Below are 115,343 nucleotides of genomic sequence, written 5' to 3'. Positions count from 1 at the left end.
GACAATAAGGATTTCCATACCTTGATGTGCATGATAGATTTCAGCAAATGCATTTGTCCGATTTCGATAAAATTGAAGATGTGCCGGGTGTTGATTAAGGTTCAAGTAATTCATTACCTTCATGGTCCGAATGACTCCCATCTTCTCTAGTATGTAAAATCATAATACAACAACATTTTATCATAAGAGCACTACACTCTGTTCGATTGATTTTTGCTATACTGAGGGCAAGAATTTCGGTGGGAGTGATAGAGATTGCTTGGTCAACGGTTGACTCAGAATTGGGAGCATTACTGTGGAAGTCTAGGAGGTGTGTGGGAAGTATGGCGGGGCGATAAGCTCCAAAATCACTATAATGTGCCATGGAAGCAAGTAAAGCTTCCGCATTCTTACAATGCTTTGGGTACGATGGATCCAGACAGTAAGTACTATCAAGGGCAGGGCTGGTATCGCACAAAGTTGGAGGTGAACAATCCGTATCCGAATGGGAGAACGCTGCTGCACTTCGAAGGAGCTGGACAGCGTTCTAACGTATTTGTTTATACCGAGCAGGTAGGAGAACACCTTGGTGGGTATGATGAATTCACGGTTGATATTACGGAAGCAGCCGAACGAGCGCGGGAAATTGAACGCTATGAGGGTAAAGTCGCCGTAGCTGTCATGTGCGATAACAGCCGTGAGCTTGAGACGATTCCATCAGATGCCAGTGATTTCCACCTATATGGCGGTGTGTATCGCTATCTTAATCTGGTTTATGTGCCAGCGATGTCACTGGAGAAAGTACATATCGAGACGGATACACTAGCCTTGCAAAAGTCGATGGTATCCGGCTCCGGTTCGATATCCTCCTGTACGGTGAAAGTTCGCGCTGCGTTATATAATCCGAAGAGCTTGAGTGAAAACCTGCAACTGACGATCCAATTAACGGACCCAACAGGCAAAGTGATAGCGGTTTCAAATGTGAGCTCAATGCCATGGGAAGGCGATAAGGAGCTAACAGTGTTCGAGCTTGATACACCTCAGCTCTGGTCGACGGATCAACCTGTCTTGTATGGTTGTAATGTGACACTTTCAAGTGTCCATGGAGAGACTACGGTTAACGAGAAATTCGGGGTTCGTTTCTTTGAGTTTATGAAGCAAGGTCCTTTCAAGCTTAATGGTGAGCGGTTATTGCTTCGCGGTACACATCGACATGAGGATCATGCCGGTGTTGGGCCTGCGATGACAGAAGAGATGATTCGTGAAGAAATGCGATTGATTAAGAGCATGGGTGCTAACTTTATTCGGCTGGGGCATTACCAACAATCGAGAATTGTACTGAATCTTTGCGATGAGCTTGGCATATTAGTTTGGGAGGAAATCCCTTGGTGCCGTGGAGGTTTAGGGGGCGAAGCTTACCGGCAGCAATGTCGCGATATGCTAAGCGCGATGATCTCTCAGCATTACAACCATCCATCCGTGATTCTCTGGGGCTTGGGCAATGAAAATGATTGGGAATGCGATTTTGATTATTTTGATCAGGAAGAAATCCGCGGCTTTATGAAAGAGCTTCATGACCTGTCACACCAGTTGGATGCAGGGCGTCTGACCGCGATACGGCGATGTGAGTTTTGCAAAGATATTATTGATGTCTACTCGCCTTCGATTTGGGCGGGGTGGTATCGAGGCATATACACAGACTATGAGAAAAGCTCCAGGTTGGCCTTTGAACAAGTAGACTCCTTTTTCCATATGGAATGGGGGGCTGATAATTTGCCAACTCGGCATGTGGAGAAAACATACACCGGTTTCGAATATATACCTCGCGGAAGCGGAGCTACAGAAGAGCGAGATGGGGATTACTTACTTACTGGAGGCGAAACGCGTGTCTCTCGGGACGGTGACTGGTCGGAGACCTACTTCTGTGAAATGATCGATTGGTATTTAAAATGTCAAGAGGGGATGGATTGGCTGACAGGCGCGGCACAATGGTCCTTCAAGGATTTCGCCACGCCAGTCCGTCCGGATTCACCGATTCCATATCTGAATATGAAGGGAATCGTTGAACGTGATTTGACGAAGAAGGAAGGCTTTTTATGTCTTCCAATCCTATTGGTCTAAAGAACCTATGGTACGTATCTACGGTCACACGATGCCAGTCCGTTGGGGTGAAGAGGATGAGCAGAAGTGTCTAAAGGTTTATTCCAACTGCTCTAAGGCGGAGCTTTTCCTTAATGGGGTCAGTTTAGGCGTGAAAAAGCGTGACTCCAAAGACTTTCCATGTGCGGGACTACGCTGGAACACTACCTTCAATCCTGGCGTGAACCATGTGCAGGTCATCGCTGAGAAGGAAGGCGTCATCGTGAAAGATGAGCTGACCTTCAATTACCAGACAGAGACATGGGGAGAGCCGACGGAGCTTCAGCTTACGTCAGTAAAGCAGGATGATGGTCGTATCTATGTGGAAGCGTGTATGTTTGACGAGAAGGGTGTTTTTTGTCCGGATGCTTCTCATTTCATTCGTTTTGGACTTAGCGGCGATGGCAAGCTGCTTGATGGTCTTGGTACGATCCATGGCTCGAGGCTTGTACAGCTGGCAACTGGACGTGCGAGGATTTATATCGATCCACTAGGTGGAAGTGCAGCTGCCATCGGTGAGACTGCGTTCATTTCTGCGGGGGGACCAGCCATGGCTGCGGTCAAAACAGGCAAGGTAGCTCATCTACCGACTTCGGTAGTCAGCGCGAAGTGTGAAGGCATGGCTACTGCTTTTATCACTTTATAATAAAACCAAAGGAGCGAATCGAATGGAGAACAAGACAACGATTCAAGCTGACAAGTGGAAGAACGCGGCAAGCATGAAGGAAGCACTGCCCCTCGTATGGGAAGCGCTGCAGGTTAAAGTAGATAGAATGATCGAGCAGTTCGGGGATAAATCTCCGCATGTGGCTAAGGCAGACGGTATCTACGATGACATGCGGCACGATTGGTGGACATCCGGTTTTTGGCCAGGCATCCTATGGATTATGCACGAAATGACCGGCATGGAGCATTACAAAAAAGCGGCATGGAGCTGGGACGAGAAGTTTGAAAAGAAGATGATCGAGGCTAACAACTACCATCATGATGTAGGCTTTCAATTCTTGCCGACGGCAATTATCAAATACAAGCTGACAGGTGATCAGGACGGTAAGCGCCGGGGGCTGTTCGCGGCAAACTTCTTAACGGGACGCTTCAATCTGGCTGGTCAGTTTCTGAGAGCTTGGAATCAAGAAAAAATCGGTTGGTCTATCGTAGATTCGTCTATGAACCTTTCCATCTTGTTTTGGGCTGCTCAAGAGTCGGCTGATCCACGGTTTGAGCATGTAGGCAAGGCGCATGCTGATACGGTGGTGGATCACTTTATCCGAGAAGACGGATCTGTGAATCACATTCTTAGCTTTGACCCTAGGTCGGGTGAACTCATCGAATCTCTTGGCGGGCAGGGGGCAGGACCTCACTCTTCTTGGAGCCGTGGGCAAGCATGGGCGCTTCATGGTATGGCCAATACATACCGTTACACAGGCGATGCCAAATATCTCCATGCGGCTAGACGCGTAGCGCACTATTTTCTAGCTTGCTTGCCTGAGGATTATGTAGCGCATTGGGATTTCCGCGCAGCCGAATCATTAGAGGGTCTCCCGCGCGACACGTCTGCGGCAACCTGCGCTGCGTCTGGTTTGCTTGAGCTGGCTGATGCACTCCCATCCGTAGAGGGCGCGCTCTATCGACGGGCAGCAGAACGGATCCTGCTTTCCTTGACCCAGAACTATGCGACATGGGATCAACCGGAGCATGAGGCAATCCTGCTTGGCGGAACTGGCAATTTACCCGCTGGGCAGAACATTGATGTTTCCTTGATCTATGGAGACTATTATTACGTTGAGGCTATTGCAAAGCTGCTAGGCTGGAAGAATCGAATTTTCTAGAAAACAGGCCTGTGACCTGCTGATTTCATGATGGAATTAGCAGGTCACAGGTCAATTGCTTTTACATGTGTAAGGCGTAGAAGGATAGTAGCCGCAGGGGAGGAACCTGATGATGGGGATCTTAAAGTTAAAGAAGGAACAATGGAAAGATTACTTTGATATGGACAGAATTCTCCATGATGCGGAGGAATCGCTTCACGCCCCGATGATCCATTTAACAGATCATATTGCTTTTGGAAGTCCAGGAGGTTTGCATGATTATTATTCGAATGGAGACTACTGGTGGCCTAATCCGGATACGAAGGATGGGCTGCCGTATATTCGCCGCGATGGTGAAAGTAATCCTGGCAATTTCGATCATCACCGGAGCACGCTGCGGCTTATGAGGTCGCATGTGGTTAGGCTGGCTTCGGCCTATCGGATTACGGAGGACGAACGGTATGCGGCAAAAGCGATACAGCTTTTGAAGGGGTTTTTCTTGGATGAACAGACCCGAATGAATCCGCATCTGCTGTATGCCCAAGCGATTCCTGGCGTATGTGAGGGAAGGGGAATCGGGATTATCGATACACTTCATTTGATCGATGTTACGGTTGCCGTTGAAGTTCTACAAAGAGCATTGAGTTTGGAGGAATCTACAAGGTTGGGCATAGTGGACTGGTTCTCCAATTACTTGAATTGGATGAGCACGCACCATCAAGGTATGGAGGAAAGGGACGCGTCCAATAATCATGGGATCTGCTGGTTCGTGCAAGCAGCGGCATTTGGACGGATGACTGGAAATCAACAAATGCTTGTCTTTTGCCGGGAACAATTCAAGACTCGTCTGCTGGCTGAACAAATGGATCAGAACGGCAGCTTGCCGATGGAATTGGCGCGAACTAAGCCTTACGCCTATTCCATCTTCGCATTGGATAATCTGGTCACTCTTTGTCATATCCTATCGACTCCGAACGATAACCTATGGGATTATCAATTACCCGATGGAAGGGGAATCCGGAAGGGAATCGATTTTTTGACGCTATATTTGATGAATAAAGCTGCATGGCCTTACAGACATGATGTGGAGTGCTTTGAAGAGTGGCCTGTAGGGATATCGTTTCTATTACTCGCAGGGCTTGCTTACGAATCTGATGATTTGCTGAAGCTGTGGCACGAGCTGGATAAAAGCCCGGCGAGTTCAGAGGTGCGTCGAAATATGGCCATCCGACAACCACTGCTTTGGTTATAAGAATGTGGAGGCAAGGCCGCGAAGGGATGTCTGGTAACTGAGGACACTCCCTTTTTGACGTTTACATCCATATTTGAATAGCCAGATTAGGTAATGAGGGTGTGGAGTTTCGATTTTAAAGATGAATTTACGATTATGAAGATTTATTATCTCCATGATTTATATAAAATTGAGGGAGAGTGCGCACTCGAAGACAATGAAAGGAGCTTAAAGGTTAATAGGGATTGGTTGATGTGAAAATGAAATCAAGGGAGATGTATGAATGGGAAAAGGAAAAAAAGCAGGCATTGTTATGTTATTGGTTAGTTTGTTTCTTGCCATGATCCCTTTTTCAGGTTATGCGGCGGACGCTAAATTGTCGGTTGCGACATCAGGCGTGACTGCGAGTGCGGATGATGGGAACGTAGCTGCCAATACGGTGGATGGAAACTTAACGACCCGCTGGTCTGCAAGTGGTGACGGGCAATGGATCAAGTACGATTTGGGTTCGAGTGTCAAGGTCTCCTTCATTAAGATTGCATTTTTAAGCGGGGATACAAGAACTTCCAGTTTTGATATTCAAACTTCCACCGATAACGTGAATTTTACAACAGTTCAGGCTAACGTGACCAGCAGTTTGAATACAAGCTTACAGACTTTTGACTTCCCTGATGTAACGCCAGTCCGTTATGTGCGTATTGTTGGACATGGTAACTCCGTCAACGCATGGAACAGTTATAATGAGGTAGAAATCTATGGTGTTGCTCCTGTTACTCCAGGTGTTCCTGTATCCACATCAGGGGAGTTAACTTCGGCCTTAAGCAGTGCAAGTGCCGGTACCACGATCGTACTTGCGAATGGGACTTACACACAAACTGGCCCCTTCGTCTTGAGCAACAAAAACGGCACAGCAGGCAGCCCTATCACGATCAAGGCCGCTAATCCAGGGCAGGCGATTATTTCTGGCGGGGCTTCTCTCCAAATTCAAAACTCGTCCAATGTCGTTATCGAGGGGCTTAAATTTACAAATACCGGAAATACAGCCCTTCTCTTAGATGGATCCAATAACATTCGAGTTACTCGAAATCAATTCGCACTACAAGCAACTGGAGGAAACCTAATCTGGCTTCAGGTTAGCGGAGTCAATAGTCATCATAATCGAATCGACCATAATGACTTCGGTCCCAAGAGCGACACGGACCCTCTAATTGCTTATCAAGGCGATGGTAACGGGAACATCTCTCAGTATGACGTCATCGAATATAATTACTTTCATGATGTGGGTCCATGGGTTGCTAATGGCAAAGAAACGATACGCCTCGGATTATCGGGAATCTCCTTGTCCAATGGGTTTAATACCATCCAGTACAATCTATTTGAGAACTGCGATGGCGAACCCGAAATCGTTTCTGTAAAAAGCAGTAATAACACAGTTCGCTACAATACTTTCAAGACCTCCAAAGGAGGACTCACCTCAAGACATGGTCATAACAACTCATTTTATGGAAACTTTTTCCTTGGCGATGGTGTAGAGACGGAAGAAGCGGGAATCCGTATTTATGGAAACGACCATAAGATATACAACAATTACATGGAAAATCTTACTGCTAACGCCATTATTCTAGACAATGGTAATTATGACGGAGGTACGAGTGGGTACCCCTCAAATCCAACGGCGGATGACTTGAGAGCGCAGTGGAAAATTTACCGAGCGCAGGTCGTCAACAATACGATTGTTAACAGCACGACGGGAATTATTGTTGGTTCTAGTAAAACGTATGCTACTCAGGACAGCAGAGTGGCTAATAATATCGTTAGAAATTCCACGGGAACCCTCTATGATGAAGTTGTGACCACCAACACCCTATTCGAAGGGAATATGGGTTTTGGCAGCACTGTAAGCAATAATAGTTCGAGGACGGCTGCCCAAATTTGGGGAATAAATCCTTTGCTCACAACTGTAAATGGGTTGCAAAAATTGTCAACCAGCAGTCCAGCGATAAACGCTGCATTGGGAACCTACACCTTTGTGACTGAGGATATAGATGGGGAAACACGCTCCGCCACTGATATTGGAGCAGATGAACGCTCTTCAAGCACATCCTTCGGGAAACATCCGTTGGTGGTAACAGAGGTAGGACCGAATGCGCCTTAAGTAACAAATAGATAGTTACCGAGATGGCTTAAAAAAGATCGCAACAGCCTTAGGCTGTGCGGTCTTTTTTCATAATAAAACTTGATAAAGTGGGACAAGGCAAGTAGAGTTGAAACGTAGGAGATGAAAGTAGGGGGTTATTTGATTTGAAAAAACTGGGTATTGTGATGCTGATCGTCTCTGCGATTGCTCTTTTGTCGGCATTTACGATTCCATTCTTCGTTCATACCGGAAGTGGGATGGCTGGTTGGATCGCTGGTCTTCTTATCGTTAGCGAGATTGCGTTCTGGACAGGCGGCATCATTCTTGGTAAAGAAGTGGCGAGAAAATATAGACGGTACTTAAATCCTAAAAACTGGTCGCGAAAACAGAAAAAATCGAGTAACGATGGAGAATAAAAGAAAAGGTACTTCCAGAAAAATTTAGTTATTTTCTTATTTTCAGGTATACTATAACCTGCAGATGAAGAAGGGGTGGTCCAATGTTTACAATGACAAGTTACACTGTGGAATTAGTGAAAGATCCATTTGGGATTTTGACCGGGCAGCGATATGAATTTCTCATTGATATTGAAGTTGAGGAAGATGATGAGCTTTACTCCGAAAGCGGATTATATATTAGAGCGATCTATAGCGTGGAAGAAGAAAAGTCTGGGATTATGAAGTATGAGCTTTACGAGAAAACGACACAACTCTATTTGGATTTTGATTTAGAGGATGATGAAGTTGCCGCAGTAGAAGCGTTTTGCAAAGAGCACGTTCATGAAGGAAATGAATAAATAAGTGAACAGCCATTCGAGATGCGAGCATCTTGGATGGCTTTTTAAATAATCAATAAAAGAAAAATCCCTCACGCAGTAAGGGATTTTCATCAAGCTAATCTTCTCATCCTTGAAGGATGTCTTCCACCTTTTGTAACACATCTTCCGTCAAGCGGATGCCGCTAGCTGCGCAATTTTCAACGACTTGCTCAGGGCGGCTAGCGCCAACGAGGGCACTTGCTACATTGTTTTTTCTGAGAATCCAAGCGATAGCCAGCTGAGAGACCTTAATGCCAAGCTCATCGGCGATTCCGGATAATTGTGACACTTTATTCAATAATGCTTCGTTTAATTGCTTATCGCTCCAATTCTTGCTGCTTGCTCGGCTATCGGCTGCGATGGGTTGTCCTGCACGATATTTGCCTGTAAGAAGCCCCTGTGCAAGCGGCGAAAAGACAACCTGACCGAATCCCTTGGCCTCGCCAAGTGGGATAATTTCTTTTTCAATGTAACGATTGAAAAGGTTGTAGATCGGTTGATTAACAATCAGCTTATCTAATAGAAGCTTGTCAGCAATTGCATATGCTTCGACAATCTGAGCAGGTGTCCATTCGCTCACACCAATGTAGAGTACCTTGCCTTGTGTAACCAAATCGTCCAATGCACGCAAAGTTTCTTCTAGCGGAGTTTCAGGGTCATAACGGTGGCAATAGTAGATATCAATGTAATCCGCATTCAGTCGACGTAGACTGGATTCGGCCTGTTCTTTAATATGCTTGCGGGATAAACCGCGATCATTAGGACCATCGCCCATCGTATTAAAAACTTTTGTAGCTAGAACATAGGATTCCCGTGGATAGGAGGAGAGTGCTTTGCCCATCACTTTTTCTGCTTCACCACGTTCGTATACGTTAGCTGTATCAAAGAAATTAACACCCAAATCATAAGCTTGTTCAATAGAACGGACGGCAGGATCTTCCCCGACATAACCACCGTATGTGAGCCAACTGCCTAGACTGATTTCACTGACTTTGAGACCGCTGTTACCGAGTTTGCGATATTGCATGTTTGTTAACCTCCTAGTGCAATATGGGATAAGAACTATCTATAGTATAAAGATATTCCCTGGTTTATGTAAGAACTGACAAATAGGTGATTAAGTTACCTGGAGGTACGAGGCATACTTCAAGGTAAGTACATATCGTGATCATCAAGGGGGATGAAGGCTATCTGCTCTGTAGCCAAGAGATAGCTTTTCAAGTAAAATGACTGTGAAAGGAGGAGATATTCATGTTAGCTTCCCTATTTGTTGGCATCGTAGCCATAGAGCATATCTACATTCTAATTTTGGAAATGTTTTTATGGACAACACCTCGTGGTTTGAAAGCCTTCGGCTTGACGAAGGAACAAGCCACGGAAACCAAATCACTTGCTGCTAATCAAGGCTTATACAATGGATTTCTTGCGGCTGGTCTTGTATGGGGACTCGTTCACCCTGATGCATCCATGGGTCGTTCCATTGAGATCTTCTTCTTAATCTGTGTCATTATTGCTGCCTTGTATGGCGGGGCAACTGCAAAAAAGTCGATTTTACTGGTACAGGGTTTGCCTGCGGTCATTGCTCTTCTTTTTGTCCTTCTGTAAGATCACAATACTACATAAGTAAACAGTCATTTACAGACATACATAAGTAAGGTTTTATCGCAATAAATAAGGGAAGTCCCTATAGCTACTTGGGACTTCCTTTATTTATTTAGCCAATTTAGGCATACTTCACTACCTTATTTTTGCCACTTGTTTTTGCTCGATACATGGCTTCATCAGCCTGTTTGATGAGCGCCTCGGCGCTTAGGCCATTCTTATACTTGCTGTAGCCGATACTTGCGGTTACAATCGTTTCCTTCTCAATTCGACTGCGAACGCGTTCTGCAAATGCATCCATTTTGACACTAGGATCAGTCACCATGACGACCATCTCTTCGCCACCGTATCGGCCGGCAATGCCGCATTCTTCGGCTTCTTCTTTCATAATCAGCGCAACCTGCTTGAGCACATCGTCCCCCATCTGATGACCTTGGGTATCATTTAGCTTCTTGAAATTATCAATGTCGCTAAACAAAATGTACACAGGCAAATGCCGTCCAACATATTGCGCAACGCGGTTATAGAAAAATTTGCGATTATATAGACGTGTAAGCCCGTCCGTTATGGATGAATTATAAATGGCCTGCATAAGCTCTACGACACGTTCAAATAGCAGCATAAACAATAGAAAATAATAAATAATCGGTAAGACATTGGCTGCAATGGATAACACAGGTTGAACGTTTCCATACATATAGGCATTTACAAGGTGGACAGATTGAATGAAAAAGTAAACCGTCAGTGCCAGTTGGTATTTGACCTGTTGTCCGATGTACGGTGGGATCGTGTAGAAACATAGGAAGATCAGCACAAATACATAGAGCTCAAGACCAATATCCTGAAGCAATCTAACTTGCTCTTGCGTGCCGCTATACATATTTGGCACACTGAAATGAAGAATTGAAACGACAAAACCCATAATCATTAAGCCATAGAAGAATATGTACTGTTTACGATTCGTGCGATTGTATAATTGATAGATCCCCATGTTAATAAGGATGAACGATATTATTTTAAGCATTAGCCGCATATAGGCGGTTAAACTTGTATCCATATCGCTAAGTGTTAAATATAACTGGAGAAGGTAATGAATGCCTACAATAACTAGTGAAATGGTCATCGACATGTAGCCTTTTTTGCGACGGTCTAGAAATAATCGAAGAGAGATCACGAACATAAGGGCAACAATGACAACGATAATGGCATTCGATAATAATGAAGCTAAATCACCGAAAAGCAGATCAACAACTTTCATACTTTCCTCCAAAATCCCCTGTTTTTCGACATGTAATGAATCTATTATAAAGGAAAATGCGAGAGAGGGATAGAAACGATTGTAAGGGCTCGACAGGTGTTCTCTTTTCTATTCGGCGCACACAAGTTACAATAAGAAGGTAAGCTCAAGGATTTGGGAGAGGGGCTCATGCAATGAACATATTGCAAGCATTGTTTTTCCCCCCGGAACAGCCGGGTGGGGTGTCATCCATGGTTCCCTATATATTGGACCGTTTTAATAAAAAAGGCTGGGAAATGGAATTATTTTCGCTACCTAAGCGGATTCGTGGCAAGGGTACTGAGGAAGTGGAGTTCGCCACTTTTGATTGGCGGAAGTATGCCGGAAACCCGATCGTTGATAAATACATTCAGACGTACAAGGATTATGTTTGGTGGACGAAGTTGAGAATTTCCAAAAAGTATGATATTATCCATGCCCATCATCCGATTGCGGCACTTGCCATGAAGCAGATTTATCCGGAAACACCCGTCATCTTGACCATTCACTCCAGTTTTGAGAGAGAACTTATTTTGAATGGACGTATTCAGGAGAATGGCGTGGAGCATCAATTCCTTACTCAAATTTACGGAGAGCTTGAAGCGAGAGTCGATCAGATGATCACGGTCTCTAACTCGTTCAAGCAATATATGGCGGAATATATGCAGGATAGTGAACGGATAGGCGTTATTCCAAATGGTTTTGATGAAAAGCGTTTTCGTCCGATTTCACATGAAAATCCAGTTACGCAGTTCATAACCGTTTGCCGTTTAGTGCCTGCCAAAGGGCTCGATACACTGTTGATTGCTTGCGGAGAGTTGAAAAAACGCGGTCATCCCTTCGTTTTACATATTATTGGTGATGGACCAAGCCGAGAAGAACTTGAGAAACTGGCGATTCAGCATAATATTTACGAAGAAACAATTTTCTACGGCTATATGCTGCATCCAGAAGAATTTATGCCGTTCTTTGATGTATTCGTTCTGCCATCGCGCGCGGAGGCATTCGGGTCTGTATTTGCGGAGGCAGCACTATGCTGGTTAGCGTTGATTGGAACCGACGTCGGAGGGATTGCTGAGCAAATCGAACATGGACATAACGGCTTGCTTGTGCCGGTTGGTGATGCGATGGCGCTTAGCCATGCTCTGGAAAAAGTCGTCATTGATCCTACTTTCCGCTACAATTTAGCACGAACTGCTTGGGAGAAGGCGAAGAAAACCTACTCATTGAACCGAGTGCTTCGGCAGCTGAAAAGTGTGTATGAAAGTTATCAAGCCGCTGTACAACCAAATGACGATGATAGTGCGGATAGTTAAAAAAGCTGAATAGGAAGGCGTTAGAGCGATGAAACGACTGCGGTTTATGCATGCCGCCGACCTGCATCTGGACAGTCCGTTCAAAGGCATGTCGGCGCTGCCTGAACGGGTTCGTGAGCGAATACGAGAATCAACGTTTGAAGCGCTCAAGGAACTCGTGGCTTTAGCGATACAAGAGCAGGTAGATTTTGTACTCATTAGTGGGGATGTATATGATTTATCCGATCGCTCCTTGCGCGCTCAAATTCGCTTCCAGAAAGCATTGGAGCAATTAGAAGAGCAAGGAATTCCTACTTACATTATTCATGGTAATCATGACCCGGAGGATGGACGTGCCGCGAAGCTGGATTGGCCGGCAGCAGTCCATTTTTTTGCGTGCGATCAAGTGGAGACGATTAACGTGGAAAAGCCGCATCGCGGCGTCATTGCCCAGATTCATGGCATTTCGTATCGAAGCGCTGGGGTAACGGATAATTTAGCTGTTAAATTTAAAGTCGGCCGAGAAAAGGTATGTCAGATCGGCCTATTACATACGAATGTCGACGGTGATCCCGGTCATGACAATTATGCCCCTTGCAGCAAGCAGGATTTGCTTGAAGCAGGTATGAACTACTGGGCGTTAGGCCATGTACATACGAGGAACGTGCTTCATCAACAGCCGGCGATTGTTTACCCAGGGAACCTGCAGGGCCGAAGTATTCGGGAAACAGGACCACGTGGGTGTTACATTGTCGATATGACTGAGTATGGACGAGCTGAGCTCACCTTTCATGCGTTGGATCAGGTTCGTTGGTTCCTAGAGCGGCTGTCTGTGGCAGGCATACAGACAGAGCAGGAATTGAAAGACCGGCTCGGTGAGCAGCTTGAGCGGATTAGAGCAGAGGCGGACGGCAGAGATGCCGTCGTCCGACTTGTTCTGGAAGGGCGCAGCGCGGTGCATAGCTTGCTGCGCAAAGGGCGGGCTCTGCAGGAGCTGACCGCCGAACTGCGTGAGGAAGAAGATGAGCGGAGCCGCTTCGTCTGGGTGGAATCCATTGAGGACCGAACGGCAAGTGAACTCGACCTCGAGGCCTTACAGCAGGAGAAGAGCTTCCTTGGCGACCTCCTGCGGTATTCGGCTGCGCTGCAAGGCGACGACGAAGCGCTTGCTTTGTTTGCAAGCGAGGCGCTGGCCGCGCTGCAGAGCTTGCCGCAAGCAGCCGGTGATCCGGCTGCGGCTGAGCCTGAACGGCTGCTCGAGTGGCTGCGCGCCGCACAAGAATTAGCCGCGGACCTGTTGTCCGCGGATGGGGGGTGACATGGATGAGAATCGTATCCATGCAGGTTCAAGGTTTCGGCAGCCTGCGCGAGCGGCAGCTTGATACCGATAGCCCGCTGGTGCTGTTTTATGGCGCCAACGAAGCGGGCAAGAGCACGCTCATGGGCTTCGTCCGCGCGGTGCTGTTCGGCTTTCCAACTCGTCAGAGCCGGTTGGAACGATACGAGCCGCTGGGCGGCGGCGCCCATGGAGGAGCGCTAACCCTGCTCGATGAGCAGGGTCAGCTCATTCGTGTCGAGCGCTACGATGCGCCCGCCGCAGGCGGCAGACGAGCCTCTGCGGGGCTCGTCAAGGTCACCCTCGGTGATGGCACCACCGGGGGTGAAGACCTGCTGAACACGCTGCTGGGCGGCCTATCGGCCGACCTCTTCCGCAGCTTGTTCGCTTTCGGTTTAACCGAGCTGCAGGAGCTGCGCACCCTGCAGATAGACGAGCTCAGCGGCTATCTATATAGCGCTGGGCTTGGTGTGAGCGGCTCGGCCATTATGGAGGCCGAGCGCAAGCTGACGGCGCAGGCCGACAGCCTGTACAGACCCCGCGGGCGCAATCAGGAGATGAACCGTCTCCTGAAGGAGCTTGAGGGTCTGGAGCAGTCGCTGCGCCGCAGCCGGGACCCCGCAGCCGACTACGATCGGCTGTTGGCGGAGCGCCGCTCCGCGGAGGAGCGCATTGCTGCCTTGGAGGGGCAGCAGGAGTCGCTGCGCGCGGAGCTGCACAAGCTTGGCCTGGCCGGCAAGGCGCGCAGCGGATGGATCCGCTTGCGTCAGATCGGCCAGGAGCTGGCGGCGCTGCCTGCGCTGGCGGGCTTCCCCGAGCATGCCTCGGCAAGGCTTGACGCGCTCGAGGCAGAGCTGGAGCGCATCCATGCGGAGCGCACTCGGCTCCTACTGCGGCAGGAAAGCCTAACGAGCCAGCTACGCGCCATAGAGCTTGTGCCTGATCTGCTCGAGCATCAGATCGAGCTGAATCATTGGCTGGAGCAAACAGCCATATATGAAGAGAATAAACGCAGCGTGGATCAAATGCGCGTGGAGCAGGAGCACCAACGTGCGCAGGTAGACAGGCTGCTTAAACAAATAGATGTTCACTGGGAGGAGACAGATTTAGCCTCTTTCTCGGTAACGATTTCCCTGCGTGAACAGGTACGAGCTTACAAAGCACAGTTTCATAAGTGCAAGGACAGTGAGCTGCGCGTCAGAACAGAGCTGGAGAGTCTGCAGCAGCAGGTCAAACGCGACCAAGATACGGTAAGGAGCTTGGAATCCGATTTACATAAAAGCGGGGTAAGAACAGATAGTTCAGCCTCTCCCGGTTGGGGAGGAGCAGACCCATCTTCTGCTTTGCAACTTATAGCGAGAGATTATGCGCGCTGGCAGCAGCTTGTGAGAGAGCTTGCACATCAAAAAGAACGCGATGCTGTGGAAAACCAGTTTCAGTTTACTCTGGAAGAAGCAGCGAAAGCTGGCAAAACGGCCTCGAGGAGACTTCGTCAGCGCTTCATATTCATATCCGGCCTATTGGCCGTGTTGGCGCCATTATTGCTGTTATGGCAGAGCAGCTGGGTGGCAGCTCTCTGCGCTTTTCTTTTATTTGCTGGTACTGCACTCTATATGCTTGTTTCTGATCGTGCAGCGACAGAGAATCGCTCTTCCCGAGCGATGACTTCATCCCCGATCAGGGATGAAAGTCTGAGCGATGAACTTCGCTTGCTGGAGCGCCGCCTGCAAGAACAAATCCAGACTTTTGCCCAGCAGCAAACGGGCTATGTTGAAGCTGCGGCAGCATCAACTGCTACTTCGGTGGGCCGTTCCGCATCAATCCCTCTTGAGGTGCTCCAGCCTCAACTGGATGCATGGATGCGAGAAGCTGACCAAAATAAACAACAACGCAGTGAGCTGCTTCGTAAACTAGAGAAGCTGCAGGATACGAAGGAGATGCTGCAATCTCTTCGGCAGCAAGAAGATCAGCGCAGTGGCTATTTCGAGCAGCTTGTGATGGAGTCAGATCAGCTCCAATCGGATTGGAGTCATTGGCTGCAATCGCTTGGACTAAGTTCGCAGTTATCAGTGGACGCTCTGCTAGAAACATTCCAGACGATTGAGCAAGGGCAGGAAAGTCTTCGTCAGCTTCATAAGCTGGAGTCCAAGCTTGAGACATTAGTAACGAACATCGATCACTATGAAAAAACAGTCGGTTCACTTCTTCGGTTTTCACCAGAGGTACGTCAAGAACCCGTATTCGCGCTCAAACGCTGGAAAGAGCAGGAGCAAGAACAACTGAAGCTGCTTGCGGAGAAGAAGCATGGCGAACAGCTTTATTTGGAAACCGAGCAAGAGCTGCAGCTTCTACAGTCAAACGAGCAGCGTACACAAGCTCGGTTGGAACAACTTTTACAGGAAGCCTCTGCAAGTGACGGTGAAGAACTTCGTATTCATCAGAGAGAGCAGGAAGAACGAAGGAAACTGACGGAAGAACAAACATTGCTGGAATCCTCGCTCGAAACGTTACTCAGCCGCTCATTACTTGCCAGCTACACCGAGCTATTGGAAACCCATGGAGAAGATGATATCGCACTTCAAATGGCATCCCTCCAAGACCAATTAACCGCTACTGCCCATGAAACGAATGAACTTCGAGAGGTTGTTGGTAAGCTATCAGGACAAATTGAGAAGCTGGAGACAGGCTCAGAACATGCAGACCATCTTCTTCAAGCCGAAGCTTATAGAGCGACCATTCGACAGCAAGTTGATCAATATGCTGTAGCTTCATTCGCTTCACTGCTAATGAAGAAAGCCCGCGATGTTTATGAGCATGAACGGCAGCCCGGCGTTCTTCTGCGAGCATCGGATTACTTTGCGAAGATGACGAACGGTGCCTTCACCCATGTCAAAGCGCCATTCGGAGAGCAGCGTCTAGTCGCAATACGAACGAATGGAGAGTCGCTTGATACGAGTCAGCTTAGTCGGGGAACGGCAGAGCAGCTCTACTTATCCATGCGCTTTGCACTCGTCGAGGAGTATGCTGGAAAGGCTATTTTACCGCTTGTGATGGACGATATTCTCGTCAATTTCGATGAGGAACGGATGGAGAACTGTTTGCGTGTCCTTGCAGACTTAAGCAGCAGGCATCAAGTTCTGCTCTTTACCTGTCACGGCCACGTGCGAGATGCGGCAGCAAGAGTTATTCCCGGAAATCGCTTAATTCGTTTGTAGAAGCGTTAACAATGGAGGAATCGAAAGTGGAATCAGGAAACGATAAGAGGAAAGACCATCGGGAAATTACCTATCAGGTCGGATGGAAGAAGGGGAAGATCGAATGGAATGAAGGGGCATCGGAAGCTTTAGCGGTCAAATCATCCTTGGAAGTTGAGTGTCATGTTGGAGAAAAGCGTCTCCAGCTGTTTTGGCTTCCAGCCATGAGTCTTCCAAGCTGGCTGCTTCTCCCCTTACTTTATTCGCTTCCAGTCTTCTGTTTCCTATTAACGCTTGTTCTCATTTATGGGTTGCGTCATGGCTAGCAGCAAATAAGGGTTGAATAAAGAGGGGGGATCAGCTTTATGAACATGATATTAGCCATTATAGGTGGCCTGCTGGGCCTTTTTGTAACAGGGGTTGGCATATATACAGCTTGGATGGTTCATCAGCTTTGGAAGCAGCAGGGAGCAGCACCAAAACCAGCAGGTCAGGTGGAAATTGCCGTCAAATACTTTTCAAAATGGACGGTCATTGATTACGCAGTAATCTTATTATTTATCATCGGTCTTTTACTGTTGTTAGCCGAGTTATTTGCGGTTTGGCGAGATCAAACGGTTATTGCCAATTTCTATTTCTCCTACCTGCTCACAGGAATCATTATTTCTGCTATGGGCATGCTTCTGTTGTTTGTACGATTGGTTGTCGTACTTGGTTTTATTCAGTCAGGAGCCCTACATCGCACGGTTACGGTTTCGCCAGATCATCAGAACGAGCCAGATAACACTGATAAAGCCAAATAGGGGATACAATGCGGAAAGTAATATTTTGAATCCTATTTGACTGATTAAATAGCTTAGCCCAAGGATACTGACGAGGATTACCTTAGGGTTTAGTTTCACGCGCTGCTGAAGCTGCTGGGACAAGCCGTAAGCGTCAGCAATAAAGGTTGTGAAAATTTCACCGTATATAACGAGTAAATAAGCAACTTGCGGCACGGACCCTAGTCGGGTAATAATATTTCCCATTGGGATCTCGAATTGTGCGATACCTGGCATTTGCGCAGAGAGTGCGTAATGTGCAGATAACAGAAGCAGACCAATGCCTGTACCGCCAAGGAGTCCGCCCCAGTATAGAACAGATCTGTTGCGGATGGATGCTCCCATTGGAACGAGTACGGCTTGGGCCATCGCCAAGTTAAAGGCGGTATAGAGGAAAGGTGCGAACCATATTTTTTCTAACGGATCATCGCTTGTAATGCGCAGCCAGTTTCCTGAAGATGGCGAATGCCACGTATAAACGACGATGACCAAGCTGAATAGCAGCATGATGGGAACGACGATTGAATTCACTGTCATAATAGCGCCAATTCCGCGGGACAATACGAAATAGGCGAGAACTAATGTCACGAATAGTCCTGTTTGGTAAGAGAGGTGCAGCTGTTCTTCAAAGACCGTTCCGCCCCCGGCGAGCATGACGGTTGTAATCCCAAAAAGGACAATCATCATAAACAAGCTAATGGCATTACCAATTCTATGGCCAAAAATGGCCCGATTCAAATCCTCATAAGATGCTGCCTTCAGATCATGAGCCATCAGCATGAGTTTAATGCCAATCCAGATGAAAAGGATGCTGGATAAAGCAATCGTCAATGTGGCTAGCCAGCCGTAACGTGTGAAGAACTGCAGGATCTCCTGTCCAGAAGCGAACCCTGCTCCAACAACCGTTCCAATGTAGGTAAAGGCAACACGGACGATCTGTGAACCTGTTCGCATAGATTGCCCCGCTTTCTTTCGTTTGATATAGTACAAGGTATGTTCGTGATCCCATGTGCATGACTGGAACTTGGGGCAAGCTCTCGTTTCTGCTAAAATGGGAATGAATAAGAAGAAGTACAATGCGGGAGTGAGTCTTTTGTGAAGGAATTTCTATATGATTTCATAAGTCATTATGGATATATTGCTTTATACCTTTTGCTATCTGCCGGAATCGTTGGGGTACCCGTACCAGATGAAACCCTGATGGCTTTCGTGGGTTCGTTAACGGCACTTGGAGGTCCCTTTGATTTTGGAACAACGTTAATGGTGATATACGCAGGCACGATGACAGGGATGATTGTCAGTTATTTAATCGGTCATCGTGTGGGTAAACCGTTTCTTTATCGGTATGGCAAATGGTTCAAACTAACACCGAACCGGATTGAACGGGCCGAGGGTTGGTTTAAGAAGTATGGGCTCTGGACTGTTTTCTTTGGGTATTTCGTGCCGGGGGTTCGTCATTTCACCTGTTATTTGTCAGGTGTAAGCGGGGTCAAGTTTTATAAGTATTTGTTCTTTGCGGGTACAGGAGCGCTGCTGTGGTGTACAACCTTTTTAACATTAGGGCATTTTATTGGCAGCAATTTGGAGGGTTTATTTCAATTAATTCATAAATATATGGGAATAAGCTTAGTGACTATAGCGGTTATAGCCATTATTGGAACGGCCATTTACTTCCGATTCCGGAAGCGGAGAGCGGTCTGATTCCCATACACATGAAATAAGACCATGAGTGTCATCCTATAAGAGGAGCAATCATGGTCTTATTTTGTATTCTTTGCGGATTAATGGTTAGCGAAAAGCTTAATCGATTGGATGGTGCTCTCATTTGGATCAATGTCGAGCTTAAGTAGTGTTCCTTGCGACTTGTAGGAGAGAACATAGGTTGAGTTGGTGTCCGGTTTGCCTAGAATGGCAATAGCGTCTTGGACTTTCTGACCAAGGCGCAATCCGCGAAGTCCAGGATCAATCTCCGTGGAATGTACATCAACGAACTCAAGGACATCCTTCTTATTGAAGCCTACGGAGAAATCCGTGAAGTCATAGACTTGAATGGCGTCCTCATCTGCATCCATCACGAATTGTTTCTTCGCCTTCCCAAAACGTTCGAGCACTACGTCTTTACTCGTTCCGAGCTTCAAGCCCATCAACGTTGGTTTCTCTTGTTGATACGCATCCTCTGCTTTAATCTTCGGCTTGGCAGTTGGCTTCGCACTCGCAGATAATTGCGGGATGTCCGTTAAATCCGTTTTGGACGTGCCTGCGACTTGTGCCTCGTGTTTGGCCGTGTCTTCCGGTGTTGATGAAGGTGCTGCCGTTGCTGTTGCTACTACGATCGCAGGGGGTGTGCTAACTGGACTCGAGCTATTTTGTACATGGTTAGTTGGATCTATAGTAGGCTGTCCGGAAGGAGCAGATGACTCTTGGCATCCAGCTAACAGTATTGAAGCAAATGCTACTGGCACAAAGCCAAGCATGATAGGTCTAAGCAGGTTGTTCATCGCCATCTATCCTTTCTGCCGAATAATTGGTGTGAATAATACAACATTACTAATCATACTGTTTTCTGGTTCTATTTCAATGCATCAAGTTACCCAAATGTGAGCAATTGTAGACAAATTTCAAAATGCTGAACCCTACATACATATAGACACCTTATACAGAGTAAAAGTTTCACTTCAAAAGAGGGATAATCACAAATTGGGACTTGAAACCTACTTCATCAATATGGTAACTTACTCATAATAGACAGGTTTAGGGGGCTAGAATCATGGAATTGTTAAAACAGCGGATCCTAGAGGTCGGTGTAGTCGTATCGGATCAAGTACTCAAGCTGGATGCCATACTTAATCATCAGGTTGATCCTGTGCTCATCATGGAGATGGGGAAAGAATTTGCAAGATTGTTTAGAGAAACGAAGCCTGACAAGGTGCTTACCGTAGAATCGTCCGGTATTCCGATCGCCTATACGACAGCTTTACATCTTGAGGTTCCCATGGTATTTGCACGTCGGAAGAAGACGTTGACTATGGATCAAGATACATATAGTGAGCGTGTGCCTTCCTTTACCAAAGGGATTGTTACGGACATTATGGTATCCTCTCATTTGCTTCACAAAGGCGAGCGAGTTCTGCTGATCGATGATTTTATCGCTAATGGAGATGCAGCACGCGGATTAATTCGCATCATTGAAAAAGCGGAAGCTGAGCTTGTTGGTGTAGGGATTGCGGTAGAAAAATCCTTCCAAGCTGGTGGAAGCTCCATTCGAGAGCGTGGAATTCGTGTGGAATCCTTAGCTCGGATTTCCTCACTGGCGAATGGTCAAATCACTTTTGACTGATTTTACAATTTGTTCAAGTCTTCCCTCAAACCGATTTATCCTTTATAATGATTACATGGTATGAGAGGAGGCTGACATCTATGGGTATCGAAAATGGTTCCATTGAATATTTTATGACAAAGCTTGGGGAAGCCAAAACACATTTTGAACGTGCGCTTGATTGTAAGCATACAGAGTTTGATGACCTGTATCCGTATATGATCGAACACCCTCAATTTTTCTGGTACAAACGATATGTAGCATGGTCCGAGTTGTTAACGATCGTAAAGCTCTGCACCGAACTGACTATCGAGTGGGAACAACATTTCTCTGCCGCACAAGTGGAGTATATTCAGAAGCGCGTAATGTCTAGCAAAGTCCTTGATTTCTGGTACGAGACGAATGATTCGAAGGAACATGTTAGTTAATTTATGCCCATATAAGAAAGAGGCCAATGGATCCGAAGAGGATTCGTTGGCCTTTTTCTATGATATAAACCTGCTAACATGCATAAAAACTCCAAACCTACAACTTTAAGCGCCGTTTCCGCGCTCTCAGCTTTAAAACAAACCTCTACGCCGCCTGAGAGCGCCAAAAAGGTGCTCTCAGCCCGCTTTTCTGCTCCTAAGGTACGCAAAAACTCCAAACTTAAAACTTTAAGCGCCGTTTCGGCGCTCTCAGCTCTACAATAAACCTTACGCCGCCCGAAAGCGCTCAAAAGGCGCTCTCAGCTAGCCTGAGATCTATGTAAAGCATGAGGTTCCTGCGCTTAAATCCTTTTTCCTGAGGAAAGGTTGGCAGAAGAAACACGAACCAGCTAAACCAGTAGAAGTTGCACCGTCAGAAGGCGTCTATGTAAAAAAGTCTAAGCGTAATAAAGGGTAATATAACCAAATAGACACCAATTTTTTTGGAAAAGTGACCTACTTTTGATTAGAGATCAACTGTTATGCTCACTGCCTAAAAAACAAATATCTAAATATTGTATTCAATTTATATTTTTCACATCGAAGGCTTTATCAGCTTTCGTGCAACGTTAGCGTTGAAATAAGAATCGACGCTCCTTCAAAGAACCAGAGGCAGTCATTTTCGGATTGAAGGGAAAAATGGAGTCAGACACATGCTTAGACTCAAGATTTAGACTTAGACTCCATTTTGTAAAATGTTCATGCTTTCAATATGCCTTTTCGTTTGTTCGGAACCAAGCTTGTGAAGGGTTCGATACACTTCAGTTAAATAATAATCGTATTCCTGATTGGCCTCATTGGCGTAATAGACTTTCCAAGGAAGCCATGAAGTTGCATAGCTGCCTTGTGAGGAGTTATCGGTTTCCTCGAAAAGCTCTTGAAGCTTATCAATTTCTTCTTCGGTTGCCGAGATCTCGAATTCGAAATTAAGTGCATCTTTGTCTTCCAGAACTTCCCCCGTGCCAACGTTGATGTAGTACGTTTTTTTATCCACTATAGAACCTCCCATGGAGTAAGTTTGCGATTTGCGTTAACTTTGTTTCGTCATTAGTTAAGTTAACCTCAGTAAAGCGGTTTTATGTAAAGTTTGAACTAAATGCGAATTGGTGTATGCTTAAGAAGTACATATGAAATGTTGGAGGTAAGATGATGATATCTGAAGAACAGCTTGATCAATATAGAGTTGAAAGCACATTATTGCGTGTTATTCGGGATGTCAGCCCAACGAATGATGTGCGTGGAAGTGTAGTTGCTTGGGATGATGAGAGTGTGTTAATTCGCAAGAAAAACCGCAAAGTAGTCAAGCTCGCACGCAATTATATCTATCAACCATACGAGAACGAAAGACCTCCTGAATTCATGCTTCCGCAGGATCCCATCGAACCAGATGGCGTTTCTGATGACGAATAAGGATTCATGGATAGAATCAATGGAGGTTCCTATCTCTGGGATTCGCATGGACTTGGTTAGTTCTCCCCAAGGTGCTTACTTGCAGATTTGCAGTGAACATCCGCTGCGAACGCTGAATTCTTCGCCATGGGGCGGTGGATTCGGCACGCATAAGGTGATGATGAATCGGCAAGTGGACAAGCTATATAATGAGGCTGATCCGCTTCGTGAGATGGATGAATTCATCCAGCGTGAGGGTTTGAATCCTCAAGAGACAGCAGGGATGCTAACCGCGGCGAAGGTAAAGGACGTTGGCTACAGCAGCGTTACCTGGGAAACGGGCGAAGACGATGATATCAGCGAATTCGGTCAGAAACTTGCGATGAAGCCAGAGCAGGAGTCACTTCATGTTTGCTCGTGGGTTACGGTGGGGCTGGGGAATAAAGCAAGAGCAGGAGCTGAGCTCCCTTCCGCTTCCCTTTACCCTGGAACAATTAACACAATTGTCGTTATCAACGGTTGCTTAACCGACGCAGCCATGGTTAATGCTGTCATTACGGCAACCGAGGCTAAAGCAGCGGCTCTTCAAGCATTAGGCATCCTCGTTGAGGGCCAGCCAGCGACAGGAACGACTACCGATGCCGTACTTATTGCTGCAACATGCCGAGGCCAGACCTATGGTTACGCGGGTACAGCGACCGCGCTTGGTTACTTGATCGGAAGAACGGTATACGAAGCCATCATACATTCAGGTCAATTATATGAACAAACGCCCTACTAATCCGTGTGGATAAGTAGGGCATGTTTAATTGGGCTGGGTCTACCATTTTCATAAATGATTCAAGCTTAGTTATTTATGTTCTACGGAAAACTCCGTAGGCAGCAGCAGTTGCTATCGCGCCTAGTCCAGATTCATCCTCATCTTCACTTTTGTAGTTAGGATCATGCACAATGGCTTCAGCTTCACCTTCTGTAAGATCCCTTTGGTTGCCTGTATATTTCGGTTCCAAGGCGTTGATTTCTTCCTCATTCATGAGTCATTCCTCCTTTGCGAATAGGGTTAGGAGTGAAGGGATGAATTATTCACGAATTGTAAAAAGTATCGTTGACTAGCTCTCATTTCCCGTGTTATATTAAGTTTTGTCGCAGCTATTATGACTTTATTCATAGAGCAGCCGCATACGCGATCATGGCGGAATTGGCAGACGCGCACGGTTCAGGTCCGTGTGGGCTTACCCCCGTGGAGGTTCGAGTCCTCTTGATCGCATACCAAGCAACAACCCTTTCAGATACGTCTGAAGGGGTTGTTTTGTTTTATGAAACGCTGTTCATCTTTTTCAATAATATAGCGACTTTCATGAAAACTAGGTATAATACATAGTATAGATTGTACATCATTACAAAGGGGCTGATGTTTCATGGATAGAACGATTACGGTTACGCATTCTGGAAGTTTTGCTCATGTGCTTCAAACGTTTGCTATTTCCCTGTTGGTTTCCTTCCTAGGGACATTGATCGGTGCAATTGTCGTTCCACCATCGATGATTATGCTTTTCATCATTGCTGAGGTAGTCATGTTGGTGGCAGCAATCATCATTCGTGTTCGCGGCAAACATATCGGCTACGGCTTTCTTTATGCATTTACTGCGATTTCAGGGGTTACTCTGTACCCAGTCATTATGGCGTATGGCGGTATGCTGGGGGCAAACGTCGTATCTGGCGCATTCTTCGCGACTGCAGCAATTTTCGGCGGACTTGCCTTCTATGCTCATCGTTCGCAGCGTGATTTCAGCTTTCTAGGCGGCTTCTTGTTTGCAGGAACGATTGGGCTCGTGCTCATGAGTGTGGTCGGTATGTTCGTTAACTTTGGTTCTGCGATGAACCTAGTATGGTCGATGATCGGCATCTTGATTTTCAGTGGTTGGGTTCTCTATGATGTGGCTCAATACCGAAACGGTGTATCCGCGGAAGAGGTTCCACTCGCAGCATTAAATATTTATCTCGATTTCATTAATCTCTTCTTGTATATCTTGAAGTTCTTAGCCTCAATTGTTGGATTAAACAGGGATTAAACAGATCGTCAGAAACACCAAAAAGCACTTTCGTATCTCACCGTAGGGTGGGAATCGAAGGTGCTTTTTTTAATTTTAAGCTATCTTAGGAGATCGAGCTTAGGCTTGACCTGAACTTGAACGGAATGAAAATAGGAAATATCTCCGCGGAAGCTTCGATTAATTTCGAGCAGGGTATGCAGGATTTGGATGAGTTCAGCATGTTTCAATCGAACGGTCGCTGTTTCCTCCTGCTCGGTTCTGATCAATTTGACCTCGAGTAGATGATTGGATTCATCCATTTGAATCTCTAGCTGCTCCGTTAGCAGCATCTGTTTCCACATACAAGCCAACACCTCTCTCTCTCTACTTGCTCTAGTGTATGCTTGGTTAACGTGAATAGAAGTGTAAGACTAAGCTATGATCAATGGATTTTAAAAGAAACAAGCACGATTTGCTTTTTCTGTTCATACAATTTAATGATCCTATAAGGGGAGAGAGGAGATGACCTATGGCGGCTTGCAGCACATGGACGTATAGAGGGATTTCGTCTTCGGTATTCAAAGCCTTACAACAAGTCGGCAGAAAGCAGGGCTTTACGATTCCTAATGCAGCACAAGGCAAGTTCATGATTACGGTGGTTGGCATGAATGTCGGATTTCAATATGCGTGGGATACCAACGCTCATACCTTGTTATTGCAGTGTGATAATAAACCGATGCTGTTAGGCTGCAGCACGATTAAATCTTTTGCAGACAAAATCATTGCGGAGAGTGGCGGCAAACTCGGTTAATACCCTATATCCACCTGTCTTTGGCTAGTTTAAGCTCCTGTCTCTGTGGTTAAAATAGGGATAGAAGGCAGGTGGACATATGGCAAAAAGCGATGATCTGGTTAAGTACATAACACAGCAAGTCGTTACGTATATAGAAACACCAAGGGAAGTTCGTCAGCAGGTCAAAGCCATAAGCAAGGAACAGCGGGAAAGCTGGCAAACACGCTGGTTCGGCATGCTGCCGCTGGCCACAAGGATGCTGATTGATCAGGCAAAACCCAAAAAGATAAAATAACAAAGCCTCTTCACCTATAATCGGGAGATACTTCATCCTGATGATTGGTGCGAGAGGTTTTTTTGTTTATATATCGAATATAGTCAGGACGAACGTACTACCAAAAATTGGGGGAAGAAGTCATAATGAAACTTGAAAAAAACAATAAGCTTGTCATGATTGGTGATTCCGTTACGGATTGCGAACGATCAAGACCGATTGGCGAAGGATTATTCGGAGCTTTAGGTAAAGGCTATGTTTCTATCGTGGACGGGCTGATCAATACAACGTATCCAGAGCTTCAAATTCGTACCGTCAATGTGGGTACCAGCGGCAATACGGTACTTGATCTCAAAGCCAGATGGCAAACGGATGTCATCGATTTGAAGCCAGACTGGTTATCTATCATGATCGGTATTAATGACGTATGGAGGCATTTTGACGTACCGCATCAAAAGGAAAAGCAAGTGGGCATTGAGACTTATGAAAAGACGTTAAGAGAGCTAGTCGAACAGACACGTCCTCTTGTCAAAGGTCTTGTAATGATGACACCCTTTTACATAGAGCCGAATCCGCAAGATGACATGCGTTCCAAAATGGATCAATACGGGGCAGTCGTGAAACAGATAGCCGAAGAAACGGGCTCCATTTTCGTGGATACGCAAGCTGCTTTCGAACCTGTTCTTCAGGCGTACTACCCTGCATACATCGCTTGGGATCGTGTACATCCGAACAACGTAGGACATACCATTTTAGCTAAAGCATTTCTTAATGCGATTGATTTTACTTGGAAGTAAGCAGAAAGCCTTAGACAACTGTGGATATAGCGGTCTAAGGCTTTTTTTATGGGAAAATATGTCCTAGCTTTAAAGCATTCTCCAGCAGTACGTAACGTGGTCCAACATGGTCTAAAGTCAGGTAGGAATCCCCATCTACCCATTGTTGATAACCCAGAATGGCGAGCGGCAGCGTGACTTGACCATCATAGAGCTCGGTGACATAGGTTAACTTAGCATGAGGGTTTAAAACCTTTTGAAGTTCACTTAGTTTGGTCACCGGAAGCGGTTTTCCCTGGACCCATGGGAGTCGATCATAAGGATCAAAGGCAGGATATAACGCCGTTTGAGCTTTGCTCGACAGATCGGTTGCTTCTGGCAAGTCCTCTTTTATCCTCGGGGTAGGGTCCTCTTTGAGCGGAAGCAGCTCTCCGGATTTGGCATCCAAATAGTACGTTTGGTCTTGAAAAATTATTTTCCACACAGCGGTTAATTGGTCCATGTAAAGTCGGTCTAAAATAATCGTTTCATTTTGAACAAAATCAGTGTAAGAAGTAGCAGTAGGAATGAGTTCCTGCTGTACCAGAGAACGATACAGCGTGGTCAAGCTGAATAGCGGATTGTTACCAGTTCCGTATTCGGTTAATCGGAAAGACCCGTTGTCAGTGGCATGTACGATCATGTAGCCAACATCCTGTCCATGATCGGTGAGGATAACCACCCAGCCATGTGTGCCTGGCCCGAGAGGATAACTGTTCCAGACTGCCGTCTGCCAGCTTTCAAACCCGGATTCTCGAGCGAGAGTTGTTCGCCAAGTGTTGATCGTAGCGGTCAAAGAGGATTCGCTCCGCAATTCTGGTAATGGCTTCGTCTCTATGTTACTAGCTATCGTTTCCCTTGCCGTCTGCGTATAGCTTGTCCGTTCTACGGAGTCGCCTGCAGAGGTTTGGAGCGGTATGAATAATAAACTGCCCACACTAATGAAGCAAGCCGCCGTCCATGTTGTCCACAGCTTCATCCTCGTTCACCTACCTATCGTTAACCTCTAGTGGTATGAACCTATTAACCTATTGTAATTCTTATGCCTTAAAAAGATTGTTAGAACCTGTAGTGTTAATTTTGCGATGTTTTAGCGACTGACGTCAGTTCCTGGGTGTTCGCCCAGCATTCAAATGAAACAATCCGCAATTGATGACAGATACGACAATACGAGGCTTGTGCTGCCAGTCGATTTCTTGCAGACGGTTGCGGCATTGCGTTTCGATTTCGTTTCTTTTGTCAGGCTCAGCGCTCAGCAGGAGACCGTTGTAATAAGCTTCCACACGATCAATTTCGCTGCGGTGCTGTTCGTTAGCTTCATCGGCCCAAGTATGATCATACGCACTGACTTTACGCTCGAGCATCATTTCAAGAAAATTAATGGCTTTCGGCAGTGAAATTGTATCAGGTAAAATATGACTATTCGCAGGAAGCTTCGGAGATAGGCTCTTGGTAAGCATATGTTTATGAAAATGTTCCCGAATTTCACCGCTATTCAGTTGTATCGCGAGTGAGTGAATCTCGCTTCGTTTGCGGTCGCAAGCAAGCTCTACCTTGTAATTCACGCAGAACCAGGTGTCATAGACAAGTGCGGCATGATAAGTAGCACTCATCGGGAATGGTTCCTCAAACAAATGTACGAAGCGTCCGCGTTCACGGACAATAGTGAACATTTGTTCCAGACGCCTACTGCCGAAGGTCACTTCGTCCTGCGGAAGCCGTTGGGAGATGACTGTCGTAGGTACGAAGCCGAAATAGCGGCCAAGAATGCTGTCTGAGTTTCCGTCAGGTGGCTGGGGAGCTAGTCCCTGGCCATGACCTTGGCTCTGGCTGGGCCCTCCCACGTTAGGTGGGCTTTTGACAGTTGTTGCGGTGGCCTTCGTTTTAGTCTCTAGCTTCATCTGCTCAGGATCGAAGATGAACTTATAGGTCATCGTTTCGGCTGCAGCCCCTGTACGTTCGACGAAGCTCCAATAGTAAGGGCGTCCTGTCATCTCTCTGTCTGCTTCAGGAGAGAGCTTTGCAGTGACGTAAGCTGGTGATTTCTCTAGAATTGTGCAGTTATAAGCTTCAAGAAAGCGCATGACGAACGTGTGAATGTTGCGTTTGTTCATGGCCTTACCTCGATGTTATGCGTACTGCCAACGGCATCAAGAATGCTTTGAAAGGCTGCTCCATATTGTGGGTTCTGTTCAATTTCCGATTTGACCTCAGTAAACGAATGACCTAGCTCATCGATCTTTCTGCGTATATCTTCGCTTGAACCTGCCTCCATGACCATGCGGAACAACGATGTTTCGAGTGAGCCTTTCTTTTCGATCTTCTCGAGAATGGTATCGAGTTGTCCGATAACCAGCTCAAACATATTGATTTTCTCATGCAGCAAAGAAAGAATATGCTCTTCAATCGTGTTTCTGGTTGAAAGGTTATAGATGTTGACATCATGCGTTTGTCCGAGTCGATGTACACGGCCAATTCGCTGTTCAACACGCATTGGGTTCCATGGCAAATCGAAATTAATCATGTTGTGGCAAAACTGTAGATTAATTCCCTCGCCGCCAGCTTCTGTTGCAACAAGAACTTGTACACGATTGCGGAATAAATCCATCATCCAATCTTTTTTACCGCGATTCATACCGCCTCTATAAGGGACAGCTGTTATTTTATGTTCCTTCAAATAATTGAGAAGATACTCTTGGGAGGCGCGGTATTCGGTGAAAATGATGACTTTATCATTAATATCTTGTACGAGCTTCATCGTGGTCTCTGCTTTGGTGTTTGCTTTGATACTGCGAATTAGCTCAACAAGCTCCCATATCTTGGCGCGTTGCGGTGAGTCTTCGGCTGTTTTCTTGAACAAATTGACGAGCGTAATGAATACGGCGTCCCGGGAACTGCAAACTTCGCGCTGGAGAGTGATAAGTGAAAGCATACTGCTGAGATCACCGGCGCTCTCTTGGTACCTGGTTCGAACGAAATTCGTTACCCCATCGTAGAGTGCCTGTTCATCATTCGAGAGTGTGAGAGGAATGTTCCTAACAACCCTTTTCGTATAATGAACACCGCCGTCGCCGCGACGATTACGAATCATAACCTTGGATAGCTCCTGTTGAAGCTGGCCCTCGTTTTTCGGTGTCCTTTTCCCAACCACATAATTGGTTTTGAAGCTGCTATGAATCCCAAGTTGACCTGGCTTGAGCAGGGTGATGAGATTGAAAAGCTCTTTCAGGTCGTTCTGCACCGGCGTGGCGGTGAGCAGTAGGCAATACTTTTTACGCAGCTCGTTCACGAAGGTGTAATTGGTCGTTTTCTTATTTTTGAGCTTGTGGGCCTCGTCGACAATCAACATGTCATATTCAAGACCCATGACAATTTCGCGATGCGGATCACGTTTGGCGGTGTCCATGGAGGCAACAATGACATCGCTTTGCTTCCACATATAGGCTTTTTTATGAGCAACAGCTGGAATGCCGAATTTGCTATTCAATTCCCGGACCCATTGCAGCACAAGAGAAGCGGGTACGAGGATGAGTGTTTTGCGGACCAAGCCGCGGATCATGTATTCTTTTAAAATCAAACCAGCCTCAATCGTTTTCCCAAGCCCAACCTCATCGGCCAAAATAGCCCGGCCACGCATCTCATTAAGCACACGTTTCGCCGTATCAATCTGATGAGCCATAGGTTCAAGCTGCCCTAAATGAACGAGGCACTGCATCTCGTCAAACGTCGAAATAAGCCCCGATTCTTCCGATTCGTAGGCTAGCTGGTACAGCGTCCAGTCGTCCCAAGGACCACCGCCGCGCACACGATTATCCAGCTCAGTAAACCAGTCCCTCTCAAAGTGCATATCAAGCTGATTATGAATGGGGCGAATGTTCTCTTGCTGTTCATGTTGACGCATCGATGTGCCCTCCTTAAGGTTTTGCGTAGCAAAACTGTCTTCGTAAGCGTGAGCTGAGTTCGTATAAAAATGACTTTGCAGGCATGAGCTGAGCTTTCATGAGATATTGAGAGTGAAACAGAACTGGGTTTCAGAGCCGGAAGTTGGCTCCAAGCTGACCAGTTTTACGTCGAATACGTGTTAGTATGTCCAGAAGAGGTGCTTTCATAACTTATCCATTGAAGTTGACGTGAAACTGTTTAGGATAAAAAGTCCACTAAGTGGCGCGCGACACTAACATCGTAAGTATGTACGATTTTATGATATGATATAGGTTGTCTTCGGATAGCAAAGTGGGAAAGGGTGCAGAAAGAGATGACGACATGGCGATTCATACATACAGGAGATCGTTCTCCTGCTGAAAATATGGCATTAGATGAAGCAATATTGACCGCCCACAGTGAAGGAATCGTTCCTCCAACGGTGCGTTTCTATGGATGGAATCCGGCAACGCTGTCGATCGGCTATTTCCAAAAGGCATCGGAAGTCGATCAGGAAGCAGTAGTAAGTGAGGGAATTGGCTTCGTACGGCGTCCAACCGGGGGGAGAGCGGTTCTACACGATAAGGAGTTGACGTATAGCATTATCGTTGCAGAGGACTATCCGGGCATTCCGCGTAATGTGACAGAAGCCTATCGCGTGCTGAGTGAGGGGCTTTTACAAGGATTTCGGGCGCTTGGACTAGGTGCAGAAATGGTGCAGCTTGCGAGTGATGAGGAGAAGGAGAAGTACGCATCCGCTGGATCAGCGGCTTGCTTCGATTCCCCCTCCTGGTATGAGCTGGTTGTTGAGGGACGCAAAGTCGCCGGCAGTGCGCAGGTTCGGCAAAAGAATGTCGTGCTGCAGCACGGCTCCATCCTGCTCGACATGGATACCGATCAACTATTCCGCATGCTGCGTTTCTCAAACGAGAAGGTTGCGGAACGGATGAAGATGAGCTTTTCGAAGAAAGCTGTGGCGATTAATGAGCTGCTTCGGGCGCAAGGGAAAGAGGCGGTGACGCTTAGTCAGGTGGAGGAAGCGTTTCGTCGTGAGATCGCGCTGGGGCTTGGTGTGGAGCTAGTAGAGGAATCATTGACACCTTATGAAATTGAGCTTTCTGAGCGGCTTGTGCGCGAGAAATATGGCACGGATGAGTGGAATTTGCGTCGTTAAGCGAAAGCGCGTGCGAAAGTGCAAAGAAGCACGAACCTTTCTAAGAAAGGTTCGTGCTTTTGTTTGTTTGGAGTTTTGTGACATCATATATCTATTGAACTTTATTGTACAAAAGTACGTTCAAACTCACTATGCAGACTGCGAGTAATCGGACCTGGCGCGCCGGTTCCAATTGCTTTGCCATCAATCTGTAAGATAGGCGTAATTTCCACGGTAGTTCCTGTGATAAAAGCTTCATCTGCCAGCATAAGCTGCTCCGTCGTAAAGGACTCTTCTTTAACTGTGATTTTTTGTGAGTGAGCTAGTCTCAAAACGACAGCCCGGGTGATACCATGAAGGATCAAATGGTTAGCTGGGTGCGTGTAAAGTACGCCATCTTTGATCATCATCAAGTTAGAAGCGCTGCATTCTGTAACAGTGCCGCTGCGATGCAGTACGACTTCTTGCACGCCGTGATCGAGCGCTGCTTGTTTGGCCATAATATTTGGGAGAAGATTAAGCGTTTTGAGATCACACCTCAGCCAGCGGATATCCTCTAAAGTGATTGCATTAATACCATTATGTATTGTAGCGATGGGTCTCCTTACCTCTGTGCAGTAGGCTAGCAGAATAGGCTCAACTTGAGCAGGGAATGGATGTGCTCTGGGAGCTTCGCCTCTGGTGATTTGCATATAAACAGTGCCTTCATTTAGACCATTCTTTTCAATAAGCTGCGTGAGAATATGACCGATTTTTTCAATTGAAAAAGGTAGTTCTATCCGCACATCACTTGCGGTTCTTTGGAGCCTCTGCATGTGAGCAGCTTGCTCGTAAATTTTCCCATGATACACACGGAATACCTCATATATCCCATCTCCAAAATAGTAACCACGATCATCCGGTGAAAGAAGAACGTCCTCCTTGTTGACGAACTCATTTTTAAAAAAATACATATCAACATCTCCTAAGTAAATCCTAGATTTCCATAAAATATCATCGAACAAATGTTCTGAAAAGTAATGAAATGTGTTATTATAAGTTATAGGTTAGCAGAGGAATTAGCGAACGTCAAAACGAGCTGTATAGCCTATCTCATCTTGCTTGGTTGAATGATTAAATATGGTTATTCTGGCCGCGAAAAAGAGAGAATTAGTAAGTAAGGATTAGCTAAAATGATTAAGGGTTGTCTTAATAACGAAATTTGGTTCTTTAGCTATTAGAAGATCAATATATAGTGAGGTATAATGAATTTCGCACACCACATATTGTAATTTTACATAAACTTCATAAAGTGACTTTTATTTTAGTTGTAGCTGAGTATGTAGCTTATTGGGAGGGAATTATGGATGGGGATTGTACAGTCTAATAAGAAGCTGGATGGATTAAGTGAGAAAATATTTTTGGATCGTTATGCACTCAAAAATGCGGATACAAGTGTTGCCAAGGTGGGCGATACTGTTCTCGTTTTGACGAAGGATGACCCTAAATTCCCAGCCAAAGAAGTTGGCGAAATTGTCAGCCGTAATGGCGATACTGTCAAAGTAAAAACACGAAGTGGTGAGACTGTTGAATCCGCAGTGGAAAAGCTCACTTTAAATATTGAGAAGACACCGGAAGAAATGTGGAACCGCTTGGCCGGTGCAATGGCATCCGTAGAAGCAACCCCTGAGAAACGAAAAGAATGGACAGATAAATTCAGATACATCCTTGATGATTGGAAGCTTGTACCAGGTGGACGAATCGCAGCAGGTGCGGATGCAAGTGATGAATTGACCCTATTTAACTGCTATGTTATTCCGTCTCCACACGATAGCAGAGGCGGAATTATGAGCACACTCTCTGAAATGACAGAAATTATGTCACGCGGCGGTGGAGTTGGTATCAACCTGTCTTCGCTTCGTCCACGCCGTTCCGTAGTGAAAGGTGTTAATGGTTCATCCAGCGGGGCTGTTTCTTGGGGAGGTCTGTTTAGCTATACAACAGGATTAATCGAACAAGGAGGCAGCCGTCGCGGAGCACTTATGCTCATGATCAACGACTGGCACCCTGATCTTGAGGATTTCATCACGGTGAAATCAACGATGGGTCAAATTACGAACGCGAATTTATCCGTTTGTGTAAGTAACGCATTTATGAAAGCCGTTAAAGAAGATCTTGAGTGGGAGCTTGTTTTCCCAGATACAACTGACCCTGAATACAACGATAAATGGGATGGGAACTTAGATGCTTGGAAAAAACTAGGTAAAGCCGTCAAGCCTTATCGTACTGTACGGGCACGTGAAGTTTGGCATACAATCATTGAGTCTGCTTGGAAATCAGCTGAGCCAGGTGTCGTATTCCTGGAATACTACAACCAAATGTCCAACAGCTGGTACTTTAATCCGATTATTTGTACGAATCCATGCGGGGAGCAGGGGCTTCCGGCTTGGGGTGTCTGCAACTTATCTGCTATTAATCTATCGAAGTTTTATGATGCGGAAAAGCATGACGTGGATTGGGCAGATTTGGCCAAAGTGGTCCGTTATTCGACTCGCTTTCTCGATAACGTTATCGATAAGACGCCTTATCATTTTGAAGAAAATCGTACGAATCAACAAGGCGAGCGCCGCGTAGGTTTAGGTACTATGGGCTTAGCAGAACTGATGATTAAATTGAAAATTCGGTATGGAAGTCCGGAATCCCTGGTGTTTTTGGACGAAATCTACGGTTTTATGGCTAGAGAAGCCTATCTGGCATCGGCTGAAATAGCTGGTGAAAAAGGGTCTTTCAAAGAATTTATTGAAGATAAGTTCCTTGAGAGCGGCTTTATGAAAAACATGACAAAAGTATTCCCTGAAATTGGCAAAGCGATTAAGCAAAATGGCATGCGAAATGTGACTGTGATTACCCAAGCACCTACTGGAAGTACGGGGACGATGGTGGGTACATCGACAGGCATTGAGCCTTACTTTGCTTTTGAATATTATCGTCAAAGCCGTCTTGGCTTTGATAAACAATATGTGCCGATCGCACAGGAGTGGAAAGATGCAAATCCAGGTCAAGAACTGCCTGACTACTTCGTAACCTCCATGACGTTGACTGCAGAAGATCATATCCGAGCGCAAGCTGCGATTCAAACATGGGTAGACAGCTCGATCTCAAAAACAGCGAATTGTCCTGCAGACTTCACCGTGGAAGAAACGAAACGCTTGTATGAATTGGCTTTTGATCTAGGTTGTAAGGGTGTAACCATCTACCGTGATGGTAGCCGTGATGTGCAAGTATTGAGTACTAGCGCAGATAAAAAGGAAGATAAGAAAGAAGAAACTGCACCTGTGGCTGTTGCCGCGGAAGCCGTGAAAGATGCAGATAGCTTTACTAATCTCTCAGGCAAGCTTGCTGTAGATGTGGATGCGAAGACAGAGCAAGTATTCGATAAACAATATAAACGCCGTCCACAAATTCTACGCGGTGCAACGTATAAAGTGAATACACCATTCGGGATGGCGTACATCACTATTAACGATATGAACGGTACGCCGAGTGAAATCTTCCTCAACGTAGGAAAAGCAGGATCCGACGTGTTTGCGATGTCTGAAGCACTCGGTCGTGTGTGCTCCTTGTTCTTGCGCTATGGGGATCATGGCGATAAAGTGAAGCTGCTCGTGAAGCACTTGAAAGGCATTGGCGGGTCTGGCGCCATTGGCTTCGGCAACAACCGAGTCGAGTCCATCGCGGACGCGGTAGCCAAAGCGCTCGAGCAGCACGACGAAGTGATGAACGAGCAAGACGACGCGCGGAACTACGTGACCGCGACGAGTGAAGTGCTGGATGCGCCAGCACCGGTAGTGGAAGTGGGGCACACGGGTCATGGCAGTAGCGAGGCTAACGCCGCGCCGAAGGACCTGTGCCCGTCGTGTGGATCGGCTTCGCTGGTGAACAGCGAAGGGTGCAAGAATTGTATCAACTGCGGGTATAGCAGGTGTTCTTAGGATTGAGCCAGGGCGGAAGCCCTGGTTTTTTGTGATTTTTCATAATTTATTGTAAATGTTTCAAAATTTATTGTAGTTTTTGTTTCAAAAAACCACTTATGCATTCTTCTACATAAAAATACAATTGTGTAAAAAAGGGAACAAAGGAGTTCGAAACCTATATAGTTGATAATTGGAAAGAGGGCTTAATGCCATATAATACTCTAACTAAAATATCTGGCAATAATACCAGCATTATTTTGACTGGGAGTCATGCTGCTAAAATTCTTAGAATGACATTAGCAGGTATTGTTTCTCTTATTGAAGATGGAGATCTTGAAGGGATTGTAAGTTTCACTAATAAGAATAAAACTGTATTAGTTAGAAGGGAATCCGTAGAGCGATATCAAAATAAAAGGGAAACTTATATGACTAAGGAGGAGATGATGAGATTTCTCCAAGTAAATCAGAAGGTTGCAGAGAGATTAATTTCTAGTCCCAAGGGGGACATAAGGTAATTGACACAGGCGGAGAGGGCTGTCACTTGGCAGCTTTATTCGCTTTAGAGGGAAGTTATGCTGCATGTTGACCACAACCTCAACCAGATATAGTCGGATGGGATCGCTCCACATCAAATGGAGTTCATGTTTGGATTAACGATTTAAAATCCATGTACTCAGAGGGTGCTTAAGCAGGGCTTTTGTACCCATTAAATAGATAGCAATTAACTAATTAAAATATATTGACTAATTTAATGTAAGTATATATTATAATAAATGTAAACTAGATTCCTGACACAATGTATCAATTAAAATAGTTGAGAGGTGAGGGTTTATAGGGGGACAAAGTTTGTTCGCGTTTAATACACAATATGTTTTTTTGTTATTAACTGAATGTCAAATATCTCAAAATAAAGATACTTAAATTAAAGATTTTTTTCACAAAAAACGAAAAGGAGCTAACAACCATGAAAAAATTTCTTACAGGACGCACAGTAACAACGCTAGCATTTTTAACTGTCGTAGTATCCACAAGCGCATGTGGCTCTATGATCGGATCAAAAGCGAATACACCTGCTGCCGCGACTAGCCAAGCTCATACAGCACTTCATTCAAAGGCTGTTCCATCACCAAGATTGTTAACACCGACGAACCATACGTTACTCATGATCGACCACCAACCGCAAATGGCTTTTGGTACTTCGTCTATAGACATCGCGACGCTGCGCAATAACGTGACTGGACTTGCCAAAGCAGCGAAAGCTTTCAACGTTCCAACCGTTCTGACGACGGTAGCTTCGAAGTCTTTCAGCGGACCGATTTTCCCGGAAATCCAAGCGGTATTCCCTGATCAGCAGCCAATTGACCGTACACAATGAATGCTATGGAAGATCAAAGAGTCGTCGATAAATTGAACAGTTATGGCAATAATAAACTCGTGGTTTCTGGTCTTTGGACTGAGGTATGCGACTTGACAGCCGTACTTTCCGCGATCGATCAAGGATATGAGGTGTATATCGTTACCGATACTTCAGGCGGTGTATCCAAAGAAGCTCACGATATGGCTATTAAGCGCATGATTCAAGCCGGCGCTACCCCAATCACCTGGGAGCAGTATTTACTAGAATTGCAACGTGACTGGGCTCGTTCCGAAACTTACAAAGCCACAACGGATATTGCCAAAGAACACGGCGGAGCATACGGATTAGGCATTATTTACTCGCAAGAAATGTTTGGTGGAAAAGAAGGACATTAATCGAAGAAAATCAAAATTTTTAAAAGAGGGGGTCTATCAGATTTATGTTTAAGAAGACGCCAGTTCTGCTGTTAGCGCTTGCCATTTCCGTATCGTTAGCCGCATGTAAAAAAACGGATGAGACGCCTTCAGAAAGCCTAAATCCATCCGCGGATTCTAGGCCTTCTGAGCCATCTGTTCCAACAAGCTCGCCGGAAAATGTTGGCCAAGCAAATCAGGCAAATCCCAGTCCTAGTGAAAGCATAACGGCAGCTCCAACAACGGCAGCGCTTGATGCGTCAATCATCTTCAAACAAAATTGTATAGCCTGTCATGGTGCAGAGTTGGAAGGGAGAATGATTGGTCCCAATTTGCAAAAAGTAGGTGCGCGTTTAAGCAAAGAAAAAATCATTAACCAAATCACTAATGGGAACACAATGCCACCTTTCAAAGATAAACTGAACAAGCAAGAAATTGAAACGTTGGCAAGCTGGCTAGCAGCCAAAAAATAAAAAAGATAGTCAGATTAATAGCTAAATAAGTAAATAGTGTTGACCATGTGGCGCCCATCCCAACTGTAATAAGGTAATCGTCAAATTAAAATTAATTCTGTAACATGGAGCGCGGTAGGCGTGAAGAAAAAATTATGGGAGGAATGCGGAAATGACACCAGTTCAGGTAGATGAATGGCTGGATGAGTATAATGATTATTTGCTGCTTTATGAGTTGTTTGGAGACAAGGCTTATTTGGATGAAACGACGAAAATATTAACAAATTTAAAAAGATATATCTCTCGTCTGCACATGTACAAGAAACGTATGTTCATGGATGATTCACGAAATGTATTGCAGAAATGATTACCATTGTTATTATTATAAAAAAGAATTACCTTTAATTTAAGATAGTTAAATCTAAGATATTGAGAGGAGGTGAACCTCTATGTCATTCCAACTAGAAGATGATCAATCTACTTCGCTTAAGACCTTTGTTGTCCTTTCAAAAGCCTACAAAACACTCATGGACCGTGCGGTTAAAGATATGAAGCAAAACGGTCTATCACCTTCGGAGTTTACGATTTTGGAATTGTTATATACGAAGGGAAGAATACCACTGCAGCAAATTGGTGAAAAGATTTTAATAACCAGTGGAAGTATTACCTATAATATCGATAAGCTGGAGAAAAAAGGTCTAATAAAACGTGTGCATTGTGAAGAAGATCGAAGAGTTATTTATGCTGAAATTACACCGGTGGGGTATGAATTATTCGATCTAACTTTTCCAGGTCATGCAGAAACGATCCATTCCATCACTCAAGGTCTTTCTCTAGATGAAAAACAAGACATTATAAAACTTCTTAAGAAACTAGGAAAAGGAATGTAATTAATAAATACAGCCTTTCAGAGTTAGGGTGTATGAACTGAGATAGCCCCAAAAGAGGCAAGAGCAAGAAGGAAATATAGAATGTCAAACATTTAAAGTGATTAACTAACTAAATATGTGTTGACTTATTAAATGTAAGTATATATTATAATAAAAGTAATTGGAATTACTTACACCGTTTCAAATAAACAAAGTAAAGTGAAGGGGGCATAGTCGGTCGAAATGCACTAGGGATAAATTGAAGATAATTACTAGTAAGTTCAATATGTTTGATGCACTACAATATGTTTTTAGAAAATATACTTTCGGTAAATATCTTAATGCCATATTTCTTAAATTTAAGAATAACAAATTTGAGATATTACTTAAAAAGGAGCTAACAACCATGAAAAAATATCTTACAGGCCGTACAGTAACAACACTAGCACTTTTAACTGCCGTCGTATCGACAAGCGCATTCGGATCTATGATGGTTGCAAAAGCGGATACACCTGCTGCAACTAGCCAAGGTACAACAGCCATTTATGCAAAAGCTGTTCCATCTCCAAGATTATTAACACCGACGAACCATACGTTGCTTATGATCGATCACCAGCCGCAAATGGCTTTTGGTACTTCATCCATTGACATCCAGACGCTGCGCAATAACGTGACTGGGCTTGCCAAAGCAGCGAAAGCTTTCAAAGTTCCAACTGTTCTGACGACGGTAGCTGCGAAGTCGTTTAGCGGACCGATTTTCCCTGAAATCCAAGCCGTATTCCCTGATCAACAGCCAATCGACCGTACGACGATGAACGCTTGGGAAGATCAAAGAGTGGTAGATAAAGTTAACAGCTACGCTAAAAAGAAACTAGTTGTTTCTGGTCTATGGACTGAGGTTTGCGACTTGTCCGCCGTTCTCTCCGCGATCGATCAAGGATATGAAGTGTACATCGTAACCGATACTTCAGGTGGCGTATCGAAAGAGGCGCACGATATGGCGATTGAGCGCATGATTCAAGCCGGCGCGACGCCAATCACTTGGGAGCAATACTTACTAGAGTTGCAACGTGACTGGGCTCGTTCTGAAACTTATAAAGCCACTACCGATATTGCCAAAGAATACGGCGGCGCATACGGATTAGGCATTATCTATTCGCAAGAAATGTTTGGCGGTAAAGAAGGACATTAATCAATAATTGAAAAGATACGCGATAAAATGATGGTAGGACATTTAAATGTTTTATATCTTTAAAGTAAGATAATTAATTTTAAGATAAATTTATAATAAAAGGAGCTAACAACCATGAAAAAATATCTTACAGGCCGTACAGTAACAACACTAGCACTTTTAACTGCCGTCGTATCGACAAGCGCATTCGGATCTATGATGGTTGCAAAAGCGGATACACCTGCTGCAACTAGCCAAGGTACAACAGCCATTCATGCAAAAGCTGTTCCATCTCCAAGATTATTAACACCGACGAACCATACGTTGCTTATGATCGATCACCAGCCGCAAATGGCTTTTGGTACTTCATCCATTGACATCCAGACGCTGCGCAATAACGTGACTGGGCTTGCCAAAGCAGCGAAAGCTTTCAAAGTTCCAACTGTTCTGACGACGGTAGCTGCGAAGTCGTTTAGCGGACCGATTTTCCCTGAAATCCAAGCCGTATTCCCTGATCAACAGCCAATCGACCGTACGACGATGAACGCTTGGGAAGATCAAAGAGTGGTAGATAAAGTTAACAGCTACGCTAAAAAGAAACTAGTTGTTTCTGGTCTATGGACTGAGGTTTGCGACTTGTCCGCCGTTCTCTCCGCGATCGATCAAGGATATGAAGTGTACATCGTAACCGATACTTCAGGTGGCGTATCGAAAGAAGCGCACGATATGGCGATTGAGCGCATGATTCAAGCCGGCGCGACGCCAATCACTTGGGAGCAATACTTACTAGAGCTGCAACGTGACTGGGCTCGTTCCGAAACTTATAAAGCGACTACCGATATTGCTAAAGAACACGGCGGCGCATACGGATTAGGCATTATCTATTCGCAAGAAATGTTTGGCGGTAAAGAAGGACATTAATCAATAATTGAAAAGATACGCGATAAAATGATGGTAGGACATTTAAATGTTTTATATCTTTAAAGTAAGATAATTAATTTTAAGATAAATTTATAATAAAAGGAGCTAACAACCATGAAAAAATATCTTACAGGCCGTACAGTAACAACACTAGCACTTTTAACTGCCGTCGTATCGACAAGCGCATTCGGATCTATGATGGTTGCAAAAGCGGATACACCTGCTGCAACTAGCCAAGGTACAACAGCCATTCATGCAAAAGCTGTTCCATCTCCAAGATTATTAACACCGACGAACCATACGTTGCTTATGATCGATCACCAGCCGCAAATGGCTTTTGGTACTTCATCCATTGACATCCAGACGCTGCGCAATAACGTGACTGGGCTTGCCAAAGCAGCGAAAGCTTTCAAAGTTCCAACTGTTCTGACGACGGTAGCTGCGAAGTCGTTTAGCGGACCGATTTTCCCTGAAATCCAAGCCGTATTCCCTGATCAACAGCCAATCGACCGTACGACGATGAACGCCTGGGAAGATCAAAGAGTGGTAGATAAAGTTAACAGCTACGCTAAAAAGAAACTAGTTGTTTCTGGTCTATGGACTGAGGTATGCGACTTGTCAGCCGTTCTCTCCGCGATCGATCAAGGATATGAAGTGTACATCGTAACCGATACTTCAGGCGGCGTATCGAAAGAAGCGCACGATATGGCGATTGAGCGCATGATTCAAGCCGGCGCGACGCCAATCACTTGGGAGCAATACTTACTAGAGCTGCAACGTGACTGGGCTCGTTCTGAAACTTATAAAGCCACTACCGATATTGCCAAAGAACATGGTGGCGCATACGGATTAGGCATTATCTACTCGCAAGAAATGTTTGGCGGTAAAGAAGGACATTAATCGATTGCTGTTTGAAAATTCACGAAGCAAAATGTGCTTCGTGAATTTTTTCATCAATTTCAAATGGATGGTCTCAAGCTAAGGCTAGTTAGCATTAAACTCTAATACTAGGAGGAAATAATCATATGAAGAAGAGCTTATCTGTTTTATTTTCTGCAACAATTGTTCTGTCGATGTTTTCTTCCGTCGCGTTAAGTAAAACTTCAGCCGACTTCACGGATCTGAAAGATCTGGATACAGTGACAAAAGCGAAATTCGAAACGATGATTAACGCCGGTATATTTAATGGCGTAAGCGATACAACATTTGGTCTTCATGATGAAATGAACCGTGCTCAGTTCGCGAAAGTAGCAGCATTGATCATGAATCTGGAAATTAATAAAAACTTAAATACATCAAGTTTCACTGACGTTAGTATGGGCGACAGAGCTAACGGCTATGCGCTCCCTTACATCGAAGCTTTGAAAGCTGCTGGCGTGACCGACGGTTATGGGGAAGGCATATATAACCCAGCGGGTAAAGTAACCAAAGAACAACTGGCTGCTTTCCTTGTTCGGGTACTGGGCAAAGATGCTGATGCCAAAGGCAAAACTTACACGGACAAAACCGTTTCTGACTGGGCACAAGGCTATGTAGCGCTTTCTCTTGAATTAAAACTGTTTCCAGCTGCTGAAGGTAGTTTCGGTGGTATATCCAACGCGACTCGCGATCTACTCTTGCTTGGCGCTTATGAGGTGAAGCAACACTTGATGCCAACCGGAGAACAAATGATTCACATTATGGACTTTGCATTCTGTAAAAAAGCCTTGACTGTGAAAGCTGGCACGAAAGTAACTATCATGAACGAAGAAGATGTTCCGCACACTATCGTTAGCGATGGACTATTCGACTCTCGTAAGGAAAACAGTGCTGGAATAAAAAAAGGCGAAAGCTATAGCTACACCTTTGATAAACCAGGTGTATACAAAGTCTACTGTTCCTTTCATCCTTTTATGACTACCACGGTAACTGTTAAGTGAGAGAGGAATCTATGAAAAAAACACTGAAAATTGCAGCAGCCGCTTTATTAGTCTCCGTCCTGATAGGAAGTTCATACCTCCGCTTACCGGTTCCAGTTGTGGCGGCCGGTCAGCTTGAGCCAAACTGGACGTTCGACGATGTTGTCGAACAGATGCATAGGGATTGGATCGGCGGAACAGTGAAAAAGGAAGAAATGACCGGACAAGTTCGAGAGTTTAATATGCACATTGAAGAGATCGAGCATGAATTGACCGATGGGGTTAAGATTAAAGCATGGGCATACGGTTTGGAAGGGCAGCCTGCCACTGTTCCAGGCCCTCAAATTCGCGTCAAAAAAGGTGATCTGGTCCGCATTGTGATCAAAAACAATTCGACACAGCCGCATTCTTTGCACCCTCACGGCATTACCAGCGTGGATATGCTGAATGACGGCGTTGCGCACATCACAGGGAACTACATTATGCCAAAGAAATCTTACACCTATGAGTTTGTAGCCAAAGAAGCAGGTACCCACTGGTATCACTGCCATGTGCAAACATCTCTGCACCAGGATATGGGGATGTATGGATCTTTGATCATTGAAGATACGGAGAAACCAAGTTGGGACAAAGAATTTACCATGATGCTAGACGAGTGGGACACCCACCGTGACCCGTCAAATGCAACTGCAAAACCAACTTACAATTACTACTCAGTTAACGGCAAATCGGGTAATTCCATTCCTGATATGATGATTAAAGAAGGTGAGATCGCCCGCGTTCGTTTGATCAACGCAGGCTTTGAATCCCATTCTGAGCATCTTCATGGAACGCACTTCGTCGTTATTGCGAAGGACGGTTACAAAGTGCCGCAGCCTTACAATATGGACACGGTAAATATCGCTCCTGGTGAAACCTACGATGTTCTCGTAAAAGGCCGGGACGGCGTATGGCCATGGCACGACCATAACTCCTTAGCCGCGACGGATGACGGCGTGTACCCAGGCGGCATGCTGATGCATATACGCGGTTCTGGCGATGACAAGTTCAACCCAGAAGCAAATCCGTCGTTAATGCCAGTTGAAGGCCACATTCATGCTTCTGACGATCATGTGCTGACAACAAATGGCGATCCTTTGTTCATCAAAGAGAAAATGACCTACAACAGTGAAGAATGGCTCAGTGCTTCCCCGGAACGAAGAGCAAAGATCAACGAACAAAACATGGAATGGGGTCAATCTATCGGTGGCGTGTACAACGCAGTTTCTGGCACGTGGTCATTCCCTAGCAATGGCAGTACAATCATTCAGCAGCCTAGCGAGTCTCCAAACGGAGCCCAACCGAACCATCAACATAAAATGTAATGGTAATAAGGGGCTCTGAACTCGGCAGTTACAAACTATATGACTCTAGGATCGACTGTTTAAATGAAACGATATTAAATAACATGTAAAAGGGAATGTGTAAAAAAAGCTGATAAAAAAGCTTGACAAAAAGGGCGTGGCTTGTAAATTTTTATTGTATTGAAAAAAAATCAAGCTCTGATCTTCTAGGAATTGGGAATAACAGGCAGCTAATTTGGCGCGCAGTAAAGGAAAAAAAAGTCATACATTGATCATGATATTTTAGAAACACCTGAATGAAAATCCAACAATTTTGCTTGAATCAAAAAAAGGAGTGGATCATTGTGCGTGCCATTTTAAATAAAATTAATGAGCTTTCAAGAAAAGAAAAAGAAATTGGATTAACTGACATTGAAAAAACAGAACAAGCAAATCTACGAAAAGAATATCTTCAAATATTTCGTGGTTCTATAGATAGTATGCTCTTGAATTCTACAATTGTTGATCCGAACGGTGATAATGTTACTCCAGAAAGATTAAAAAAAGAAAAGGTTAAAATAGCTACAAAATAAATGATTTTCACTATTTGAGGACTCCGAATAAAATTATTAAATGCTACGCTGCCTAAAGATGGCTCCTAAATTGGAAATTGGTCGGGAGTCATCTTTTTTATGTCCATTACAAAATATAGCTCAAGTGAGTACCTAACGGTTAAACCTACTTCCTTAAATATGATTCGTAAACCATTGGAACACCAAACTGGTGAGAGAAACGGTGAACCATACGAGAAGCCCGAATAGGATCGGCCGAACCCCCATTTTCATCATTTTACGAAAATCCGCGCTTAAACCGATTCCTGTTAATGCCATCACAATCATAAACTTAGCCAGATCACCTATATAATGCTTTATTTCATTACTGAACAAACCTAGAGTATTAAATATAGAGGCTACCATAAACCACAGTATGAACCACGGGAAGATCCGGGCCATGCTGTATGAAACGCTTTGGTCTTCGACGGCCTCCCTTTTCTTGCGCATTCCGAGCCATACTTCAATCGCGAAGTTTACGGAGCGCCTTGCTTCCGAGAAGCTTGCTCAATTGGGAGGTAGCTTGTGGTGCATAGTCCTAGTACATAATAACATAATTGAAATGAATTTATGGGATGGGGCAAACGTTGAAAACGGGATTAGATTTGTTTAAGCGGAAGCAGTATGAATCATCTTGCTAACAGTAAGATAGAATTTGAAATATAGCCTAAGTTATCGTGATCTAGTGGAGATGATGGAAGAACGAGGTCTTGGGATGGCTCTTACAATCATTATGCGATGGGTTCATGAGTTTGGGCAAGGAAATTGGAAGAAAGGTTAGGGAATTAAAAAATATATAACTTAATTTGCCTTCCAAGAGGTAATACAAATGTACAATGCACTCTTTTATCATTAAATTAATTGATGTTTTATCAATATGTAGGGAAAACTATAATAAAGAAGTTTAAGGAGGCATTTTCATGTCAAAACAAACAACTGGTATCCATCACATAACTGCATTTGCAGGTGATCCTCAAGCAAACGTCGATTTTTATGCCGGAATCCTCGGCCTTCGCCTGGTAAAGAAAACAATTAACTTTGATGCTCCTGATGTATATCACTTATATTTTGGTAATGAAGCAGGGAGTCCAGGCACGATCATTACGTTCTTCCCAACACCTGGAACACCAAAAGGCAAGATAGGAGGTGGCCAAGTCGGTATTACTACCTATATCGTACCTCATGGTTCGCTAGACTTCTGGGAGAAGCGTCTTATTAACTTTGGAATCTCAGTTAAGAAAGTGAGCCGTTTCAAAGAAGATTATATTCAATTCACAGACACCGAGGGAATGGGTCTTGAATTAGTTGAACGAAATGAGGGGAAAAACAGCAAGTGGGCATTTAATGGGGTTCCAGCAGACAAGGCGATTAAAGGTTTCGGAGGAGCTGTGCTATTCAGCACCAATGCAGAGAGCACTATGGATACGCTGCAAAACGTACTTGGTTTGACAAAAGTTGCAGAAGATGACAATTACGCACGTTTTCAAGCAACAGGAGAGATAGCCAACATCATTGACGTTCTTCTAACCAACATGGATTGGGGTGTAGGGGGAGCTGGAATAGTTCATCATATTGCTTGGCGTGCAAACGATTTTGATGATCATGTAGAATGGCATAAAGAAGTAATGCGCAAGGGATATCGACCAACTCAAATTCTTGACCGTCAATACTTCAATGCCATTTATTTCCGTGAATACGGTGGAATTCTTTTCGAAATTGCTACAGATCCTCCAGGTTTTTCAAAAGATGAGCCTGCTGAATCATTAGGTGAGAAATTAATGCTTGCCTGAGTGGTATGAGAAAAATCGTGCAAAAATTGAAGAGAACCTGATCCCTATTCAAGTAAGAGAACTGGTAGGGAAACAGTAATGAAACATATTTTTGAAAAAGGTACTAGAGTGGATGATCCGGTATTAGTTGGGTTTGTCCGAGACAACCTAGTGGCCATTGGTTATTCTAACGGAGCCAATATAGCAGGCAGCCTTCTATTCCATTATCAAAATGCATTTAGTGGCGCTATTCTTCATCATCCAATGGTTCCAAGAAGAGGCATTAAGCTACCGAATTTATCTGATATCCCTATCTTTATAGGTGCAGGTACTAATGATCCAATCTGCACTGCGCAAGAAACCGAAGAGCTACAAAAACTACTTCGTGAAGCTGGAGCAACAGTTGAAGTTCATTGGGAGCATTTTGGTCATCAATTAACAACTAGCGAAGTGGATGCAGCCTCGGTTTGGTTTAAGAAGAACCTGTTGTAATATGGATTGGTGCTCGCGATCTAAATGATATCTTTTGATGCTCGTGGAATGGAGCGTTGTTACATGTCTGCAAGTTTACAACATCGCCTTCAATGAGGCTTTATTAATATTGACTATCGAAAATACGTTGACTATAAAAAGTAAGTTTTATGATATTAATGCAATAGAATTTCCTTTTATTTTACCTATTAAACAGTAAATATCCTTTGGACGATCATTTTCCTCATTATCCATTGAAGAACTACATACTAAACATTTATATTTACTAGTTGTTCTTCTTTATCTGATACTGAATTTTTTCTAGGTGATGAATATTTAATCATTTTTTTTGAAATTATAGTAAAGGCGATAATTTAATTACATTTTTAGTTTGTTAATAAAAAAGATATCATCCCCATGACCTTCAAACCTCGTTTAGTATGGTAGTAGGGAAAGAATTTATTGAAACCTACCATAAAGCAAATCCAACAGATGAAGTAATTTATCTAGATTTGTACAAGACAAAAATGCCTCATATAGATGGTGACGTATTTAGTGGTTGGGGGAAACTTCGATCAGGAACTTCTTTTGAACAACTCTCCGATGCTGAAAAGTCAAAAGTTGATAAAAAAGCCATTCATTATTCAAGCAAGTGGTGGAGAGTACACGGAGGGTCCTGCTGCTGATTTCGAAAGTGGTCATAGTTACCTAAAGAAAATTATCCAATTTCATGGAGTTCCATCTTTTGAGGGAATATTTGTAGAAGGCATGGCATCCCTCATTCACTCTCATTCACCTACTCGATTTTATACTTCAATTATACAGAAAAAAGGTACAGATCCTCAATAATTTGAGGTTTTGTACCTTTTTACATTAAATAGGGACTTTTTCAGTGGCTTCGCGAATTTGGGGCTCATTTTTCCAATATTATGAAACATCACATTTTGTTTTTTTGTTGTTGGTGAATATAGTAACTGCGACATATGTATACTAGCGGCTGCTTGGTTGCAATACCATTTTTTCGGGAATGGATTACATCCAGATTTTCCTATTGCAGTGTCACCGAATAGCATACTTTTGTTTAATGCCCTTCTTTTCCTCCAAACATCTCATTTGCGTAAATGACACCAAGTCCATAAGCGCCGCCGTGATCTTTTGCTATAGTCAGAACATCATTGTAAGTTTTTTGATTAGCCCAATCACGCTGCATCTCAAGCAAATATTGCAACCACGTAATAGGTACAGCACCAGCCTGGATCATTCGTTGAACAGCCATTTCATGCGCCTCTAGACTTACGCCTCCACAAGCATCCGAAATAAAGTATACTTTATATCCCGCGTCAATTGCTGAAAGAACTGGATCGACAACGCAAACTTCAGTCCAGAGGCCAGCAATTACAAGTTTCTTTTTACCGAAGCTTTTTACTTTATCTACGACGCGCTGGTCTTCCCACGCATTCATAGTTGTACGATCGATTGGTGCTTGATCAGGAAAAACAGCTTTAATTTCCGGAAAGATAGGACCGCTAAAAGTTTTCGAAGCCACTGTAGTAAGTAACGTAGGCACACCGAACAATTTCGCGGATTTTGCAACTCCTGCTACATTATTTCGGATGGTTTCCAAACTATGCGATTTCGTTGCGAAAGCCATTTGTGGTTGATGGTCAACTAGCATGAGGGAATGATCGGTTGGACTTAACAAACGTGGTGAAGCATTAGTTGCAGTCGCTTGAATCTGTGCTCCTTCCGAAACCTTAGTAGCAAGCGAGTTAAATTCTGCTTGTGAAGACCCGACTGAATTTGCTCGAGAATTATCAGTGGCAGTTTGAGCAACATAATTGGGAGCGACTTGCCCATCATTCAATGCATTAACCTGAAAACCCTTTGTTTGAACATTTGTTTCATTCGGACCCTTAGTGGTACATCCTGTCAAAGCAGAGAATAACATTAGACCAGCAATTGAGTATAATCTTTTTTTCATTTAATAAACACCTCCATCATTAAGATGATTCAAGAGAGGTGGCGTTATCCGAAGGAAATTTTTCCATTACAATTTAAGTGAGGAGAAGTTATTTAATCCTGCATAAAATCCAGATCATCTAGTGGTTTCATACCGTAATCGTGTGGAGCAGGTTGAGCCTTGAAAGCTCAAGAAACACGTGTTGCCTGAGAAGGAGATCAGGATAAAGCCTAACCAGCAGTTCTGCACAGAGTCTTGCGTAGTGCATGGTAACGTGTACGACGAAGCGGAGACAGGAAGTGAGTAGGCCGGAATCAAGTGAAAAGGACAATTAACCCCGAAATACAAAAATATATCCTGTAATTCAATAACATCCCAGTTGTAAGTGTTCTGAAAAATTTGAAGTCCATGAAAATCTAAGAAACGAGAGAAAAACAGAGATATGCTTTTGTTCATAGAGGGAGGTATGTTCAACAAGTTCGATGCATATTTTCGAAATATTAAAAAAACAAAATAGCAAAAAAAATCATTGCTCTTTTCCCCTTCAATTTAACTGTTTATAATTCTCGAATTTCGGATAACCCTTATTCATTAGAATTTCCCGAATGTGAGGTAGTGAATATAGCTGTTCACGAAGGGTTTTAACCCTTATTAATACCGCTTTAGCTTCATCACCATAACACTCTGCATCCCCCTGCCAACAAAAGGGGATAAGGAAGGATCTCTTTATCTGATACTAGGATTTTTTCTAGGTGATGAATATTGAATCATTTTTTTTCAAATCATAGTAAAGGCGATAATTTAATTACATTTTTAGTTAGCTGATAAAAAAAATATAACAGAAGGGAAGTTTTCAGATAATGGCAACTATACTCTACATCACTGCACATCCGCACGACCATCAAACCTCGTTTAGTATGGCAGTAGGGAAAGAATTTATTGAAACCTACCATAAAGCAAATCCAACAGATGAAGTAATTTATCTAGATTTGTACAAGACCAATATGCCTCATATAGATGGTGACGTATTTAGTGGTTGGGGGAAACTTCGATCAGGAACTTCTTTTGAACAACTCTCCGATGCTGAAAAGTCAAAAGTTGGTCGCCTAAATGAGATCGTTGAGCAATATGTGGCGGCTGATAAGTATGTTTTTGTTTCCCCAATGTGGAATTTTTCTTTCCCACCGCTTCTCAAGGCTTACATTGATGCAATTTGCATTGCGGGTAAAACATTTAAATATACCGAAAATGGACCAGTTGGTTTATTAACAGATAAAAAAGCCATTCATATTCAAGCAAGTGGTGGAGTGTACACGGAGGGTCCTGCTGCTGATTTCGAAAGTGGTCATAGTTACCTAAAGAAAATTATGCAATTTCATGGAGTTCCATCTTTTGAGGGAATATTTGTAGAAGGCATGGCAGCTATGCCAGACAAAGCTCTATCGATTAAAGAAAAGGCGATCGCACAAGCGCAAGAGGTTGCAAAGCGTTTTTAATAAAACATCCAAAATCAAAAAGTAGCCCGCACAAGAAGATCAAGTTGTGGGCTTCTTTTTTGGGACACCTGAACAAAACACCCACTTTTGTGTACATGTTCGAAAAAGAAGGAAGGATCTTGCCGTGGCAAGTTCCTTCCTTCTTTAATTCATCTCGATTTCAATTTCATAGCAAACACTTATAATGTCGTCCATTAGAATCCACTCGAATCCTTCACTATGACTTATTTTTAAACTACTACTCATTGACTGGTCAATCTTTGTGATAATACCCGTTATTTCTTGGTCTTTGATGTTATTGAAATAGCTTATTGTGAGGAATCTTTGATCTCGCAGTGATTCAGCTATTACTTTTGCGATTGTTTCTGCCTCTCGGAAAGTTGTTTTCTTGTTCTCCATCAAGTTTCCACCCTCCATTGGTGTTCATTATATTAATTATTAGGGAGGAGCGTTTTTTGTTCCATAAATTAATTTAGCTCAAACAGGAGGAAATGAATATGGCGATTGTTACTGATGCAAAAGGAAATATATTATTGGAATTTAAGAAAGTGCAGGAGGAAGAACTTGATAGAATACAGTTAGCGCACCATTAACCCATTCATTAATTGTGATAAAGTACCAAGCTAAATACCTATTAATGCTCAACAAATGGAGAAAGAGTTGGGAACTACCTGGAGGTGTTATTGAATAAGGGGAAACTGCTAGGGAGTGTGTTATTAGAGAGCTCTTTGAAGAAACCAACCAATATGTAAATGATATTGAGTTTAAGGGATTGATGAAATTTGATCTTTAACCAAGTTTTCATGGTCCCAAGAGGATTGAGTATGGTGGTTTGTTTTATCAGTGAACTGGATATTATAGCTGATTTTATTGAGAATGATGAGGCAGAAACAATCATTTTATGGGATGGTTCATCGGATATAGCACCGTGGTACAGCAAGAGGTTTTCGAAGCAGATTGTAGCCGAGGCAAAGTCTAAAGTGTGATACGATCAATATAATCCCGAAGACTATCCACAGCAAACTTCTAAGAACGAATTAGACTGTTGGGTGCTATCGAGATTAAATACCACCTTGCAAAACGTAGTGAAGGGGCTTGAGGTTTACGACTTTTTGAACCCGGCAAAGCATATAGAAACGTTCGTCGACGAGCTTAGCAATTGGTATATTCGTCGCTCACGTGACCGTTTCTGGGGCAGCCAAATGACAGAAGACAAGGTATTTGCGTACCAAACACTGCGCAAAGTTTTGTTAACACTGGCTCAGATGATTGCACCATATATCCCTCTCATTGCCGAAGATATTTTCAGCAACCTTGGCGGCGAAGGCAGCGTCCATCTAACTGATTATCCGTTGGTAATGGGACACGTTATTGATGGGGAGCTGGAAAGTGACATGGAAACCGTACGACAAATTGTCGAGCTGGCACGCAGCGTCCGGAATGAAATGGGGATCAAGACTCGCCAGCCTTTATCCGAACTGATCGTCTCGATAGACCGCGAATTTAATCTGAACCCATTCGAGGATATCATAAAAGATGAAATCAACGTTAAAGCAATCCGAGTGGAACAAAGCGATAGCAGCTTCGTTAACTACAATTTAAGACTGAACTTGAAAGTTGCCGGCAAAAAATACGGAAAATTCGTCGGCCCCGTTCAAAACTATTTAAAACAGCTATCTGGCTGGAAACTTATTTTTCATGTTTCGTCAATCTTGTAGACAGCTTTCCGAAGTTTCTTGGCGCGGTCCATACTTGGACAAGCTTTGAAAAATCTTTATAAAATTTAAAGGAAAAGTATTGCAAATTTTAGTTAAAGAATATAAAATAAGCTTATAAACGATAATCGATTATTTATTATTCATCTTGTGGAGGTTAATACATTGCAAAAATCAGTTCAAAATCCACTGCTCAAAAGGCAGGTTCTACGCGAGGATATTAAAAATTATTTAACGGATTTAATCATAAGTGGACAATTTAAAACTGGCGAACGTCTTGTGGAGACGCAAATTGCCAAAGATTTAGGTGTCAGCCAAGCTCCTGTGCGTGAGGCAATTCGGGATCTTGAGCAGTTAGGCTTATTGGAAACCATCCCTTACCGTGGCACGTTTATCCGCAGCTTCACTCTAGAGGATTTAAAGCACGCCTATCTGGTACGTGCTGAGCTAGAATCATTTGGGATTCGTGGAGCAATCAAACGGTTGACTGACAATGATTTGGAAGCATTGGAAGACCTGTATCGTAAGATGCTAGCCTCGGAAGAAGCGGGAGATATCAGAGCGAGAAGTTTATTAGATAATGAATTTCATTCCTTCATTATCGAGTCCTCCGGTAACGCTATCCTCGTAAAAGCGTGGAAAGCAGCGAGTGTAGCGGAATGGACGTATTTTGGTGGACGTGTTTTAAAATCTTTGAGCGGACGGGAGATCGTTGAACGGCACCTTCCGATTTTGGAAGCGCTTCAGAAAAGAAGTGAGGAAGAGGCTTCGGCGGTCATGCATGCCCATTTTACCGAGTTAATTGAGATTTTGGAAATATAAATGAACAAGAAGTCAGGTCATACCCTAAAGGTTATTGAGAGGGGGGATGTTATATGTAGGCCGAAAACGAAAATAAGAAATGGGACAAAAAAAGTTTATTATTTAAACACATATAAAAGGAGGATTTTCAATGACATATGGAACTATGGCAGTCGATCACGAAATGAGAATTAATTACGATAAACTTCGCAAAGACAGATTGCAAAAAACAAGGGATCAAATGGAAAAAGATGGTCTTGGAGCTTTACTAGTTTATGATCCGGACAATATTCGTTATATCACAAGTACCAAACTGGGTGAATGGTCCAATAATAAGTTAGGACGATATGCTTTATTACCAAAGGGGAAAGATCCGATTTTGTTTGAAATCGGCAGTGCTGTTCCTTCGAGAAAAGCGCTATGCCCTTGGTTAAAAGATATTCGTCCAGCTAAAACGGATATGAGAGGTACGATGCCGCCTGAGCTTGGTACTATTGAATATAGCATAAATGAAATCGCTTCCATTTTAAAAGAATATGGCTTGGAAAAAGAGCCTATTGGCGTAGATGTCTTGACTGTGCCAATCGTTCAAGCTCTTCAAAAAAATGGTTTGGTTTTAGTAGACGGTCAGCAAACGATGTTGAATGCTCAAACCATTAAAACGAAAGAAGAAATCCAGTGTCTCGAAATTTCCGCGGCAATGGTTGATGGTGCTTACTGGGATGTTTTCAACATGATTAAGCCGGGAATTCGTGAAAACGAAGTTTATGCCATGATGAGAAAGCGTTTATATGAGCTCGGAGCAGAAAATGTTCACAACGTTAATGTCATCAGTGGTGATCGTGCTAATCCGCATCCGCACGATTTCTCCGATCGAATCATTCGTCCGGGCGACATGGTCTTCTTGGATGTTGTGAATGATTTTAACGGCTACAAAACGTGCTACTATCGCACATTCGTATGCGGTCGTCCAACCGAAAGACAAAAACGTGTTTATAAGAAAGCATACGATTGGTTATACGATGCAATCAAAATGATTAAACCAGGCGTCCGCACAGATGAAATCGCCAAACTTTGGCCGGATTATAAACAACTGGGTTATGATAATGAATACGAAACATTGGCATTATTTATCGGTCATGGCGTAGGTGTTTCTCACTGGGCAAAACCTATAATTAGCCATCAAAATTCAATTGATATGCCTGAAGTGCTTCAAGAAGGTATGCACATTGCTCTTGAAACCTATTATGGTGAAGAAGGCGATGCTGCTCGTATTGAAGAGCAGGTTGTTATTACCAAGGATGGCTGTAAAGTAATTACTACCTTCCCTGCCAATGAACTGCTATCAACTTGGAATTACTAGTTTAAGAGGGAGGGATGGATATGAAAAAAACGTATAGAATCGCAGTGATTCCAGGTGATGGAATAGGTCCGGAAGTTATCACTGAAGGTGTAAAGGTCTTGAATAAAGCAGCCGAACTGGACGGGAGTTTTCAGTTTGATTTTACCTATTTTCCATGGGGTTGCGAGTATTATCTGGGGCATGGGAAAATGATGGATGACGACGGTCTGGAGCAACTAAAAGCTTTTGACGCGATTTATTTAGGGGCGGTTGGTTATCCGGGAGTTCCAGACCACATTTCTCTTTGGGGACTGCTTCTTAAAATAAGAAAAGGTTTTGATCAATATGTCAATTTACGACCTATTAAATTGCTTGACGGTGTGCGGTGCCCCCTGAAGAATATCCTATCGGAGCAAGTAGATATGTTAGTTATCCGTGAAAATAGCGAAGGGGAGTACGCGGGAGCCGGTGAATGGTTAATGAAAGATTCCCCGCAAGAGGTCGTCCTACAGACCGGTGTTTTCTCGCGGAAAGGTACGGAAAGAATCATTCGTTATGCTTATGAACTAGCACGCAAGCATGGAAAAACGTTAACCAGCATTAGTAAAGGCAATGCCTTGAATTATTCAATGGTATTTTGGGATCAGGTGTTTGATGAAGTGGGCAAGGAATATCCCGATGTAAAAACCAGTTCCTACCTCGTTGATGCGGCTAGTATGTATTTCATTAAAGATCCAAAGAGATTTGAAGTTGTTGTAGCTTCTAATTTATTCGGCGATATTTTAACCGATTTGGGAGCGGCTATCGCAGGGGGACTTGGTCTGGCTGCAGGCGCTAACATTAATCCTGAGCGGAAATATCCTTCGATGTTCGAGCCGATCCATGGATCAGCTCCGCGCCATGCAGGGAAGCAAACGGCCAATCCACTCGCTTCGGTCTGGTCCGCAAGCCAAATGCTAGATTTTCTCGGTCATTCGGATTGGGGCAATAAATTGATTAAGACCATGGAAGAACTGATTGTTCGTGGTGCGGTTCTCACACAGGACATGGGAGGAACGGCTACTACGACAGAAGTTGGAGATGAAATCGTAGCCTTATTAGATCATTCTTTTGCCATAAAATAATCGATTATTGATTATTCCTCAACAAGGAGGTTCTACTCATGCTGCCAGGGACAACGAAACAAAAACTTCTAGCTTACGAAAAAGAATTGCTGCTGGATATTTTATACAAGATGTATACCGTACGTATTTTCGAAGAAAAGGTCGAACAATTGTTTATGCGGGGCAAAATCCACGGGACAATGCACTTATGCATTGGACAGGAGGGAACCGCTGTAGGCGCATGTGCGATGTTGGAGCCTGCTGATAAAATTACCAGCACGCATCGGGGACATGGACATTGTATTGCCAAAGGAACCGATATCAACCGGATGATGGCAGAAATATTAGGTAAGTCAACGGGGTATTGCAAAGGGAAAGGAGGTTCCATGCATATCGCTGACTTGGAGACTGGCAATTTAGGGGCGAATGGGATTGTTGCCGGAGGACATTCCTTAGCTGTAGGAGCGGCTCTTACTTCTCAGATGAGGGATCTGGGCTATGTGGTCCTTTGCTTCTTTGGAGATGGAGCAACCAACGAAGGGAATTTTCACGAGTCTTTGAATCTAGCGTCTATTTGGAAACTACCAGTTATCTTTTTCTGCGAAAATAACGGATACGCGATGTCCGGTCCAATCAAGGAGATGGTCAACATCGAGAATCTTGCCGATCGTGCTGTATCTTACGGCATCCCTGGCGTAGTTGTGGACGGTTCCAATGTAATAGAAATTATGGATGTCACCAATGAAGCAGTGAAGAGGGCCCGTACTGGGTTTGGTCCTACTTTGATCGAAGCAAAGACGTATCGTTGGAAAGGGCATTCCAAAAGCGATGCACGGAAATATAGAGCCCGGGAAGAAGAACTTGAATGGATCAACCAGAGAGACCCTATTTTACTATTCAAGAAGCAGTTGATTGAGGAAGGTTTGTTAACTGATGAACAGGATCTAACCATGCGGGATAGTGTGCTAGCTGAAGTAGATGCAGCCGTTTATTTCGCGGAAAGCAGCCCGCCACCCGATATCGATACGCTTAAAGAAGATGTATACGCTTAACCTAACCTTATTGGAAAGCGAAGGGAATTTGGATGAGACTAGCGACATATCAAGAAGCAATTAGGGAAGCTATGAGCCAGGAAATGCGCACGAATGAACTTGTTTTTATTTTGGGAGAGGACATCGGTGTATATGGCGGAGCCTTCGGTGTAACGAACGGAATGATTGAAGAATTTGGAAGCGAGCGTGTTCGTGTCACTCCGATTTCGGAATCTGCCATTACAGGCTGTGCCATTGGTGCTGCAATGACTGGTATGCGTCCAATCTTGGAAATTCAATTCTCTGATTTTATTACAATTGCTACAGATCAGATTGTCAACCAAGCTGCGAAGCTGCGCTATATGTTTGGTGGAAAAGGAAATGTGCCCATAGTTGTTAGAACCCCTGGGGGTTCCGGAGCTGGATTAGCTGCTCAGCACTCACAGAGCCTAGAGGCATGGATGACCCATATCCCCGGTTTAAAGGTTATTCAACCGTCAACCCCATACGATGCTAAAGGCTTGTTGAAAGCGGCTATGGATGATGATAACCCTGTCATATTTTATGAACATAAACTGTTGTATGGGATGAAAGGTGATGTTCCGGAAGAGCCTTACACAATTCCACTAGGTAAAGCTGATATCAAACGGGAAGGAACGGACGTTACGATTATCGCCACTTCCATTATGGTGCACAAAGCGTTGGAGGCGGCGAAGCAGTTGGAGCTGGAAGGAATTAGTGTAGAGGTTGTGGATCCGCGAACTTTAGTGCCTTTGGATGAAGAAACCATTATTGAATCTGTGAAAAAGACCGGGCGTGCCGTTGTCGTACACGAAGCGGTAAAAAGAGGAGGTTATGGTGCCGAGATTGTCAGCATGATTCAGGAAAGTGAAGCCTTCGATTATCTAGATGCGCCTATTCAGCGCGTTGCTGGCCTTCCGATTCCTATACCTTACAATGTTGAGCTTGAAAAACTTGCTGTGCCTCAAGTAGGGGATATTATCCAAGCTGTAAAATCCACTTTATTGAGAGTGTAAGAAGGAAGTGAATAACGTGGCTACAGAAGTCCTGATGCCTAAATTAGGCGCAACTATGGAAAATGGCAAGATTTTGATGTGGCACAAAAAAGAAGGTGATTCGATAATCAGTGGAGAAATACTTCTCGAAGTTATGACAGATAAAGTGAATATTGAAGTGGAAGCGGAAGTGTCCGGCATTTTACTGAAAACCCTATATAAGCAGGATGAGGATGTTCCTGTCATGCAAGTCATTGCATACATCGGGAACGAAGGCGAGGCGATTCCGGGACCTGCAGCACAATCGGTTATGGAAGCCAGAGAACAGGTCCCATCTGCTGTAGGAAAATTACGCAGGACGCCAGCGGCAAGGAAATTGGCCAGTGACCGAAACGTGGATCTACGGCAAGTTACAGGTTCTGGACCACTAGGCCGGATTCATCGATCTGATGTGGAAAATTTTGTCGCCCGCAAGGCGGATAAGATCGTAGTTACTCCATTGGCGAGAAAAATGGCAGAAGACCAGCAGCTGGTAGTAGATGATATCAAAGGATTTGGCATCCGTGGCAAGATTACGAGCCAAGATGTGCAGTCTCACCTGCAGCAGAAATTGCCGGAATTATCGGAGTCCATTGAAATGAAACCTATCGAAGGATTGGCAGAGAGGGTCCGTGTTGAGGGCATTCGTAAGGTCGTTGGCCGAAGAATGGTTGAAAGCGCTTTCGTTGCGCCGCACGTTACACTCGTTTCTGAGGCGGATATGTCGCAAGTGATGAAGCTTCGGGAACAACTGCTTCCTTCCATTGAAAAACGGACAGGATTCAGGCTTTCTTATACGGAGATGATCATGAAGGCAGTTGCCCATGCGCTGCGCAACCATCCTATGGTTAATGCCTCCTTGCAGGGTGACTATATCATGCTGAACCGAGATGTCCATATTGGACTCGCAGTTGCTGTTCCGAATGGTTTGCTGGTACCAGTCATACGCGATGTGGATAAAAAAGGGCTGGCTGCTTTGACGGAAGAGTCCAAAACATTAGGGAAACTTGCTCGTGAACAAAAGCTGGGTCTAGATCAGATGACGGGCGGAACGTTTACAATTAGTAATTTAGGCATGTATGCCGTAGACTCCTTCACACCTATTATTAACCAGCCTGAATCGGCGATTTTAGGTGCGGGACGAATTCATGATAAAGCGGTAGGGGTTGGCGGTTCTATAGAATTGCGTCCGATGATGACCCTTAGTCTGTCCTTTGACCATCGGGTAATCGATGGTGCACCGGCGGCAGCGTTTCTTACCGAAATTAAGGGGATTTTGGAAAACCCCTTAGAATTGCTACTTTAAGGGGATGAAAAGCATGAAGCAATTTGATATAGCTGTCCTTGGAGGCGGACCTGGAGGTTATGTTGCGGCCATTCGTGCTGCAAAGGCAGGTGCATCTGTAGCCTTAATTGAAGCCGATGAACTTGGTGGCACTTGTTTGAACAGGGGCTGCATCCCCTCAAAGACGCTGCTTCGTCATTCTGAAATCATTGAACATATCAAAAAGGCGAAGGATTGGGGCATCGAGACAGGCAGCCTGACGTTTTCTTTGAACAAAATGTTAGCGAGAAAAACACAAATCATCCAAAAGCTCCGCAATGGTATTTCCTATTTGTTGAAAGAAAATCATATTCAGCTTTTTCGAGGCATGGGCAGCGTAGATCCGAACTTATCCATTCTCATACAATCAGGAGAACATCAAGAGCGGATTCAAGCCGATAAAGTCATTTTAGCGACAGGGTCCAGAACGTTTCTTCCGAATATACCTGGAACAGATCAAATCTTTATTCATACAACGGATACCATATTTGACATTGCGGAAATCCCCAAATCACTGGCTATTATTGGCGGTGGAGTGATCGGTGTGGAGTTGGCTTGTATCTTTGCTAATCTGCAAACGGAAGTTACCATTATTGAAATGGCCGATCGAATTATATCCAGTGAGGATCCAGATGCATCGGCAGCTCTTCACAAATCATTGAAACAGAAAAGTGTTCGACTGCTGACAAGTCATCAAGTGGAATCCTTTGGGCCTAATCAAGGGAAAAAAGAAATCACCATTCGTACGCCGGAAGGAAAGATTGAAAAACACCTCTTTGATGAAGTGCTTATGGCTGCTGGAAGAAAACCCAACATGAGCGGGATCACGGATTTGGGGTTAAAGCTGAATGGCCCATTCTTATCTGTAAATGAATGTATGGAGACGAATATTCCTAATGTTTACGCGGTAGGCGATGTCATTGGGGGCTTTCAGCTGGCACATGTTGCCAGTGCGGAAGGATTGGTTGCTGCCTCCAATGCCATTTTAAATGCTGGGGAAGCTGTCAATTATCAGGTCGTTCCTCGCTGCATCTACACATTTCCCGAAATAGCAAGTGTCGGGCTCAGTGAAAGTGAAGCGGAGAGATTAGGCTACTCCGTACAAAAAACGATCTACCCGCTAAATCACTCGGGGAAAGCGATGGCTTCAGGTGAATCGGAAGGTTTCATGAAGATAATTGCCGACAAAACTTACGGTCAGCTCCTAGGCGTCGTCATTGTAGGCGCTCACGCGACGGAAATGATTTCAGAAGCATCTGCTTTTATTTATTTGGAGGGCACAGTTGATGAACTAGCCAAGATGATTCATCCTCATCCTACCCTCTCGGAGGGACTGTTTGAGGGAGCCAATGCTCACTTGGGTATCGGGATTCATATGTAAGGTCGCGTTTCGAAATTTTCAACTGTTACTGAATGGAGGAATTGAACTTGGACCAGCTTATCTATATCAATGGACAGTGGACAGGGGCAAGCTTAGATAAAATCCCAGTCCAAAACCCGGCTACAAGTCAAATCATAGGGACGGTTCCTAAAGCTGGGAAAAAGGAGACGCGTGACGCAATCGATGCTGCTCATTCAGCCTTTGCTTCCTGGTCCCGTTTGACAGCCTATGAACGCTCAGACTACTTAGAGAAATACTATCATCTAATTATTGACAATATGAATGAAATTGCCAGTATTTTGACGTTGGAAATGGGAAAACCGCTGGCGGAAGCGAAGGGAGAAGTCCGGTATTCCGCTTCTTTCATTAAATGGTTTGCTGAAGAAGGCAAGCGCGTTTACGGCAGAACGATTCCCTCTCATGTTGATGGCAAAGAAATGCTTGTATTGAAAGCACCCGTTGGCGTAGTTGCTGCAATCACCCCATGGAATTTCCCAGCAGCTATGATTACGCGGAAAATGGGTCCTGCGCTTGCAGCTGGATGCACAATTGTTTTGAAACCGGCTAAGCAAACACCGCTTACTGCGATTATGCTGGTCAAGTTGGCGGAACAGGCAGGGATTCCGAAGGGGGTTGTCAATCTCGTAACCGGAAATGCTGCTGAAATTGGCGGGGAATTTTTAAGCAATCCCAAAGTTCGTAAAGTCACATTTACCGGCTCTACTGAGATTGGGAAGGAATTGATGATCCAAGCGGCACAGCATGTAAAAAATCTTTCTTTGGAGCTCGGTGGCCACGCCCCGATTCTGATCCTCGATGATGCGAATGTTGATAAAGCGGTTAAGTGTGTAATCGCTTCCAAATTCCGTAACGGCGGTCAAACTTGTATTTGCGGAAACCGTGTCTATGTGCAGGATGGCATTTATAATCAATTTCTTGAGAAATTGGTCCATGAAACGCAGCAGCTTAAGGTTGGAAACGGCATGGACGATGGGGTAGATATTGGCCCGCTTATCGATAAGAATGGCTTCCTGAAGGTCGAAGAGCACGTACATAATGCAACAAGTTTAGGTGCTAAATGCTGGGTTGGCGGGAGCAGGAAAGAAGTACAAGAAGATGCTTATTATTATACGCCTACCGTCTTGTCTGATGTGACCCAGGAAATGCTGATCATGAATGAAGAAACTTTCGGTCCCGTTCTTCCAATCCAAAAAGTTTCAACTGTCGAAGAGGCCATAGCATATGCAAATCTAACTCCGTACGGCTTAGCTGCCTATGTTTTTACCGAGAGTCATAGTCTGGGTATGAATGTCATTCATCAGTTGGATTTTGGAATTATCGGTTGGAATGATGGACTTCCTTCGGCAGCGCAAGCACCTTTTGGCGGGATGAAGGAGAGTGGTTTAGGACGTGAAGGCGGGATCGAAGGCTTGGAAGCATTTTTAGAGACCAAGTATGTTTCAATTGGTTTGTAAATAGTGAGCGGGGGGATGGCAATTGAAAAAAAGTGCTTTGAACCGCAATAAATACGCAGCTTTACTTTTTGTTCTAACGAGTACATTGATTTTTGCAGGATGTGGGAGCAATCAAACGACTTCTGTAATAAGTCAAGCTAAAGAATCACCCAAAGCGGCATCCAAAGAGATTACGATCGGTTTTGTTGTAAAAACGATGGATAATCCTTACTTCCAGCTCATGAATAAAGGGGCTCAAAAAGCGGCAGATGAACTGGGCGTGAAGCTTGTTTGGAAGGCGGGACAAAATTCTACGGATGTTGCGGCTCAGCTCAACATCGTACAGGACTTGATCCAGCAGCATGTGAGCGCAATTGTTATCGCACCGATCGGACCGGAAGCCATTGTACCCGCGATTGATAAAGCCAATGCAAACGGAATTCCGGTTGTGATCGTCGATACGCGCGCGAGCGGAGGTAAGATCGTTTCTTTTATCGGGTATGAGAATCTGAGCACAGCTGCTGATATGGGCAAATTTGTGGTAGATGCTCTTCTTGGCAAAGGAGAAGTAGGCATTCTTGAAGGATCACGTGGGCAGTCAACCACAGAAGAAAGACTTCAGGGATATCACAAGAGTCTCGATAAAGAACCGGGTATTAAAGTGGTAGCATCCCAGACCGCCAACTATTCTCAGGATCAAGGATTTACCGTGACCCAAAATATGATTCAGGCGCACCCTGACATTGACTTTATTATCGGATCTAACGACGAAATGGCTTTAGGGGCTATACGAGCCATACAGAACGCCGGAAAGTCAGAGAAAATTCGGGTTGTTGGGTTTAATGCTACGCCACTCGCACTGCAAGCCGTTAAAAAAGGCGAAATGCTGGCTACCATCAGCAATCATCCTGATAAAGAAGGCTATAACAGCGTCAAAACAGCTCTTGAAGCAGTGAAGGGAAATGCGGTGGAAGCGACTCAAATGGTGACCACGGAAATTGTAACAGCTAAAAATGTGGATGAATTTTTGAAATAATCACCGGGACTAAACATTTTCACACAGAGGTGGTTCGATGTCTACAGTCCTACTGCGTATGGCAGGCATTTCGAAGGAATTCCCTGGAGTAAAAGCGTTGGAGGATGTCAACTTTACTGTCCGCACTGGTGAAGTGCATGTGTTGATGGGGGAAAATGGAGCCGGCAAGTCCACGTTATTGAAAATCCTCTCGGGGGCATACCAGTGCACCAACGGCAAAATATGGGTTAAAGGCAGGGAAGTCACTGGGTTAAATCCCATTAAAGCAGGAAAACTAGGTATTTTCACGATCTATCAGGAGCTAAATTTACTGCCGAACTTAACTGTGACAGAGAACGTATTCTTGGGGAAAATGCCTCTGGCTAATCGGTTTTTGGGAACTGTTCGATTCAGGGAAATGGTTCTGAAAACCAAAAGTATTTTAGAAGACCTGGGGATTCATGTGAATCCCGATGCTAAAGTACAGGATTTGCCAATCGCGGATCGACAAATGATTGAAATTGCGAAGGCATTATTAGCAGATCCGGATATCCTGGTGATGGATGAGCCGACATCTTCGTTATCCAAGCAGGAAGTTGAAAGATTATTTTCTGTCATACGGAAATTAAAGAGTAAGGGTAAAGGAATTATTTTCATATCGCATCGGATCGAAGAGCTTTGGAAGATCGGGGACCGGATTACGATCCTCCGGGGAGGCCGGGTAGTTCTCGAAAACGCATTGCAAAATGTGGATGAAAATATGCTGATTAAAGCAATGGTTGGTAAAGAAATCAAAGAAAGATTCCCGGGCAATTCTAGTGAAAAGGGGCAGGAGGTGCTTAATGTCCGAAATCTTTCGCGCCAAGGAAAGCTACATGATATCACTTTTTCCTTGAAGAAAGGAGAAATACTCGGCATCGCAGGCTTAGTTGGAGCGGGAAGAACGGAGCTTGTGCGGGCTATTTATGGAGCGGATCCGATTGATTCCGGAGAGATTTACTTGAACGGAAAAAAAACCAGGATTCGTCATCCTAGTGAGGCCATACACCATGGCATTGCGTTAATTCCGGAGGATAGAAAAGGGCAGGGGCTTCTACTTGGAATGGGCATCAAGGAAAATATTACGTTGCCTATCTTAAAATACATATCCCCAATTGGAGTTATTGATAAAACCGAGGAAAAGCGATTGGCGGAAGAATTTAAGACAAGACTGCAAATCAAAACACCTGATGTGCACTTTAAGACGATAAATCTGAGTGGCGGAAATCAACAAAAAGTAGTTTTGGCCAAATGGTTATGTGCGAAAGCTAAAGTGTTCATTTTCGACGAACCCACACGCGGCATAGATGTGGGCGCCAAAACGGAAGTGTACCAAAACATGATCGAACTAACGAAACAAGGAGTTTCTATTATCATGATTTCTTCCGAATTGCCTGAGATTATGGGAATGAGCGATCGGATTCTTGTTATGCACCAGGGGAAAGTGACAGCAATTTTTGAGAAGGATGAAGCAGATTCTGAAAAAATTTTAAGCTGTATGATGGGGAGGTATAAGAATTGAACATTTCTAAGCCCCATTTTCAAAAAGTAGCGAATCGGCGATGGCTTAAGTCCAGCCTCTTACTGCAAATTTTGCGGAAGTACTCTGTGTTTGTTGCTTTAGTGTTGTTCTGTACGGTTATCAGCTTAATGACACCTAACTTTTTGACGATTTCCAATTTATTAAACGTTGCCCAACAAATTTCAGAGAACTTTATATTAGCACTGGCAGCGTTATTGGTCATCATCACTGGGGGAATCGATTTATCGGCGGGTTCTATTGTCGGATTGGCCGGTATTGTCACCGCACTTTATCTTGTTAATGGCGGTAATTTCTTTATAGCCATTCTTGTAGGAATAGTTACGGGCGCAGCTTGTGGCGCGGTGAACGGCTTGTTGGTCGCTAAGACCAGATTATCTCCATTTATCGCAACATTAGGAATGATGGGTATTGCCAAAGGGTTAGCCTTGGTTATTACATCCGGAAATTCGATTGCGATTAGTAATACTTCCTATCAATTTATAGGAAGCGGAAATGTACTGGGGATACCGACGCCGGTTTTAATCATGTTGGTTTTGTTGATCATCGTACATTTCATTCTTAAGAAAACTTGGATGGGCAGATATTTATACGCAATTGGGGGAGGTGAGGAAACTTCGCGATTGTCTGGAATTCGAGTAGATCGGGTTCAATGGGTTGTTTACACAGTAGCTGGTGCCTTTGCAGGACTTACAGCTATTTTACTAACATCCAAATTATATACCGCTCTGCCAACTGCAGCTGAAGGCTATGAGTTAAATGCGATTGCAGCTGCCGTCATCGGCGGGGCAAGTCTAATGGGTGGGGTCGGTGGGGTATGGGGAACTTTATATGGTGCCTTACTGATTGGTATAATAAGCAACGGTTTAAATTTACTGGATGTATCTTCATTTTGGAAGCAGGTAGTCATTGGTGCAATCATTATTATTGCCGTTCTCATTGACCGATTCCGAAATCGTGCTAAATAGGATGGAAATTAGTTAAGCTGATCAAATTAGGGTTTAGAGAAAGGTAGGATGAACATAATGACAGTTCGTAAAATTAATATCAGCGAAGTTAGCAGTGACCAGACGCTTAAAAGTGAAGAGGGCTGGGTCCGGATGGAAGTTAAGTGGGTATGTACCGAAGATACGATGGGATCTCAATATACCACTTTCGGACACACCATATTCGGTCCTGGAGGAGGTGCTCATGAGCTCCATGCTCATCCGAACGCGGAAGAGATTCTGTATGTTATTCGCGGACATGGCATCGCGATCAGCGGTGACGAGCAATTTGAAATTGGTCCAGGAGACCTGCTGTTTGTTCCAAAAGGAGAAAGACATTATTTCAAAAATACACATCCGACAGAAGAAATGGAAACCGTATGGCTCTATGGCGGTGCTCCTTCTTTAAAGAAAGCTGGTTATGTGCAGGTTGATTAATACAGTTATTTAATATTTCTATATCAAAATTTATTGAGGGAGTGAAGAAAATGAAAGTAGGATTCGTAGGTCTAGGTAACATGGGGTTTCCCATGGCTCAAAACATTCTTAAAGCAGGACATGAATTGGTGGTTTATAATCGCACAGCTTCCAAGGCTGATCCATTGATCTTGCAAGGTGCTAAGTTTTGCGCGACGCCTGCTGAAGTGGCTCGTGAGGCAGGTATTGTTCTTAGTATGCTAGCGGACGATGCCGCTGCGGAAGAAGTTGTTTTTGGCACAAACGGGATTTTGGAAGGACTGCCATCAGGGGGGATCCATGTATCTACAAGCACGATCAGCATTGATCTAGCGAAGCGGATGGCCGATGCTCACCAAGCTCACGGTCAACAGTGCGTTTCCGCTAACGTTTTGGGCCGTCCGGATGCAGCGGAAGCGGCTGAACTTCGCGTCATGGTAGCCGGTCCGGCAGAAGCGCGTGAGAAAGTTTGGCCGGTTTTGGAGGCTTTAGGAAAAAATATCTTCGTAGTCGGAGATGAGGTTCAAATGGCCAACGTCGTCAAGCTCGCGAACAACTTCCTCATTATCGCCATGCTTGAGGCACTATCAGAAGCTCTGGTGCTCGTGCGTAAGCATGGCGTAGATTCTGGGCAGTTCTTAGAGGTTGCAAATTCGTTTTTCCGTTCCCCGATTTATCAAAATTACGGAAGAATTATCAATGAACGTCTCTTTGAACCGGCCGGGTTCAAAATGAAACTAGGTCTGAAGGACGTAAAGCTTATGCTGCAAGCGGCGGAGGCTGTGTCTACGCCACTGCCAATTGCTGACTTAGTACGAAACCACTTTTTGGAGGGAATCTCACGCGGCTGGGGGGATCTGGAATGGGCAGCCCTAATTAAATCACTCGAATCGGACGCTGGATTAGACTAGGAACAACCTGAGGAGCAGCATGGGAGGGCATCGGTTTACTTTAGAGTGAACATAATGCCCTCTTTTTTATGAATTATTAATGTAAGCGGATTCATTTTGATGTGAAATGATGTGAAACACTTACAAAATAAGAAAAGAGGGATTAGCATGAGGGTCAATCTTAAAAACTTAACGGTACAAGTAATTATTGCTATTATTATCGGTGTTTTTATTGGACAGATTTTCCCTACATTTGGTGTACAACTGAAAGTGCTAGCCGATGTGTTCATTAAATTAATTAAAATGGTTATCGTCCCCATTGTATTCCTAACTATTGTCATAGGCATAAACAACATGGGCAGCTTAAAAAAGGTCGGCCGCATCGGTGGAAAGGCACTGCTCTATTTTGAGCTTGTAACAACACTTGCCATGATTATTGGCGTCTCCGTGATGTACTTCGTTCAGCCTGGCAAAGGTATGGATACCAGCCAGTTAGGCAAAGCTGCTGCGGATGTAGCCAAGATTACGAAGCAAGCAAATGATGCCTCGCAAGGCTGGATTGATTTCCTCGTGAATATTGTTCCTGATAATGTTATTGGCGCGTTTGCTAAAGGCGACATGCTTCCTGTATTATTTTTCGCACTTCTGTTCGCTTTTGCCCTTCTGCCATTGAAGGAAAGGTCAAAACCGTTAACAGATCTTCTCGAAAGACTCAATGAGGTCTTCTTTAAAATTGTTGGCATCATCATGCGCGTATCGCCTTTAGCAGCAGGCGGCGCAATGGCTTTCACGATCGGTAAGTTCGGAATCGGTTCTCTCTTCTCGTTAGGGAAGATGATGGCTTGTGTCTATATCACTATGTTCTTATTTATCGTAATCGTTCTAGGGCTGATCGCGCGATACTTCGGGTTTAACATTTTTAACTTGCTTAAATTCATTAAAGGAGAAATATTGCTTGTCTTAGGAACATCTTCTTCTGAATCCGCATTGCCAAGTTTAATGAAACGACTTGAACAATATGGCTGCTCTAAATCTGTTGTTGGCCTCGTCGTTCCAACGGGATACTCCTTTAACCCTGATGGAAGCTCACTCTATATGGTTATGGCGCCATTGTTCATCGCTCAGGCTTTCGACGTACATCTGAACTGGGCTCAGTTACTGACAATGCTTGGTGTAGCGATGCTTATCTCTAAGGGAGCCGCTGGTGTCTCCGGTACTGCTTTCGTTGCTACAGCATCTTTATTGACTGCCCTTCCGGGTCATATTATTCCAATCGAAGGTATGGCTCTGCTCCTCGGTGTCGACCGATTTATGTCTGAAGCACGGGCGATCACCAACATGATCGGCAACGCCGTCGCGACGGTTGTGATTTCGAAAAGCGAGAATCAGTTTGATAACTCGAAAAGTAAAAATCTCCCTGTTGCGAATGAGGATAATGCATTCTCGGTATAGCAAATCTATTTGAATAATGGATACAGCCCTTACTCTATTGGAGTGGGGCTGTTTATGATGGGAAGAGAGAAGATTATATTTAAGGGTATTACTGGACTCCTCCCACTTGGTATAACAGGCTACTGCTAGATGCTGTATTTGATGTTTATTATCATTGGTACAATGAAAGTTAAGGAATCTCTTTCAATGAGCTTAAATTTTTGCTAATCCAGTTGCGGTTTTTAGACTTGCACTTGTTGCAGTGCGTGCAAGTCTAATGTGCTTTTTTGCATTATTATAAATCCTCATTTTTCAATTGGTTTTCACACTTTGCCATTTCAAATTTGGTCCCTCAAATGGGCAACTTTCAAGGTTAATTAATTTCATGAATAATTATGCATAAATTGCATAATTGTATAATCTCTATTGCAATTAATTTTGAAACAGAAGTGTTGACTGGATATACCTAGAGGCAAAATCTAAATAATTATGAAACAAAATAAACGGAGCCGCGCGGGTTTGCGGACTCCGTTTTATATTTATTTATGAAACATCACAACGATTTGTTGCAATATTCCTTAGAAATTGTTTTTATACGAAATAATGAATAAATATACAACAGGGCAAACGATAATATTTTTCGTTTGCCCATTTTCATAATAATCGTAGAATTAATGGAGCTGAGGAATTATGAATACTAAGAAATTGCTATTTGTCCCCAAAGTTTATGAAGATGAAAGTTTAGTTAGCTATATTTATCGATTAGCTAATGTAAATAACTATGATAAAGCTTGGATATTTGAGGTGCTAGGAATAGATCTTAGTAAAATACGTACCCATGGATTTCAACTGGGAAATGAAAAAATAGATACATCCATTCTCGCTGAAATTACTGGAATTAATCAAGTTGTATTTGACGACTTATCTTTGAATATTAAAAATTCAAATTCAGTAATTCAAAATACAATTGAGCGATTTGCTATTAGAAATGTAAAAAAACAGTTCTGTCCGTTATGTTTAAAAGAAAGTATTTATTATAGGAAAATTTGGGATATAAATATTTATACAAGATGTCATATTCATAATTGTTTATTAATGTGTAGATGCATAAATTGTAATAGATATATGACAAATCAAGATATTTTAAGTGATTTATGCAAATGTGGATACATGATATCGAACAATTTGATTATAGGGTGTGAAAATTCTGATTTAGGACAACTAATATCAAAAAAAAATAATAAAAATAAAAATCAGATAACCCCAAAAATTTCAGAGGGATTTGAAAAGTTAGAGATTGATTTAATATTGTACCTAATAATATTCTTATCTATAAAAATTTCAAATGGTTTTTATCAGAGAAGAATTGCATTCACTGAATCTAGTGATGTTCAATTTAATGATAAAATCGTTAACGAAGCTTTCGGTATTTTTATTAACTGGCCGCAATCATTTTATGATTTTTTGAATGAATTCAAAAAGATACCTAAAAAATATCATCTTCTAACGGGATTAAAAAGAGATTATGGACGTTTTCATGTTGAAATGAAGAAACTATCTCTAACCCCTAGTTTTAGATTTTTTACCGAAGAATATATGAAGTATATACAAAATATTTGGGATGGAGGAAATGGTCCGAAATTCTTAAATGCGACCTTAAACAGCAAATATATTAGTGCAATTCAGGCGAGTAAACTCCTGGGTACGAAATCTATTAATTTTTCAGCACTAATTAATGAAGGTTTACTGGAAGGTATAATTGTTATTAGACCTTCTAAAAACTTAATACTAATCGAAAAACCCTCTTTAGAGAACTATAAAAAGCAAAGAGAATTAGCCGCAAAAAATAATAGAAACCAGATCGTAGATGAAACAGTAAAAGAATTAGGGTTTATTACAGTGAGAGAAGCTGCAAAGAGATTCAATACAACAATGACAAAAATAGCAATAGATCACTTAGTTAAAAAAGGTCATAGGATCTTTATTCTGGAAAGTTTTGTAGATAATCTGTATGAGTTTGTAAATAACAAAAGTAAAACTTTCAACGGTGAAACTAATAATCCGGCCACCACCAAAAGAAACAAGGAGAATCACGACAATAGTCCATCTAAGAATGATCCGAAGGATGCGCTTGTCATTGCCGACGTGGTCAGCCGAGGATTTTACTATGAATACTCTCGACAAGCTGCAGTCTTTCAAAGGTTGAGAACAATGATGAGTGATCGGGAATATTGGGTGACAAATAGTGTACGGCTGCAGAACCGAATCATCCGCTGGATAGACATTCGCTTCCCTGAATATTTTTCTGTGTTTAAAGATTGGACCTGCAAACGTTCCTTGGCTACGCTTAAGGAATTCCCATTTCCGCAGGATATAGAGTCTCTGTCCGTATCTGATGTGATCACTGCTTGGAGAGCGCATATGCAGCGAGCCGGTGGTTCCACTGGCATGCAGAAAGCTGCGCAACTTATCTCTCTAGCTAAGCGAAGTGTAGGCGACAAGACTGCTCCCAATGAAGCGAATCAGGATTTACACCGACTCTTGCAAGAGTTCGAACGGATTGTTGAAATACTAAATGAAATTGAAAAAGATATCCAAAAATTGCTCAGTGAAATTCCTATGGCCGATCAGCTTCGATCTATCAAAGGACTAGGCTCAATCTGTACGGCAGCTATTCTTTCAGGTGCTGGTGACCTTAGACAGTATGCGCATGGGCGCCAATTATTACGTAAAGCCGGCTTGAACCTAGCCGAAAGCACGTCGGGAAAACGTAAAGGACAGATCGTGCTTTCTAAAAGAGGCGATGCTACGCTGCGAAAATATCTATATCTAGCCACGATCCAGCTCGTAGGGAATAATCCTGTGTTCCGACAGTTACATGAGAATAATGTTCAAATCAAGCATATGAAGAAGCAACAGTCTGTATTTAAACTGCTTGGAAAACTGGCACGAATCATCATTAGTATTGTTCAAAAAGGAGAAACTTTTTCTCCTGAGATAGCTGCTCCAACGTTTACGCAAGCTGCTTAAAACGAACTTAATGATCACATAGATTGACTCATTCGCAGGATTTCAAAAAAGAAAGCACGGAGAACCGAGCTACTGCCCGGCAAGGGCTTCAGACCCGTCCGCTAAACGCTATCGGTCTCCACGCCTTGGTCAGGTGTAACGAAGGAATGTAAGGGCATAGACCCGTTGAGCCATGGGATGGTGAACACCAAGGAGAAAGTGGAGTATGCGTGCAGAAGAATAGCACTTGGAGAAATGTTCCACACGTTTCTTCTGTTCCCGCATATCCAAACATGGAACGACGGTGTCTAATAAGCTTACTTTCTGGAGCACAGCTGTTATACATGGCGACGAAATCCTGCGAATGAGTGAGTAAATGTAAGATAAACCCTTAAAACCGAGGGACGGGCAGTAGAGTGGAATAACCAAGATAGAAATACTGTAAAATGATGGAAACTTTTATGGATGCTGAACGTCTAAATGATTAGTAGTTATTAAGGAAGAGGGGATTTCATGAGAAAATTTTTAATCGTTGCGATTTTAAGCTTGTTTTTGCTGAGTGCATGTTCATCTCAACAAAAATATTCTGAACAAACTAAACCTACTCAATTAATATCAATTACATTAACAGATGCTTATCCTGGGAATTTAACAAATGTAAATAGAGTCGAATTGTTTGATGGTTCTTCAGGGGAAAGAAAAATAGTAGCAGATCGGACAATAATTCAAAACTGGCTTAACCAAATTAAAGATATTAAATTAATACCTGAAAAGGATCAAGGTGTAAGGGCTGGGGACGTATTTGGAATTACTTTATATGAAGGCGAAGTTAAAAAATTTGGGTTTCTATCAGGGAATGTAAACAATGTATATTACAAGACCAATAAAGATTTCGTAGAACCAATCAGAGCCTTATTTAAGGAACAGTTTGGGAGACAATTCTAGGCAGGCTTTTCGGTAAGATATATCATTAAGCTAACGGAAACTATAGTTGAACAAACCACAAAAGGCTGCCGCGTGCAGCCTTTTGTGTTAAGGGCAGTATAACAAAATAAGTAATTAGGTAATAACAATGAAACATACACTACGCATGCATCAAACCTGACATGAAAATTTCGCTTAAAATATTTCCTAAATAAGGAATATTATGTTTTATTTTCGTGGACGTCTATGAAAAAAGCTCCTATTGTTAAGAATGACGCGTTATCCATCATTCTCCACAAAAGGAGCCCACCATGGATAACAATAAAAATATTCGAGTCATTTGTCAATGCTTATATGTATTAAACCTGCCCAAACAGCGATTCTTCTGGGACGATCATCGGACTCACAAATTGTACTCGGGTAGAGCCATTGGGCTACACGTTCTTGCACAATTGCTGCAATTAAAGTCCTATGAAGATATTACGGAGCAACTGCAAGCTCATCCTGAGCTAGGTCAAATCTTTGGTATGACATCGGTTAGCGGTCCTCAATTATCCCGGGAAACGAAGGCACTGTGCACAGACACTCTACAGGACTTGTTCTACCATTTGATTGGCCAAATCCAAGAAAGAACCAAGGATGGTAATGGTTTCTCTCCTTCCATCGGGAGATTACATCTGATTGATGCCACAGATATTAGACTTCCGGATTTTCTTGGAAGCTGGGCAAGGTGCGGCTCACGAAAAACGGGTGTTCGACTGCATGTCCGCCTGGTAGTAGCTGACCCGGATACCGTCTTTCCTGATAAAGTAATCGCCTCTACGGTAAATGTTCGGGAAGCAAAGGTATCACTCGAACTAACCCTTGAAGATGACGTTACTTATGTGATGGATCGGGGCTATGAAAAGAGTGAGCATGTTGAGAAATGGCTAACAGACGGGATTCAGTTTGTTGTTCGGGTCCGCGACCTCTTACAACTCCATCCGGTACCAGGTACGGAACGAACGATTCCATCGTCAGAATCTGCCCAAACTCGAATTCTACAAGATGTTGACGTCCTTACGAACAAAACGACGAAGCCTGCGCGTTTGGTTGCCTTTGCAGATGAAACAGGACGGCAATACCGCGTGCTAACAAGTCGATGGGACTTAACGGCCGATGAGATTGCGCTGATCTACAAGAACCGTTGGCGGATAGAATTATTCTTTAAATGGGTCAAGCAGCATCTGAAACTTGTAAAGCTGCACGGATCCCATCCTGACGGAGTATGGAACCAACTGTTTCTGTCGCTGATTGCTTTTGCAGTAAGCTTATTACTAAAGCTTAATCTACAGACCCCAAAAACACAGTGGCAAGTACTGAAACTAGTAAGGACCTACATGTATAAGATGTGGGAAGAACTGGAGAACGCGGTATTTCGTCCGCCCACTCGGAAATCCCGAGGCAGGCAGAAGGTAAATGGATTTGGACCTTCATGCAAGTTACCGCAGCGGATTATATTACTTTAAAACTCGGAAAACAATACACTTAATTACCAATTAAATGGTAAAATGCGTCACCTTATATGAATATCACTTTTTTGGCGCTTACACCAAAATGCCGATTGTGAATAAATTCAATAAATACCTAAATATTTAATTTTCTAGAATCTAACCAGCATCGCGTCTTTGATGCAAGGCTAATGTGAAACATATCCATGTTTTATCTGTCAAAAATTTAAGGGGAGCGGATAACAATGAAATATAAAATCGGTTCAATCTCGTTCGTAATATTTTTAGCTTTAACTTTTGGGTTAGCGGTATATCAAGATAGTCAAAAAAAGAAGGAATACATGGTTGAGTTTCCTGCCATTGAAGATGTGGTTTCAGCTGCAATAGATATTGGCGGACACGGACCACCAGATTCGAATAATCAGCCAATTCAAATGGACTTAAATAATAACATGCAAAAGATAACAGTCGCCAAAATTATATATTGGCTTTCACATGCTGAATATATAGGTCCTACCCGTAACCAATTTATATCACATGGCGGTGGACCGAATGAGTTTGTGATGAAGACCAAAGATGGAAAATTAATAAGAATCTTCGATGCAATTGATCCCATATCAATCGTTATCTCAAGCGGGTGGATGGCTACTGGAGTTTCAGTAAGCGATCAGGTGACCATTTCATATGATAATAAAATCTTTCGATCAAAATCGCCAGATTTAAAACGATGGATTCAAACTGATATGAGTAAAATAATTGAGGATCGATTAAAAGAACAACAAAAGCAGGGATCTTAACGAAGTATTTCATTCTTTGTTTACAATGGAGAACTATATTTTAGGGGCTTGCTTCGACGCAGCTCCTCTTTTGTTTATTAAACCGAGGGACGGGCAGATTTGTGTAACGAAACCAGCACGCTATTTGTACCCAAAAGGGTAGGTATTCAAAGTAACGAACCACGTATACGGAATTTTGATTTAACAAAGCGATAACATATTTTTCGGCTATCTGGGTAGGTCTTACAAAATAAAATAGTTGCAATAACATCCTATTCGGTGTATCATGAAATTAGTTGCAATAACATCCTATTAAAGGGGGGATAATGTGAGCGAGCATTGGAGGCAGAATGACAAGGGCGCAGCGGAATCGCACGGTCAATACATCTCAGCCATCTACCGACACATGCAGGTACTGATCTCAGCCGAGTTGGCACCATATAGAATCGGAAGCGGACAGTATATTTTTCTGATGGCGATTGCGTTTCGGCAACCAATCACTCAGAAGGAGCTAAGTAAGAAACTGCTCATTGACAAAACGACTACTGCCAAAGCGATTACCAAGCTGGAAGCAGAAGGTTACGTACGGAGGGAAGTCGATCCCGCCGACAACCGCTATCATCTACTCTATTTGACGGACTCGGGACGTGAGGTGATACCTAAGGTGCAGGAAGCGCTGGCCCGCGTTAAGAACAAAACGCGGAAAGGTATTACCGATGCAGAGTATGACTTGTTAGTAAGCTTGCTGAAAATCGTGCTTCGCAATCTGACCGAGCAGGAGGAGACGTAAGATGAGCAGGTACGGGAGAACAGACTTGACAGAAGAGCTGTTGACTTGGGCTGGCGTTACAAAGCATCCTCATCGGTTCGGAGGGGTGGAAATTCAGCTAAACGAAACGGAAATCGGGCATCTTCACGGCAACCGCTTGTTCGACCTGCTTTTGTCGAAATCCGAACGCGATCGGTGGATTGAAGAAGGGAAGGCAAGTCCACATCATATGTATCCCGATTCAGGCTGGGTATCCGTTTATTTGAATACCGAGCAAGATATTGCTTGTGCCATTGAAATCGCGCGTTCTAAATATGATCAAATAAAATTGAAGGGTGAGATGAAAAATGATTAACGAGGAATTCCCCTATGAGAAAAAGCGAAATCAAGTATTCGATTTAGAGATGGCATATGTAGAGGTTGGTAGTGGTGATCCAATCGTTTTCTTGCATGGTAATCCAACATCCTCCTATCTCTGGCGTAACATTATTCCTTATGCACAAGAATATGGGCGTTGCATTGCCCCTGATTTAATTGGGATGGGAGATTCTGATAAATTACCAGTTAGCGGTCCTGACTCCTACAGCTTTTTTGAGCATCGGAAATATCTCGATGAGCTTCTCGACAAACTTGGAATCCATAAAAATATCACTTTCGTAGTACACGATTGGGGTTCGGTTTTGGGATTTGATTGGGCACGGCGGCATCCTAGCGCTGTGGACGGCATTGTTTATACGGAAGCATTTTTCAAACCGGGTAGCTGGAGCGAGATTTCAGAACAAGGGCGTAAAATTTTTCAGGCATTGCAATCTTCAGAAGGAGAAAAGATGATACTGGAACAAAACTCTTTTCTCAATGTCAATCTTCCCATTAGTATTTTACGTGAGTTGACGGAGGAAGAGGTGGCGCAGTATCACCGTCCCTTTATCGAACCAGGCGAGGGGCGTCGTCCGATGTTATCTTGGGCACGACAACTTCCTTTTGATAGCGATTCAGCGGTGGCCGAAATTATCACAGCTAATGGAGATTGGTTAGCACAAAGTCCCATTCCAAAACTATTCATTCATACCAAAAATGGAAGAGCTCCAGAATCTCACTTAGATTTTTGCCGCAGTTGGCCAGAGCAGACAGAAGTCTCGGTGCCGGGAATTCATTATCCAATGGAAGATGCCCCTGATGAGGTTGGGAAAGCCCTTGCTTCTTGGTTGAAAAGGTTGAAATAGAATCTAGACATTATGGATAACGGGGTTTACACGATCATGGAAACAAAAGGGACAGAGCAAACAGGAGAAACATTAATGCGTATCGTGATGTTTACAGTTACCCTCTCATCGATGAGTGTACTATGTACTTCCCGACATTAGTAAAGAGTTTCACCTTACGATTGCAGAGGTAAGCTGGCTCTCTTCCTCTTACGGTCTGATTTATGCGATCGGAACGGTAACGTATGGGAAGCTAGCAGATCGATACAAGCTCAAAAATTTACTGACGTTTGGATTGGTCATTTTTACGATTGGTTCCCTTGATCGGCCTTGTTTCCCAAACCTTCTGGATGGCACTGATGGGAAGGTGTCTGCAAGTAGTCGGAGCTGGTGCTATACCCGCAACAGCGGTACTAATCCCAGTGCGCTATTTCGCTCCAGAACGTAGAGGAAAAGCATTGGGAATGATGGCTACAGGCTTAGCTCTTGGTAGTGCTTTGGGTCCTGTTATTTCTGCACTGATTGTTAATGTAGCTCAGTGGCGATACGTATGGCTGAGAAATTTGAATTAACGTTGCGTTTAACGAATTGTAGGGTCGACAAATGCTGCTCCTCGAAGCTATCTCATTAGAATTTCAATTAGCAGCCCCAAAAAATATCGAGGCATTAACTTTAAAGGTGTTGTTCCGCTCCCTCGGGGAACTATAGTTCAATCACGACATGAAGGCAGCCGGCACAAGGGCAGGTTAGTTCCAATATGTGTGAATATAGTTTATGTAAGACCAATAAATTAACACGGGCTAACCCAGGTGATTTGTATGAGTTTAACCCACGAATTTTTCCTTCTAAGCAACGATTTTGATTTGAATGACAGATATGAGATTATACGGGGTGTAAAAAAACGCCGGTGACCTTAAGCAGGTGACCGGCGTTAATAGCTGTCCCGTCAACAAGGCAGGACGCCAATCACAACGAAAACTAATGAATGTGTAAGTAGCTAAAGGAGGCCCATGTGTATGACGTCTTATACCTCTGACCGTATTAAAATCCCGCCAGGATTTTGGGCAGGATTACGTCAATTAGGGATTGTCGCCTACGACGTAGTTCGCAAAGCACGACTGCCGCTCACCATTATTACTGAACCAGGTGTAGTCACCACCGCCCAATATTTCGCGATCTGGCAGGCTTATTCCGATCTCATTGGTGACACAGCCGAAGGAATCATCAAGCTTGCGACCGTCTTTGAAACAGCACAGTACCCACCGACCGTCTTAGCGACTTACCACGCTCGTGACTACCGCGACGCTCTTAACCGAATGGCCCGGTACAAACAACTGTGCCCCCCTGAAAGCTTACGTGTCACCGAAGAGGGTGAGCACTGTACAATCGAACTGGAATGGCTGTATACCGAGCAACCCTGTCCGCCGATGCTGGTTGGTATCACGCTGGCATTTCTTCTGGAGCTTGGGCGCCGGGGCACAGGTCAACCGTTGACGGCGCGGTTCGTCGAATTTTCGCACTCAATGGGCGATGTACAGGCCCTTGAAGCTTACTTCGGCTGCCGTATCCAGATTGGTGCAAAATGTAACCGGTTGACGCTACATCGAAGAGATCTGGACCGCCCCTTTGTCTCGTACAACGAAGAGTTGATGGAAATCCTTACTCCCGTTCTGGACCGATCGCTCAATGAACAGCAGCGCAGCCGCTCAATTACCGAGATGGTCAAATGGATCATGAAACGTAGCCTCACAGGAGGGCGCCCCGACATTCAGGCTGTCGCAAAGGAATTGGGTATGAGCGATCGTACCTTGCAGCGCCGGCTTACTGACGAAAACACGAGCTTCAAGCATCTGTTGACACAAGCTAGACATGAGCAGGCACGAGAGTACTTGGCAGACCCCTCGCTCGATATTAAAGAAGTGGCTTTCTTGATTGGATATGAAGACCAGAACTCGTTCTACCGCGCCTTCCGCCTTTGGGAAGGTGATACTCCTTCAAATTGGCGTACTGAACATTTAGGTACAAACTCGATATCAGAAGGACGGCTAGGAATGCCGACTATTCATTAATAGAATTCCCAACCTAACCATTTCTACAGAGAGCTAGTATATACTGAGTTTTAACATTTGGCGTGTTAAACAAGAAATTTGGCGTAATATGCTAGTTACTGAACATTCCAGACAAGGTAATATAATCACTATCCGGAGCACAAGACTGTTTTAAAAATGACTACTAATCAGCTAAATTAAAAGGAGAAATGTATTTTGGATATGGGATTAAACAATAAAACAGCTTTAGTTACAGGATCTACGAAAGGTATAGGTAAAGCAATTGCCATTGAACTTGCCAAAGAAGGTGTTAATGTACTAATTAATGGACGAAATTATGAAGAGGTAGAACGAACAGTAAATGAAATTAAGTCGGAATTCCCGGCTACCTCTCCTCAAAATGCTACAGCCGATATTGTGGATATTGGGCAAAGAGAAGCTTTATTTAAAAAATACCCAAATATTGATATTTTAGTTAACAATATGGGTATTTATGAAATTATGCGATATGAGGACGTTGACGATGAAGTATGGGAAAAATACTTCCGTACTAATGTTCTTGCTGCAAATGGATTATCTAAATTTTATTTGCCTAAAATGTTGAAAAATGATTATGGCCGCATTATCTTTATTGCGAGTGAAGAGGCAATTATGCCTTCAGGACTAATGCCGCAGTACTGTATGACAAAGTCAATGCTATTATCATTGTCAAAAAGCTTATCTAAATTAACAAAAGGAACAGAAGTTACAGTCAATACGATCATGCCAGGACCAACACTCTCTGAAAATGTGCATCAAATAATTGAGGGTATGTACCCTAATGAAGATATGACTTTTTCAGAAAAAGAGAAAGAATTTATGACTACAAACCTACCTCAATCTGAAATACAGCGATTTATCAAGCCTATTGAAATAGGTAGACTAACTACATTTGTATGTAGTCCTTATGCATCCGCATTTAAAGGTTCTCCAATCCGTATGGATGGGGGAATGGTACCGACTATTTTTTAACATTTTTTCTATTTCAAATATTGTATATAGGTTTAACAAATGTATAACAAATTTATTAAATATATCTATATTATTCATGTATCAATGAACCTTTTTCACCTTATCGCGAATCCAACGGTCGAGGGATTTGAAACCATCTCCTTCATTACTAAACTCTAAAGGATTACCGAGCGCGACTCCGCGGAAGTTAACTGCTCTAGCAACGTGGGCCTCCTGAGCAATGTCTATACCAACAACAATATGATTAACTGTATGTTTTCAATGAGTTGATTTTGCTTGTGACTTAAACTACAACTTCATAGTTGAGCGTCCTCCTGGATGATGGAATTAAAGGGCTTTTGACCCGTAGCGTACTTCCATCGTACTGAGGGGCTCGTTTTTTTACAAAGCCGAAAACAATCTATATACAGGAAACTACCATGAAAGAACGGACTAACTTTCATGCTCTGTGGTGCAGAGCAAGGGATGCATGGACGGCTAACGGGAAACGATAGTTGAACTTAGAAAGAGCTGCCACTCTGCAGCTCTTTGTTCCATTTTAGAGGGAATTACGTTGCTTCGTGTTCACAACCTCAAAAAATTCGACAATACAGGAGAAGATTTAGAGGATTTGATTTCGATCGGGACGATCGGATTGATCAAAGCCATCGAGTCGTTCTCTCCCAACAAAGGGACGAAGCTGGCAACCTTCGCAGCACGCTGTATAGAAAATGAAATACTTATGCATCTTCGCTCGTTAAAGAAAACACGCAAAGATGTGTCCTTGCATGATCCCATCGGAACGGACAAAGAGGGGAATGAAATTACGCTCATCGACATTCTCGGCACGGAAGCCGATGATGTCGTGGATAAGGTGCAGCTCAAGATAGAGAAGAGCAAAATCTACCGTAATCTGGAGATATTGGATGATCGGGAGAAGGAAGTCGTCGTTGGGCGGTTTGGGCTGGAGCTTGGCGGGGAAGAGCGGACGCAGCGGGAGATTGCTAAGGAGCTCGGCATCAGCCGGTCCTATGTGTCGAGGATTGAGAAGCGGGCGCTGATGAAGCTGTATCATGAGTTTTATAAGGCGAAACGGTAAGGGTTATGAATCAGATACTTCATTTATTTGGACATTGTGCAAGTAATGGAGGTGAAGATTATGACGTTAATTCATATCGAAAATGCCAGTAAGTATTATACGATGGGCGAGGAAACGATTAAAGCATTAGATGATGTCTCGTTAGATATTGATCATGGAGAGTTCGTGGCCATCATGGGACCATCAGGTTCCGGCAAATCCACGCTGATGAACATCATCGGGTGTTTGGATGTTGTAGATAAAGGAATTTATGACCTGGATGGTCAAGCAATAAACGTGCTTAAGGATTCTCAGCTTGCTGAGATTCGTAATCAGAAGATTGGTTTCGTTTTTCAAAGCTTCAACTTGCTGCCTAGATTAAGTGCCTATGAGAATGTGGAGTTGCCTTTGATCTATCGGGGAATGAGCAAAAAGGAAAGAGAGCCGCTCGTTTTACATGCACTGGAAGCGGTGGACTTGCTGGATCGTAAGAAGCATTTTCCATCAGAGTTATCTGGCGGACAGCAGCAGCGTGTTGCGATTGCGAGAACGTTGGCAGGAGATCCTCCGATCATTTTGGCGGATGAGCCTACGGGAGCATTAGATTCGAAGACGGGTGTGGAGATCTTAAACATTTTAAAGAGATTAAATGAACAAGGTCGGACGATTATTTTGATTACGCATGACTTATTGATTGCGCAGCAGGCGAAGCGGATTGTGCGGTTTCGGGATGGGCGGTTGAATGAAGTTGTTTAGTGTTTATGAGACCGGAACTCCAAATAGGGGGTTCCGGTTTATTTTATTTTCAATGAACGGTTCGTGGTGTTCAGAGAAAATAGTGAAGATATTTAGCTATTCCAGCTTGCACTTACATTACTATAAAGGAGCCATTCCTTTAATGAAGTAATTTGAGCTTTTAAAGAAAAAAGCGCCTCTAGTATACTGGGAAACGTTCCGGCAAGAACTAAACCCACATACGAAAAGAGGCACTCAGTATGAAGCATAAGATGAAACAGAAACAAAATGGTTGTGGTGCAAGAATATAAATGGATAGCAAATATCGAGAAATTGTGATTTAACTATGCCACTATACCAAATATTATATTGAGCCATTCAACAGCAGATAGGACAGACGAAATGATCTTCTAAACATCACTGAAGTACGTGGTGATGTGAATGGGGCGCATGACTTACGTTAATTTATGTTGTCGACCACATTGATTTATGCTATATTTACGTGGCTGGCAACAAAATATGGTTGTTAGGACTGAATTCCAATTAGAATCATGAAGGAGCGGACAGTTATGATTAAAATATTAAAATCTCATCAAAGTCCAACAATGGGAAGAGGCGGCCCCTTTCAAATTAGACGTATGAGACCAGGCAAGGTATATGGGGTACCGGCATTTGATCCTGCTTTCGGGCCGCTTAGCGTTATTGACCATGCCACTCTTAGAGCAAATAACATGGTCCCTATGCATGAACACCTCAACGATGAAATCCTGACCTATCTTATCAGCGGCAAGGTCACTCATGAAGATTCAATCGGTGTTACGGAGAACATTACACGCAGACGCTTAATGTTGATGAATGCCGGAAGCGGCTTTTCCCACGAAGAAACGAATTCGGGCGAAGACCTTGAAGGTTTGCAAATTTTTGTCAGGCCTAGAGATAAGGATTTACCGCCGGGTGTTCAATTCTACGATCGTCCGGTTGATTATACCAATGGCACATGGCAGCTGGTGGCTGGACCGGAAGCTTCCGATGCCCCTCTTAAATTTCGCAATCAAGTCCTGGTATTCGATATCCACGCGGATGCAGGAGCAGAACTTGAAGTACCCGTTGCTGAAGGTATGAGCCCCTTTGTATACGTGATGAACGGAACGGTTCAAGTGGGTAATACTACCCTTCAGAAAGGGGATGCTTTTACGGTTACAGAACTTGAAATGCCCATAATGAGAACATTAAGTCAAGCGATAATCGTCGCTTTCTTGTCGGATTTAAATGCAGCAGCCTCGAAATCAGGTACGATCAGCGGGGGGAGGTAATTATGGACCGCTTGTGGACAAAGCCATTTTTTCTTATGACTATAGGAATGCTTTTTCTGTTTACCAGTTTTTATTTGCTGGTTCCGACACTGCCTCTTTTTATTAAACAGTTAGGCGGCAGCGAATCGCAGATTGGACTGGCCGTGGGAATGTTTACGCTGTCTGCCGTTATTTTTCGTCCGATTGTCGGAGGATTGCTGGATCGGTACGGCAGGCGTCCGTTTATTGTCTCGGGGCTGCTATTCTTTGGTTTGTCGATGTATTTATATGGCTGGGTAGGCGGCATCGTGGTTTTGATGGCATTACGGGTGCTTCATGGAGCAAGCTGGGCTTTCTCCACAACAGCTGTAGGAACGGCGATTACGGACATTATTCCGCCCTCGCGCCGTGGAGAAGGCTTGGGTTGGTTTGGTATGGCGATGACCGTGGCGATGGCGATTGGTCCATTGCTGGGAATCTGGGTCCTGTGGAACTATTCTTTCAACGGCCTGTTCCTTTTCGGTACGATCCTTTCTGCGGCAGCAATGCTTTTGGCACTTATGACAAAAACGCCGTTTCAACCGAAAGCTGCCGCAGGGCGAATCGATTTTATTGAAAAATCGGTTTTATCCATCATGGCTGCGATCTTTTTTATGGCCGTCGCTTATGGCGGAATTATTACATTTTTGCCGCTCTTTGCGGAATCGGTCAAGGTTAATCCAGGCACTTTCTTTTTGGTGTACGCAGCAACGCTTACTATAATCCGGCCGATTACGGGAAAACTTTCAGATCGCTATGGCGAGGTATTTGTGGTTGTACCGGCTCTTACGGTTACAATTGCAGCCTTGCTGGTATTAAGCTTGTCAAATGGTTTATACGGCATGATTGCCTCATCGGTTTTATTTGGAATTGGAATCGGCTCAGCACAACCAGCTCTTCAATCAGCAACCTTGAGCCTTGTACGTCCTAACCGGGCAGGGGCAGCAAATGCTTCTTTCATGACCGCATTTGACCTCGGAATCGGGCTTGGCGCGATCATGCTCGGATGGGTGTCTCAATACACGGGGTATCAGGTCTTGTTCCTTGTCGCTGCCGCTTCAGTAGCGATCTCCTTGCTCATATTCACAGTCTTCGTGAGCCGTTTATTGAGATATCGGACGGCTAATTAGGGTATTGGCGTTAACGGTTCTCGCAATGACCGGAATTAATTTTCCCCCGAAGCGATAAGATTATTCGCTTAACATCCAATTATATGTTGCCAACCACATAAATCCATGATATATTTATGTTGCCGGCAATACATTATCTACAAGGAGTGTTAACAATGGAAAAAATATGGAATCCTATTAAAATTGGACGAATGGAGCTTTCTCATCGTCTAGCAATGGCACCAATGACTCGGGGACGGGCTCTGCCTGACGGGACACCAGGCGAGTTCACCCCTCTTTATTACAAGCAGCGCGCCTCATTGGGTTTGTTAATCAGCGAAGGTACACAGCCGTCTGATGATGGGCAAGGGTATTTGTTTACTCCTGGTATTTACACAGATGCACACATTGCCGGGTGGCGTGAAGTCGCTAATCAAGTACATGATGCAGGCGGTCACCTATTCATTCAATTGATGCATGTGGGCCGTATGTCACACCCGGATAACACCCCTCATCATCGCCAGCCGGTTGCTCCTTCTGCAATCGCTCCTGCACCTGATGTTCAAATGTATACTTTTGCAGGATTGCAGGAAATTCCAGTTCCTCGTGAGTTGAGCGTTGAAGAAATCAAAGCGACCGTCGAGGATTTTCGCAAAGCAGCTGCCGCAGCCATTCAGGCGGGTGCTGACGGAGTAGAGATTCATGGGGCGAACGGATACCTCATTCAACAATTTTTTGCGGAGAATGCAAACATACGGACTGATGCATACGGAGGGTCCATTGAAAACCGTGCCCGTTTTGCCATAGAGGTGGCAAAAGCAGTGGTGGAAGAAATTGGCGCAGACCGTGCAGGGTTCCGCATCTCTCCTGGCGTACCTTTGGGTGGTCTTGATGAAGGTCCGAATGGTAATGAGTTATATGAATACCTGGTATCTGAATTGGCAAAGCTAAATCTAGCATATCTTCACATCGTACATGTCGGAAACGAAGATCTTTTGCGCAAAATCCGATCGGCATGGGCAACGGCTCTGTTGGTAAACCGTGCTGGCAGACCGCTTGAAAATATTACAATCGACATCGACGAAGGACTTGCTGATATTGCGCCTATCGGGTCTTGGGCTTTGGCTAATCCTGATTTCATTGAACGATTTAAAGCCGGTGCCTCGCTAAATGAACCGGATCGTGCTACGCTCTATGCAGGAGGCAGCCTAGGGTACACCGACTATCCGACGCTTGCTGAACAGGATAAAGCTTAAGAAAGTTGTGGATATCTATGAAACAAGAAAAGAAACTTCCCGATAATGAATTACCCGAAGTAGAGTTTGGCGCAGAGAAGCAATTTCCGATCAGCTTCTCGATCTTTGCTCTTGGGCGTTCGCATCGCGCACTGGCTTCCCAATTGATTCGCGAGACAGGCCTCTTTCCGGGACAAGAAATCATTCTCATGCAGCTGTTCCAGCAGGACGGCCAGTCGCAGAACTCCCTTGGCAGGACCTTGCGTCTGGATCACTCAACCATTGCAAAATCTGTCCGCAGGCTGGAAGAGGCGGGATTGATTACCCGCAACCGTTCAGACGAAGATGGCCGGGTTACCATTGTGTCCCTTACCGAGGCTGGTCGTGGATTTGAATCTAAAGTTCTAGAAGCTTGGAGTATACTGGAGAGAGTCACGATAGAGAACCTTTCAGAACAAGAAAAAGAACTATTAATAAATTTATCAAGAAAAGTAGCTGCTCAAATAGACACTGCTTTAAAATAATCTTTGGGAGAGATACAAATGACTGAATCCTTAATGAAAGCAATTCAAGTCGGTAAGTACGGCGGACCGGATGTTTTGAAACTCGAAGAAATTAAACGCCCTCAACCGCTTGCTGGAGAAGTTCTTGTCAAAGTTGCTTACGCTGCAGCCATTCCTCTAGACTGGAAGATCCGTAACGGTTGGCTGAAAGAGATATTTATTAAAACATTGCCTTATACTCCTGGAACAGCTGTTTCGGGTATCGTCGAAGCCGTCGGCGAAGGTGTAACCGGTTTTCAGCAAGGCGATCGCGTTTTTGGAAATGTAAATGGAGGCTACTCAGAATATGGCATTGCCCCGGCAAATGATTTGGTTCACATGCCGGAAAACTTGAACTTTGAGGATGCGGCAACTATTAAAGGCGGTGCAGAATCGGCTTGGAAGGTATTATTTTCGGAAGGCGAATTAGAAGCCGGTCAAACGGTACTCATTCACGCTGCCGCTGGCGGAGTAGGACAATTTGCTGTACAGTTGGCTAAGTGGAAAGGCGCTAAGGTTATTGCTACTGCCTCAACCGCCAATCTGGATTTTGTAAAGTCATTGGGTGCGGACCTGGTCATTGATTACACGACCACACCGTTTGAGGAGAAAGTCAAGGACGTAGATTTAGTCATCGAATCGGTTGGGGGAAATAACGAGGATCGATCATGGTCTGTTCTGAAACGTGGCGGAAAACTGGTCTCCTTGACGCAGCCCCCATCTGCTGAAAAGGCCGAACAGTATGGAGTCACAGCTAAGTTTAATTCGAAGTTTCCAACCTCCGAGGATTTGCAAGTCATTGCTCAATTACTTGCCAACGGAACATTAAAAGCAGAGATTGATTCAATATTTCCATTAAGCGAAACGAAGAAGGCTCATGAGAAAAGTGAATCAAGACATGGCCGAGGAAGAATTTTGCTCAAGGTTAATTCATTTTGAAGCTGCGAGGTTAGGTTTAAAAATAGAGAACTATCCAAACAAGCCCCTTTTATGGAGACCGCTGCAAAAGTATTGATTTTGGAAAAACCCAAATGCGAAACGAGCCCTAGAAGCGATTCTAGAGGCTCTTTTTTTAATATGGTTTTATCATCCCTTCGAAGACAGATCCGACCACTGAGAAGAAGAAACTGAACGCCAAAATAGCCGAAGCTGAAAAGTCACTAGCGGCTGCTGAACATGAACGGTCACAGGCGTACGACTATAGCCGTGTGGCTTCTGCAGATCGTATCCACGGTACGTGACTTAGTCTTGACTACAGACCTTATCGAACCGATGTCCGTGAAGCTGAAAGCAATGGGACAGAAATCTACGATAGTATAGGGGAGACGTATAATGAATATAAGGGTTGATCAGCAAAATGATTCTAAGGTAGCCATTGTAGAAAGTTTCGATATATTAATCCGAAATGTCCAGGATGCTTTGGACTTAATGGCGTCCATTAAATTTAATCATGATAGCTATAAGATCGTTATTCGCCAATCCAACATTACGGAGGATTTTTTCGAATTAAAGACAAGATTAGCGGGTGATATTCTACAGAAATACGTGAACTATCATATAAAGTTGGCGGTTGTAGGCAATTTGGAAGTGTATAAGAGTCTTAAGGATTTTATTTGCGAATGCAACAAAGGGGAACAGGTTTTCTTTCTTGAAGATGAACAGTCAGCCATTCAAGTTCTACACTCATTATGCTCCCTCGGTACGATTTAATTTTCTCGCGAATACTCGCTTATTCGCAGGATTTCATCCCATTGTGGGAGGAGTCTAGAAGAGAAGGGGACGTTAGATTGACTTCGGCTACATGAAGGCATGCGGGAATAGAGGGGGAGATAGCTGCCCCAATTTATTCCATCTACTGCACGCATTCTCCACGCCGCCCTTGGAGGTTTTCGCTCCCATATCTCAACGGGTCTAAGCCCTCTCATTCCTTCGTCACACCTATCCAAGGGGTGGAGGCCGGTCTTTCTAACGGAACGGGGCAAAGCCCTTTTGCTTAATGCATCCGGTACTCCGTGCTTTCTTTGAAATCCTGCGAATAAGCCAATTTACGTGCATGACGGTGACTACAATCTTACGCAGCTTGTGTTAATGGCAATGTTTTTTGAGCAATATAGGTGGATCCGTTTCGTGCCATTCCAACTAAAATGCGTGCAAGTTTACCACAGAGTTTCATGTCAGATTTCATCTTTTTCATCTTCTTCATGCTGACATTATGTTTATGCATCGTTTTAAACTCACTGTTGTTCATCAACAAACTCATGGTTGCCATAAACAAGAACCTTCGGAGCCGAGATCTACCGCGCTTTGAAAGAACGATTTGTCCTCGCCACTTCCCCGAACTAGCTTCCGTAAGGTTAAGCCCTGCATGACGAAGCAAGGCGTTACCATGAGCAAAGCCGCTTAAATCCCCGGATTCTCCTAAAATACCAGCTAATGAAATGGCGTTAATCCCTTTAATGGCAAGCATCTGCTTGGCATAAGGAATGCGATGAAGCACAGCAATGACTTCTTGTTCCACGGCTTGCAGCTGAATAGTAGCTAAGTCGTATTCTTAGAGCAGTTGCTTCAAATGCAATTTATAGGCTTTATGAGCCTGAGAAGAGCCTACCGAGGAACTTGCTAGAGCCACAAGCATATGTGCTCTTCGCTTTCCAGAATGCCGTTTCATTAGCGTCCGCCAACCGTCAATGACATCTTGTGGCTGCATGTTACGAAGCTCGGATGGCGTTGGAAACAGGCGAAGTGTTGCTATAGCTCCCGTGCAGGTAAGGTGTTTATATACTTGTCGCATTTCTGGGAAAACAAGATCGACCCAGCGGTGTAACTGATTTACGGTGCTAACCAAACGCTTAACGATGGCATCACGGTTAGACAAGAGAACACGCAGCTCCTCGAATTCTTCGGCTGTGGTACGAATCCATGAGTAGTACCCATTTTTGATCATATCTGCGATGACTAAGGCATCTTTTATATCACTTTTGGAACGGGTATTATCTCGGTTTTCTTTGTTTTTTTTTAACCAGATATGGGTTTACTAGCACTGCTTGGAACTTATTGTTGAATAGCCAGCGTGATAAGGCTAACCAGTAATGTCTGGTCGGCTCCATACCGATAATGGCTTCGCTAAATTGATAGGATGCCTGTAACTTCTGAATCCAATGTAAAAGACAGTTAAATCCTTCCTCGTTATTAAAGAAAGAGAGTGGTTCACCGACGACAACACCGCGAAAGTTCATTGCACGAGCCACATGTACTTCTTCTTGTGCGATGTCCACACCTACAACAAGATGCTATGAGGTAATGTTTTCAATGAGTTGATTTTGCTTAGAATGGGATTTAAAATTCATAGTAGAGCGACCTCCAGGACGATGGTATTAAAGGGCTTTTGACCCGTTGTGTACTTCCATCGTACTGAGGCGCTCGTTTTTTTACAAAGCCGAAAATAATCCATCTACAGGAATTCTAATGGATACGATAGTTCAATGAAACAGCGACAGTCTAGGACTTTATTTTCTCGTCCTAGGCTGTCGCTGTTTCAATTTCTAGGGTCAGTCTAATACTTATTTTATGGAGTCTGACGGTATGGCGATTCGAAAAGCCGAGTGGAATAAAGAGATCCAGTCTAATACTTTATTTTCTGCTGACAATTATCATTGATAACGGAAACGATAGTCAGCATAATGCTGAATAAAAGAGATCGTTAGAGGTGTTTTCAACGAAGGAATCGAATATTGTCTGACAATGTTAAATGGAGGGATGCAGATTTGACAATTAAATATTCATCTGATATGCCGCTTCTATAAGACAGAGGTCGGCTTTTTGTTTGCTTAAATACCATAAAATTGCACCAGAAACAGAAATATTACCATCTACAAGTCGTTTCAGGGCACCTATATAATTAACCTATAAGACACGGAGGTGAGCCATTCATGAATGTTACGCTAACAGAGCTTGAACGAAAAAAGCTCACGCCAAGCCCAAAACAAAAGGTAGTGGCCGTTGGAAGCTAATTCTAACCAATTATGATTTATACCTATTATTAGTGCCGGGATTACTCGTTCTGTTTTTATTCAAATATGCGCCTATGTATGGGATTATTATCGCTTTTCAAGACTTCAACATTTTTGATGGTTTTGCCGGAAGTAAATGGGTGGGGCTGGACCAATTTGAGAAGCTCGTACATTCCGAAGAGTTTTATCAGGTTTTCATGAATACCTTATTGATCAGCGTTTACAAGATTGTGCTTCTTTTTCCGATACCGATCATCATCGCTCTTTTCTTGAATGAGGTTCGGAAGGCTTTTTTCAAGAAGACGATTCAAACCATTATATTTCTACCGCATTTCTTATCGTGGGTGATCATTTCTGGGTTGTTTATTAATATCCTGTCCCCATCAGGCGGTCTAGTGAATAATGTGATTCAGTGGTTCGGCGGGACGCCGATTTCCTTCTTTCTGGACAACCAATTCTTCCGAAGTGTAGTGGTATTTAGAAGCGGGTACGGAGCAAATTTTGACCATGTACAATTCGGTCGTGTATCAGTCCGGCGATGTCATCGGTACGTTCGTGTATCGTCAAGGTCTTGGTCAACAGGACTATAGCTTTAGTACAGCGGTCGGGTTGTTTGGGTTCATTCTAATCGTAGCTGGTAATGAGCTTAGCAAAAAGCTGATCAAGCGAAGCATATGGTAGGGGGTGGAAAACATGCATAAGAAAACGCTTAGTGATTGGTCATTAGACTTCTGTATTTATCTTGTATTGCTGCTTTGCGGCTTAGCTACACTGCTGCCACTAGCCAATATTTTATCCAAAGCCGTCAGTGATGAATCGTCTGTGGTTTCTGGTAAAGTAGGCATTTTTCCAGTAGGCTTCCAGCTAGATACGATGAAATATGTGGTGTCCTCCAGTCAATTTCTTCACTCGATAGGGATTTCGCTGCTCATTACAGTTGTAGGTACAGTGCTAGCGATTCTGGTAACTGCAATAACCGCTTATCCATTGTCCAAAAGGCATCTTCCAGGCATTTCGATGATTATGCTGCTGTTTATTTTCACGATGATGTTTAATGGCGGTATTATTCCAAATTACCTGCTAATGAAACAGCTGCATTTAATTAATAGCTTATGGTCGCTAATGCTTCCAGCCCTCATTAGTGTGTTCAATATGCTGGTTATCAAAAGTTATTATGAATCCTTGCCTGAGGCTCTTGAAGAATCCGCCAAAATGGATGGCGCTCGTAACTTTACGATTCTTTTTCGCATCATACTTCCTTTAAGCGTACCGGTGATTGCAACGATTGCTCTTTTCTATGCCGTCTACTTTTGGAACGATTATTTTCACCCCATGCTCTACATTAATGACGCAGGCCTTAAGCCTTTACAGTTGTACTTGCGCGACATTGTTTTGAATGCTGACAGTTCCAATGCGTTGAACAAAAGTACGGACGACTTGATGAATACATCACCGGAGGGGGTTCGTTCCGCAACCGTCATTGCCTCCATTATTCCGATGCTGCTCGTATATCCTTATTTGCAAAAGCATTTTGTCAAAGGCGTACTCATTGGCTCTGTGAAAGGGTAATTGTGCATTAACGCTCTGGATTTCAGCATCCAGGGTTTAATGATATAGTAAAAACATACATTTAGGGAGGTCTACCCATGCTCAAAAAGCACAACAAAGCCATGCTTCTAACGTAGCATGTTTGTCCGTTTCGTCTCTTGCCGCCTGCGCTTCCAAAAACACGACCACAGGCGGCAGTGCATCCCCAGCTAGTACAGCAGCGGCAACAACGGCAGTTGTGACAACTGCTGGACCGAAGCCAGAGTTAAGATCGCTTCAGATTTGGCAGCAAGAGGATTACAATACGTATCCGGTAGCTAAGTTCCTAGAAGAGAAAACAGGCTACAAAGTGAAATATGATATGCTTCCACAAGATAAGTCCCAAGATAAAATGAACATTCTTATTGCCTCGGGAGAGCCTTATGATGTGATCACTTCACTCGGCGGGACTGAATTCAAAGCATTATATGCTGATTATGCGAAAAAGGGCGCTTTAGTAGATTTAGGGCCACTGATCGATAAATTTGGAACCAATATTAAAGCGGTTGTAGACCCTCAGGCTCTGGAAGCCGCTAAAGTGGATGGGAAATTGTTCGCAATCCCTACCAAAAGTATCCCGACCTCCTCTAGCAGCTTATACATTCGCCAGGATTGGCTTGACAAAGTTGGAATGAAAGCGCCAACAACGCTAGATGAGTTGGTTGCCGTTCTTAAAGCTTTCAAAGAGAAGGATCCAGGTGGAAATGGAGATAAAAATATTCCATTAACTGCGAGAGGAGATGCGCCGTTCATTGATAACATTGTCGGAGCCTTCGGTATGCCGAACTTCTGGAATAATGTGAATGGTAAGCTGACCCCACGGATTCAAGATCCTGGTTACAAAGATTACGTAAACTTTGTAGGAGATCTCTTTAAACAAGGCTTGATTGATAAAGAGTTTGCCGCTAATAAAGATGCTACCTCTAAAGAAAAATTCACAAGCGGAAGAGCAGGCATCATTATGCTGAACTGGTCTGATGTGCCTGTTATTACAGATGCATTAGTAAAAAACGTACCTACTGCTAAGGCGAACTATCTTCCAGCATTAAAAGGCAAGGATGGCAAAATAGGCCTATCTGCAAACCAAGGATTTGACCGTATTTCCTTCATTCCTAAAGCATCCAAGCACCCTGAGGATGCCATCAAATGGATGAATGCTAAACTTGAAAAGGAAACGTTTAAGAGTATGGCAATTGGTGAAGAGAATAAGCACTATACATTCAAGGATGGCAATTATACTCCGATTCAACCTATCTTTACAGATGAGCGCAATAGAGCGAATAATTTCTTAATGGGCTCTGATGATAAAAATTATCCGACTTATTGGCAAGCACGTGTACGTAAGGATTTACGCTTGTTTGAAGCTTGGAAGTTTATGAATGTGACGGAAACGAATGTAAGAGTGCTTGATCCATTGGGCTTCGCTCCTTACTTGCCAGAGTTTTCGAAAAACTTCCAACAGTTGAATACGATGGTGGGAGACTATACGACGAAGTTGATTTTCGGAGCAGAAGCCATTAGTGGTTTGGAAGCGTTCCAACAGAAATTCAAAACTTCCGGCGGAGATGCAAGCGTCAAAGAAGTCAACGAATGGTACGCGACTTCAAAGAAATAAGCAGATCATAAGTGGAGAATTTGCTTGCAACACAGACTGCAAGTTCTCCACTTTCCATGTAACGGCATAAGGAAAATCACACATTTCATATCACGGAGGAAATTATCTATGTCTATCGGTGGAGCTCTTACTTCTAGTACATTCATCACGCGTCATCCCCTAAATCCCATTTTGACTGCCGCAGAGGTTCCTTATGAACCGGCTCTTGTTTTTAATGCAGGCGTCACGAAATATGAAGGAAAGTATGTCATGATGTTCCGAAATGACTACGGCGACATCAAGAATGAAACGTTACTTCCAATCAGTACAACGAATCTTGGGCTTGCGTACAGTGATGACGGTGTCCATTGGAACGTTCAGGATAAGCCTTGCTTCGGCATTGAAAATGAAGAAATTCTTAGAACGTATGACCCGCGGTTGACGGTTATCGATGGTCGCTGCTATCTCTGTTTTGCTGTAGATACGAAGCATGGCGTACGCGGTGGCGTTGCGGTTACGGACGATTTTGTCAACTTTGATATTCTGAGTATGTCTGCGCCTGATAATCGGAATATGGTTTTATTCCCTGAACGGATTGGTGGCAAATATATTCGTTTGGAACGACCATTTCCCGTCTATGGCAAGGGAGGCAAAGACAGCTTTGATATCTGGATTTCGGATTCTCCTGATCTGAAATATTGGGGGAACACGGAATTGCTACTCGGCTTGGAACATGTACCATTTGCCAATGATAAGCTTGGACCGGCTGCGCCTCCGGTAAAAACCTCCAAAGGCTGGCTCACAACTTTCCATTCGGTGGATATCGATGCATCTCGGGGTAAAAACGGTTGGGAGCCATACTGGAAAAAGCGCTATTCAGCTGGAATCATGCTATTGGATTTGGAAAATCCGTATAAGATCATCGGTATGAGCAAAGAACCCTTGCTGGCACCCGAGGTAAGCTATGAGACGGAAGGCGGATTTCGCAATGATGTAATTTTTCCAGGGGGAATGATCTTGGAGGATAGTGGGGAGGTGAAAATATACTATGGAGCGGCCGATACGGTGGAATGCTTGGCGACTGCCCACGTTGATGATTTAATCCGGTTGTGTCTATCGAAGTAATCAAATACATACGTATTTGATTACTAATCCAAACGGAGACACGATCGAAATTTATTACAATCGCTTTCATGAAAAAGGAGGAATATGACGGATGCGTAACAAGTATAAGTCACTGCGTATTGTTTTGTGTTACCTCATGGTATTCAGCATGTTATTTACCGGGTTGCCTTTTATTCCAAACGGAGAGATTCAGAAAGCCCATGCAGCAAATTCAACGATAACACAAGTTGGAAATGTCTGGACACTGGAAAATGATGTCATGAGGTCCGTTGTTTCATTTGCAAGCGGAAGCATTCAAATGACAAGTTATTACAACAAAGAGGCCGGAAAGGAGTATCTGACCGGAACTGGAAGCCAATATTTGTTTTACTACAATTATGGTGGAAGCAATCTCTATGCGAATGATGGCGGATGGACGTTAGGTACGGCTACGATAACCGACATTACGAAATTTGGCACCAACTGGGGCAAGCTGCTTACCATTCCGGTGACCCGGACGACGCCTCAAAAAATAACCGTCAATCTGAGGTTCGAAATCTATAACGGCAACTCTGGCATGAAATATAGTAATGTCATCAAAAATAACGATACGACTCAAAAAACGATTACAAACTCTGATGTTATATCCCTTAACCTCCCTAATGATGCTCATACGTTGTATTATGTTCCCAATATGGAATGGTTTAGTACAGCCGGTGAATTAGCTCCAAATGCAGGGAAAAATGCGATAACGGTATACAATACAGGCGATGGATGGGGCCTCCAGCCAGAGATGAACTGGAAAACGCAAGGAGCACCGAACCGGCTGCCTTTTGCCAGTATCAATGCATGGAGCGGTATATCCAATGTCAAAATATCAACAAACAATGAAGCTTTGCAGTTAGTCTTGTTCCCTAATGAAGATTTTGAGTACATCTCTGTGAATATGACGGTCTTCAAGGGCGATATTATCGATGGGAAAATGGCGGTAGAGGAGCATTTTAGGAAAAGGTTCAAATATCATGATGTTAGCTCTATATTCAGTACGAATGACTGGGACTATAAAGATAAACGTACGGATGCATTTTTTAGAAATACGGTTATTCCTAAAGCGGCGCAGGCTGGTCTAGATATGGTTATGATCGACGATTTCTGGAATACAACGAGAGATTCAACGACGGCAGTGAGTAGCTTTACAACGAATTTAGCGTCACTGACTGACTTTGTTGTGTCGCAAGGCTTACGATTTGGTTTATGGTTTAGCATGACGGGCGATAACCACAATTTGGGCAGGGATTTAGCTGATCCAGCCAACATTGAATTTAAGCGAAGCCAAGTCGAGGATATCTTGATTCCTCAGTATCATCTTTCTCACCAAATGATAGATTTAACGGAATTCTGGCCCAATACAGCAGCTACGTCAACCTCGCATCCGAGCGATAGTGTGTACCGTAAAAATGTACTCGTCCGAGATTACATGAATGATCTGGTGACCAGACATCCCGATTTCATTGGCAAACTAACCAGCGAAGTTGATATTTATCCAACGCAGGGCGACCGCAATAACGGACTCCTACATATATCCGACAACGGCTTCTTATCATCTAATGGCGGTGTCGGCTCAGGTATGAAGATCGGTATGGACAGCTTCGGGTATTTGCCTATGAATTCCGTCTATTACGGCGGTTCGCCTACGGGTAAATTTGAAAATTACTATTCCTATATGTTGGCAAGGTTTATCAAATTTAATACGGATCCAAGCACTTGGACCACGGCAGGTATAGATTCCTTGAAAAAGTTTAATGACTGGCGCAAAAATCCAAGAATTGAAGCGATGACAGAACAGACGTTCCGATCTCTGCATGCTGGTCCGAACTTTGACACGTCGGGTCCCTACGCTTGGATGTATACGACGGAAGATAAGAGCAAAGCTCTTGTCATCGCTACGGCAGCCAACGTAATTGGCGCGGCGACGGATATCACGCTCAATCTCAGATGGCTTAGTGATACTAAAACGTATCTAGTCGAAGACATTACGATGGATGACAACGGAACGAGTACCTATAAGTTTAAAGGAAGATTTACCGGCGCCCAATTGAAAGCACCAGGTCTACCTGTAAACCTGGCTGAAAATACTTCCAAAGGTAAGGCGTTCTGGATACAAGAGGATACTTCTGCTGCTATGCAAGTCCTTTACGCAGATGAAAAAATCACTTCCTTTACGCAAACTCCAGGAAACTCAAGCCTTACTTTGAATGTCACTGGAGCAGCTAATTCCACCGCCAATGTCATCGTCTTTGACAAAACGGCCAATAATACGATTTCCGCTAACGTAACTATCGGTGCTGGGGGAACAGGCAGCGTTACGATCAACTCAGGTACTTGGTATGAGGCCGAGAGCCTTACAACGACCATTTCACCGGGAGCTACTGAAGGAGATTCTGCTGATTCTAGCGCGAGCAACGGTTCTTTAAATTACGGCAATCTGACTGGTGTGGGTGATTGGGTTCAATACACATTGAACGTACCTAGCCCTGGCACTTATAACGTAAAAGTTCAAGTCAAGAAGCACCCGAACAGAGGCATTGGGCAGTTGTATATTGACGGTGTTACGCAAGGCTCCCCTATAGACGAATATCAAAGTGCTCAAGGTTATGTAGAGGTGGATCTTGGCAATATGACGTTTACAACATCAGGGAATAAACAATTTAAATTCCAGTCAACTGGAAAAAATACAAGCAGCGGATCGTACACGTTAGCAACCGATGTTATCAGGCTTACTTATAAATCTCCTGATATTATTCTGCCGCCAGCTGTACCGGAAGCGATGAAATTTGAAGCAGAGAGTCTTGCGTCATCGGTTTCGTCCGGTACGACTTTTTCGAATACAAGCGATTCTACGGCAAGCAATAATGCACTAAGCTATGCGACGCCTACCGGAGTAGGAGGTTGGGTGCAATATACACTAAATGTACCTGAATCAGGTACTTATAACGTCAAGGTACAGGTCAAGAAGCATCCGAACAGGGGAATCGCGCAGTTATATATTGACGGGACTCCACAAGGTTCACCTATTGATGAATACCAGAGCGTTCAGGCTTATGAGCTTGTGGATTTAGGCAATGTAACGTTTAACGCATCCGGCAGCAAGCAGTTCAAATTCCAGGTAACAGGAAAGAATGTGAACAGCAGCGTTTATACGCTTGCAACGGACTATATTTCCATTACGAAGCAGCCGCTTATCTATGAGTTCGAGAATCTAGCAGCGAGTGTTTCATCAGGAGCTACCTATTCCAATGGATCCGATTCAGGTGCAAGCAACGGTGCATTGAGCTATGGCAATTTTACGGGAGTTGGTGACTGGATCCAATATACAGTTAATATTCCCACTGCCGGAACATATAACGTAAGCGCAAGGGTCAAGAAGCATCCAAGCAGGGCAACAGCACAATTAACGATTGACGGAGTTGCTCAAGGTTTTCCGGTTGATCAGTATCAGAGTACAGCGGAATACGAAGTTGTTGGTATGGGGAATGTCACGTTCGGCACTCCCGGAAACAAGAATGTAAGATTTCAAGTAACCGGTAAGAATCCAAGCAGTGCTGGTTATGGCCTGGCTAATGACAATATCATATTTACTAGAATTAATTGATCGGTTAAAAGACCAGCAAACCTTGAGTTTGCTGGTTTTTTGCGTGTCATACGGAACGCTGCCAGCAGGAAGGTTTCCCAAAACATAAAAAACTATGAACAAATTAAGTTTCACCATCACTTAATATCCTTAGGCCATAACTTCCTAATGACAGGATAACCGGCTGTAGGAATGTTGATCTGATGTGCACCTAAATGAAAGGATCAACCTTGAAATATGATAAGTAAACTCAAAGAGCCTGTACAATATGTATTTACGCTTGTGTTAGAACATGTCTTTAAAATAACGAAGATGATACCACTTGTTATTCTTATTGATCTGTTATTTTATGTGCATGCATGTAGGAGCTAAATCCGAACTTCGGATTAGTCATTGTATAGGCGTAGAAAAGAAAATTATCTCCAACTACATACTGAATTATTGTCATGACTATTTCAATGTTTTGTATGTTGGGGAAAAGAATGACACTCCATTAGAAAAAATAGAGAATTTAACTATTAATGAAGTGAGAAATTTCTTATTTTATTTTTATTTTTTTGAATTAAAATACAATGGTCAGTTTTTGATTCTAATTCAACCAGTTGATTTGTGGATTTATTTTGTCTATAATGGATATTAAAGGTCTATAATGATTGTATTTATCACCATCAGTTTTTTGAAGCGGAAGCATTTTTTTACGACTTTATTATGGACATTAGAACTCTAGGAGGATGATAATTGTGGAACAACTTATCGATGTAGCGATTATTGGCGGCGGCCCGGCAGGAATGAATGCCGCTCTAGTGCTGGGCAGAGCAAGAAAAAGCGTTGTCGTTATTGATGAAGGGCGCCCGCGTAATCGGGTTACTCGTGAAACTCACGGTTTTCTGACCAGAGATGGCATAAGCCCGAGTGAATTTCGGCATGTTGCAAGGGAGCAAATTAGCGCTTATCCCTCTGTTCGTTTTGTTACTGATGCTGCTGTATCGATAACGGGAACAGATGGTAACTTTCATGTTACGACAGCACAGGGAACTACCTATCGTAGCAAAAAACTGCTTTTTGCAGTAGGAATGAAGGATCTCCCTCTCGACATTAACGGATTGGCAGACGTGTATGGCAAAAGCGGCTTTGTCTGCCCCTATTGCGACGGCTGGGAATTAAGAGACCAGTCTCTCGTCTTAATAGCTAAAGGTGCGAGAGCGCTACACATGGCCAAAATACTGTCCGGATGGACAAAGCAGTTTACAATATGCACCGATGGCCCTGATGAATGGACCGATGAAGAACGCGAGGAACTTAAGCAGCATAACGTTCCTACATTGGACTCCCCGATCCGACGTATTGAATCGAGCGACGGTATGGTACAGCTAGTTGTACTGGAGGACGGATCACGCATTCCATGTACCGGGATATTCTTTACGCCGAAGCTTGCTGCCGGATCAGACTTGCCGCAAGCATTGGGCTGCAAGATCACGGAAGCAGGAACCGTCATCGTCGATGCTTTTGGCAAAACTAACGTTCCGGGCATCTATAGTGCCGGAGATGCAGCAACGGAACTTTATCAGGCGATTACAGCCGCTTCTTTGGGAGCTTTGGCCGGCGTAGGCATCAATAACGAGTTACTGGCAGCAGCTTGGAGTAGCAAGAGCTAGCTTTACAAAGGAAGATTAAGCTGCCATGAAACTATTATATCTAATGAAGAAGGGATGAACGTTATGCTTTATGATAGTGCTATTATTGGCGACGGACCAGCCGAGTTGAATGCATTCGGAGAAGGTTTAGACTGTGAACTGCCGAAATTGGATGGGTTAAAGAAGGATGAATTTGGAATAACCACGATACCCGGATTATATGCCGCGGGGGATTCGTCGTACTTCATGCCTTCCCACTTGATTTTTGCCGCAGCCGATGGCAATCGAATCGCTATGCGGGTAAATATAGATTTGACCGAGGAGGATTTCGTATGACGAAAATGAACCGTATGAACATCTACTTTCTCGCATTCGGGGGCTTTGTCGTAGGAACCGCGGAGTTAGTAGTGGCCGGAATTCTCCAATTGATTGCCGATGATTTACAAATATCCATCGGCCTTACAGGGCAATTGGTCACTGCTTACTCCCTTGCCTTTGCCATTGGAACACCAATTTTAGTGGCATTAACCTCAAGAATGGGGCGCAAAACATTGTTGGTGCTTTCATTAATCATATTTATCATTGGTTCTCTAGTTTCTTTTATTAGTCCAAATTACGCGATCCTGATGGTTTCCCGAGTAATTTTGGGGTTAAGTGCAGGCGTATACACGGTTTCAGCTCTCAGCTCAGCTGTAAAACTGGTTCCCGCCGACAAAATGGGCAGCGCGATCGGCATGATCGCGCTTGGATTTGGCAGTGCAATGGCACTGGGCGTGCCGATAGGAATCGCGATTGCCCATTGGTGGAGTTGGCAAGTCATCTTCGTTTTTTTGGCCATTGTCAGCTCGTTGATTATGCTGGGGTTGATCAGGCTGCTACCGCAAGTTGAAGGTGACACCCCGGTGCCTTTTACACAACAATTCATGGTACTTGGCAATCCTGTGATATTGACCGGCTTGGTAGTCTCCCTCTTGTTGTACACGAGTAATTCGGTGATGTTGACTTATTTGGCACCTTATTTGGAATCGATTCTTCATTTGGAGGAGTCTCGCATCGGGATCATGATCTTTGCTTTGGGTGTCGTTGGCGCAATCGGTTCGCGTCTTGGCGGTTTTAGCTCCGATAAATGGGGAAGCTCTCGAACGATTACTTTTGCTATAGCGGTTTCTGTAGGCTCCCTTACTTTACTTCCTATATTTAACGTGCCGTTGGCCGTAGGATTGGCATTTATCACTCTCTGGTTTTTTTCGTTCTTTATGAGCAATCCGGCATTGCAAACGTATTTTATTCAGCAAGCTCCGCAGTCAAGCAATTTGGTTCTCGGGCTAAACTTGTCGGTAGTTCACTTGGGACTGGCGATGGGAGCTGGAGTGGGAGGGGCGGTCGTAAATTCAGTTTCCTCTGTTCTTTTTAACCCGTGGGTTGCAAGTGGTATAGCAGCGCTTGGTTTAGGAGCTACCTTAGTCTCGTTCTCGTTATCCAAGAGGAATTTTCCAATCGAATTTCGGGATTCGGTGAAGTAAACATAACATAGGTGGCGATCCTAAGACTTCCGATTTTTTGAACGGAGAGAAATGGAACATCATAATGGTGAATACAGTGATAGCTGTGAAGAGATTTTTCCCCGAGTATGATTGCCGACAGCAGACGGAAACTTCTATGGAAGGGGAATCATATATGCGGCAGTCGATGAGTGTAACGTTTATTTTGGAGAAGCGTTTTTGGCAATAGCATTGAAGTAGTGGAGGAGCAAGTTCATGATTGAATCATCAATTCGCTCAAACTTCTGTGACATGAATGAGATTTTCCGGAAGTATTATAAACCTGCATTTTTTTCATGAAAATACAATAGTTAAGTTTTTGATACAATTTCCACCGGTTGAATTATGGATTTTTTTTCTCTATTATTAGATATTACAGGTCTATAATAATAAAAACCATAAAAATCCTCGTGTCGAAAGGAGGCGTTACTTATGCAATTTTCCAAAAGCACGAGTTATGCGCTGCATGCATTAATTCACTTAGCACATGCGAATCGTGGTCACAACATAGGAATCAAGGAATTATCTGCGTCACAGGGTGTTCCGGAAAGCTATTTGTCCAAAATCATGTCCAAGCTGCGGCAGGATGGAATCGTTCGTGCTGTGACGGGAGCGAGCGGCGGATATGAACTTGCAAGACCAGCCGATCAAATTACGTTTCTTGACGTAATTCAGGTAGTCGAAGGACGGCAGCATTTGTACGAGTGCTCAAATTTGAACGAGCAACGTCATCAGTTTTTTTTTGAAGCGGAAGCATTGGAAGCTGATATCCCTGACCATCCAGACGACAAAGAATGTATGGTTAAAAAGGTGATGAACGGCGCTGAACAGCAATTGAATCAATACTTGCAGCAGCATACGATCCAGTCGGTGCTGGACGCTGCTTCCTTTGCTTGCAACGATGATGTAAACAAGAAGTGATGAACTTCTTGCACTTTTATTATGGACATTAAAGATCCGGGAAAATCGTATTATTATGGAACAACGTATCATGTAGCGATTATTGGCGCGGGCCGACAGGACCAATGCCGCTCTAGGCTAGGAAGGGCAAGAATAAGCATGATCATTATTGATGAATTTCCCATGATATAAAATAAGCAACTCGATAATATGGGGAAGTTAGTATCAATAATTAGGGAGTATTAGTCATAATACACGAAAGGCGGTGTTTTTTTTATTTTTTAGTCCGATACTCAGCATGATAAAGCAATGATATCTCGAATAAGTCTACCAATATGATTCGTTTTCTTCCCTTGAAATCATAACATTACGCGTTAATTTGCCAACCCCAACATAAGCTTCAACATATATCTATTATTTCTAGATTTACATATTACTATGTGTTTGATCTGTACAAATTAATAGCCTGATTCCTCAAGCATTTCTAATAACAATGCCCTCAATCTCCCCAATTGGAGAAATCGAAGGCTTGTTTGGTCTTCTAGATTTAATTTACGTTTATACCTTCACAGGGCCCGCTGCCTTCCTACCTGACCATAAACGTGATAATGCCAAAGCTGCAACAACGGCGATTGATACTCCCAAAGCCCCCATCCAGGTAATCGAGGTGAGCGATACTCGCTCGACGACTACCCCTCCTATTCCTGCACCAGCAGCCATGGCTAATTGCATCATGGATTGATTGAGACCAAGCATAACACCCGATGAATCTGGCTCAATTGTTGTCAAATAATACTGTTGTGTCGGTCCGGATGACCAGGCCGCAAACGACCAAAAGATAAGAATTGCAAGCACTCCGACTAATGAGTTTGTTACTAATGACAACAGAATAAGCATAAGGATATGCAGAATCATACCGCCAATTAGTGTCGGGTGTACACCCCAACGATCCGTACTGTAGCCTCCAAACTTTGACCCAACCAGGCTAGCGATACCGAATATTAGCAAAGCTCCACTGATCAAATTGTCGCTTATTCCTGACACGGTGAGCAAGTAAGGAGACAGGTAGGTATAAGCTATCGAATAACCGCCTAGCCAAAAGAAGGTGATTGATAACCCAAGAGCCACTTTTGGTTTCTTCAAAAGCGCGAGCTGTTGAAGCAAGGGTACTGGTTTATCCCCCTTCATGTTTGGAATAGCAAAAAATATGACAACAATTGCGATCAATCCTACTAAAGCAATCCAGCCAAAAACCGATTTCCAACCAAATGCATCCGCTAAAATTCTCCCGAGAGGGACACCGATAATCAATGATGCTGTAAATCCCATGACTACGGTTGCGATGGAGCTGGCTTGCTTACCCGGGGGTGCGATCTTAGCCGCAATATTCAGTGCAGTAACGACAACCATCCCTGCACCAAGCGCCATGATGACTCGTGCAGCAACAAACAGTCCATAGCCAGGCAATGCAAATGAAAGAATATTTCCCAATACAAATATACCGAGAGAATAAATGATTAACCTGCGTCTATCCATGCTTGCTGTCAAAGCCATGAGTATTGGTGTACCAATTGCATATACTAGTGAGAAAATCGTAATGAGCTGGCCAGCAGAACCCAAAGTAATCCCCATTGTATCTGCAATTTTATCCAAGATTCCGGATATAATATATTCTGATGTTCCTACTAAAAAACTGACAAGGGCCAAAACGTATACTTTCCATGTGTTTGCCAATTTATTCACTCCTTTTATTTACTCCTTTTATTCTTAATATACTCAAAGACATATCGCGATATATAGATATATAAAACCAAAAAAAACATTTACATATCGCTATGTGTCGAATTGTAATGGTGAAAGTGAAACTGAAACTGAATTCCCTGGTCGTTAATTCAGTTTCATTTTTTATATTTCTTGCTTCAAGAAATCAATAATTGCACGTATGCCCTCCTCATCTCTTTTATAATAAGTAAACTTACCTATACGATCTGTCTTGATTAGACCAGCTCGTTGCAGCATAGCTAGATATTGAGAAGCGGTCGACTGTGTCATGTTCAATCTTTGTGTAAATTGACTTACACATACCCCAGTTTCATTCATATCAATCCCTTCATGGGGCATAAAATGGAGTTCAGGCTCCTTGAGCCATTGTAAAATTTGCAGTCGTGATTCATTGGATAGAGCTTTAAAGATGTCAATTGGTTTCATAGACTTTATTATATCGATAATTCCCGATATGTCAATCATTCATTTAATCATTGGGTACATCCCAAACATGTACTGGTGCTTTCTACTCACGTGATATGAATAGAGTGTACAGAAACTACTAACCTTATACACTGCTAATATTACTGAAATAGGTCCCATTATATCGCGAAATGATTAAACACCAACTCTTATGTCATGGAGCCGCGACACAAACATTGGCTTATGATGTTATTAAAATCGATGTTAACAGGGTGCTGTACTTTATGAGAGGAATAACTCGCAACGCTAAACGAATCCCCCGCTCATACTGTAAGTAAATAAGGTGCTTCATATTTGAAAACTTTAATGCAATAAAAGATCATTGGGCAGGTTCAACAAAAGTGGGAACTTCAAATGGCATCATTGATGGATACTAGGATGGAACCTTCAAGCAGAATCAGTTTGTAAACGAAGCTGAATTTATTATCATGTTGCTTAGATCATATAAGATCTCAATCAAATAACTTCCGATCATTGATCTGACAATTATTATGGGTTTGCAAAAGAATATAACTTTGCAATATCCGATGATCTGAGTGCGAATGACTCCTTTATTTGATCGTTTGAGGGTTGCATAAATAATCGCAGGAATAGATGGGGGCAATTATTTTGGGGAATGAAGCGATTCAATATCTGTTGGATAAACATAATTCTGATGGGGAAAATGGTAGTACTGTTTTAGGTTATGCTAATAATGAGAACCTTACAATGGCAGAGGCACTACAATTTAAGAAAACATATTATAGAATGGACTGAAACATATATAAAACTCCTCCAGTAGGTGTAATTGATTAACCAAACCGAGTGATGTAGTTATTCTAATAATTATGGCAGTCTAAGAAAATATGTTTGTTTTAGACTGCCGAATTGAATACGAAACCACTTGATATCAATTTAGAGAATACGAGGTTTGTAAGCCAGAGATTCCGTAGGTCCGATTGAACGCCATGAAGGGAACGCCTTGTATCCCCAACGTTACGGCGGTTTGCTTGTCGGCAAGGACCTCCTGGGTATAGCGATCGGTTTTCAAAACATCGCGAACCTCTTCAGGAGGAAGCCCCAACTTCAACAGCTAATCGTTCAAGCTCTGCCACATCTCCGATGGCAGCCCCTTCACTAATGAGGGCCTTGGAAGAATCTCTTCTTGAGTGCGTCTTACATCCCGTATTCGACTGCTGAATACAGCAGACGATGGGCATCAAAGGTATTTCCTTATCTCACTTTCTCCATATGAAATTCCAAGCCTACTTGGGCAGCAAGGGCGACCGCACGATCTTGAATCGCAACAAAATCTTCTCTTCGTATACCTTTATAGACTGCGTGGTACGCTCCGCAGTCTCCCTCGATGAGACGGGAGGCATCTGGGAATAGCTCGAAACTCCGCCATTTGATTTCTACCTTATCACGATGCTCAAAGGAAGATAGAGCTGTTTCTAATTTCTCTCTTCCAATCGTGCACCATACACAGACGATATCCGACCAAATTTCGACCTGCATCTTTGTTGGCTCTTTTTCGACCTGCATACTTGTGTCCTACTTCAGATTACGTGTGATTATAGCTTAGAGACCAGTGCATGAATAGATATTTACCGTCCCTTCGAGCATCCTTGTGTAAACAAATTTAGCTGATCTCCCTGATCCCTGATAGTTATCTGGATTAAACCGTTTCTTTTGGCATGAGGTGAACAGTATTTTGTTTTTTTTAATTGACTATCGGACAATTGGTCAAAAATGTTTATCTGGGAGGTCATTAGGATGAGCTTCTTACGAATGCGGAATGTGACTTCTGGATATGGCAAAACATTGATATTACGCAATATTGAGCTGGAGATCGGTAGAGGCGAGATCGTCTGTCTGATCGGCAGAAACGGCGTCGGCAAGACGACATTGCTCAAAACTATAATCGGCGAAATTGTTTTGACCGAAGGTGAAATTAGTCTGGAGGACCAACCGATCCACGACCTCAAGCCTTATCAAATCGCAGGAAAAGGCGTTGCGTACGCTCCACAGGAGAAGGGGATCTTCTTCGATCTTACCGTATTGCAGAATTTGAAGGTGGGTTGTAATCTGCCGAAAAGCTCGTTTGAAGAGGCCTGTATAGAAGTGTTTTTAAGCTTCCCGGTCCTCGGTGAACGGCTGAGTCAGCGCGCCGGGACGCTGAGCGGTGGTGAGAAGAAGATGTTGATGATGGCGCGGGCTATTATTCAAAAGCCTAAATTACTCGTGTTGGATGAAATAACCGAAGGTGTTCAGCCCTCCATCATCGAGAAAATTTCAGCTGCGCTCAAAAGGTTAAACCAGTTGGGAACGACCGTGCTCATGGTTGAGCAAAATATTAACTTCGCTGTACAGATAGCCCATGTGTGCGCCGTCATCAACCAAGGACAAATTATCGAAGTTCAACATGTTGACGAATCAACGAAAAAACGGCTGGAGCAGTATTTGGTCATTTGATTGAACAGTCGGAGTAAAGGGGGGAGAAAAATGAAAAATTATCGCAATTTTATATTCGGTATGGTTGTCTTTATTATGGTTATTAATTATATTGACCGCGGGGCGATTGCCTACGCACAAAAAGACATTATTCAAGCATTCGGATTTAATACCGCAGCATGGGGGGCAGTACTCGGCTATTTTGGCTATGGTTATATGTTCGGAGCTTTATTCGGGGGAGTTCTAGCGGATCGCAAAGGTCCTAAGTTTGTCTGGATTCTTGCCGGGCTTTTATGGTCCATTTTTGAAATTACCACTGTATTTGCAGGGGAAATTGGAATGGCATTGTTTGGGGGTTCAGCATTGGCGGGGTTTGCTATGCTGCGTATAATGTTTGGTTTGGCGGAAGGACCAGTTTTTTCCACGATGAATCGCACAAATGCGAATTGGGTACCAGCGAAAGACCGTGGATTCTTTATTGGGTTAGGAAGTGTAGGTGCACCTTTTGGTGCCATGTTGACCGCTCCTGTGGCAGTCGGACTATTATCTATAACCAGTTGGAAAATGATGTTTATCATTCTTGGGGCCATCGGAATTATTTGGTGTATAATTTTCTCTAAAGTCTTCACTAACTTGCCTGAGAATCATCCTAAGGTTTCCAAAGAAGAATTGGCTGTAATCAGGTCCAAAACTGATTTATTAGAGAACGAGAATATAGCCGAAAGAGAAGAGATGAAAATAAAATGGTACCATTTTTTTAAAAACCGAACTTTGGTTTTTAACGCGATTGGGTATTTCGGTTATATGTACGTAAACTTTCTGCTTTTAACCTGGACGCCCAAATATCTTCAAGATGTATTTCATTTTAAACTTAGCTCGCTTTGGTATCTTGGGATGATTCCATGGATTGGGGCTTGTTTTACACTCCTTTTGGGAGGTAAAATTTCAGACGCTTTACGGCGACGAACCGGGAACTTGCGAATTGCCCGTTCAGGTTTGGCGGTAGTTTCTCTTTTACTAACTGCTGTTTGTTTTCTACTCATTCCAACTGCAGACAGCATCGTTGGGGTTATGACGTTGATGGCTATTGGAAACGCATTCAACTTTTTGCCTGCTTCAGTTTATTTCTCTGTTATTCTCGATACCGAGCCCCGTAAAGCGGGTACGTTTACAGGGATCACACACTTTATTGCAAATGTCGCATCCATCGTTGCTCCGACTCTAACTGGCGTTCTGGTATCCAAATTTGGTTATACTTCGATGTTTGCTGCAGCAGTTGTAGCAGTTATTGTAGGAATGGGCGCAATGATGTTTGTCAAGCCAGGAATAAACTCACTCGAAAATAAACGTATTACGAAATGAAAGATGTATTGTAAGACTTGCAATCGACAAAGGTTTGCTTTGAAAAACAGCTTAAAGTCCGAGTAAATAAGCGCCGAAGTACGCGGCGCTTATTTGTATATTAAAATGGGGAAAACCAACAAAACGTTGTAAAAAATTCACTTACCGATCATTTTGCTGCATGATAATGGGTTGATTGACTTTTGTCAGCTTTCAATCCATCAATGAAAATTCTGCGAATTCCTTGTAGAATTTGTTTTGTCATAAGTCCTTCATCATGTATATGAAAATCGATATTGTGGAGTGCTGCCAACAAAGCTTCAACGGTGTACGGAATGTCAACCTCTGAAACTTCTCCCCTTACAACAGCCTCGTCGAATAAATTTCTGCAAGTATTGCGCATCCACTGACATAGTGGGGAGTGAAGCGGACGATGCCCTGTTGATGCTCGACTGACCGCACAAAGCCAGGGAACTTTTGACTCCAAGAACGAAACGTATCTCACGATCACTTGATAGAGTCGGTCCAAAGGTATGGTTTCTTGAGATTGATTAAGATACGCTTGGACTTCGTCAAATAAGGGCTGGCACTCTTCGCGGACGATCTCCAAGCAGATGTCGCCCTTTTCCGTGTATCGGCGGTATAAGCTTGCCTGTCCGACTCCGGCAGCCTTCGCGATCTGATGCATATTCACGCTCTCAACGCCTTGTTCGATGAAAAGCGCCCTTGCCGATTCCAAAATTCGTCTCCGATTTACTTCCTCCCTAGGAATCTTAGAGGATCCAGTTGTTATTTCATTATTCATTGGAACATTTCTCCTTAGAATGATAAATTTGTATATTTTATTCTATGAACGGATAGCTTGTTCGAAATTATTCGCTTATAGTGGACAACTTGTCCTATTAACATTATAATAAGTTTTTCATGTCAAAGCAAATCATTTAAGGAAGCCGATCCAGATGAAAGAATTGAATTCCCAGCGGTTCTTTGCGACTATCTATGGGCTATATATGTGAGAGGGTGACGGCAATGAAGATTGGCTTTCGTACCATCAAAACGGCGATAGGCGTTAGTATTGCGATTTTACTAGCCGAAACATTGCATTTGCAATATTTTTCTTCGGCGGGTATTCTTACTTTGCTTTGTATTCAGAAATCACGTAAGCAGTCGCTGCAAGCCGCGTTAACTAGGTTTTGTGCATGTATGCTGGGCATGTTTTTCTCTAGCGCGGTGTTTTCAATAATAGGTTATTTTCCTTATTCCTTTCTGGTGCTGCTTCTTTTGTTCATCCCCTTTTGTGTTCGGTTGCGAATTCAAGAGGGGATTGCTAGCAGTTCTGTTATTGTCATGCATGCTTATTTGCAGGAGAAGGTTGGACTTTCATTTTTTATAAATGAGTTTTTAGTGGTGTTGATCGGATTAGGCGTAGCGCTTCTGATTAATGCCTATATGCCGAGTGCTGATAAGCAGTTAAATGCTTGTAAGACCGAGATCGACTGGCTGATCTGCACCATATTGAATGAGATCGCCGCTTATCTAAAGGATGGCTACACACTTTGGGACGGAAAAGAGCTGTTACAGCTCTCCAATGCCTTGAAGAAGGCGAAAGCGTTGGCTCTGCTGGATATAGAAAATAGCATTCAACAGAAGGTTGGCTCGTATTATTCATATTTTGAAAGGAAGCAGCAGCAGTACTACTCGCTAGAGCGAATGCTGCCACATGTTTCCCGAATTACCGTCCAGATGGAGCAAGGAATTAGGATTGGTGAATTCGTATTAGAATTAAGCGGTCATCTGAGAAATCCCGGGCAAACGCCTAGTCTAGCGGGGTATCTTCACAAAAGCCTGCATGGCATTAGAGAATATCACAAGCAGTTGCCTTTACCTGAAACAAGACATGAATTTGAAAATAGGGCAAGCTTGTTTGCAGTCGCCAATGAACTAGATCTATTCGTTGATCTGAGTTAGGACGGATTCGAGTAGGCTCACCACTTACTTCCCCGCGTGATTGGGAATTAGGTAGTTAATGAGTTTGAACACATACATACGACATTTCAAGTAAAGGCGAGCCTACAGTGCTTGTCTTTTTTTGTTATGAAGAGAGAGGATTGATTAAGAGGCAAGCTGCAAAATATATATGTGAATCGGGGGAGGAGGGTGACTCGCAAATTTGTCTCCGTTTAGTTCATACATAGGGATCTTCGAAGATCCAAGTTTTGATTTATTATTCATTGAACTTTCCTTTAAAATGATGGATGTAAGTATTCTCATTTGACAAACGGACATATTGTTCGTTATATTATTTTACATCGGACAACTTGTCCTTTTAATAATATTATAAAAAAAATGCATGTAAAAAGCAAAGCATTTAAGGAGACCGATCCAGATGAGAGAATTGAATTCCCAGATGTCCTTTGCCACTATCCATGAGCTGGCAGAAAGGATTCGGACACGCGAAGTGTCCCCGGTCGAGATTACCGAGCTTGCACTTGAGCGCATTGAACGATTGAACCCAAAGCTTAACGCTTTCGTTACCCAAACAGCTGAACTGGCGATTGAACAGGCTAAGCAGGCGGAACACGATATCATGCTGGGTCGGTACAAAGGGCCTCTTCATGGCATTCCCATCGTGCATAAGGATCTATATTACACAAAAGGTATCCGTACAACCGCCAGTTCGAAAATATTGAAGGACTTCGTTCCCGATTACGACTCGACTGTCGTAACCAAACTGCATGAGGCCGGAACCGTTTTACTTGGCAAAGTTCAGACTCACGAGTTCGCTGCGGGAATGACAACAAGCAGCCCCCATTTCGGCCCTTGCCGCAACCCGTGGAACCTCGAACTTGTACCGGGAGGTTCAAGCGGCGGCTCTGCTTCTGCCCTGGCTGCTGGACTTGCATATCTGGGTACAGGCTCGGATACCGGAGGTTCGATCCGCATGCCCGCCGCTTGCTGTGGCGTCGTCGGGATGAAGCCGACGTACGGTCGGGTCAGCCGGTACGGCATCATTCCAATGGCTTGGTCACTTGACCACTCCGGTCCATTGACCCGGAGCGTCATGGATGCGTCCCTGTGCCTGGATGTGATGTCTGGCTTCGATCCGAAGGATGAATCGACGGTCGATCTGCCTGCACCCGGTATCAGGAGGTATCCGAATGGCCTTAAGGGTGTACGCATTGGATTACCATCTAACTATTATTACGAGGATTTGGAGCCAGAGGTGGAAGCTTCGATGCAAGCGGCTATCAATAAATTCCGTGAGCTAGGAGCGGAAATCATCGAAGTCGCCCTGCCAATGATTAGACATGTCCAAAGCGCTACGATGGCCATTATGATGGCGGAGATGTTCGCGTTCCATGAGAAATGGCTCGATACAAATCCGGAAGATTATGGTCCAGACGTGCGAATGTTTCTTGAGAGCAGTAGAGACATCCCAGCATCCGTTTATCTACAGTCTCAGCGTGCCCGGCAACTGATTGTCGACGACTTCCTGAACGCAATGTCCGGGATCGACATCCTGTTAACGCCGGCAACGCCGATAACCGCACCACACGCAGATGATTATGCGGGTGCATTCCGTTTGACAACGTTTACAATTCCGACCAATTTGACGGGCATGCCTAGTCTATGCATGCCTTGCGGCTTCTCACCTTCCGGAATGCCGATAAATATGCAATTGATTGGCCGTCCCTTCGAGGAAGCGACAGTACTCAGCATCGGCTATGCTTATGAGTCTAATACCGACTGGCACAAAAGACATCCTGATTTGTAAACCAAATTAAATGGAAGACACAGCGGTGCCGATGCTTCGCCTAACTAAATTTGATGGAGGGTATCACATGGAACAAAAGCAACCCAACTCAGAAGTTAACACGGAACTATTGACCGATGCTGGAACAGATACGGCGAGAGACACGAACAAAGCGTATGAGCAGTTTATGCCCACGATCGCAAGCTTGAAGGAACTGGATCTGATGGGTATTGAACCGCTCCTGCCTCCTACTTACAAGAAAAGACTTTACGTCGGGAAATAAACGAAGTTTTCGTTTAGAAGAGCTTGTATGGCGTGGGCAATTAATTTGCTTTAATCCCATTGTTAATAACTATGAAAAGAGTGATGACCTATGACGGTTAAGAAACTGTATTTTTTACCTGCTGGCCATTGTTATCTTGATCAGTCTGCAGTGAATCGTAACCTTACACCGGGCAAATTAGTTAAAATGCCAGTGTGGTCTTTTCTGTTGGAGACGACTGATGGGCCGATATTGATCGACACTGGAATGCCTGACACCTTTGTTAATAATCCCGATTATTACAAAGGGACCAAAAGGGAAGGTCGAGTTATCCCAAATATGTCGAAGGACGACAGGATTCTAAGCATATTGAAGCGTGTCGGGTATGGTGCAGACGACATTCAGACGCTCATCAGCTCCCACCTGCACCTCGATCATGCAGGAGGAAACGGCCATTTCCGTAATACGCCGATCCTCATTCAGCGCGCGGAGTTTGACGCTGCCATGGCGAATGACGATTATTCTCCGCAAGAATGCAGATTGCCAGATTTAAGGTATCAAATTATTGAAGGTGACTATGAAGTGACGTCTGGGGTTAAAATTCTATTTACGCCAGGTCATTCGCCAGGCCATCAGTCAGTTCTCATAACAACTGAAAAATCAGGTCCCGTATTGTTGACGATTGATGTGGCCTACACCAAGGAGAACTTCGAAAATGGGGTCCCGTTCCTGTCATCCGATTCCGAGTTAGCTTCGAAATCGATTAAACGCATGCACGAACTGATAAAAGAAGTTCGACCATCGGTTGTCTTTTTCGGACACGATGGAGATCAGGCAAGAGAATGCCGTGTGTTTCCTGATTTTCTATAGCGAATGAACAGTTATTATGCACGACAAATTCCATCACTCTAACATTAATGGGAGGTTTTTATATGAAACTTGATTCTCAAACTGAAGTAATATTAGAGCAGCTCAAAAAGGCGCCGTCTTATAAAATCTTAACGCCAGTACAACTTAGGGATTCAGCGAAAAAAAAGGGAGCTTTAAATGATATAGAGATGGTAGGGGTAGTTGAAAACATATCCATTGATGGACCTTATGGAAAAATTCCATTACGTATCTATAAGCCCGAAGGCAATGGTCCTTTTCCCGTCTTTGTTTATTTTCATGGTGGTGGGTGGGTTCTTGGGAGTGTGGATGGAAAATACGACATGATTTGCAGGAAAATTGTAAACTCAGCGCATTGCGCCATTGTTTCTGTTGATTATCATCTTGCTCCTGAGTATAAGTTTCCAACTGCAGTTGAAGATGCTTATACGGCTACGCAGTGGGTATCTGAAAATGCTGAACATCTTGGCTTTGATAAATTACGATTGATTATAGGTGGGGATAGTGCTGGAGCTAATTTAGCAGCTGTTGTCACTCACATGGCAAAAGAGAAGACGACACCGATAATTTCATATCAAGTATTGTTATATCCAACAACAGATTTTAATATGCGAACAGAATCCCATAAACAATTAGCAGATGGATATTACATTACACATGATTTCCTGCTCTGGTTCCATGAACATTATCTAAACAGTCCCGAAGAAAAATTAAATCCTTTGGTATCACCGATCTTAAATAAAGATTTTACGGGGTTACCGCCAGCTTTGATTATTACTGCACAATTTGATCCATTACGGGATGAAGGGAAAGATTATGCCGATCGTTTAAAGGAATCGAGTGTACCGGTCATTTATTCCTGTTACGAAGGAACCATACATGGTTTTGTTGGCTATGCCAACGTTTTAGATAAAGGGGAACAAGCCATTCAAGAAATAGCAGGCGCATTAAATGATTTCTTTGCAAGTGTTAAATAAGTTAGAGGAGGATTTCACATGGATATTGAAACAAAATTAAAAAAGCTGAATTTTGAGCTTCCTGAAGTATCTACAAAAGAATTTCCGTTTGAAAAAGGGATTATAGTAGATAATTTAATATATTTGTCTGGACAAACACCAACAATAAAAGGAGAAATACCTTACAAAGGAACTGTTGGCGTCAATGTTAATATGGAGCAGGCTAAAGAGTCTGCTATCATTTGCACATTGAATTTACTGACAAACCTTAAACAACTTGTCGGCGATTTAGCTAGTGTAAAACGAATTGTAAAGGTTAACGGATATGTGGCTAGCAGCCATGATTTCACAGATCACTCGATTATATTAAATGCAGCTTCTGATTTATTGAATGAGTTGTTCGATTTCAAACATGCCAGAGCGGCTATAGGTGTCGCATCTTTGCCTAATGGCGCACCTGTGGAAATTGAAATGATCGTTGAGTGGGATAGCTCTAGGGGGATATAGATGGAATCGCAGTCAGGAAAAATGATAACTGGCAAAAGTATGATCTTGCGATTAGAGATTCAAACAGAGATGATCAATTTTAGCGAAGTCGTGATCGCGATTTCTCAAGATGGAGGCGATTTGGTCGCGATTGATGTGATTCAAACGACCAAATATTGTTCCGTTCGGGATCTTACGGTCAACATTGCTGATTCCATCGATACAAATCGAATTGTTGAAACCGTCAAGACTTTGAAAGGTGTTAAGCTTATTAACATCTCCGACCGTACTTTCCTGCTTCATTTAGGGGGAAAGATTGAAATGAAGCTGAAGGTGCCGATTCAAAACCGGGATGATCTATCAAGAGTTTATACGCCAGACGTGGCTCGAGTCTGCATGGCCATTCACGAAGATCAACGTAAAGCTTTCAGTCTGACCATTAAGCGGAATACTGTTGCGGTAGTATCCGACGGGAGTGCAGTACTCGGATTGGGGAACATTGGCCCTTATGCAGCTATGCCTGTTATGGAGGGAAAAGCGATGTTGTTTAAGCAGATGGCCGATGTTGACGCCTTTCCTATATGTCTCGATTCGCAGAATACAGAAGAGATCATACGATCGATCAAACTAATAGCGCCTGCCTTTGGTGGAATTAACATAGAGGACATATCTTCACCACGCTGCTTTGAAATTGAGGAGCGGCTAAAGAAAGAACTTGATATTCCTGTCTTCCATGACGATCAGCATGGAACTGCAGTGGTCCTTTATGCAGGATTAATCAGTGCATTGAAGCTTGTGAATAAGTCTATTGATCAGATTAAAATAGTTGTAAGCGGGATAGGAGCGGCAGGAATTTCGTGCAGTCGAATTTTGCTAGCCGCGGGCGTGAAAGAAATTATTGGTGTGGATCGGGTTGGAATCCTTGTTGATAAGGAAACATACGAGAACCCGATGTGGAATTGGTACGCTCAAAATACGAATCCGGGCCGAATTCGAGGTTCCCTTAAGGAAGCTTTGGTGGGTGCGGATGTGTTTATCGGCCTTTCAACAGGAGGGATTCTAAGTCGAGAGGGTGTGATGACGATGGCATCTCAGCCGATCGTGTTTGCTATGGCTAACCCTGTTCCAGAGATTTATCCAGATGAAATTGAGGACATAGCTTCAGTAATTGCGACCGGTCGCTCGGACTTTCCAAATCAAATTAATAACGTTCTTTGTTTCCCTGGCATTTTCCGGGGGGCTCTAGATTGTAGGGCGACAACGATCAACGAAGAGATGAAGCTTGCAGCAGCAGAAGCAATTGCATCCGTTATATCGGATAAAGAACGTAACAAGCACTACATTATTCCGAGCGTCTTTAATCAGGAGGTAGTCAAGCTAATTCGGGACAACGTTATTGAGGCAGCCATTCGTACAGGTATTGCTCGACGAATTCCGCGGGAATTCCGAAATATGGATTGATCATGAGGAGTGAGTAAATCCTATATAGTAATCGATGAAAAGCCTGAGAATTCAGGCTTTTTTTATTTGGCTAGCATTAAACTCATAGTAAAATGAAAAATTGGAAATAATAGCTTATACATCGGGGAATGCTTTCATTTTCTAACCTAGGGGGGTTACATGATGCAAGACTATTGCCAAGAAATTGTTCAAGCTTTAGGTAATCCAATCGACCTCATTGTGGATCATTTGCCCTCTTGGGATAACATGCATGT

Annotated in this window: 108 protein-coding genes, 1 tRNA gene and 9 pseudogenes (2 of these 118 running past the window's edge); 95 read left to right on the top strand and 23 right to left on the bottom strand. The window is 43.6% G+C overall.

What is annotated here, in order from left to right; all coding sequences use genetic code 11:
• Positions 1–123, bottom strand: the beginning of a protein-coding gene (locus QFZ81_RS24680) for a helix-turn-helix domain-containing protein (protein ID WP_307605217.1). 756 nt of this gene lie to the left of the window's left edge; only the first 123 of its 879 coding nucleotides appear in the window; it begins with the start codon at positions 121–123; the stop codon falls past the left edge of the window.
• 132 nt (positions 124–255) lie between these two features.
• On the opposite strand from QFZ81_RS24680, the gene QFZ81_RS24675 reads away from it, so the two are divergent.
• The 7 genes from QFZ81_RS24675 to QFZ81_RS24645 all read left to right on the top strand — a co-directional run bounded on the left by QFZ81_RS24675 (position 256) and on the right by QFZ81_RS24645 (position 8,090).
• Positions 256–2,100, top strand: coding sequence for a glycoside hydrolase family 2 protein (locus tag QFZ81_RS24675; RefSeq protein ID WP_307605215.1), 1,845 nt, complete (start codon positions 256–258; stop codon positions 2,098–2,100).
• Positions 2,101–2,107: 7 nt separating this feature from the next.
• A complete protein-coding gene (locus QFZ81_RS24670; RefSeq protein ID WP_483874671.1) occupies positions 2,108–2,764 on the top strand; it encodes a DUF4982 domain-containing protein in 657 nt (218 codons plus the stop codon).
• A 73-nt stretch (positions 2,765–2,837) separates the two neighbouring features.
• Entirely contained in the window at positions 2,838–3,947 is a 1,110-nt protein-coding gene (locus QFZ81_RS24665; RefSeq protein ID WP_373462743.1) for a glycoside hydrolase family 88 protein, read from the top strand.
• A 109-nt stretch (positions 3,948–4,056) separates the two neighbouring features.
• Positions 4,057–5,178: an alginate lyase family protein gene (locus QFZ81_RS24660; RefSeq protein ID WP_307605211.1), complete on the top strand. Its 1,122-nt coding sequence runs from the start codon at positions 4,057–4,059 to the stop codon at positions 5,176–5,178.
• 262 nt (positions 5,179–5,440) lie between these two features.
• A complete protein-coding gene (locus QFZ81_RS24655; RefSeq protein ID WP_307605209.1) occupies positions 5,441–7,312 on the top strand; it encodes a chondroitinase-B domain-containing protein in 1,872 nt (623 codons plus the stop codon).
• 146 nt (positions 7,313–7,458) lie between these two features.
• On the top strand, positions 7,459–7,710 hold the full coding sequence (locus tag QFZ81_RS24650) for a transporter suffix domain-containing protein (protein ID WP_307440633.1): 252 nt from the start codon (positions 7,459–7,461) through the stop codon (positions 7,708–7,710).
• Positions 7,711–7,793: 83 nt separating this feature from the next.
• Positions 7,794–8,090 (top strand): DUF6509 family protein, encoded by a 297-nt coding sequence (locus QFZ81_RS24645; RefSeq protein ID WP_307440635.1) that lies wholly within the window; start codon positions 7,794–7,796, stop codon positions 8,088–8,090.
• A 106-nt stretch (positions 8,091–8,196) separates the two neighbouring features.
• On the opposite strand, the gene QFZ81_RS24640 is transcribed toward QFZ81_RS24645, so the two are convergent.
• The gene (locus QFZ81_RS24640) at positions 8,197–9,138 is read right to left on the bottom strand and encodes an aldo/keto reductase family protein (RefSeq protein ID WP_307605207.1); all 942 of its coding nucleotides are present in this window, start codon (positions 9,136–9,138) and stop codon (positions 8,197–8,199) included.
• Between the two features lie 218 nt (positions 9,139–9,356).
• Between QFZ81_RS24640 and QFZ81_RS24635 the strand changes: the two genes are divergently transcribed.
• The gene (locus QFZ81_RS24635) at positions 9,357–9,716 is read left to right on the top strand and encodes a DUF1304 domain-containing protein (RefSeq protein ID WP_307449517.1); all 360 of its coding nucleotides are present in this window, start codon (positions 9,357–9,359) and stop codon (positions 9,714–9,716) included.
• 118 nt (positions 9,717–9,834) lie between these two features.
• Here the strand turns inward: QFZ81_RS24635 and QFZ81_RS24630 are convergent, their stop codons facing one another.
• Complete coding sequence (locus QFZ81_RS24630; protein WP_307440641.1) at positions 9,835–10,971, bottom strand: GGDEF domain-containing protein; 1,137 nt, start codon at positions 10,969–10,971, stop codon at positions 9,835–9,837.
• Between the two features lie 173 nt (positions 10,972–11,144).
• On the opposite strand from QFZ81_RS24630, the gene QFZ81_RS24625 reads away from it, so the two are divergent.
• Genes QFZ81_RS24625 through QFZ81_RS24605 form a run of 5 tightly spaced genes read left to right on the top strand, consistent with a single transcriptional unit; the run spans position 11,145 to position 17,617 of the window.
• Positions 11,145–12,305: a glycosyltransferase family 4 protein gene (locus QFZ81_RS24625; protein WP_307440643.1), complete on the top strand. Its 1,161-nt coding sequence runs from the start codon at positions 11,145–11,147 to the stop codon at positions 12,303–12,305.
• A 28-nt stretch (positions 12,306–12,333) separates the two neighbouring features.
• Entirely contained in the window at positions 12,334–13,602 is a 1,269-nt protein-coding gene (locus tag QFZ81_RS24620) for a metallophosphoesterase family protein (protein WP_307440645.1), read from the top strand.
• A 5-nt stretch (positions 13,603–13,607) separates the two neighbouring features.
• On the top strand, positions 13,608–16,835 hold the full coding sequence (locus QFZ81_RS24615; protein WP_307605205.1) for an AAA family ATPase: 3,228 nt from the start codon (positions 13,608–13,610) through the stop codon (positions 16,833–16,835).
• A 26-nt stretch (positions 16,836–16,861) separates the two neighbouring features.
• Positions 16,862–17,140, top strand: a complete 279-nt coding sequence (locus tag QFZ81_RS24610) for a hypothetical protein (protein WP_307440649.1) — start codon at positions 16,862–16,864, stop codon at positions 17,138–17,140.
• Between the two features lie 39 nt (positions 17,141–17,179).
• Complete coding sequence (locus QFZ81_RS24605; RefSeq protein WP_307605203.1) at positions 17,180–17,617, top strand: hypothetical protein; 438 nt, start codon at positions 17,180–17,182, stop codon at positions 17,615–17,617.
• Here the strand turns inward: QFZ81_RS24605 and QFZ81_RS24600 are convergent.
• Positions 17,549–18,589, bottom strand: coding sequence for a YkvI family membrane protein (locus QFZ81_RS24600; RefSeq protein WP_307440653.1), 1,041 nt, complete (start codon positions 18,587–18,589; stop codon positions 17,549–17,551). The two genes, QFZ81_RS24605 and QFZ81_RS24600, sit on opposite strands and share 69 nt — an antisense overlap.
• Positions 18,590–18,730: 141 nt before the next feature.
• Here QFZ81_RS24600 and QFZ81_RS24595 point away from each other — a divergent pair, with 141 nt between their 5' ends.
• Positions 18,731–19,336: a DedA family protein gene (locus QFZ81_RS24595; protein WP_307440655.1), complete on the top strand. Its 606-nt coding sequence runs from the start codon at positions 18,731–18,733 to the stop codon at positions 19,334–19,336.
• An 80-nt stretch (positions 19,337–19,416) separates the two neighbouring features.
• Here the strand turns inward: QFZ81_RS24595 and QFZ81_RS24590 are convergent, their stop codons facing one another.
• Complete coding sequence (locus QFZ81_RS24590) at positions 19,417–20,133, bottom strand: hypothetical protein (RefSeq protein WP_307440656.1); 717 nt, start codon at positions 20,131–20,133, stop codon at positions 19,417–19,419.
• 269 nt (positions 20,134–20,402) lie between these two features.
• Here QFZ81_RS24590 and QFZ81_RS24585 point away from each other — a divergent pair, with 269 nt between their 5' ends.
• Complete coding sequence (locus tag QFZ81_RS24585; RefSeq protein ID WP_307440658.1) at positions 20,403–20,972, top strand: xanthine phosphoribosyltransferase; 570 nt, start codon at positions 20,403–20,405, stop codon at positions 20,970–20,972.
• An 80-nt stretch (positions 20,973–21,052) separates the two neighbouring features.
• Complete coding sequence (locus QFZ81_RS24580; RefSeq protein ID WP_057306882.1) at positions 21,053–21,379, top strand: hypothetical protein; 327 nt, start codon at positions 21,053–21,055, stop codon at positions 21,377–21,379.
• Positions 21,380–22,094: 715 nt separating this feature from the next.
• Here QFZ81_RS24580 and QFZ81_RS24575 read toward each other — a convergent pair.
• The gene (locus tag QFZ81_RS24575) at positions 22,095–22,412 is read right to left on the bottom strand and encodes a hypothetical protein (protein WP_307605201.1); all 318 of its coding nucleotides are present in this window, start codon (positions 22,410–22,412) and stop codon (positions 22,095–22,097) included.
• Between the two features lie 152 nt (positions 22,413–22,564).
• On the opposite strand from QFZ81_RS24575, the gene QFZ81_RS24570 reads away from it, so the two are divergent.
• Both QFZ81_RS24570 and QFZ81_RS24565 read left to right on the top strand, forming a co-directional pair.
• Complete coding sequence (locus QFZ81_RS24570; protein WP_373462602.1) at positions 22,565–22,828, top strand: hypothetical protein; 264 nt, start codon at positions 22,565–22,567, stop codon at positions 22,826–22,828.
• Entirely contained in the window at positions 22,818–23,588 is a 771-nt protein-coding gene (locus QFZ81_RS24565; protein WP_307605199.1) for an adenosylcobinamide amidohydrolase, read from the top strand. The genes QFZ81_RS24570 and QFZ81_RS24565 overlap by 11 nt, the downstream gene beginning before the upstream one ends.
• Before the next feature lie 73 nt (positions 23,589–23,661).
• Here the strand turns inward: QFZ81_RS24565 and QFZ81_RS24560 are convergent, their stop codons facing one another.
• Complete coding sequence (locus QFZ81_RS24560) at positions 23,662–23,841, bottom strand: hypothetical protein (protein WP_047685908.1); 180 nt, start codon at positions 23,839–23,841, stop codon at positions 23,662–23,664.
• Between the two features lie 149 nt (positions 23,842–23,990).
• Here QFZ81_RS24560 and QFZ81_RS24555 point away from each other — a divergent pair.
• Together QFZ81_RS24555 and QFZ81_RS24550 are read left to right on the top strand one after the other, a co-directional pair.
• A tRNA-Leu gene (locus QFZ81_RS24555) sits at positions 23,991–24,074 on the top strand.
• Between the two features lie 151 nt (positions 24,075–24,225).
• Positions 24,226–24,879, top strand: a complete 654-nt coding sequence (locus QFZ81_RS24550; RefSeq protein ID WP_171691792.1) for a Bax inhibitor-1/YccA family protein — start codon at positions 24,226–24,228, stop codon at positions 24,877–24,879.
• An 80-nt stretch (positions 24,880–24,959) separates the two neighbouring features.
• Here QFZ81_RS24550 and QFZ81_RS24545 read toward each other — a convergent pair whose 3' ends face one another.
• Complete coding sequence (locus tag QFZ81_RS24545; protein WP_307605197.1) at positions 24,960–25,202, bottom strand: hypothetical protein; 243 nt, start codon at positions 25,200–25,202, stop codon at positions 24,960–24,962.
• A 167-nt stretch (positions 25,203–25,369) separates the two neighbouring features.
• On the opposite strand from QFZ81_RS24545, the gene QFZ81_RS24540 reads away from it, so the two are divergent.
• From QFZ81_RS24540 to QFZ81_RS24530, 3 genes are all read left to right on the top strand, one after another.
• The gene (locus tag QFZ81_RS24540) at positions 25,370–25,651 is read left to right on the top strand and encodes a hypothetical protein (RefSeq protein WP_307440671.1); all 282 of its coding nucleotides are present in this window, start codon (positions 25,370–25,372) and stop codon (positions 25,649–25,651) included.
• A gap of 79 nt (positions 25,652–25,730) precedes the next feature.
• On the top strand, positions 25,731–25,928 hold the full coding sequence (locus QFZ81_RS24535) for a YqzE family protein (protein WP_307440674.1): 198 nt from the start codon (positions 25,731–25,733) through the stop codon (positions 25,926–25,928).
• A 125-nt stretch (positions 25,929–26,053) separates the two neighbouring features.
• The gene (locus QFZ81_RS24530; protein ID WP_307605195.1) at positions 26,054–26,704 is read left to right on the top strand and encodes an SGNH/GDSL hydrolase family protein; all 651 of its coding nucleotides are present in this window, start codon (positions 26,054–26,056) and stop codon (positions 26,702–26,704) included.
• A 46-nt stretch (positions 26,705–26,750) separates the two neighbouring features.
• Here QFZ81_RS24530 and QFZ81_RS24525 read toward each other — a convergent pair whose 3' ends face one another.
• The 3 genes from QFZ81_RS24525 to QFZ81_RS24515 all read right to left on the bottom strand — a co-directional run bounded on the left by QFZ81_RS24525 (position 26,751) and on the right by QFZ81_RS24515 (position 30,623).
• Positions 26,751–27,701, bottom strand: coding sequence for a hypothetical protein (locus tag QFZ81_RS24525; RefSeq protein WP_307605193.1), 951 nt, complete (start codon positions 27,699–27,701; stop codon positions 26,751–26,753).
• Positions 27,702–27,825: 124 nt separating this feature from the next.
• Complete coding sequence (locus QFZ81_RS24520) at positions 27,826–28,836, bottom strand: YqhG family protein (RefSeq protein WP_307440678.1); 1,011 nt, start codon at positions 28,834–28,836, stop codon at positions 27,826–27,828.
• The gene (locus QFZ81_RS24515) at positions 28,833–30,623 is read right to left on the bottom strand and encodes a DEAD/DEAH box helicase (protein WP_307440679.1); all 1,791 of its coding nucleotides are present in this window, start codon (positions 30,621–30,623) and stop codon (positions 28,833–28,835) included. Before QFZ81_RS24515 ends, QFZ81_RS24520 begins: the two co-directional genes overlap by 4 nt.
• Positions 30,624–30,977: 354 nt before the next feature.
• Between QFZ81_RS24515 and QFZ81_RS24510 the strand changes: the two genes are divergently transcribed.
• Positions 30,978–31,817: a lipoate--protein ligase family protein gene (locus QFZ81_RS24510; RefSeq protein WP_307440682.1), complete on the top strand. Its 840-nt coding sequence runs from the start codon at positions 30,978–30,980 to the stop codon at positions 31,815–31,817.
• A gap of 101 nt (positions 31,818–31,918) precedes the next feature.
• Here QFZ81_RS24510 and dat read toward each other — a convergent pair whose 3' ends face one another.
• The gene (dat, locus tag QFZ81_RS24505) at positions 31,919–32,749 is read right to left on the bottom strand and encodes a D-amino-acid transaminase (protein WP_307440684.1); all 831 of its coding nucleotides are present in this window, start codon (positions 32,747–32,749) and stop codon (positions 31,919–31,921) included.
• Between the two features lie 393 nt (positions 32,750–33,142).
• Here dat and QFZ81_RS24500 point away from each other — a divergent pair, with 393 nt between their 5' ends.
• The 12 genes and pseudogenes from QFZ81_RS24500 (at position 33,143) to QFZ81_RS24445 (ending at position 44,745) form a co-directional block, all read left to right on the top strand.
• Entirely contained in the window at positions 33,143–35,767 is a 2,625-nt protein-coding gene (locus QFZ81_RS24500) for an adenosylcobalamin-dependent ribonucleoside-diphosphate reductase (protein WP_307440685.1), read from the top strand.
• Positions 35,768–35,955: 188 nt separating this feature from the next.
• Positions 35,956–36,264, top strand: a complete 309-nt coding sequence (locus tag QFZ81_RS24495; RefSeq protein WP_307440862.1) for a MerR family transcriptional regulator — start codon at positions 35,956–35,958, stop codon at positions 36,262–36,264.
• A 647-nt stretch (positions 36,265–36,911) separates the two neighbouring features.
• Positions 36,912–37,501, top strand: a pseudogene (locus QFZ81_RS24490) (hydrolase).
• Positions 37,502–37,545: 44 nt separating this feature from the next.
• On the top strand, positions 37,546–37,992 hold the full coding sequence (locus tag QFZ81_RS24485) for a c-type cytochrome (protein WP_307440863.1): 447 nt from the start codon (positions 37,546–37,548) through the stop codon (positions 37,990–37,992).
• A gap of 151 nt (positions 37,993–38,143) precedes the next feature.
• Positions 38,144–38,338 carry a hypothetical protein gene (locus tag QFZ81_RS24480; RefSeq protein ID WP_307440864.1) on the top strand — a complete coding sequence of 65 codons (195 nt, stop codon included), beginning with the start codon at positions 38,144–38,146 and terminating at the stop codon, positions 38,336–38,338.
• A gap of 82 nt (positions 38,339–38,420) precedes the next feature.
• The gene (locus tag QFZ81_RS24475) at positions 38,421–38,861 is read left to right on the top strand and encodes a MarR family winged helix-turn-helix transcriptional regulator (protein ID WP_307440865.1); all 441 of its coding nucleotides are present in this window, start codon (positions 38,421–38,423) and stop codon (positions 38,859–38,861) included.
• 580 nt (positions 38,862–39,441) lie between these two features.
• Positions 39,442–40,032 (top strand): hydrolase, encoded by a 591-nt coding sequence (locus QFZ81_RS24470; protein WP_307449534.1) that lies wholly within the window; start codon positions 39,442–39,444, stop codon positions 40,030–40,032.
• A gap of 309 nt (positions 40,033–40,341) precedes the next feature.
• Complete coding sequence (locus QFZ81_RS24465) at positions 40,342–40,932, top strand: hydrolase (protein ID WP_307449538.1); 591 nt, start codon at positions 40,342–40,344, stop codon at positions 40,930–40,932.
• A gap of 309 nt (positions 40,933–41,241) precedes the next feature.
• The gene (locus QFZ81_RS24460; protein WP_307449538.1) at positions 41,242–41,832 is read left to right on the top strand and encodes a hydrolase; all 591 of its coding nucleotides are present in this window, start codon (positions 41,242–41,244) and stop codon (positions 41,830–41,832) included.
• Positions 41,833–41,957: 125 nt separating this feature from the next.
• Positions 41,958–42,851 carry an S-layer homology domain-containing protein gene (locus QFZ81_RS24455; RefSeq protein WP_307605191.1) on the top strand — a complete coding sequence of 298 codons (894 nt, stop codon included), beginning with the start codon at positions 41,958–41,960 and terminating at the stop codon, positions 42,849–42,851.
• Positions 42,852–42,862: 11 nt separating this feature from the next.
• The gene (locus QFZ81_RS24450) at positions 42,863–44,194 is read left to right on the top strand and encodes a multicopper oxidase family protein (protein WP_307605189.1); all 1,332 of its coding nucleotides are present in this window, start codon (positions 42,863–42,865) and stop codon (positions 44,192–44,194) included.
• A 275-nt stretch (positions 44,195–44,469) separates the two neighbouring features.
• A complete protein-coding gene (locus QFZ81_RS24445) occupies positions 44,470–44,745 on the top strand; it encodes a DUF896 domain-containing protein (RefSeq protein ID WP_373462605.1) in 276 nt (91 codons plus the stop codon).
• Positions 44,746–44,898: 153 nt separating this feature from the next.
• Here the strand turns inward: QFZ81_RS24445 and QFZ81_RS24440 are convergent, their stop codons facing one another.
• Entirely contained in the window at positions 44,899–45,213 is a 315-nt protein-coding gene (locus QFZ81_RS24440) for a putative sulfate exporter family transporter (RefSeq protein ID WP_307440870.1), read from the bottom strand.
• A gap of 178 nt (positions 45,214–45,391) precedes the next feature.
• Here QFZ81_RS24440 and QFZ81_RS24435 point away from each other — a divergent pair.
• The 4 genes and pseudogenes from QFZ81_RS24435 to QFZ81_RS24420 form a co-directional block, all read left to right on the top strand.
• Positions 45,392–45,520, top strand: a pseudogene (locus QFZ81_RS24435) (IS6 family transposase); the annotation flags it as partial.
• 163 nt (positions 45,521–45,683) lie between these two features.
• Positions 45,684–46,632: pseudogene (locus QFZ81_RS24430) on the top strand (ring-cleaving dioxygenase).
• Positions 46,632–47,024: an alpha/beta hydrolase gene (locus QFZ81_RS24425; protein ID WP_373462606.1), complete on the top strand. Its 393-nt coding sequence runs from the start codon at positions 46,632–46,634 to the stop codon at positions 47,022–47,024. The pseudogene QFZ81_RS24430 and the gene QFZ81_RS24425 overlap by 1 nt, the downstream one beginning before the upstream one ends.
• A 419-nt stretch (positions 47,025–47,443) precedes the next feature.
• Positions 47,444–47,771 (top strand): annotated as a pseudogene (locus QFZ81_RS24420) (NADPH-dependent FMN reductase family protein); the annotation flags it as partial.
• Positions 47,772–48,084: 313 nt separating this feature from the next.
• On the opposite strand, the gene QFZ81_RS24415 reads toward QFZ81_RS24420, so the two are convergent.
• Positions 48,085–48,678: a hydrolase gene (locus QFZ81_RS24415; protein WP_307607023.1), complete on the bottom strand. Its 594-nt coding sequence runs from the start codon at positions 48,676–48,678 to the stop codon at positions 48,085–48,087.
• Positions 48,679–49,823: 1,145 nt separating this feature from the next.
• Here QFZ81_RS24415 and QFZ81_RS24410 point away from each other — a divergent pair.
• Complete coding sequence (locus QFZ81_RS24410; RefSeq protein WP_307440872.1) at positions 49,824–50,459, top strand: FMN-dependent NADH-azoreductase; 636 nt, start codon at positions 49,824–49,826, stop codon at positions 50,457–50,459.
• A 144-nt stretch (positions 50,460–50,603) separates the two neighbouring features.
• Here the strand turns inward: QFZ81_RS24410 and QFZ81_RS24405 are convergent, their stop codons facing one another.
• A complete protein-coding gene (locus QFZ81_RS24405) occupies positions 50,604–50,858 on the bottom strand; it encodes a YolD-like family protein (protein WP_307449544.1) in 255 nt (84 codons plus the stop codon).
• Positions 50,859–51,361: 503 nt separating this feature from the next.
• Here QFZ81_RS24405 and QFZ81_RS24400 point away from each other — a divergent pair.
• The 25 genes and pseudogenes from QFZ81_RS24400 to QFZ81_RS24280 all read left to right on the top strand — a co-directional run.
• A pseudogene (locus tag QFZ81_RS24400) lies at positions 51,362–52,138 on the top strand (class I tRNA ligase family protein); the annotation flags it as partial.
• A 201-nt stretch (positions 52,139–52,339) separates the two neighbouring features.
• Positions 52,340–52,996 carry a GntR family transcriptional regulator gene (locus QFZ81_RS24395; protein WP_307440878.1) on the top strand — a complete coding sequence of 219 codons (657 nt, stop codon included), beginning with the start codon at positions 52,340–52,342 and terminating at the stop codon, positions 52,994–52,996.
• Positions 52,997–53,126: 130 nt separating this feature from the next.
• Positions 53,127–54,338, top strand: coding sequence for a M24 family metallopeptidase (locus QFZ81_RS24390; protein WP_307440879.1), 1,212 nt, complete (start codon positions 53,127–53,129; stop codon positions 54,336–54,338).
• A gap of 20 nt (positions 54,339–54,358) precedes the next feature.
• On the top strand, positions 54,359–55,441 hold the full coding sequence (locus QFZ81_RS24385) for a tartrate dehydrogenase (RefSeq protein ID WP_307605186.1): 1,083 nt from the start codon (positions 54,359–54,361) through the stop codon (positions 55,439–55,441).
• A gap of 38 nt (positions 55,442–55,479) precedes the next feature.
• Positions 55,480–56,472, top strand: a complete 993-nt coding sequence (locus tag QFZ81_RS24380; RefSeq protein WP_307440881.1) for a thiamine pyrophosphate-dependent dehydrogenase E1 component subunit alpha — start codon at positions 55,480–55,482, stop codon at positions 56,470–56,472.
• Between the two features lie 32 nt (positions 56,473–56,504).
• Positions 56,505–57,488, top strand: a complete 984-nt coding sequence (locus QFZ81_RS24375) for an alpha-ketoacid dehydrogenase subunit beta (RefSeq protein ID WP_307440882.1) — start codon at positions 56,505–56,507, stop codon at positions 57,486–57,488.
• A gap of 16 nt (positions 57,489–57,504) precedes the next feature.
• Complete coding sequence (locus tag QFZ81_RS24370) at positions 57,505–58,812, top strand: 2-oxo acid dehydrogenase subunit E2 (protein ID WP_307440883.1); 1,308 nt, start codon at positions 57,505–57,507, stop codon at positions 58,810–58,812.
• A 13-nt stretch (positions 58,813–58,825) separates the two neighbouring features.
• On the top strand, positions 58,826–60,211 hold the full coding sequence (gene lpdA / locus QFZ81_RS24365; RefSeq protein WP_307440884.1) for a dihydrolipoyl dehydrogenase: 1,386 nt from the start codon (positions 58,826–58,828) through the stop codon (positions 60,209–60,211).
• A gap of 47 nt (positions 60,212–60,258) precedes the next feature.
• On the top strand, positions 60,259–61,686 hold the full coding sequence (locus QFZ81_RS24360) for an NAD-dependent succinate-semialdehyde dehydrogenase (protein WP_307440885.1): 1,428 nt from the start codon (positions 60,259–60,261) through the stop codon (positions 61,684–61,686).
• Positions 61,687–61,708: 22 nt separating this feature from the next.
• Positions 61,709–62,701, top strand: coding sequence for a sugar ABC transporter substrate-binding protein (locus QFZ81_RS24355; protein WP_307605184.1), 993 nt, complete (start codon positions 61,709–61,711; stop codon positions 62,699–62,701).
• Between the two features lie 37 nt (positions 62,702–62,738).
• Positions 62,739–64,241, top strand: a complete 1,503-nt coding sequence (locus tag QFZ81_RS24350; protein WP_307440887.1) for a sugar ABC transporter ATP-binding protein — start codon at positions 62,739–62,741, stop codon at positions 64,239–64,241.
• Positions 64,238–65,227, top strand: coding sequence for an ABC transporter permease (locus QFZ81_RS24345; protein WP_307440888.1), 990 nt, complete (start codon positions 64,238–64,240; stop codon positions 65,225–65,227). The genes QFZ81_RS24350 and QFZ81_RS24345 overlap by 4 nt, the downstream gene beginning before the upstream one ends.
• Before the next feature lie 57 nt (positions 65,228–65,284).
• Positions 65,285–65,683, top strand: a complete 399-nt coding sequence (locus QFZ81_RS24340; protein ID WP_307440889.1) for a cupin domain-containing protein — start codon at positions 65,285–65,287, stop codon at positions 65,681–65,683.
• Between the two features lie 50 nt (positions 65,684–65,733).
• Positions 65,734–66,612 carry an NAD(P)-dependent oxidoreductase gene (locus QFZ81_RS24335; protein WP_307440890.1) on the top strand — a complete coding sequence of 293 codons (879 nt, stop codon included), beginning with the start codon at positions 65,734–65,736 and terminating at the stop codon, positions 66,610–66,612.
• 147 nt (positions 66,613–66,759) lie between these two features.
• Positions 66,760–68,043, top strand: coding sequence for a C4-dicarboxylate transporter DctA (dctA, locus tag QFZ81_RS24330; RefSeq protein WP_307440891.1), 1,284 nt, complete (start codon positions 66,760–66,762; stop codon positions 68,041–68,043).
• Between the two features lie 669 nt (positions 68,044–68,712).
• Positions 68,713–71,052 (top strand): TniQ family protein, encoded by a 2,340-nt coding sequence (locus QFZ81_RS24325; RefSeq protein ID WP_307605182.1) that lies wholly within the window; start codon positions 68,713–68,715, stop codon positions 71,050–71,052.
• 492 nt (positions 71,053–71,544) lie between these two features.
• Entirely contained in the window at positions 71,545–71,976 is a 432-nt protein-coding gene (locus tag QFZ81_RS24320; RefSeq protein ID WP_307440895.1) for a hypothetical protein, read from the top strand.
• Positions 71,977–72,266: 290 nt separating this feature from the next.
• Positions 72,267–73,463, top strand: coding sequence for an IS4 family transposase (locus tag QFZ81_RS24315; RefSeq protein ID WP_307605180.1), 1,197 nt, complete (start codon positions 72,267–72,269; stop codon positions 73,461–73,463).
• A 227-nt stretch (positions 73,464–73,690) separates the two neighbouring features.
• A complete protein-coding gene (locus QFZ81_RS24310) occupies positions 73,691–74,242 on the top strand; it encodes a hypothetical protein (RefSeq protein ID WP_307440897.1) in 552 nt (183 codons plus the stop codon).
• Between the two features lie 307 nt (positions 74,243–74,549).
• Positions 74,550–75,011 (top strand): MarR family winged helix-turn-helix transcriptional regulator, encoded by a 462-nt coding sequence (locus QFZ81_RS24305; RefSeq protein ID WP_307440898.1) that lies wholly within the window; start codon positions 74,550–74,552, stop codon positions 75,009–75,011.
• A 1-nt stretch (position 75,012) separates the two neighbouring features.
• The gene (locus QFZ81_RS24300; RefSeq protein ID WP_307440899.1) at positions 75,013–75,345 is read left to right on the top strand and encodes a luciferase domain-containing protein; all 333 of its coding nucleotides are present in this window, start codon (positions 75,013–75,015) and stop codon (positions 75,343–75,345) included.
• Entirely contained in the window at positions 75,338–76,213 is an 876-nt protein-coding gene (locus QFZ81_RS24295; protein WP_307605177.1) for a haloalkane dehalogenase, read from the top strand. The genes QFZ81_RS24300 and QFZ81_RS24295 overlap by 8 nt, the downstream gene beginning before the upstream one ends.
• Before the next feature lie 36 nt (positions 76,214–76,249).
• Positions 76,250–76,746: pseudogene (locus tag QFZ81_RS24290) on the top strand (MFS transporter); the annotation flags it as partial.
• A 462-nt stretch (positions 76,747–77,208) separates the two neighbouring features.
• Positions 77,209–78,261 (top strand): helix-turn-helix transcriptional regulator, encoded by a 1,053-nt coding sequence (locus QFZ81_RS24285; protein WP_307605175.1) that lies wholly within the window; start codon positions 77,209–77,211, stop codon positions 78,259–78,261.
• Positions 78,262–78,456: 195 nt separating this feature from the next.
• Complete coding sequence (locus QFZ81_RS24280; protein WP_307440902.1) at positions 78,457–79,251, top strand: SDR family NAD(P)-dependent oxidoreductase; 795 nt, start codon at positions 78,457–78,459, stop codon at positions 79,249–79,251.
• Positions 79,252–79,356: 105 nt separating this feature from the next.
• Here the strand turns inward: QFZ81_RS24280 and QFZ81_RS37610 are convergent.
• A pseudogene (locus QFZ81_RS37610) lies at positions 79,357–79,514 on the bottom strand (IS110 family RNA-guided transposase); the annotation flags it as partial.
• Positions 79,515–79,786: 272 nt separating this feature from the next.
• Here QFZ81_RS37610 and sigK point away from each other — a divergent pair.
• The 9 genes from sigK (at position 79,787) to QFZ81_RS24235 (ending at position 86,970) form a co-directional block, all read left to right on the top strand.
• Positions 79,787–80,329 (top strand): RNA polymerase sporulation sigma factor SigK, encoded by a 543-nt coding sequence (sigK, locus tag QFZ81_RS24275; RefSeq protein ID WP_307607021.1) that lies wholly within the window; start codon positions 79,787–79,789, stop codon positions 80,327–80,329.
• 60 nt (positions 80,330–80,389) lie between these two features.
• Positions 80,390–81,064 (top strand): ABC transporter ATP-binding protein, encoded by a 675-nt coding sequence (locus QFZ81_RS24270; RefSeq protein ID WP_307446222.1) that lies wholly within the window; start codon positions 80,390–80,392, stop codon positions 81,062–81,064.
• A 548-nt stretch (positions 81,065–81,612) separates the two neighbouring features.
• Positions 81,613–82,356, top strand: a complete 744-nt coding sequence (locus tag QFZ81_RS24265) for a pirin family protein (RefSeq protein WP_307605173.1) — start codon at positions 81,613–81,615, stop codon at positions 82,354–82,356.
• 2 nt (positions 82,357–82,358) lie between these two features.
• The gene (locus tag QFZ81_RS24260; RefSeq protein ID WP_307605171.1) at positions 82,359–83,504 is read left to right on the top strand and encodes an MFS transporter; all 1,146 of its coding nucleotides are present in this window, start codon (positions 82,359–82,361) and stop codon (positions 83,502–83,504) included.
• 155 nt (positions 83,505–83,659) lie between these two features.
• Positions 83,660–84,739, top strand: coding sequence for an alkene reductase (locus QFZ81_RS24255; protein WP_307605169.1), 1,080 nt, complete (start codon positions 83,660–83,662; stop codon positions 84,737–84,739).
• 17 nt (positions 84,740–84,756) lie between these two features.
• On the top strand, positions 84,757–85,242 hold the full coding sequence (locus QFZ81_RS24250) for a MarR family winged helix-turn-helix transcriptional regulator (protein WP_307605167.1): 486 nt from the start codon (positions 84,757–84,759) through the stop codon (positions 85,240–85,242).
• 18 nt (positions 85,243–85,260) lie between these two features.
• Positions 85,261–86,199 carry an NADP-dependent oxidoreductase gene (locus tag QFZ81_RS24245; RefSeq protein ID WP_307446207.1) on the top strand — a complete coding sequence of 313 codons (939 nt, stop codon included), beginning with the start codon at positions 85,261–85,263 and terminating at the stop codon, positions 86,197–86,199.
• Positions 86,200–86,436: 237 nt separating this feature from the next.
• Positions 86,437–86,580, top strand: coding sequence for a hypothetical protein (locus QFZ81_RS24240; RefSeq protein WP_307605165.1), 144 nt, complete (start codon positions 86,437–86,439; stop codon positions 86,578–86,580).
• 12 nt (positions 86,581–86,592) lie between these two features.
• On the top strand, positions 86,593–86,970 hold the full coding sequence (locus QFZ81_RS24235; protein ID WP_307605163.1) for a DUF4180 domain-containing protein: 378 nt from the start codon (positions 86,593–86,595) through the stop codon (positions 86,968–86,970).
• A gap of 361 nt (positions 86,971–87,331) precedes the next feature.
• Here QFZ81_RS24235 and QFZ81_RS24230 read toward each other — a convergent pair.
• Positions 87,332–88,607, bottom strand: a pseudogene (locus QFZ81_RS24230) (IS110 family RNA-guided transposase).
• A gap of 662 nt (positions 88,608–89,269) precedes the next feature.
• Between QFZ81_RS24230 and QFZ81_RS24225 the strand changes: the two are divergent.
• The 9 genes and pseudogenes from QFZ81_RS24225 to QFZ81_RS24185 all read left to right on the top strand — a co-directional run bounded on the left by QFZ81_RS24225 (position 89,270) and on the right by QFZ81_RS24185 (position 101,282).
• A pseudogene (locus QFZ81_RS24225) lies at positions 89,270–89,951 on the top strand (sugar ABC transporter permease).
• 12 nt (positions 89,952–89,963) lie between these two features.
• Positions 89,964–90,839 carry a carbohydrate ABC transporter permease gene (locus QFZ81_RS24220; protein ID WP_307605161.1) on the top strand — a complete coding sequence of 292 codons (876 nt, stop codon included), beginning with the start codon at positions 89,964–89,966 and terminating at the stop codon, positions 90,837–90,839.
• Between the two features lie 121 nt (positions 90,840–90,960).
• The gene (locus QFZ81_RS24215) at positions 90,961–92,472 is read left to right on the top strand and encodes an extracellular solute-binding protein (protein ID WP_307605159.1); all 1,512 of its coding nucleotides are present in this window, start codon (positions 90,961–90,963) and stop codon (positions 92,470–92,472) included.
• A gap of 108 nt (positions 92,473–92,580) precedes the next feature.
• On the top strand, positions 92,581–93,576 hold the full coding sequence (locus QFZ81_RS24210) for a glycoside hydrolase family 130 protein (protein WP_307605157.1): 996 nt from the start codon (positions 92,581–92,583) through the stop codon (positions 93,574–93,576).
• Between the two features lie 91 nt (positions 93,577–93,667).
• Positions 93,668–97,207, top strand: coding sequence for a hypothetical protein (locus tag QFZ81_RS24205; protein ID WP_307605155.1), 3,540 nt, complete (start codon positions 93,668–93,670; stop codon positions 97,205–97,207).
• 710 nt (positions 97,208–97,917) lie between these two features.
• Positions 97,918–98,841 carry an NAD(P)/FAD-dependent oxidoreductase gene (locus tag QFZ81_RS24200; protein ID WP_373463710.1) on the top strand — a complete coding sequence of 308 codons (924 nt, stop codon included), beginning with the start codon at positions 97,918–97,920 and terminating at the stop codon, positions 98,839–98,841.
• A gap of 63 nt (positions 98,842–98,904) precedes the next feature.
• Positions 98,905–99,156 (top strand): NAD(P)/FAD-dependent oxidoreductase, encoded by a 252-nt coding sequence (locus QFZ81_RS24195; protein WP_307605153.1) that lies wholly within the window; start codon positions 98,905–98,907, stop codon positions 99,154–99,156.
• On the top strand, positions 99,153–100,343 hold the full coding sequence (locus QFZ81_RS24190) for an MFS transporter (RefSeq protein ID WP_307605150.1): 1,191 nt from the start codon (positions 99,153–99,155) through the stop codon (positions 100,341–100,343). Before QFZ81_RS24195 ends, QFZ81_RS24190 begins: the two co-directional genes overlap by 4 nt.
• Before the next feature lie 450 nt (positions 100,344–100,793).
• Positions 100,794–101,282, top strand: coding sequence for an RrF2 family transcriptional regulator (locus tag QFZ81_RS24185; protein ID WP_307605148.1), 489 nt, complete (start codon positions 100,794–100,796; stop codon positions 101,280–101,282).
• 537 nt (positions 101,283–101,819) lie between these two features.
• On the opposite strand, the gene QFZ81_RS24180 is transcribed toward QFZ81_RS24185, so the two are convergent.
• Positions 101,820–102,995: an MFS transporter gene (locus QFZ81_RS24180; protein ID WP_307605146.1), complete on the bottom strand. Its 1,176-nt coding sequence runs from the start codon at positions 102,993–102,995 to the stop codon at positions 101,820–101,822.
• Positions 102,996–103,166: 171 nt separating this feature from the next.
• On the bottom strand, positions 103,167–103,469 hold the full coding sequence (locus tag QFZ81_RS24175) for an ArsR/SmtB family transcription factor (protein ID WP_307607017.1): 303 nt from the start codon (positions 103,467–103,469) through the stop codon (positions 103,167–103,169).
• Between the two features lie 648 nt (positions 103,470–104,117).
• Between QFZ81_RS24175 and QFZ81_RS24170 the strand changes: the two genes are divergently transcribed.
• Entirely contained in the window at positions 104,118–104,264 is a 147-nt protein-coding gene (locus QFZ81_RS24170; RefSeq protein WP_307605145.1) for a hypothetical protein, read from the top strand.
• A gap of 133 nt (positions 104,265–104,397) precedes the next feature.
• On the opposite strand, the gene QFZ81_RS37490 is transcribed toward QFZ81_RS24170, so the two are convergent.
• The 3 genes from QFZ81_RS37490 to QFZ81_RS24160 are packed head-to-tail and all read right to left on the bottom strand — an operon-like array spanning position 104,398 to position 105,032.
• Complete coding sequence (locus QFZ81_RS37490; RefSeq protein WP_373463709.1) at positions 104,398–104,538, bottom strand: hypothetical protein; 141 nt, start codon at positions 104,536–104,538, stop codon at positions 104,398–104,400.
• A 16-nt stretch (positions 104,539–104,554) separates the two neighbouring features.
• Complete coding sequence (locus QFZ81_RS24165) at positions 104,555–104,707, bottom strand: hypothetical protein (protein WP_307605143.1); 153 nt, start codon at positions 104,705–104,707, stop codon at positions 104,555–104,557.
• A gap of 13 nt (positions 104,708–104,720) precedes the next feature.
• Complete coding sequence (locus QFZ81_RS24160) at positions 104,721–105,032, bottom strand: DsbA family protein (RefSeq protein ID WP_307605140.1); 312 nt, start codon at positions 105,030–105,032, stop codon at positions 104,721–104,723.
• Between the two features lie 231 nt (positions 105,033–105,263).
• Between QFZ81_RS24160 and QFZ81_RS24155 the strand changes: the two genes are divergently transcribed.
• Both QFZ81_RS24155 and QFZ81_RS24150 read left to right on the top strand, forming a co-directional pair.
• Positions 105,264–105,962 carry an ABC transporter ATP-binding protein gene (locus QFZ81_RS24155; RefSeq protein WP_307605138.1) on the top strand — a complete coding sequence of 233 codons (699 nt, stop codon included), beginning with the start codon at positions 105,264–105,266 and terminating at the stop codon, positions 105,960–105,962.
• A gap of 30 nt (positions 105,963–105,992) precedes the next feature.
• Positions 105,993–107,303 carry an MFS transporter gene (locus tag QFZ81_RS24150; protein WP_307605136.1) on the top strand — a complete coding sequence of 437 codons (1,311 nt, stop codon included), beginning with the start codon at positions 105,993–105,995 and terminating at the stop codon, positions 107,301–107,303.
• A gap of 148 nt (positions 107,304–107,451) precedes the next feature.
• Here the strand turns inward: QFZ81_RS24150 and QFZ81_RS24145 are convergent, their stop codons facing one another.
• Entirely contained in the window at positions 107,452–108,087 is a 636-nt protein-coding gene (locus QFZ81_RS24145) for a TetR/AcrR family transcriptional regulator (RefSeq protein ID WP_307605134.1), read from the bottom strand.
• A 224-nt stretch (positions 108,088–108,311) separates the two neighbouring features.
• Here QFZ81_RS24145 and QFZ81_RS24140 point away from each other — a divergent pair, with 224 nt between their 5' ends.
• The 8 genes from QFZ81_RS24140 to QFZ81_RS24105 all read left to right on the top strand — a co-directional run.
• Positions 108,312–109,250 (top strand): aromatic acid exporter family protein, encoded by a 939-nt coding sequence (locus tag QFZ81_RS24140; protein WP_307605133.1) that lies wholly within the window; start codon positions 108,312–108,314, stop codon positions 109,248–109,250.
• A gap of 418 nt (positions 109,251–109,668) precedes the next feature.
• Positions 109,669–111,057: an amidase gene (locus QFZ81_RS24135; protein WP_307605131.1), complete on the top strand. Its 1,389-nt coding sequence runs from the start codon at positions 109,669–109,671 to the stop codon at positions 111,055–111,057.
• Positions 111,058–111,124: 67 nt separating this feature from the next.
• Positions 111,125–111,319 (top strand): hypothetical protein, encoded by a 195-nt coding sequence (locus tag QFZ81_RS24130; RefSeq protein ID WP_307605129.1) that lies wholly within the window; start codon positions 111,125–111,127, stop codon positions 111,317–111,319.
• Between the two features lie 90 nt (positions 111,320–111,409).
• On the top strand, positions 111,410–112,168 hold the full coding sequence (aiiA, locus tag QFZ81_RS24125; RefSeq protein ID WP_307605127.1) for a quorum-quenching N-acyl homoserine lactonase AiiA: 759 nt from the start codon (positions 111,410–111,412) through the stop codon (positions 112,166–112,168).
• 62 nt (positions 112,169–112,230) lie between these two features.
• Complete coding sequence (locus QFZ81_RS24120) at positions 112,231–113,163, top strand: alpha/beta hydrolase (protein ID WP_307605125.1); 933 nt, start codon at positions 112,231–112,233, stop codon at positions 113,161–113,163.
• An 18-nt stretch (positions 113,164–113,181) separates the two neighbouring features.
• Positions 113,182–113,649 carry a RidA family protein gene (locus tag QFZ81_RS24115; protein WP_307605122.1) on the top strand — a complete coding sequence of 156 codons (468 nt, stop codon included), beginning with the start codon at positions 113,182–113,184 and terminating at the stop codon, positions 113,647–113,649.
• Positions 113,650–115,089, top strand: coding sequence for an NAD-dependent malic enzyme (locus tag QFZ81_RS24110; RefSeq protein ID WP_307605120.1), 1,440 nt, complete (start codon positions 113,650–113,652; stop codon positions 115,087–115,089).
• Between the two features lie 159 nt (positions 115,090–115,248).
• Positions 115,249–115,343: the 5' end (the start) of a spore germination protein gene (locus QFZ81_RS24105; protein ID WP_307605118.1), read on the top strand. It continues 1,345 nt past the right edge of the window; 95 of the gene's 1,440 nt are visible here — the first part of the coding sequence; its start codon is at positions 115,249–115,251; the stop codon falls past the right edge of the window.

Origin of the sequence: Paenibacillus sp. V4I9 (genome assembly GCF_030817295.1) — a bacterium.
GTDB lineage: Bacteria > Bacillota > Bacilli > Paenibacillales > NBRC-103111 > Paenibacillus_E.
Note: the sequence above shows the minus strand (reverse complement) of the source record. Positions and strands in the feature narration are given on the sequence as shown.

Excerpts from the sequence above, each read along its gene's own strand:
- QFZ81_RS24670 (WP_483874671.1), top strand. The coding sequence starts at position 2,108 with ATGGTACGTATCTACGGTCACACGATGCCAGTCCGTTGGGGTGAAGAG.
- QFZ81_RS24665 (WP_373462743.1), top strand. The coding sequence starts at position 2,838 with ATGAAGGAAGCACTGCCCCTCGTATGGGAAGCGCTGCAGGTTAAAGTA.
- QFZ81_RS24660 (WP_307605211.1), top strand. The coding sequence starts at position 4,057 with ATGATGGGGATCTTAAAGTTAAAGAAGGAACAATGGAAAGATTACTTT.
- QFZ81_RS24655 (WP_307605209.1), top strand. The coding sequence starts at position 5,441 with ATGGGAAAAGGAAAAAAAGCAGGCATTGTTATGTTATTGGTTAGTTTG.
- QFZ81_RS24645 (WP_307440635.1), top strand. The coding sequence starts at position 7,794 with ATGTTTACAATGACAAGTTACACTGTGGAATTAGTGAAAGATCCATTT.
- QFZ81_RS24640 (WP_307605207.1), bottom strand. The coding sequence starts at position 9,138 with ATGCAATATCGCAAACTCGGTAACAGCGGTCTCAAAGTCAGTGAAATC.
- QFZ81_RS24630 (WP_307440641.1), bottom strand. The coding sequence starts at position 10,971 with ATGAAAGTTGTTGATCTGCTTTTCGGTGATTTAGCTTCATTATTATCG.
- QFZ81_RS24625 (WP_307440643.1), top strand. The coding sequence starts at position 11,145 with ATGAACATATTGCAAGCATTGTTTTTCCCCCCGGAACAGCCGGGTGGG.
- QFZ81_RS24620 (WP_307440645.1), top strand. The coding sequence starts at position 12,334 with ATGAAACGACTGCGGTTTATGCATGCCGCCGACCTGCATCTGGACAGT.
- QFZ81_RS24615 (WP_307605205.1), top strand. The coding sequence starts at position 13,608 with ATGAGAATCGTATCCATGCAGGTTCAAGGTTTCGGCAGCCTGCGCGAG.
- QFZ81_RS24605 (WP_307605203.1), top strand. The coding sequence starts at position 17,180 with ATGAACATGATATTAGCCATTATAGGTGGCCTGCTGGGCCTTTTTGTA.
- QFZ81_RS24600 (WP_307440653.1), bottom strand. The coding sequence starts at position 18,589 with ATGCGAACAGGTTCACAGATCGTCCGTGTTGCCTTTACCTACATTGGA.
- QFZ81_RS24590 (WP_307440656.1), bottom strand. The coding sequence starts at position 20,133 with ATGAACAACCTGCTTAGACCTATCATGCTTGGCTTTGTGCCAGTAGCA.
- QFZ81_RS24585 (WP_307440658.1), top strand. The coding sequence starts at position 20,403 with ATGGAATTGTTAAAACAGCGGATCCTAGAGGTCGGTGTAGTCGTATCG.
- QFZ81_RS24580 (WP_057306882.1), top strand. The coding sequence starts at position 21,053 with ATGGGTATCGAAAATGGTTCCATTGAATATTTTATGACAAAGCTTGGG.
- QFZ81_RS24570 (WP_373462602.1), top strand. The coding sequence starts at position 22,565 with ATGATGATATCTGAAGAACAGCTTGATCAATATAGAGTTGAAAGCACA.
- QFZ81_RS24565 (WP_307605199.1), top strand. The coding sequence starts at position 22,818 with ATGACGAATAAGGATTCATGGATAGAATCAATGGAGGTTCCTATCTCT.
- QFZ81_RS24560 (WP_047685908.1), bottom strand. The coding sequence starts at position 23,841 with ATGAATGAGGAAGAAATCAACGCCTTGGAACCGAAATATACAGGCAAC.
- QFZ81_RS24550 (WP_171691792.1), top strand. The coding sequence starts at position 24,226 with ATGGATAGAACGATTACGGTTACGCATTCTGGAAGTTTTGCTCATGTG.
- QFZ81_RS24545 (WP_307605197.1), bottom strand. The coding sequence starts at position 25,202 with ATGTGGAAACAGATGCTGCTAACGGAGCAGCTAGAGATTCAAATGGAT.
- QFZ81_RS24540 (WP_307440671.1), top strand. The coding sequence starts at position 25,370 with ATGGCGGCTTGCAGCACATGGACGTATAGAGGGATTTCGTCTTCGGTA.
- QFZ81_RS24535 (WP_307440674.1), top strand. The coding sequence starts at position 25,731 with ATGGCAAAAAGCGATGATCTGGTTAAGTACATAACACAGCAAGTCGTT.
- QFZ81_RS24530 (WP_307605195.1), top strand. The coding sequence starts at position 26,054 with ATGAAACTTGAAAAAAACAATAAGCTTGTCATGATTGGTGATTCCGTT.
- QFZ81_RS24525 (WP_307605193.1), bottom strand. The coding sequence starts at position 27,701 with ATGAAGCTGTGGACAACATGGACGGCGGCTTGCTTCATTAGTGTGGGC.
- QFZ81_RS24520 (WP_307440678.1), bottom strand. The coding sequence starts at position 28,836 with ATGAACAAACGCAACATTCACACGTTCGTCATGCGCTTTCTTGAAGCT.
- QFZ81_RS24515 (WP_307440679.1), bottom strand. The coding sequence starts at position 30,623 with ATGCGTCAACATGAACAGCAAGAGAACATTCGCCCCATTCATAATCAG.
- QFZ81_RS24510 (WP_307440682.1), top strand. The coding sequence starts at position 30,978 with ATGACGACATGGCGATTCATACATACAGGAGATCGTTCTCCTGCTGAA.
- dat (WP_307440684.1), bottom strand. The coding sequence starts at position 32,749 with ATGTATTTTTTTAAAAATGAGTTCGTCAACAAGGAGGACGTTCTTCTT.
- QFZ81_RS24500 (WP_307440685.1), top strand. The coding sequence starts at position 33,143 with ATGGGGATTGTACAGTCTAATAAGAAGCTGGATGGATTAAGTGAGAAA.
- QFZ81_RS24495 (WP_307440862.1), top strand. The coding sequence starts at position 35,956 with ATGCCATATAATACTCTAACTAAAATATCTGGCAATAATACCAGCATT.
- QFZ81_RS24485 (WP_307440863.1), top strand. The coding sequence starts at position 37,546 with ATGTTTAAGAAGACGCCAGTTCTGCTGTTAGCGCTTGCCATTTCCGTA.
- QFZ81_RS24480 (WP_307440864.1), top strand. The coding sequence starts at position 38,144 with ATGACACCAGTTCAGGTAGATGAATGGCTGGATGAGTATAATGATTAT.
- QFZ81_RS24475 (WP_307440865.1), top strand. The coding sequence starts at position 38,421 with ATGTCATTCCAACTAGAAGATGATCAATCTACTTCGCTTAAGACCTTT.
- QFZ81_RS24470 (WP_307449534.1), top strand. The coding sequence starts at position 39,442 with ATGATCGATCACCAGCCGCAAATGGCTTTTGGTACTTCATCCATTGAC.
- QFZ81_RS24465 (WP_307449538.1), top strand. The coding sequence starts at position 40,342 with ATGATCGATCACCAGCCGCAAATGGCTTTTGGTACTTCATCCATTGAC.
- QFZ81_RS24460 (WP_307449538.1), top strand. The coding sequence starts at position 41,242 with ATGATCGATCACCAGCCGCAAATGGCTTTTGGTACTTCATCCATTGAC.
- QFZ81_RS24455 (WP_307605191.1), top strand. The coding sequence starts at position 41,958 with ATGAAGAAGAGCTTATCTGTTTTATTTTCTGCAACAATTGTTCTGTCG.
- QFZ81_RS24450 (WP_307605189.1), top strand. The coding sequence starts at position 42,863 with ATGAAAAAAACACTGAAAATTGCAGCAGCCGCTTTATTAGTCTCCGTC.
- QFZ81_RS24445 (WP_373462605.1), top strand. The coding sequence starts at position 44,470 with ATGAAAATCCAACAATTTTGCTTGAATCAAAAAAAGGAGTGGATCATT.
- QFZ81_RS24440 (WP_307440870.1), bottom strand. The coding sequence starts at position 45,213 with ATGCGCAAGAAAAGGGAGGCCGTCGAAGACCAAAGCGTTTCATACAGC.
- QFZ81_RS24425 (WP_373462606.1), top strand. The coding sequence starts at position 46,632 with ATGAAACATATTTTTGAAAAAGGTACTAGAGTGGATGATCCGGTATTA.
- QFZ81_RS24415 (WP_307607023.1), bottom strand. The coding sequence starts at position 48,678 with ATGCTAGTTGACCATCAACCACAAATGGCTTTCGCAACGAAATCGCAT.
- QFZ81_RS24410 (WP_307440872.1), top strand. The coding sequence starts at position 49,824 with ATGGCAACTATACTCTACATCACTGCACATCCGCACGACCATCAAACC.
- QFZ81_RS24405 (WP_307449544.1), bottom strand. The coding sequence starts at position 50,858 with ATGGAGAACAAGAAAACAACTTTCCGAGAGGCAGAAACAATCGCAAAA.
- QFZ81_RS24390 (WP_307440879.1), top strand. The coding sequence starts at position 53,127 with ATGACATATGGAACTATGGCAGTCGATCACGAAATGAGAATTAATTAC.
- QFZ81_RS24385 (WP_307605186.1), top strand. The coding sequence starts at position 54,359 with ATGAAAAAAACGTATAGAATCGCAGTGATTCCAGGTGATGGAATAGGT.
- QFZ81_RS24380 (WP_307440881.1), top strand. The coding sequence starts at position 55,480 with ATGCTGCCAGGGACAACGAAACAAAAACTTCTAGCTTACGAAAAAGAA.
- QFZ81_RS24375 (WP_307440882.1), top strand. The coding sequence starts at position 56,505 with ATGAGACTAGCGACATATCAAGAAGCAATTAGGGAAGCTATGAGCCAG.
- lpdA (WP_307440884.1), top strand. The coding sequence starts at position 58,826 with ATGAAGCAATTTGATATAGCTGTCCTTGGAGGCGGACCTGGAGGTTAT.
- QFZ81_RS24350 (WP_307440887.1), top strand. The coding sequence starts at position 62,739 with ATGTCTACAGTCCTACTGCGTATGGCAGGCATTTCGAAGGAATTCCCT.
- QFZ81_RS24340 (WP_307440889.1), top strand. The coding sequence starts at position 65,285 with ATGACAGTTCGTAAAATTAATATCAGCGAAGTTAGCAGTGACCAGACG.
- QFZ81_RS24335 (WP_307440890.1), top strand. The coding sequence starts at position 65,734 with ATGAAAGTAGGATTCGTAGGTCTAGGTAACATGGGGTTTCCCATGGCT.
- dctA (WP_307440891.1), top strand. The coding sequence starts at position 66,760 with ATGAGGGTCAATCTTAAAAACTTAACGGTACAAGTAATTATTGCTATT.
- QFZ81_RS24325 (WP_307605182.1), top strand. The coding sequence starts at position 68,713 with ATGAATACTAAGAAATTGCTATTTGTCCCCAAAGTTTATGAAGATGAA.
- QFZ81_RS24320 (WP_307440895.1), top strand. The coding sequence starts at position 71,545 with ATGAGAAAATTTTTAATCGTTGCGATTTTAAGCTTGTTTTTGCTGAGT.
- QFZ81_RS24315 (WP_307605180.1), top strand. The coding sequence starts at position 72,267 with ATGGATAACAATAAAAATATTCGAGTCATTTGTCAATGCTTATATGTA.
- QFZ81_RS24310 (WP_307440897.1), top strand. The coding sequence starts at position 73,691 with ATGAAATATAAAATCGGTTCAATCTCGTTCGTAATATTTTTAGCTTTA.
- QFZ81_RS24300 (WP_307440899.1), top strand. The coding sequence starts at position 75,013 with ATGAGCAGGTACGGGAGAACAGACTTGACAGAAGAGCTGTTGACTTGG.
- QFZ81_RS24295 (WP_307605177.1), top strand. The coding sequence starts at position 75,338 with ATGATTAACGAGGAATTCCCCTATGAGAAAAAGCGAAATCAAGTATTC.
- QFZ81_RS24285 (WP_307605175.1), top strand. The coding sequence starts at position 77,209 with ATGACGTCTTATACCTCTGACCGTATTAAAATCCCGCCAGGATTTTGG.
- QFZ81_RS24270 (WP_307446222.1), top strand. The coding sequence starts at position 80,390 with ATGACGTTAATTCATATCGAAAATGCCAGTAAGTATTATACGATGGGC.
- QFZ81_RS24265 (WP_307605173.1), top strand. The coding sequence starts at position 81,613 with ATGATTAAAATATTAAAATCTCATCAAAGTCCAACAATGGGAAGAGGC.
- QFZ81_RS24260 (WP_307605171.1), top strand. The coding sequence starts at position 82,359 with ATGGACCGCTTGTGGACAAAGCCATTTTTTCTTATGACTATAGGAATG.
- QFZ81_RS24255 (WP_307605169.1), top strand. The coding sequence starts at position 83,660 with ATGGAAAAAATATGGAATCCTATTAAAATTGGACGAATGGAGCTTTCT.
- QFZ81_RS24250 (WP_307605167.1), top strand. The coding sequence starts at position 84,757 with ATGAAACAAGAAAAGAAACTTCCCGATAATGAATTACCCGAAGTAGAG.
- QFZ81_RS24245 (WP_307446207.1), top strand. The coding sequence starts at position 85,261 with ATGACTGAATCCTTAATGAAAGCAATTCAAGTCGGTAAGTACGGCGGA.
- QFZ81_RS24240 (WP_307605165.1), top strand. The coding sequence starts at position 86,437 with ATGAACGGTCACAGGCGTACGACTATAGCCGTGTGGCTTCTGCAGATC.
- QFZ81_RS24235 (WP_307605163.1), top strand. The coding sequence starts at position 86,593 with ATGAATATAAGGGTTGATCAGCAAAATGATTCTAAGGTAGCCATTGTA.
- QFZ81_RS24220 (WP_307605161.1), top strand. The coding sequence starts at position 89,964 with ATGCATAAGAAAACGCTTAGTGATTGGTCATTAGACTTCTGTATTTAT.
- QFZ81_RS24210 (WP_307605157.1), top strand. The coding sequence starts at position 92,581 with ATGTCTATCGGTGGAGCTCTTACTTCTAGTACATTCATCACGCGTCAT.
- QFZ81_RS24205 (WP_307605155.1), top strand. The coding sequence starts at position 93,668 with ATGCGTAACAAGTATAAGTCACTGCGTATTGTTTTGTGTTACCTCATG.
- QFZ81_RS24200 (WP_373463710.1), top strand. The coding sequence starts at position 97,918 with ATGATAATTGTGGAACAACTTATCGATGTAGCGATTATTGGCGGCGGC.
- QFZ81_RS24195 (WP_307605153.1), top strand. The coding sequence starts at position 98,905 with ATGCTTTATGATAGTGCTATTATTGGCGACGGACCAGCCGAGTTGAAT.
- QFZ81_RS24190 (WP_307605150.1), top strand. The coding sequence starts at position 99,153 with ATGACGAAAATGAACCGTATGAACATCTACTTTCTCGCATTCGGGGGC.
- QFZ81_RS24185 (WP_307605148.1), top strand. The coding sequence starts at position 100,794 with ATGCAATTTTCCAAAAGCACGAGTTATGCGCTGCATGCATTAATTCAC.
- QFZ81_RS24175 (WP_307607017.1), bottom strand. The coding sequence starts at position 103,469 with ATGAAACCAATTGACATCTTTAAAGCTCTATCCAATGAATCACGACTG.
- QFZ81_RS24165 (WP_307605143.1), bottom strand. The coding sequence starts at position 104,707 with ATGCCCATCGTCTGCTGTATTCAGCAGTCGAATACGGGATGTAAGACG.
- QFZ81_RS24160 (WP_307605140.1), bottom strand. The coding sequence starts at position 105,032 with ATGCAGGTCGAAAAAGAGCCAACAAAGATGCAGGTCGAAATTTGGTCG.
- QFZ81_RS24155 (WP_307605138.1), top strand. The coding sequence starts at position 105,264 with ATGAGCTTCTTACGAATGCGGAATGTGACTTCTGGATATGGCAAAACA.
- QFZ81_RS24150 (WP_307605136.1), top strand. The coding sequence starts at position 105,993 with ATGAAAAATTATCGCAATTTTATATTCGGTATGGTTGTCTTTATTATG.
- QFZ81_RS24145 (WP_307605134.1), bottom strand. The coding sequence starts at position 108,087 with ATGAATAATGAAATAACAACTGGATCCTCTAAGATTCCTAGGGAGGAA.
- QFZ81_RS24140 (WP_307605133.1), top strand. The coding sequence starts at position 108,312 with ATGAAGATTGGCTTTCGTACCATCAAAACGGCGATAGGCGTTAGTATT.
- QFZ81_RS24135 (WP_307605131.1), top strand. The coding sequence starts at position 109,669 with ATGAGAGAATTGAATTCCCAGATGTCCTTTGCCACTATCCATGAGCTG.
- QFZ81_RS24130 (WP_307605129.1), top strand. The coding sequence starts at position 111,125 with ATGGAACAAAAGCAACCCAACTCAGAAGTTAACACGGAACTATTGACC.
- aiiA (WP_307605127.1), top strand. The coding sequence starts at position 111,410 with ATGACGGTTAAGAAACTGTATTTTTTACCTGCTGGCCATTGTTATCTT.
- QFZ81_RS24120 (WP_307605125.1), top strand. The coding sequence starts at position 112,231 with ATGAAACTTGATTCTCAAACTGAAGTAATATTAGAGCAGCTCAAAAAG.
- QFZ81_RS24115 (WP_307605122.1), top strand. The coding sequence starts at position 113,182 with ATGGATATTGAAACAAAATTAAAAAAGCTGAATTTTGAGCTTCCTGAA.
- QFZ81_RS24110 (WP_307605120.1), top strand. The coding sequence starts at position 113,650 with ATGGAATCGCAGTCAGGAAAAATGATAACTGGCAAAAGTATGATCTTG.